Raw genomic sequence first — 87876 nt, 5'->3', positions numbered from 1 at the left:
ACGGATGACCTCTATCTGCTTAATACAATTCTAAAACACAAAGTGATTTGAATATACATAGAATCAAAAAATGATTCTAATAATACTATACGAGGAGGTAGAAATAAAAAAATAGCTGACTTTATTAAATAAATTAAACAGTTACGAGAGAATTATTTTAAGTATCAAACTAACAATGGGGAATTCAAATAGAAAAAACAGACTAATCATCTATTAAGGGGTAGATGATTAGTCTGTTTGTAATTATTTAGTACTTTTTTTTCTTTTAACAAAGAAGAATATACCGACTAAGGCAAGAATAACAATTCCTGTAATACTTGCAAAGCGTAGTTTTTCTTCCCCAGTTTGAGGTAGTGTAGCAACAGGTTCATATTTTTTACCATTTGTTCCACCACCAGAGTCAGTTCCAGTTTGTTTGATTACGACATTAACAGTTTCACTTTCAATATTAATATCGTAGTCTTTAAATTCTGTTTTTAAAGCAGTCATTGTTTTATCATCAAGAGTAACAGCAGGTTTTAAAGGACCTTCTCCAGCTTTAAGTGCTTTCCAATTTCCTAACTCATCAATTGATAAAAAGTAATTATTCTCTAAAGGTTTGAATTTAACTTTTTCAATTTCTTCAATTTTAACACCTTCAACAGTATCTTCTAAAAGAAGACGACCTTGTCCTCCAACTGTTGTAGTGATTCCTTTATTTTTGAATTTAATAACCACATCTTTTTGTGCTTTTTTAGTAACAGTCATCTTATAAGTTTTTTCAACTGTTTTTCCACTATTTTCTGGTAGAGCTGCTAACTTATCATATGAATCTTTATCTAAAGTAAATTCAATTTCTTGATTTAATTTTTCATACTTAGCTTTTTCACCAATAACATAGCTACCATCTGATCCCAAAGTAAACGGCTCTTTAGATGCTGGTTTGATTTCAGTAAATTTCCCAGTCACTTCTGGTCCATCTACCACTTTAATTTTTAATCGTCCTTTTACGTCTGTTAAGTTTCCACCAACAATTTCCATTTTGATATCAGATTTTTGAGCAGGAGATTTAGTTAGTTCAGCACTTATTTCTTCAGTTTTATTTGTTTTGTTGATAATGTAATCAGGGTTTTCTTTTTGAATTTCTTTTAGTGTATTATCAGATAAAGTATAGTTTAAAGTAAACTTAGTTTTACCATCTTTTAAAGCTACCCATGTGCCATCTTTTTCAACTTTGATAAATTTATTTTCAAATACTTCAAACTCACCCTTTGGTTCGATAGATCCAATTTTAGATAATTTAATTTGTCCTTTTTCACCTATTAGTGATTTAGTGTCAATTTCAAAAGGCTTAGCTTCTTCTTTGTTAGTGGCTGAAGTTTTTGTTGTTTCTTTATTTGTTTTTTTAGGTATTTCAATTTCAGAAGTTTCTCTAGACACTGATTCTTCAACTGAACTAATTTCTGTAGAAGATTCAGAAGTAGACTGAGTATCCTCTGCATTCACTACGGAAGTAGTAACAACTAAAAATGGTACACAAATTAAAGTTAGTAGCGTAAAACCAACTGTATGTTTCTTCATGAATATCGCTCCTTTAATATAAAAATACAGACTTCAAATCTATTATACACTTAAATGTTCAAAAAATAAACAATTTTTACAATAACTGTTTTTTAAATTTTTTCAGAAGTTTTGTCAGTTATAATATCAACAAATTTTTTACTAGCAAGAGAGAGAGAAACATTTTTCAAATAACAAATACCAATACTTCTCTTAGGAATTTCTTCAGTTAAAGCAATTTCTTTTAGTAAACCTGGTTCTATATAAGAAGTTGAAAACTCACGAGTAACACAAGCAACACCTAAATTTATTCTAGCAAAATCAAGCAACAAGTCGTGAGAACCAAGTTCAAATTCTGGATTAAGAGAAAGATTTTTTTTTGCCAGTAGTTCATCCATAAAATGACGTGAAATAGAATCTTGGTCTAAACAAATAATAGGATAGTTTAAAACGTCTTCGATTGATATAGGCTGATTAAATTCGCTATTGTATTTAGTACCATAAACAAAGGTATCTTGAATATTTTTACAAGTGATTTTTTCCAAGCGGTCATCTTCAACAGGAAAGTTACAAATAGCGATATCAATTTTACCTTGTTTTAGAATTTCTACAAGCTCAAAGGTTGTACCATTAACTAACTTAAAAGAAATATCTGGGTATTGTTGATGAAATGTTTCTAAAAAGGGAAGAAGAAAATAGCGTGAAATAGTATCACCAACACCAATTGCAATTTTCCCACCTTGTAAGTTTTTAAACTCTTCCATTTTATTTTCTCCAGAACTAAGTAAGTTAAGAGCAGAATGGACATAATCGTACAGTAGTTTTCCTTCTTCAGTTAAAATAACTCCTTGTGGGTTACGGTTAAAGAGGCGGATATCTAATTCAGTTTCTAGTTGGGAAATAGATTGACTAACGGCCGGTTGTGTTAAATAAAGACTTTTAGCAGCTTTTGAAAAACTTTTATGTTGTGCCACTTCATAGAAGACACGATACAAATCAAGTTTGTTCACCATATAAATCCTCCTTATATCAGATATACTATATATTAATTTTACTTATATCATAAAACCATGTATAGTACAAGAGTAGAAAATTTATGAATGCAAAATGATATGCATAAAGGAGCGAGTTCTATTGGAACGCACAGTTGGAACAGTTACAAGAGGTTTACGTTGTCCTATTATTAATGAAGGGGATAATATTGAATCGATTGTTGTTGAAAGTGTACTTAATGCCTCAAAAGCAGAAGGTTTCACAGTACAAGATAAAGATATCGTAGCAATCACAGAATCGATTGTTGCAAGAGCGCAAGGAAACTACGCATCAATTGATCAAATTGCTAAAGATGTAACTAGTAAATTTGGTGAATCAACTGTTGGAGTTATTTTCCCAATTTTCAGTCGTAATCGTTTTTCTAATCTGTTAAAAGGAATTGCCAGAGGAACTAAAAAAGTTGTTTTAATGATGAGCTATCCTTCTGATGAAGTTGGAAACCATATTGTTTCTCTAGATGCCTTAGATGAAAAAGGAATTAACCCTTGGACTGATGTATTAAGTGAAGCAGAATTTAGAGAACTTTTTGGATTCAGCAAACACACTTTTACAGGTGTTGACTACATAGAATATTATAAAGAATTAGTTGTAGCAGAAGGTGCTGAGTGTGAGGTTATTTTCTCTCAAAAACCTAAAACAATTTTAGATTACACTAAAAATGTCTTAACTTGTGATATCCATACTCGTTACCGTACAAAACGTATTTTAGAAAATAATGGTGCTGAAAAAGTTTACACTTTAGATGATATTTTATCTGAATCTGTAGATGGAAGTGGCTTTAACGAAAATTATGGCTTGCTTGGTTCTAACAAATCAACAGAAGAAGGGGTAAAATTATTCCCTAGAAACTGTCAGCCGGTAGTTGAAAAAATTCAAGAGATGCTTCAAAAAGAAACAGGTAAGCTAGTAGAAGTTATGGTTTACGGAGACGGAGCTTTCAAAGATCCAGTTGGGAAAATTTGGGAACTTGCTGATCCAGTTGTTTCACCAGCCTTTACTTCAGGACTTGAAGGAACACCTAATGAAGTCAAATTAAAATACTTAGCTGATAATAACTTCTCTGATTTACGTGGAGCAGATTTAGAAGCAGCTATTAAAAAACATATTAACGAAAAAGATGAAGATTTAACTGGTTCTATGGAAGCACAAGGAACAACACCTCGTCAGTTAACTGACTTAATTGGTTCTTTAGCAGACTTAACATCAGGTAGTGGAGACAAAGGAACACCGATTGTTTTCATTCAAGGATACTTCGATAACTTTACAAAATAGTAAAAACACTTAAGGAATTTATATCCTTAAGTGTTTTTGTTATTTAGAAACTGTTTGATGGAAATCGTGGAGATAATCTAAAGTAGTCATTTGTTGATTACATTTAAAGCTATCTTTACAAATATAATTTCCTTTTTTCGTATATGTTCCATCACCTGAACTTTTCGTTGTAGACATAAACATAGCTACATTATCAATTTGATGGCAAATAGAGCAAACATTTTTTATAACTTGTGTGGACATGACACCGTAAAAGCCAACTAATTTATCATCACTGTAAAAATTAAGGTATTTTCTTTGAGTACCAATATCATCCCAAGCTAAATAATTAGTTTCTTTTAAATCATAGTGAGTCATATCAGGTAATTTTAATTTTTTTACTTTTTTAAAGGATTTTTCAATTTGTTTATCACTTGCTTCTTCAAAAGGAATAACTTCTTCTTTTAAGACCTCGAAAATCTTTGTCGCTTTTGCATTTGTTAAAGTGACATCAAGGTAAGCAATGCGAATTTTTTCATGTAACTCACTACCTAAAATAGGTAAGATGTTTAAAGTAGTCAACTCTTGTGAGGTCATGATAGTTTGTTTATCATTAACTGTTTTATAAATATCGATTAATTGAGTTATTTGTTTTTTTACATAGTTATATTCATATGGTTGTATCATTTTTATTTTCCTTCTTCCTATAAGTCATAGATACTTTGAAGAAAAATAAGTTTTATCAAAGTATCATCAAATAAATGAAACCTTGAATATAGTTAAAGATGATGTTATCATCTCAATCACCTCCTAGTGAATGAGAGTATTATATAATCTTTCGGAAAAACTGTAAAGTAATTTACTATTAAAAATAGCCGTTTTAACATATAATAAAATTTCAATTTAAAGGGGGAGAAACTATGTTGTACTACGTTAGAAAAGCAAACGAACAAGATTTAGCAGATATATTAACGATTATCGAAAACGGAAGAGAAACATTAAATAAAGCAGGTATTCCCCAATGGCGAAATAATGATGGCCCAAATAAAGAAAGATTGCTAAATGATCTTGAACTTGAAGAAGGTTATGTATTGATAGAAGAAAGTAAAATTATAGGCTACGGAACAATTACAAAAGAAGAGCAAACGGGTTATGGGAAAATAACTAATGGTAGTTGGTTGCCTTCTGATAAATATGTTTCTCTACATAGAATTGCTATTCACTCAGATATTAAAGAAAGAGGAAAAGGTCAATTCTTTTTAGGATGTTTAATCTCTCTATCAGTTAACCTTGGATATAAGGACATTAGAATTGATACACATCCAGTAAATACAAGAATGCAAAAAGTTATTGAAAAAGCAGGATTTAAGTATCAAGGGGATATTATATTACCAAGTGTCAGTGATGGTGAGCGAAAAGCTTATCAAGTGATTATATAAAAAGGAGAGATGTAAGTTTTTTACTTACATCTCTCCTTTTTACTTCTTGCAGTTGAACATTTCTGTCTTAACCTCTGTTTTCTTAGTCACAAGTCCAAGTACCGTTTTCATCTAAGCTACAAGATTGACCATCTTCGATTAATGTTAATGGTTCATGAATTTCAACAGCTATTTTTTCAATAGTTTCTTCAATCACTTGAATTGGTTGAGCACCGTTAATGCCATACTTTTCATTGATTACTAAAAAGGGTGCTCCTTGAATACCGTATCGGTAAGCTAATTTTAAATCTTCATTAACAGCCTCAAGTGCCTCATCAGAGTGAAAAACTTTTTCAAATTCATCCCAATTAAGATCAGCATCTAATACAGCTTCTTTAATAACATCCATTGACTCAATATCTTTGTTATTTACAAATAGAGCTTCTTGAATATTATCGAAAACTTGCCAATAAGCTTCCTCACCGCCAATTAATTTAGCTGCTTTTGAAGCAAGAAGTCCGTTTTTTGATGTTGGAAATGGAAAGTCAGCTTGTTTCATGCCTTCAATATTAAAACGATGAAGGTCATCATTTTGATTAGCGTGTTCCCAGTGACCTAGGATTTCTTTTTTTGCATTATCTCGGTTACCAAACATTTTGTTTAAATCTTCCGCGTCCCACGCTAATGCAAAAGAGCGATGAATAATTTCTATATTAGGATATTTTTTTTGGACTTGTCTCATACGATATGACATAGGAAAACAAAAACTACAAATGACATCATGAAAAAATTCGATTTTCATTTTTAAAACCACCTATTCTTTTATTGTCTTCATCATACGCTACTATAAAATAAAAAGACAAAGGATATGCTCAACTTACTAAATAAAAGTAACTTCGAAATGTGATTCACAAACTAACCTTTGTATAAAAGGAACAAATCACTAGCAAAATTACAAGATTAAATGTTTTTTTATAAGATAAATATTTTAATAATGTAGTGTTAGTACAAGGTTTAGCTAAAGTGCACAAAGATTTTTTTGATATTGTAAAAACAAACTAATGTAACCGTTTTAAAGTTTGTGTAATATGAACCTATCAGCAGCTGATACAACATCTAAGGAGGACATTATGGAAGCAAGTCAAAAAGACATTCCGATGTCAGAAAAAGAAATTTTAGTGACAGAAGAGCAAGTTAGCTTAATCCGAAAGCGAGGGTATAATGAGGATCTTTTACCTAAAACTGAAGATAAAAGAAACATGAGTGCCAAAAACTACTTTACATTGTGGATGGGTTCTATTCATAATATACCTAATTATACTGCGGTAGGAGGATTTTTATTTTTAGGATTATCTCCTATCAATATAATGATAGCGTTAATTATAAGTAGTTTAGCTGTGGCTGGATTAATGGTTTTTAATGGAAAAGCAGGTTCGAAATATGGGATTCCTTTTTCAATGCATTTAAGATCAGCATACGGTGACATAGGAGCTAAATTACCAGGATTCCTAAGAGGAGGAATTGCTGCTATTGCGTGGTTTGGTTTACAAAACTTTACAGCTTCATTAGCTTTACTTATTTTAATTGGGAAAATTTGGCCAGGATTTTTAACATTAGGTGGCGATTTTAGTTTCTTTGGAATTAGTTTGCCAGGTTTAATTGCTTTTACAATCTTTTGGGCTATAAACTTGCTAATTGGTTTAGGTGGAGGCGAAGCGTTAAATAAATTTACTGCAATTTTAAATCCGTTAATTTACGTTGTGTTTATTGGAATGACTATTTGGGCAATTAAAGTAGGTGGCGGTTTAGGAAATATTCTAGCGTTTAGACCTGCAGTTGATCAAGTACAAAATAATTCACCAATCTTAGTTTATTTTATGATTATTAACTCTGTTTTAGCGGTTTGGGCAGGACCTGGGGCGAGTATTTCAGACTTTACTCAAAATGCTAAATCAACTAAAGATCAACGTGTTGGTCAAACAGCAAGTTTATTAGTTGGTTACTTAATTTTTGCTTTCTCAAGTATTTCAATTTTAATTGGTGGTTCTATTCATTACGGCGTACAAGAGTGGAATGTGTTAAATATCGTTGATAAATGGGATAATATGCCAGCAATGTTACTTGCTATTGTTGTATTATTAATGACAACTATCTCAACAAATGCAACAGGGAATATCGTTCCTGCAGCTTATCAGTTAGCAGCTCTTTTCCCTAAAACAATTAACTATAAAAAAGGTGTTATTATTGCCGGAGTTATTAGTTATGTGATTATGCCTTGGAAGTTAATGGAAAACTCAGATAGTATCTTCTTCTTTTTAAATATGATTGGTGCTGTTTTAGGACCAGTTATAGGTGTCATGCTAGCGGAATATTTCTTTGTAGCTAAACAGGAGTTAGATTTAGATAAACTTTATATGGATCCAAGTGCTGATAATTCAGATAATCCATATAAAGGTGTTAATAAAAATGCTTATATCGCAACAATAATAGCGTTAATAATTTCAATGTTAGGAACATTTATTCCTAGCTTAAAAGTTATTTCAAATCTATCATTCTTAGTAGGAGCAGGACTTTCGTTTATTATTTACTTAGGATTAAAAAAATTAAAATAAATTCCATTTAGGAGGAAATTAGTATGAGTTTTGATTTATTAATTAAAAACGGTTTGGTTATTTTAGATAATGGAGAGAAAGTAACAAACATTGGTGTTAAAGATGGTAAAATTGCTGCCATTGGAGATGACCTCGGTGAAGCTAAAGAAGTTATTGATGCAAAAGGATTAGTTGTTAGTCCAGGTATGGTTGATGCTCATGTACACATTACTGATCCAGGTGGCGGTTTTAGAGATTTTTGGGAAGGATATGAAACAGGAACTAAAGCTTGTGCTAAAGGTGGGGTAACTTCATTTATGGAGATGCCTTTAAACCAAGTGCCAGCGACTGTTAATAAAGAGTCATTAGATATTAAATTTGCAGCAGGTGAAGGAAAACTAATGTCAGATGTAGGTTCATTTGGTGGGTTAGTTCCTTATAACTTAGATGGTGGCATTCAAGAGTTAAATGAAGGTGGCGCAGCAGCTTACAAAGCGTTTATGTCAACTTGCGGCGATCGTACAATTGATGGCGACTTTATGAATGTAGATGACTACTCATTATATGAAGGGATGAAACAAATTGCTAAAACGGGTAAAGTATTAGCAATTCATGCTGAAAATGCAGCTATTACAGATAGACTTGGGGAGATTGCATACCAAAACGGTGAAACAACTCTAAAAGCATATGTTGAATCAAGACCAGTTTTCACAGAAGTTGAACCAATCCGTCGAGTAATTTTATTTGCTAAAGAAACAGGCTGTCGTATTCACATTTGTCACGTAGCTTGTCCTGAAGGTGTTGAAGAAGTAACAAAAGCTCGTCAAGAAGGTGTAGATGTAACTTGTGAGACTTGTACACATTACCTTTACTTTGAAACAGATGAATTAGATGCTATTGGACCAGTTGTTAAATGTTCACCTCCAATTCGTGATAAAAAAGCACAAAATGGTTTATGGGAAAAAGTGATGACAGGGGAAATTTCTTTTGTAACATCTGACCATTCACCTTGTACTCCAGATTTAAAAGATAAAGAAAATGCTTTTGAAGCTTGGGGCGGAATCTCTGGTGTTCAAAATAACGTAGATGTGTTATTTGACGAAGGTGTCCAAAAACGTGGTATGTCATTGAATCAATTTGCTGATATGATTGCTACAAATCCAGCTGAAAGATTTGGTTTAGATACTAAAGGAAGCATTACAATTGGAAAAGATGCTGACTTTGTGTTCATCTCTCCAAATGATGCTTATACATTACAAGCAGAAGATTTAGAGTATAAAAATAAAATTAGTCCTTACATTGGAAGAACAATTGGAGCACAAGTTGTTCAAACAATTTTACGTGGTCAAACAATTTATTCTAAAGAAACTGGTGTATCAAATGATACAATTGGAGTTTTCATTAAAAAATAGAAATAAGGAAGCTGATAATTCGTCAGCTTCTTTTCGTTATGAAATAAGATGAAAAAGTTTTCGTTCATTTTACACAAAAGGATTAGTTAATTTGATAGAATTTGCTAATGTATTTTGTGAGAAAGGAACCTATACTTAGGTAGAATGAGATAATAAAGAAAAGGTGAGTAAAAATTGAACGAAAAAATAAAAAATAATTATTGGAAACAGATTGTTATTGTTTCTACATTAGGTTGGATTGTTGTTTGGTTAAACCGTACGGCTCTGACGCCAATTTATCCTCAATTAAGTGAATACTTTGGTGGAGCAACTGATGCGAAGATTGGAGCAATATCAAGTTTTTACTTTCTAGGATATGTGCTAATGCAAATTCCTTCAGGTATTTTAGTGGATAAGTTTGGTAAAAAAACTGTTTTAATTCCTGGGTTTTTATTATTTGCTCTTGGAACATTACTCTTAGCTTCTTCAAAAAATTTAAATATGATGTATTTTGGAAATGTTTTAGCAGGAGTTGGTAGTGGGACGTTTTACGGTGTTGCATTTTCATTAACTAATGAATATGTGCCATCAAAATATAGAAGTGTTGCTACAGCAGTCGTTAACTGTGGGACAGCTATTGGTAGTGGGATAGGTATGATTGCCTCAAGTTATTTTGTCTCTCAACTTGGTTTACCATGGCAATATATGGAGTGGGCTTCCCTTATTACTATTTTGTTAATGACAGTGGTATTTGTTTTCTATATTAAAAAAGATAACCCTCAAGTACAAACCATTAATTCTAATGGAATAGAAGAAGTAGAAAAAAAATTAACAACAAAAGAGTTATTTGCACCTAAAATGATCGGAGCTTATTCAATTTATTTTGCAACATGTTACGCTTACTACTTAGTTAATACGTGGCTTCCAAACTTTTTAGAAACTGAAAGAGGTTTTGAAGGAGCGACAATTGGTTTAGCATCATCATTAATTTTCGTCTCTTCTGTACCAGGAGCGTTAATTTTTAGTCGTATTGCTGATAGATATACCGATAAAAAAGTAGAATTAGCAGTATTTTTAGAAATTGTTGCAGCAGCTTCTCTTTATTTAGCTGTTATGAGCACCAATAAGAACATTTTAATGTTAGGTTTATTACTTTACGGCTTTTTTGGAAAAGTAGTAGTAGAGCCAATCATTATTTCTTGGTTGGGCGAACAAGTGCCTAGAAAAGGGTTAGCGACTACATTAGGTGTCTTTAACTTTTTAGGAATGAGTTCTTCAGTTATTGCTCCTTCTTTAACAGGTAAAATATCAGATATGACAGGTTCTAAAATTAATGCGTTTTACATCTCAATTGTGATTTTAATTATTGGAACAACTATTTTTTACTTAACGAATAAACTAAAAGAATCAAAAGAAGTTAGTATTTAGTGCACTGTGTGAAATCAGTATAGCCAAAGTGCACAAGTAACAACTAAACTTTGTGAATATGACTAGTTAAATAAAAGAAATAAAAGGCTTACAATATAAATATAAAGACAAACAAGGATGTGTCAATCAATGAGTGAATTATACAAAGTAGTAGAAGAACATGTTAATTGGTTATCATCAATTGGCTTAGATTCTAAAGGTGGAACAACAAGATTATTATATGATGCTGCATGGTTAGAAGCTCAAAATGGTTTGAAAGAAAAATTTGAATCAATAGGTTTAACAACAAACTTTGATGCAGTAGGTAATCTTTTTGGAAAACTAGAGGGAAGTAAATATAAAGATGAAACTATTATGACGGGATCTCATGTAGATACAGTTGTTAATGGCGGCGCATTAGATGGACAATTTGGTATTTTAGCTTCCTACTTAGCAATTAAGCACCTAAAAGAAACATACGGAGAGCCACTTAGAAACTTAGAAGTTGTTTCAATGGCAGAAGAAGAAGGTAGTCGTTTTCCATTTGCATTTTGGGGCAGTAAAAATATTTTTGGTTTAGTGGATAAACAAGATGTTCTTTACGCAGAAGACGCAGAAGGTATCTTATTTACAGATGCCATGAAACAAGCGGGATTTGATTTTAGAAATGAAGATGAAACATTAAGAGATGATATCAAAGCTTTTGTTGAAATTCATATTGAGCAAGGAAATGTTTTAGAAAATACTGGCAAACAAGTGGCAGTTGTGAATAACATTGTTGGTCAAAAACGTTATGATATTACTCTTAAAGGAGAAGCGAATCACGCTGGAACAACACCGATGGGCTTCCGTCATGATACAGTTTACGCCATGAGTAAGATGATTTCAGAAAGTATTGATAAAGCAAAAGAGTGGGGAGATCCTTTAGTATTAACTTTTGGACACATTGATGTAAAACCGAATACAGTTAACGTGGTGCCAGGAGAAACATTCTTTACAATGGATTGTCGCCATACAGAAGGTGACGTACTAAATAGATTTACTAAAGAAGTAGAAAGTTTATTTAGAAAAATTGCTAGTGAGTTAGAAATAGATATTAATATTGATATTTGGTTAGATGAAGATCCAGTGCCAATGTCTAAAGAGGTTGTCAAAGTTTTAGAAGAAGCGTGTCAAGAGACTGGGCTAAACTACACAACTATGCATAGTGGCGCAGGACACGATTCCCAAATTTTTGCACTTCATGTACCAACGGCTATGATTTTTGTCCCAAGTATTGGTGGGATTAGTCATAACCCAGCAGAAGCAACTAAAACAGAAGACCTAGTTGAAGGAGTGAAAGCATTAACAGCTTCACTTTATAAACTAGCATACGAAGAATAAGAAGGAGATTATTTAAAATGGGTTATAGAACAAATGAATTAGGGTATCCAAAAGATTTATTAGCATCACGAGCAATTGTAGAAAGAGGTAACTTTGCTTTAATTCCACCTCAAGGATTAGTCAAAAATACTATTCCAAATTTTGAAAATTGTGAGATGACAATCTTAGCAACACCTAAAATGGGTGCAAGTTTTGTAGATTATTTATGTCGCGTTTTACCTAATGGTGGAAATACAAAAGGTTTTGGTGGTAATGGAGTTGAAAGCTTTATTTATGTATTAGACGGGGAATTGACAGTTCAAATTGGTGAAGAGATTCATGAATTAACAACTGGTGGTTATGCGTATTGTCCGCCAACTGAAACCCTTAAATTTGAGAATAAATCAACTAATAATACTGAAACTTTCCTTTACAAAAAACGTTATCAAGAAGCTGAAGGATACCAACCGTACGCAGTCGTTGGAAATTCTAACGATATTGAAAATCAAGATTATGAAGGTATGACAAACGTTGGCTTAAAAGATTTATTACCAACTGACTTAAACTTTGATATGAACTTCCACATTTTAACTTTTGCTGAAGGTGGATCTCATGGCTATATTGAAACACATTATCAAGAACACGGAGCACTACTTTTAAGTGGTGAGGGAATGTATAACTTAGATAATAATTGGATGCCTGTAAAAAAAGGCGACTATATTTTTATGGGTGCATATAACTTACAAGCTTGTTACTCAGTAGGTACAAAAGGTTCCTTAAGTTATTTATATTCAAAAGATTGCAACAGAGATGTTGAAATATAAAAAGGTGTGAAGAAAATGACAGAGGAAATTATTTATTTAGGAAAAGAAGAGTTAAAACAATTGATGCAAACCAAGCTTGAAAAAGCTGGTTTGACATCAGATCATGCACAAGAAGTAGCTAATCATTTAACTTATGCAGATTTAAGAGGTGTACATTCTCACGGAGCAGTTCGTGTGGAGTACTACTCGGAAAGAATAGCAAAAGGTGGAACGACAATTCACCCAGATTTTAAATTTGAAAAAACGGGAGCAAGTACTGGAATTTTTCATGCGGATAATGCCATTGGTCATGTAGCAAGTAGGAAAGCTCTTGATTATGCAGTAGATATGGCAAAAGAAACAGGCGTTGGGATTGTTGGTATTTCTAGAATGGGACATAGTGGTATGCTCTCTTATTATGTAGATCTTGCAGCACAACAAGATTTAGTTGCCTTAGCAGTTTGTCAGTCAGATCCAATGGCTGTCCCTTTTGGTGGAACAGAACCTTATTTCGGGACAAATCCAATTGCTTTTAGTGCACCTACTAAAAATGAACGTCCTATTATTTTTGATATGGCCACTACTGTTCAAGCTTGGGGAAAAATTTTAGACGCTCGTAGTAAAAATAAAGAGATTCCAAATACATGGGCAGTTGATAAAGATGGAAATCCAACAAAGGATGCTCACGAAGTACATGGGTTATTGCCAATTTCCGGTCCAAAAGGATATGGCTTGATGATGATGGTTGATATTCTATCAGGTTCTCTTCTAGGATTACCATTTGGAAAACATGTAAGCTCCATGTATGCAGATTTATCAGAAGGACGTAATTTAGGTCAGCTTTTTGTTCTAATAAACCCATCTTATTTTACAGATTTAGAGACATTTAAAGAGAATTTATCAGTAATGATTAAAGAATTGAATGAAAGTAAACCAGCAACTGGTGTAGAGCAAGTTTACTATCCAGGAGAATTATCTGAGATTCGTCATAAAGACCATTTAGAAAATGGCATTCCAGTTGCTAAAAGTATTTATGATTACTTAATTAGTGATGCTGTACACTATGATGCTTACGATCATTCTGACGCATTTGCTTAAATAAAAGGAATAGGAGATTAAGAGATGTTACAAACAATTATAATGAAAAACAGTTATCAAGACTCTGTTGTTTTGATGCTTTTAACAAGTAAATTAAATCAACTACCAGAAGTTGAAAGAGTATCAATTATGATGGGGACACCGTCAAACATCGACATCTTTAAAGCAAGTGGTTTTGATACATCAGAACTTGCTGAGGCAACAAGTAATGACATGGTTGTTATGCTTGAAGTGGCATCTGAGGATGACAAAGATAAAGTGTTAAAAATGATTGATGAAGAATTAAGCAGTACTAACGATGGTGGCGGATCTGTAGAAGAAAAAATCAATTCATGGGAAAAAGCCATGAAAAAAGCACCAAATGCTAATGTGGCGCTGATTTCTATTCCTGGTGAGTATGCTGCTCTTGAAATTGAAAAAGCCATTGATAATGGTTTACATGCCTTTGTCTTTAGTGACAATGTACCAATTGAAGAAGAAGCTCGCTTAAAACAAAAAGCTCATGATAAAGGGTTATTAGTAATGGGACCTGACTGTGGAACAGGTGTTATTCACGGTTTACCATTAGCATTTACAAACAATAACCGTAAAGGTCGTATTGGTGTGATTGGTGCTTCTGGAACAGGTATCCAAGAAGTAACTACTTTAATTCACCGTTATGGTCAAGGGGTAACAAATGCCATCGGAACTGGTGGACGCGATTTATCAACAGCAGTTGGAGCTATTTCAATGATCGACAGTATTGTTGCTTTAAACAGCGACGCAGATACAGATGTGATTATTGTTATCTCTAAACCACCTGCAAAAGAAATCGAAGAACGTGTTTTAAATGTTCTTAGAAAAATTGAAAAACCAGTAGTTACTTTATTCTTAGGATCTAAACCAACGCAACATGAAGAAGGTTTATACCATGCCTATACATTAGAAGAAGCAGCTCAATTAGGAACTAAATTAATGAACAATGAAGAAGTTGTTTATTCACCAGCTCCAGCTAAAGAAGTTGCACTAAGTACTGCTAAAGGAATTAAAGGTTATTATTCAGGTGGAACATTAGCTTATGAAGCAGCCTTTTTATTAAGTGATGCTCTAGGTTTATCAAAAGAAAATACACCAGAAGGTTATACATTAAAATCAGACAGTCACGAAGTTATTGACTTAGGGGACGATATGTATACTAAAGGAAAACCTCATCCAATGATTGATCCTGAAATCCGTATTGATAAAATTAAATCTGTTGTGGATCAACCTGAAACAGCTGTCGTTGTATTTGACGTTGTTCTTGGATACGGTGCTCATGAAGATATGGCTAATGCTTTAAAACCAGCCATTGTTGAAGCCAAAGAAAAAACAGACGTAACTTTTGTTGCAGTTGTTGTAGGAACAGACGAAGACCGTCAAAACATGAGTGAACAAATCTCTATTTTAGAAGAGATTGGTGTGATTGTTTGTGAGAATAACGTCCAAGCATTACAAACTGCTTTAGCAGTTGTTGGAAGTAAATTAACATTCTCATCTAAAGAAGTTGTAGCAAAACAAGCAAGTACATTAGAAGAATTACCAGCTGTTTCATCAAGTTTAGCCGAGTTAATTGCTGAAACACCAAAAATCATTAACATTGGTTTACAAAGTTTTACTGATTCAATCATTGACAACAAAGGTGAGGTAGTTCATTTTGAATGGCGTCCTTCTGCTGGTGGAAATGTAGAATTACAAAAAGTTTTATACTTCTTAAACCAATATGAGTTTGACGCTAAATAGGGGGAAATAAAAAATGAGTTTTAAAACAATTGAAGATGCTAACCAAGCAGTCATTGATAAAGTAGTCCAATCAGCACCATTTTTATTAGATGTTGTACCTGCAAAATCTGTTATTCCAGATTTAAATAAAAAAATGTTACTACATGCTGGCCCTCCCATTAAATGGGAAGACATGACTGACCCAATGCAAGGATCATGTGTGGGAGCGGTTCTTTTTGAGGAATGGGCTGATAATGAAGAGGATGCGCGTAACATGTTATCAAATGGTGAAGTTGAATTTTCACCATGTCATCACCACAATGCAGTAGGACCAATGGGTGGAATTACGTCAGCAAACATGCCAGTTTTTGTTGTTGAAAATAAAACAGAAGGCAACACTGCTTACTGTACAATGAATGAAGGAATCGGAGCTGTATTACGATTTGGCGCTTATTCTGAAGAAGTTGTTAATCGCCTGCGTTGGATGAGAGATACATTAGGTCCAGTTTTAAGTAAAGCGTTACAAGAAATGGAAGACGGATTAAACGTCAATGTGTTAGTGGCTAAAGCCATTGCTATGGGAGATGAATTCCATCAACGTAATATTGCAGCTTCACTTGCTTTTTATAAAGAAGTGGGACCAATTATTACAACTTTAGATATTTCTGAAAAAGAAAAACAAGAAGTCTCTACATTCTTAGCTGATACAGATCAATTTTTCTTAAACATTATGATGGCAAGTACAAAAGCTGTTATGGATGGGGCTAGAACGATTGAAGAAGGAACAATTGTTACTGCTATGTGCCGTAATGGTAAAGACTTTGGTATTCGTATTAGTGGTATGGGAGATGAGTGGTTTACAGGTCCTGTAAACACACCTCAAGGATTATACTTTGCAGGTTATAGCGGAGAAGATGCTAACACAGATATTGGGGACTCTGCTATTACTGAAACATTTGGTGTTGGGGGAATGGCTATGATTGCTGCTCCTGCTGTAACACGTTTTGTTGGTTCAGGTGGCTTTTATGATGCCTTAAACACATCAAATGAAATGTCAGAAATCTGTATGAGTCAAAACCCTAACTTCCCTGTACCAACTTGGGATTTCAGAGGAATTTGTTTAGGAATTGATGCCAGACTTGTTGTTGAAAAAGGGATTACACCAGTTATTAACACAGGTATTGCACATAAAAAAGCAGGAATTGGACAAATCGGTGCAGGAACTGTTAACCCACCAATTTCATGTTTTGAAAAAGCAATTGAAGCTTACGCTAAAAAATTAGGGATGTAATAAATCAGAGGTTGTGACAGAAGTGTTCAGCTTCAAGAAATAAAAAGGGAATCATGAAAATTGTTTTTCAAATTTTTGTGATTTTCGGTTTATTTCCGAAGAAGCTACTTCTGATACACCGTTTAGTTTTGAAAATGGGGACTGTGGCATATCTATGCCTCAGCCCCATTAAATTTTAGAACAATAAAAGCATAAGATGTTTAATTAAGGGAGAATAAAATATGAGACAAAGAGTCGTATTAGCATTAGGTGGCAACGCCATTTTACAACCAGGACAAGAAGGTACTTTTGAAAACCAAAAAGCTAACATTGAAGTGAGTGCAGAAAGCATTTCGAAAATTATAAAAGCAGGACATGAGTTAGTTATCGTTCATGGAAATGGCCCACAAGTTGGTCAAATTTTACGTCAAAATGAATTAGCAAAAGAAGAGGTTCCTGTTCAACCACTTCCAATTTGTAGTGCTGAATCTCAAGGATTTATCGGCTATATGTTACAAGAGTCATTAAAAAATAGGTTACCTGAAAAAAATGTGGCAACCGTTTTAACAATGACTGAAGTTGATTTAGCTGATAAAGCATTTAACAACCCAACAAAACCAATTGGCTCTTTCTATACAGAAGAAGAAAGTAATCAATTAGCTGAAGAAAAAGGTTGGGTCATGGGAGAAGATGCAGGACGTGGTTACCGCCGTTTAGTCGCCTCACCTGAACCTAAAGGAATCGTAGAAGTTAATGTGATTAAAACAATGCTTGAAAATGATATTGTTGTGGTATCAACTGGTGGTGGCGGAATTCCTGTTGCTAGAAACGAAAAAGGGAATTTAGAAGGTGTTGCTGCTGTTATTGATAAAGATTCATCAGCATTACGCTTATCACAAGACGTGGAATCAGATGTATTAATGATTTTAACGGATGTTCCTAATGTTTACATTAACTACGGTAAACCAGATCAAGAAAAATTAGAAACAATTAGTATTGAAAAAGCAGAGCAATATTACGGAGAAGGTCATTTCTCTGATGGTAGTATGGGACCAAAAATGGCAGCTTGTATTGAGTTTGCTAAATTAGGTAAAACAGCTATTATCTGTTCTTTAACAGAAGCAGTAGAAGCTTTAGAAGGAAATGCTGGCACTCGTATTGTTGGATAGAAATTAAAAGACTAGAAATAAGTTTAGTTACTTATTTCTAGTCTTTTTTATTGAAAGAATCAAGCCAATAAATGACTTCTTGATAACAAGTTTTACCAACATCTAATTGTAAATTAGCATCAAAATCATGAGGTAGATTTTCAGTTAAAAAAGTTTGAGTATTAGGTATTAACTTACTCATCTCTTGGCTAATACTAACAGGAACATCCTGATCAGAGTGACTTGCCGCAATAAAAGTAGGTGGCAAGTTTTTTAAAGATTCTTTTGTTAAACTAAAATCTTCTGCCTTATTTTTTCTTCCTAGTAATTCTTTAACCCAAGTACCTGATTGACGATATGAAAGATAGATAGGAAAACGTTCCTCTATTAACGAATTTACGATAGGTTCTTTCTTTATTAGCTCGTATACTGTCATGAAAGGAACTGCTTGATAGTTTTTGTAATGAGAGCTAGGTTCAGATAATAGATGTTCTGTTAAGGAATAATAGCCATAGAAACTGATAATCTGCTCAGGGATTTTTAGTTTTTTAGATTGACTTAAAAGCAATGCTAAAAAAGCACCTGCTGAGCGTCCAAAATAAATAAGGCGGCTAAAATTTTCATTTTTAAGTTCAGGAATTAATTCTAATTGCTGAATTCCCTCTTCTAAAGATTGAACTAAAGTATCAATTTTAACTTCTGGAATCAAAGGGTAATCTAGGGATAGTAAAGAATAACCAGCTTGTGTGAATTGGTTAATATAGGATGAAGGTAAGTCATCACGACTACCATAAATTAACCCACCACCATGAAAATATAAAATTAAGCCTTTAGGATTTGAAGCCGAATATAATGTTGCCTGTAGTTCTAGTTGATTTAATTGATTATATGTAAAAGTGACAGTCATATAGAAACCTCTTTTTATTTATTGTTCTGATAATTCAAGTGCAAGTCTAAGATTTAAACTGTTTTCTGGTGATGAAATTGTAAAACCTAAAATATCTTCACAGTTATCTATACGGTATTTAACTGTATTTCGATGAATGAATAAGTCATTGGCCGTTTTAGTGATTTCGCATTGATTATTTAAAAATGTTTTTAGTGTTTTTCTGAGTTCTATATACATACTCTCAGAAGGGTAGGCTAAATCTTTAAGCATTTTTCGACAGAAGTAATTAATTTCTTCTGCATGCATATTGTCAAAAAGATTTAAGATTCCCTTAGGTTTGTAAAAGGCTACTGAGTTAGGGTTTGTTTTCTTTTTATTTTCATCAGAAATAATTTTTGCTTCAACTAAAGATGTTGATAACTGATCGATGCTATTACAAGATTGACCACATGCAAAAGTTAAATCAATAGGCAAAACTTGTTTGAGTTGTCCTGCTAATAGGATAAGAGAATCAGTTAAACTGTGCTGAGAAATATTATTTTGTAGCATGATAATTAATTGATTACTATTTTTTTCAGGGAAAATAAGAGCTTTTGGGAAGAAACTTGTAATTTTTTTATCTAACCATTGATAGGCAAGTTTCATTTTTTCTTCGTTAAGCTTAATTTTTAAAGAATCTGTACTAGAATGATCAATTGTGACATAAATAATCTGATAAAATTGTGAAAGTTGAATACCAAAATTTGTATCATAAGTTGACCAACTTTTATCATTGAGTAATTGATATTCTTGCCTTTCAATTAAGTTTAGAAAATAATCACTCTTAATTTGTTTTTTTGAATCTAGAACCTTATCATTTTTAAGAAGTACAAAGCTTAAGACAAGTAAAGCTTGATCAATAGCAAATTCAGAAACAGGATAAGGAATATTCTCAGGGGAGACAATGATCAGATAATAAGGAAAGAAATTATTACTTTTAATGGGATAAACAGCTATTTCAACCTGATTTTTATTACCTAAATCAATAAATTTGCTTGTTGATTGAAGTTCATGAGAGAAAGCTTTCTGCTTAATTAAATTCTTGATCAGCTCCATTGGAGATACTTGAAAATTATCTAAATTTTTAGAATAGGATACAGCTTCTTTAAAGGGATCTAAAAGAATGATGGGGCACTTAATGATGTTGCTAAATTCATTAACTATTTTTGAGAAGCTAGCATCATTTAAAATTAAATTAGAAAATTGTTTTTGAATATCTAGGGCGTAACTTATTTGCTCGGTTTTGGATTGATTAATAAAGCTATTAATTTGTTGAAGAACACCGCCTAAGGGAAGGGTTTCAGGTATTTGAACTAAAGCAAACTTTTTCTTATCCGCATAATCAATAATGTCAGAATCGATTTCTTCAATAAAACGCCCTACTTTGATACCTAGACCAGAAACATTAATATTGATTAAAGAATCAATTAATTCTTTTAGCATTGATTGGTTATCTTTATAAACCATAGCAGTTGTTAAAATAAAATTGTGACTGGAAGTAAAGTTAGCAATATCTGGTGTCTCACTAATCTCTACATTTTTAACAGGAATATCTAAATTAGCATGTTTGGTTAGTAATAAAAGATCAGAAAATCTGGGTAAAGTTAATATATCTCTTAAAGAATTCATCCTACATCACCTCGAAGTATATGTTAAATACTATTATATTATAAAGTTAAATTACTTGCGAACCGTTGTTCAAAGTGGACAAAAAAAATATAGAACAGTGCACTTTGACTAGTGAATTGATGGAATGATAAATAGATAATAGAAATAAAGGAGATGATAGGAATGCAACCTTTTAATACACCAACTAGAACTATTATGACACCAGGGCCTGTAGAGGCTTATCCATCTGTTTTAAGAGCAATGGCAACTCCTGTACTAGGCCAATTTGATCCAATTTTTTTAACTATTATGGATGAAGTTAAAGAGATGATAAAGATTCCTTTTCAAACAACTAATGAAGAGGCTTTTGCAATTGATGGGACTTCTCGTTCTGGGCTTGAAGCTGGATTAATAGCTCTAATAGAACCAGGAGACAAAGTATTAATCCCTGCTTATGGTCGTTTTGCTTATCTTTTAGGAGAGATTGCTGAAAGAGCTAAGGCGGAAGTTATTTATCTAGAAAAAGAATGGGACAGTGTTTTTTTAGCAAGTGACGTGATTAAAGCAATTGAAACTCATCAACCTAAAATAGTAGCGATGGTTCACGGGGAAACTGCTAATGGTCAAATGCAACCTTTAGCAAGTATTGGATCTTATTGCCGCGAAAATGATATCTTTTTTGTGGTTGATACTGTTGCAACTTATGGTGGCGTTGAAATCAAAGTAGATGAGTGGAAAATTGATATAGCTATTGCTGGCACTCAAAAATGTGTAAGTGTGCCATCTGGTTTATCCCTTATCACATATAATGACCGTGTAAAAAAAGTCATCGAATCTCGTTATCAACAAGAACTAGGTTTAAGTAAAGAGTTTAGAAATAAGCGACACATTAGTAGTAATTATCTTGATTTAAGCCAATTGCAACGTTATTGGGGAAATGAACGAATTAATCATCATACTGAAGCAACAAGTATGATTTATGCGCTTCATGAGGGATTAAGATTATTAACAAATGAAGGTATCGAAATGAGCTTTAAGCGTCATTTATTAAATGATAAAGCCATCCAAGCTGGAATTGAAGCTATGGGACTTAGTATATATGGGGATAAGAGTACAAAAATGCCAACTGTCACTCCAATCATGATTCCAAAAGGTATAGACGGAGACAGTGTAAGAGAAATGCTCTTAAATGAATTTGGAGTAGAAATTGCTTCATCGTTTGGCCCTCTTAAAGGAAAAGTTTGGCGAATTGGTAACATGGGATATAGTAGTCGGAAGGAAAATGTGCTACATGTTTTAGGTGCTCTTGAAGCAGCTTTAATTTATCAAGGAGCAGATATTAAAGTCGGAAAAGCAACTCAAGCAGCATTGGAAGTCTATTTGATGACATCTAAGTAAAACAGCTATGATGATGTAGCTGTTTTTTTGTGGCTTTATTTTGTATTTTTGATACAATAACAACATATGATATTTATTCAAAGGTATACTTTATGTCTATTAGATGTAAGCGTTTGAAAATAGGAGGGATATTTTGGAAAAGGTAAAAGGATTTAAAAAGTTTAATGTTGTTATGTTGCTATTGTTAAGTTTAGGTGTTTTTAGTCCAAGTTTAGGAGTTGTGGCAGAAACAACAGAGCAGACAGTAGCTTCTTCAGTTCAAGAATCAGAGTCAACACTGGATTCAACAGCTACAACAACTAGCGAAAATAAAGAAGTTGTTCCAGAAGAAAATACAGCACTAGCTACTGCAAAAAAAGAAACTAAAGCAGCTAGTAAAGGTATTGTTAGAATTATGCATACAAATGATATGCATGGTCGTATGGAATATTTAGAGGATAAATACAGTCCGTCAATTGGTTTAGGAAGAGTAAAGACGTTTAAAGATAACCAAAAACCAACACTTTTAGTTGATGCAGGGGACGCAATGCAAGGTTTGCCTATCTCAAACTACTCTAATGGAGTGGATATGGCTAAAGCTATGAATGCTGTCGGTTATGATGCTATGACTTTAGGAAATCATGAGTTTGACTTTGGCTTAGAGCAAGCCTTAATGTACAAAGATATTTTAAAATTCCCTATTGTTTCAGCTAATGTTTATAAAGATGGTGTCAGACCATTTGATCCTTATACAATTGTTGAAAAAGAAGTTGAGGGTGAGAAAAAACGATTTGCTTTAATCGGTTTAACAACACCTGAAACAACAGTTAAAACGCATCCCAATAATATTGTTGGAGTAACCTTTAAAAAACCAGCTCCAGTTGCAATTGAAACAATCAATTATATTGAAGAAAAAGATGGTGGAGCAGATTATTTTGTTTTCATGACTCACTTAGGAATTGATGAAACAACAGTTGAAGATGAAAGAAGTACTTATTTAGCAAGTCAGTTAGCAACTAATTTCCCAGATAAAAAAATCTTTATTGCTGATGGACATTCACATACAGCACTACCAGAAGGCATTAAATCAGGCCATGTGTTAATTGGGCAAACAGGAAATCATCTTAATAATGTAGGGATGATGACTGGTGATTATACAGCAGAAGAGCCAAAGCTCTCAGCTAAACTACATCCATTTAGTGAATTACAAGGACTAACTCCTGATCCAGCAGTAGAGGCAATTGTAGCAGAGGCAAAAGCTAAATTTGACCAAGAAATGTCTGGCGTTTTGATGGAGAATAATAAAATTTTATTTAATGGAGAAAGAGAAAATGTTAGAAGTAGAGAAACGAATTTAGGTAATTTAGTTGGAGATGCACTTTTAGCATACGGAAAAACAAGTTTTAAAGAACCTTCTGATTTTGCCATTATGAATGGTGGGGGACTTCGCCAGTCAATCAAACCTGGTAAAGTAACAAAAGGTGATGTTGTTGGTGTTATGCCATTTGGAAATATTGTTTCTCAAGTAAAAGTTAGTGGGAATGAAATCTATGCTATGTTTGAGCATTCACTACGTTCAATGCATGTAACAAATGATGCTGGTGAAGTTATTTTAGATGAAAATGGCTTCCCTAAACTTGGTGCTAACGGTGGTTTCTTACAAGTTTCAGATTCGATTGAAGTTTTATATGATTCAAACTTACAAGGAGCTGATCCTGCTACAGGACTAGCTGGTCAACGTGTTCACAGTATTAAAATCAAAGATGCAAGTGGAAATTTTGTGATAGTTCCAAGAACAGATGATTTGGTTTATAACATGGTTACAAATGACTTTCTTGCTGCTGGTGGTGATGGTTATTCAATGTTAGTTGGAAAACCTGTAGACGAGGGACCATCTATGGATGAAGTATTTATGAATTATATTACTAGCTTAGATGACAAAAAATTAGCAAGTTATGAAAAAGAGTTACCAATGACACGTATTATTTCTGCAAAAGCAGAAGCATTACCTGCTGAAGATAGAGAACAACAAGCACTAGCTAAAGCAATTGCTAGTCTAAAAGAATTAGATAAAGAAGAATTTACTGCTTTTAGTTGGGCAAAATTATCAAAAGAGATTGAAAAAGCAGAAGCAGCTTTAGCTTTAAAAGATGAAACAAAAGCCAAAACAGCTAAAGATTCATTACAACAAGTAACGAATGAACTAGTTGATATTAGTGAACTAAGAGAGCTAGTTAAAAAAGGCGACACATTAAAAGCAGCTGACTACAAAGTAATGGAATGGAAAGAATTTGAACTAGCTCTAAAAGAAGCGAAAGATCTTCTTGAAAAAGCTAAAGACGAAACAATTGAAGTAACAACAGAAGAAGTTATAAAAGTTTCTGAAAAATTAAATAAAGCTATGAAATCTTTAGTTCCTGTTAAGAAAGATACTGGCAAAGATGGTTCTAATTTACCAAAAACTGGTGAAGAAAAATCGTCAATTGCTTATATTGGACTTGGTTTAGTTGGTGTAACAGGTATTTATATTTATTCAAGAAATAAAAAAAATAAAGCTGCCTAAACTATTTAAAGGGCTGTGACTAGATTAAGTTACAGTCTTTTATTTTTTTATCGTTCAAATGTAAAAATTTAGTAAAAGAGATGACAAATTGACTAAGTTAAGGTACGATTAATAAGAATAGTTATTGATTTAGGAAGGTACTTGAGACACCTTATCTAAATGCGAAAAAAGGGAGAGTAAGATGAAAATCTTATTCTTTTTTTGTTGTTGATAACCATTATCAGTTAGAAATATGATATACTATGTGAGTCGTTTAACTTTCGGCAGAAATTATTTATTTATTGTTAAAGGAGTTTTTTTATGAAAGGTTTAAAAGTACAAGAATTAATTTCATCAGGGGTATACGCCACTGTTTATTTTTTTGTTGTTTTTATTGCTACTATGATTTTAAGGTTTACAGTGCCAACCTTTAATTCGCTTTTAATTCCAGCTTTATCTGCTTTATTATCTGGAGTAGTGTATTTAATGGTTGTTAATCGCATCCCTAAATTCGGAGCAATTACGATAGTAGGATCTATTATGGGAGTATTCTTTTTAGTTTTTGGTTACTTTCCATTAGCCTTTTTACCGAGTGTTGTATTTCCTTTACTAGCTGACATTGTGCAAAACAAAACTAAATTAGCTGATAAAGTAAAATTATTTACAAGTTATACGTTATTTAGTTTTGGTTTAACAGGTCCTATTTTACCTTTGTGGTTTATGAAAGAAGCTTATGTTGAGTCACTTCTAAAAAGAGGTAAAGATATGAGTTATGTTAATAGTGTGTTTGAACCAATTACAACAGGAACATTTTTCATTTCAATGGGATTAACAGTCATTTTTAGTATCATTGGTTTAATGATTGGCCAAAAAATTTATAATAAGCACTTTGCTAAAAAAACTAAAATAGGTTCAAAAGCATGAAATTAAAGGCAATTAAATTTGATCCAAGAAGTAAACTAGCCACAGTTATGTGTGCTAGTTTTCTTTTAATGTTGAGAGTTGATCCTATTGTTGAGGCTTTGTTTGTACTGATGATGTTTTTCCTTTTAACTTTAAATGGTGGCTTTAAAAAAGGGTTTCTTTTGAGTTTACTATATAGTGTGATTTTTTGTTTAGAAAGATTTTTATTTAAAGAAATTACTGGTCCTTTAACTGCTCTTTTTTCTTTCTTTTTGGCGGCCAATCGTTTATTAATACCACCAATTATGGGTGCGACATTTGCAGCTAATAATAATAAAATGAGTGAATGGATTGCGGCCATGAAGAAAATGAAAGTTCCAACTTTTATTGTTGTTCCTTTTTCTGTTGTTTGCAGATTCTTTCCAGTTTTAATTCAAGACTTTAAAGAAATTAGACGAGCAATGAAATTTAGAGGGATTGGAATTAACTCAATGGATTTAGTTAAGCATCCATTATTAACATTAGAATACATCATTGTGCCAATTCTTGTATCTGTAGAAAATACCTCTGTTGAACTTTCAGCAGCTTCACTAGTTAGAGGTTTAGGTAGTTTTAATTCACATACGAGTATTTATGAAATAAAATTTAAATTGCAAGATTATTTACTGATTCTTTTATTAATTCTATTTTTCGCAATTGAGGTGATTTAATAATGATAAAAATAGAAAAAGGCTCTCTAGCTTATGAAGGCGAACAAGTGCTTTCTGATATTAACTTAGAGGTGGTAGAAGGAGAATTTGTCGTTGTTTGTGGAGCAAGTGGTTGTGGTAAATCATCGTTGATTCGTATTTTAAACGGTTTAATCCCTGAATTATATGAAGGTGAATTAGAGGGCGATTTTATAGTCGATAATGAAAAGTTACCAACAGCTGATTTTCCAAATTTTGTAAAAGAAATTGGAGTCGTCTTTCAAAACCCAAAAACGCAATTTTTTATGAATGAGGTATTTTCCGAACTCGCTTTTGAAATGGAAAATTACGGTGTTGAAAGAGGGGAAATGCTCAGAAAAATTGACCGTATATCTGATATTTTTGAACTAAAGAATTATTGGCAAAAAAGTATGCACGAACTCTCAGGAGGAGAAAAACAACGAATCGCCTTTGCCTCATCTTGCATGATGCCTCATAAATTATTTTTATTAGATGAACCTTCTAGTAATTTAGATGAAAAACATATTGATTTAATCCAAAATCATTTGGAATGGCTAAAAAAAGAGGGCCATACAATTGTTGTTGCTGAGCATAGATTGTACTATTTAATGGATATGGCTGATCGTTTTATTTTTATGAAAGATGGTAGAATTGTTCATAATTTTACGAAAGAAATGATTTTAAACCTTTCTAAAGAAGAAGTGACTAAAAGAGGTTTGCGTTCATTAGAAAAGCCAGTTCTTGAAATAAAATATGATGATTGTTTGAATGAAGAAAATAAAAAGGAATTAGTTGCAGAAAATATTTCTTATTATTATAAAAAGGAACTAGGTGTTAGAGTAGACCAAGTTTCCTTTACCTCGGAAAAAGTTACAGGAGTAATAGGTCAGAACGGGGCTGGGAAAACTACTTTTTCTCAGTTAATGTCAGGTTTATTAAAATCAAAAACAGGTACGATTACATTTAATGGTCAAAAACAAAGCACTAAAGAGTTACTTAAAAAAAGTTTTATGGTAATGCAAGACGTTAACTTACAATTATTTTTTGAAACAGTTAAAAAAGAAATGACAGCAAAAGCTAATCGCTTAGAGGCTTTTGATGAAGTTGTTAAAACTTTAGAACTTGAAAATTTATTAGATAGACACCCTCAAACTCTTTCAGGAGGGCAAAAACAGCGTGTAGCTATTGCCACAGCCGTTTTATCAGGTAAAGAGATTATCATACTAGATGAGCCTACAAGTGGCCTTGATTTAAGACATATGATTGAAGTGGCTGAGTTAATAAAAAAATTAAAACAATATCAAGTCATTATTATGATAGTATCTCACGATAAAGAGTTTTTATCACTTTGCTGTGATGATGTCATTGAGATAGAGAATAATCAACTCATTCAAAAATAAATTCTAGAGATGTTATTAATTAGCTTATAGTTATGCTAAAATGAAGTATAAATGAATAAAAAGGGGGCAAGGTATTGGGATTACTTTGGTTTATTATTATGATTTTAATACCCGTGATTTGCTTTTCCTATTGGATCTTTTTCAGACCAACTAGTTTATGGACAGGTTTTTTCTTTACTGTTTTATTAGGGTCTTTATACTTAACACTAATTATTAACGTTGAAAAAATCAGTACTCAGGTAGCTATATGGATAGCCATGCCAGCTATCATACTAATTTTACTTGTTGGTTTTTTTGGAATGTTTACTGGTGTTGTTGCACTCTTTTGGAATCAAAGAGTGTTATTAAAAAGAGAAAGTTTTTCATTAGGAAATCTGTTACCAATGATTGTAGCTGTTGGTCTGTTGCTGTTTCAAATTTTATTACTTGTAGCTGCTATTTATATTAATAACCCTTGGCTACATTTACTATCGTTCTTAGTTGGTCTTTTTTTTGGTTATACTATTTCTTTGTTCTTTTTCTACTTTGTTACATCTGTTCTGTACAATCATTTTCCATTAACAGGTAAGGTTGATTATATTATTGTTCTTGGTGCTGGACTGATTGATGGAGAACGTGTAACACCGCTTTTAGCAAGTCGAATTGATGCTGGAGTTGCTTTATACAATAAGCAAAAACAAAAAAAAGGATACGAACCAACAATTATTCTTTCAGGTGGACAAGGTGCTGATGAAAAAATCTCTGAGGCACAAGCCATGTATAATTATATAATTGAAAAAGAATATGAGTTGGGTGAAGTTTATTTAGAAGAAAAGTCAACGAATACAAAAGAAAATTTACAGTTTTCTGAAAAACTTATTTATCAGAAAGATAGTATTAAAAACTTAAATAAAAAAAATATCGTGATTGCTTCTAATAATTATCATGTCTTACGTGCAGGAAAGCTAGCTAGCAAGTTAGGTATTTTTGCTCGAGGTGTTGGTTCTAAAACGAAATTGTATTATTTACCGACTGCTTTTATTAGAGAATACATTGGGTATTTGGCTTTAACAAAGAAACGACATATCTGGTTTTTCGGTATTGTCCTTGCTGGAGTCGGCTTACTTGGAATTTTACAATTTATCATTTTGAATATGTAGAAATATACTAAAAGAAGAGAAAGTCATCATTTGATGATTTCCTCTTCTTTTTTATTTTAAAATTTAACTTGTTTTCTTTTTTGTTCTTTGAAAATAGCAAGTTCTGAAACACCATTAGTTCTAAGTAATGTTTTCATTTCAGCAAATCCTAATTCATAATCTTCGGCTACATGAGCGTCAGACCCTAAAGTAAATAAAGTACCTCCAAGTGAAATATATAAAGGTACAGCATATTCATACAAATGTTTATTTCCATATTTAACAAAACTTTTGGCATTAAGTTCAAAAGCTAAATCAGCAGCAATTACTTGTTTGAATAATTGTATTAAAAGAGGTTCAGCTATTTTTTGGAACTCATCTACTGTGATATCAATTTGGCGCATACCATAATCAAAATGAGTTAATACATTAGTGTGAGGCATTTTCTCAACAGATATAATCATCTGCTCATAATATTCATGTATTAATCTTTTTTTCTCAAAAGTACGGACAATAGGATCCATAAAATCAATTTCATCATTTTGATGAGTACTTAACAATAATAAATCGTAGGGGTTATCTGCTAAAAAATCATTAATTCGCTCATCATGTTCTGGAACATAACCGATTTCAATCCCTCTTAGAATAGAGCGATTAAATTCTTGTTCACGTTTTTTTAATTCAGTTTCATAAAGAACAAAATCAGGAATATTATCAATAAAATTATCATAAGGATTATGAAAATCTAAATGTTCTGTTGTCACTAATTGCTTAGATGTTACCTTGAGATAATTTTCGATTTTTTCCTCAGAATCAAAAGAATGATGCGTATGTAAATGCTGATCGTAGTAAGTTTCCATGAGTAGCTGTCACTCCCAATAAATTTTTATTTCTTTACTCATCATAGCTTGTTGAATAGAAAGTCACAAGAGAAAAAGTATTTCATTTATTGTTAATAAAAATGACAATAGTTCTTAAAATTTTCTGAGTATTTAAAGAAAGCTCACAAAAGCACGAACTTTTTTGATATAGTTAGAATAGTAAATTTTTATTGTAAGTTAGAAAGGGATTTTGAATGAAAAAGTTTAGTTTGAATTTAGTTAAAATTGTAACAACAGCGCTTATGTTTATAGGTGTCTCAGGAATAAAAGCTTATGCTGAGGAACAACCAAGTATGATGGATTTGATACATCAATCAAATTATAATGTCATCGAATCGGATAAACCTAAATCAGCAGTTTTAATAGATGCGAATACAGGAAAATTACTTTGGAGTGAAAATCCTGATGTCGCTCACAATCCAGCAAGTATTATGAAATTAATGGCTGTTTATTTAACTTATGAAGCCATGGAACAAGGAAAATTTGACCTTGATACAAAAGTAAAAGCAACCAATCGTCATCAACAAATCGCAAATATTTATGAAATTAGTAATAATAAAATTATTGAAGGCGTGGAATATCCTGTTAGAGAATTAATTCCTATGGCTTTAGTCCCGTCATCAAATGTGGCAACTATGATGCTTGCAGAATTAGTTGAACCTGATGCAGTTGTCTTCTTAAAAATGATGAACGACAAAGCCAAAGAATTAGGGATGACAAACACAACAATTGTTAATGCTACAGGGGCTGAAATTTCAGCTTTTAGAGGTTTATACGCCATTGAGGGTGTTGACCAAAGTCCTTTAAATGTTAATGGTTCAAATGTCACAACAGCTAGAGATTTTTCGATTTTTACTTATAATTTATTGAAAAATTATCCTCAAATTTTAGATTATACGAAAACACCAACTGTCACAACTATGCAAGGAACTCCTTATGAAGAAAGTTTTACAACTTATAATTACTCAGTTCCTGGTGCTGAAAGCGATGAACGTGATAGAAGTATTAATTATCATTTTGAAGGTGTCGATGGATTAAAAACAGGTTCAAGTCCATCAGGTGCTTTTAATATAGATATGACGGCTAAAAGAGGGGACTTACGATTAATTGCGATTGTTTTTGGTGTTGGTGATTGGGCAGATCAAACAGGTGAGTTTAAACGTCATCCTTTTGCAAATGCCATGTTAAATTATGGTTTTAATAATTTCGAAGTGAAAGAAATTTTACCAGCAGGTGAACAAGAACTAGATGAAAGAAAAATTGATGTCAAAACAGCTTTAGTTGACACAGTAAAAAAAGGTGATACACCAAAAGTAACTTTTGCTTCAGAAGAAACGTTAAAAGTTGAAAATAGTTTACCTCAAGTCACAGATAAAATTGCTCCTGTTACAGGGGAGTTTGAGGAAGAGCAAACGATTTTTAGTAAGAAATCAAAAAAAGAAACTGGTTTTGACATTGTTGATTTATCACATCCAATTACTAAATGGGTAGGGATTGTCATGGGAATTATTATTCTGTTAATGTTGATTTTAATTATCTTTTTAGTTAGAGATAACAAAAAAAGAAAAAGAGCGCGTCAAAATCGTAGAGAAAGAAATGAAGAACTGTTAAAATAAATTATCACACATTAGGAGGTAGTTATTTTGGATTCTTATGAATTAAGTAATGGTTTAAATATTCCAAAAATCGGATTTGGAACATGGCAAACACCTGACGGAGATGTAGCCGAAAGCTCAGTTACACACGCTTTAAAGGCTGGTTATCGTCATATTGATACTGCAGCTATTTATGGTAACGAAGAAAGTGTTGGCCGAGCTATTAAGAAAAGTGGTATTGATCGAAGTGAATTGTTTATTACAACAAAACTTTGGAACAATAATCACTCTTATGAAAAAGCTAAGCTTGCGATTGACGAATCATTAGCTAAATTAGATTTGGATTATGTAGATTTATATTTAATCCACTGGCCTAATCCAGTTGATTTACGTCCTGATTTTGCAACAGGTAATGCTGAGAGCTGGCGTGCTATGGAAGAGGCAGTTGCTGAGGGCAAGATTAAGGCAATCGGAGTTTCGAACTTCCATCCTCATCATATAGATGCGTTACTTAAAACAGCGAAAATCAAACCCGTTGTTAATCAAATCTTTTTAAACCCAAGTGATATGCAACCAGAAATTGTGTCATATTGCCGAGAAAAAGATATTTTACTGGAAGCCTATAGCCCACTTGGTACAGGGAAAATATTTGAAGTTGATAGCTTAAAAGAGTTAGCAGCTAAATATAATAAAACAGTGGCTCAAGTTGTTTTAAGATGGTCACTACAACATGGTTTCTTACCACTACCAAAATCAGTTACAGAATCTAGAATTAAAGAAAATATCCAAGTCTTCGATTTTGAATTATCAAAAGAAGATATGGAAACAATTGATCAGTTAAGAGGGACTGCTGGACTTGCTTTAAATCCAGATGAAACCACATTTTAATAAGGATAAGAAAGCGATACTAAAAAAAGTATCGCTTTTTTGTTTCTTAGTTGAAACTTGTTATTATTTACTATAGTATTTAAAAGGAAAGAGGGTGACAAGATGAAAAAACTAATGAAACTTATATCAAATCGCGCCATTATTATTGGTTTATTAATTTTGTTTCAGTTAGGGTTATTATTTGCTATTATATTTAGATTTCAAGAGTATTTCGTATATTTTTATAGTACTTATATAATTGTATCAGCAGCTGTTATTATTAAGATTGTTAACAATCGAAGTAATCCGGCCTATAAGATTGCTTGGATTATTCCAATTATGCTAATTCCGATTTTTGGAACAGTTATTTATCTTGTCTTTGGTCGAGTTCGTTTCTCAAGAGATGATAAGGAAATCATGTCACGGATTCAAGAAAAAGAAAAAAATGCTAATTTAACAACTGTTAAAGATATTAAGATTGACGATGGTAACATGGATGCTATTATTCAATCTAATTATCTAACAAAATACGGTGAGGGTGCTTTATTTAAAAATACGACAAGTGAATATTTTCCTCTTGGAGAACAAGCTTTTGAAGCCATGCTTGTGGAACTTGAAAAAGCTGAAAAGTATATCTTTATGGAGTATTTTATTGTTGAAGAAGGAAAAATGTGGAATGCTCTTCTTGACGTGTTAGAAAGAAAAGCTAAAGCTGGCTTAGATGTCAGATTTATTTATGATGATTTTGGTTGTTTAACAACATTGCCACATCATTACTACCGAAAATTAGAGAATATGGGTATTAAATGCTGTGTCTTCAATCCGTTTATTCCAGTATTATCACCAATCTTCAACAACCGAAACCATAGAAAAATTGCTGTAATTGACGGAAAAGTTGCCTTTACTGGCGGGATTAATTTAGCTGACGAATATATTAATGAAGTTGAGCGCTTTGGCCATTGGAAGGATAATTCCATTATGGTTAAAGGAGATGCTGCTTGGGGATTCACTTTATTATTCTTATCTCTATGGGAATTTGTTTATAAAGGTGATGACGATTTAGCAGACTTTTATCCGGAATTTAAAGAAGAAGAGTTACCAGTAAGTCATGGTTACTATCAACCTTACGTGGACTCACCTTTTGATAATGAAACAGTAGGGATGAATGTTTACTTAAACCTAATTAACAAAGCAAAAGATTCAGTTTTAATCACAACACCGTACTTAATTATTGATAACTTATTAATGGAAGCTTTGTGTACAGCTGCTAAAGGTGGAGTTGATGTCCGAATTATAGTACCTCACAAACCTGATAAATGGTATGTCCATGCGGTTACAAAATCAAATTATGCTCAGTTAATTGAAGCTGGAGTTAAAATTTTTGAGTACACACCTGGATTTATTCATTCGAAAACATTTGTTGTAGATGGTCTATATGCAACAGTTGGAACAGTCAACTTAGACTATCGTAGTTTATTCCTACATTTTGAGTGTGGTGTTTGGATGTATAAAACAGCTGCTGTTGGAGATGTGTTAAAAGATCATCTAGAAACAGAAAGTGTCAGTCAATTAATTACTTTAGAAGAAGCCGAAAATATTAAATGGCCAGTTCGTATGGGACGTGCTGTATTGTCAGTATTCTCACCACTTTTATAAAAAATATAGTCTAAAAAGGCCAGCTCTGATGAGTTGGTCTTTTTTTCAATCATAAAATTACTTTTATAAAAAGGTTTTGTGTTATGATACTGAGTATAAATAAGTAGAAAGAAGAGTGAAGAAATGGTAGAAGTTTATTTAGATCATGCAGCAACAACGCCAATGCATCCAGAAGTCATTGAAGAAATGACTCGCATCATGGCTAACGTTTTCGGTAACCCATCTAGTATCCACGGGTTTGGACGCAAAGCGTCATTTGAACTGGAGATGGCGCGTGAGGAAATTTCCCAGTCAATTAACTGTCACTCAACAGAAATTATATTTAATAGTGGAGGAACTGAAGGGGATAATACAGCGATTATTCAAACAGCTCTGACTCAAAAAGATAAAGGGAAACATATTATTTCCACAAATGCTGAACACAGCGCAGTAACGCATTCGCTTGATTATTTAGAAACACTAGGTTTTGAAATCACTCTACTTCCTGTTAATGAAACAGGAGGGATAACTGTTGAACAAGTAGCAGCAGCTCTAAGAGATGATACGATTTTAGTAACGACAATGTTTGGTAATAATGAAGTTGGAACTATTAATCCAATATGCAAGATTGGTGAGTTATTAGAAGAGCATCAAGCCTTATTTCATACAGATGCTGTGCAAGCTTTTGGAACTGAAAAAATAGATGTTAAAGAATTAAAAGTAGATTATTTAAGCGTTTCAGGACATAAAATAAATGGACCAAAAGGTGTAGGCTTTTTATATATTAAAAAGGGGCGCGTTGTGCCAATTATGATTCATGGCGGTGACCAAGAAGAGAAAAAACGAGCTGGAACAGAAAATTTAGCAGGAATTGCTGGCTTAAAAAAAGCAATTACCTTATTAAGCGAAGAACAAAAACTAGCTAATAAAGAAAAATACTTAGCATACAGAGAAATTATTTTATCAAAACTAAGAGAAGAAAATATTGATTTTGAAGTAAATGGTAGTGAAGATAACCACTTAGCTCATATTTTAAATATTTGGTTTAAAGGAGTTAAAAGTAACTTACTGTTATCTAAATTAGATTTATTAGGCTATGCTATTTCAACAGGCTCAGCTTGTAGTGCAGGAACCGTAGCACCGTCACCTGTTATTCTAGCAATGAAACCTGAAACAAAAGAAGCCGCCTCAGAGTCTATTAGAATTAGTTTTGGTTACGGTTTAACTTCTGAGGATATTGAGATGTTCTCAGAAAAATTAGCAGAAACAATTAAAAGTTTAGTCTAAGAAATGACTACCAATTCTTATTGTTTTTGTTATAATTAATGTAAGAAAACTTAAGGAGGAGTCCCATGTCTTTTTTAGATAAAGCAACAGTTGAAGGCTCAAAACAATATTATAAAGTAAGTGACAAAGCAAGACCTTACTCATTTAAAGATTATGGTTTTACAGAAACCAAATCAGGTAATTTTCAATTAGCAAGACCACTTGATACAAATCCTCAAAACAAACAAAGCCCTAAATTAAAAATCACAGTGGCAAAAGATTTAAAAACATTAAAAATGTCAATCACAACAGCTAATGGACTAAAAAGCTTAAATATTTTTAACGGTGACCAACATGCTGAAAAACGTGATCAATTTAAATATATCATGGCAGATATGATTCATTATGGATGTTTTGAAGAAGTAAAATAAAAATTAAAAATAGTGAGTTTGGGTTTAGGCTCAAACTCATTTTTTTAGTTTAGAAAAATGTAAAGTGAGGTTTATTGAATTGGGAGCAGAACTTAATCAAAAACTATTTAGTGCAGCAGATAATTTAAGAAGTAAAATGGATGCATCAGAATATAAAAACTACTTATTAGGCTTGATTTTCTATAAGTATTTATCAGACAAATTATTAGTGGAAGTAGTGGAACAAGCTGGAGAGAGTTTAGATGATTATCCAACAGCAAAAGAGCAAACTGTTTTGTTTGAAGAATTATTAAATGATGATGACACTAGGAGCGATTTGATTGGCACGTTAAACGACACATTGAATTACATGATTGAACCAGAATTTTTATTTAATGTTTTAGCGGATGAAGCTAAACAAAATCTTTTCCAATTAACAGATTTAAGAAAAGCGTTTTCTAATCTTTCAAATAACTATGACCAATTTATTGGTTTATTTGATGATGTGGATTTATCATCAAGAAAGCTTGGAAATGATGAGCAACAACAAAATATTACAATTAGTGAAGTTCTAAAGAAATTAGATGAAGTTGATGTTTTAGGTCATGATGGAGATGTTATCGGAGATGCCTATGAATTTCTAATTGGCCAATTTGCATCAGAAGCTGGAAAAAAAGCAGGGGAATTCTACACACCAAAAGAAGTCTCTGTTATGATGGCACGAATCGCAGCAATCGGTCAGGAAGATAAACCTTTGCTTAGTGTATTTGACCCGACTATGGGATCAGGATCTTTGATGTTACATATTAGAGACTATATTAAACATCCAGAAAGTGTAAAATATCATGGTCAAGAGATGAATACAACTACCTTTAACTTAGCAAAAATGAATTTGATTTTACATGGTGTCGAAAAAGAAGATATGAATTTAAGAAATGGAGATACATTAAATAAAGATTGGCCAACAGATGAACCTTATACGTTTGATTCTGTTGTTATGAATCCACCTTATTCTGCTAAATGGTCAGCAGATAATACTTTCTTAGATGATTCTCGTTTTAATCGCTACGGAAAATTAGCACCAAAATCAAAAGCAGATTTTGCCTTTTTATTACATGGTTTTTATCATTTGAAAGATACTGGAACAATGGCTATCGTTTTACCACATGGTGTGTTATTTAGAGGAGCAGCAGAAGGTGTTATTCGTAAAAAATTATTAGAAGATGGTAGTATTGATGCAATTATTGGTATGCCAGCGAATTTATTCTTTGGAACATCGATACCAACAACAGTTATTATTATGAAAAAAAATAAAACAACTAGAGATGTATTGTTTATTGACGCCAGTCAAGAATTTACTAAAGAAAAAAATCAAAATAAACTTTCTAATGAACATATTGATAAAATTGTTGAAACCTACAAAAAACGAGAAAACATTGAAAAATACTCTCATGTAGCAACATTTGATGAAATTAAAGAAAATGATTTTAACTTAAATATACCTAGATATGTGGATACATTTGAAGAAGAAGAACCAATTGATATGGCAGAAATCGGACTTGAGATGAAAGAAATTAGAGCCAAGAAAAAGGAAGTTAATGCCGAAATATTAAGTATGTTAAAAGAATTAACTTATAGTGAAGAAGATGCTGAGTGGATGCAAGGAGCATTAGATATATTCTCTGAGGATTAGTTTAAAAGGAGTGAGAGTATGCTTGATAATTTATTAGGAATCACAAATCAATTAGAGTTAAACAATACAGAAAAGAAGCTAAGTAAAATAAGAGCTAAAGAATTATTTGAGTTAGATAAAATAAATAAATTTGAAGTTGGTACATATCAAGGATTAAAGGACATTCATTATTATTTATTTCAAGATATCTATCCTTTTGCAGGAAAAAAAAGAGAGGTAAATATTTCAAAAGGTAACTTTCGATTTGTACCAGTTATGTACCTAGAACCGTCTCTTAATCATATTGATAAAATGCCAATGAGTACCTTTGATGAAATAGTTGAAAAGTATGTTGAAATGAATATCGCTCACCCTTTTGGAGAAGGAAATGTCAGAAGTACACGGATTTGGTTGGATTTGATTTTAAAGAATTCTCTAAAAAAAGTTGTAGACTGGAACTTAATAGATAAAGAAGATTATTTACTTGCAATGGAAAGAAGTCCAATTAAAGACATAGAAATTAAATACTTATTACAAAATGCTTTAACAGATAAAATTGATGATAGAGAAGTTTACATGAAAGGTATCGATATTAGTTATTATTATGAGGGATATACTGAATACCTTATTGATGAGCTTAATATAAGTGAAAGAAAGGGTGAAATTGAATAGAAATGGAAAATAAAAATGTACCCTCAATACGATTTAAAGGGTTTATTGACGATTGGGAACAGCGTAAGTTGGGGGACGGACTTTCTAAAGTTGGTGATGGGATTCATGGTACTCCTGAATATCGGGAAGATGGTCTGGTTCCATTCATTAATGGAAATAATTTAGTTGATGGAAATGTTTTGGTTACTGATGAAACAAAGTATGTTGATGAATTACAAAAAACTAAAAATGATAATTTGTTGAACTCAAACACAATATTAATGTCAATCAATGGAACTATTGGTAATTTAGCTAGGTATAACGGCGAAAATATTATGTTAGGAAAAAGTACTGCCTATTTAATTGTAGAGGAATATAGTAAAGAATATGTTTATTATTTGTTACAGACTAATCAAATCTATAAACATTTTATGAGTAGTTTAACGGGCACTACGATTAAAAATTTAGGATTGAAGATAATAAAAGAGACTCCCTGTTTAATTCCAAGAATTGAAGAACAAACCAAAATAGGTAACTTCTTCAAGCAACTAGATGAGACTATTACTCTTCAGGAACGTGAGTTAGAGCTTCTAAAACTTACAAAAAAGAGCTTTTTACAACAATTATTTCCTAAAACTAATCAACGACTTCCTAATATTCGTTTTACAAACTTCCATGAGGATTGGGAACAGCGTAAGTTAGAAGGATTAGCAGAGTACTATGATGGCACTCATCAAACTCCTAGATACCAAGAATCAGGTGTTCCTTTCATTAGTGTTGAAAATATTAAAGACATCAATAATAGTAATAAATATATTAGTAAAGAAGACTATAAAAAAGATTTTAAAATAAAACCTCAAATTAATGATATTTTTATGACAAGAATTACTGCTGGAGTTATTGGGGATACTGCAATCCTAACTAATAGTGATGATATGGCTTATTACGTTAGTCTGGCTTTAATAAGAGCATCAAAGATTAATCCGTTATACTTGGAAAAGTATATAAACAATTTTGAATTTAAAAAAGAGCTACACAAAAAAATAATTCATACTGCATTTCCTAAAAAAATTAATTTAGGAGATTTAGGAACATGTTTAGTTAAATTTCCTCATTCATTTGAAGAACAAACTAAAATCGGCAACTTCTTTAAACAACTAGATGAAACTATTATTCTCCAAGAGAATAAATTAGAAAATTTAAGGAACGTTAAATCTGCTTTTCTGCAAAAAATGTTTATTTAAAATTTTATTTACAATTAAACATTCCTCTTAGATAATATGTAAGATATTTCGATATCAGAATTTATTTAGGGGGAATTTTTGTGGTTTCAAACAAAAAAAGAAGGGAACAAACATTTTATGACTATTTTAAGGAATGGGTTAATTTATATAAGGTAGGAGCTATTCGAGATGTTACATTACAAAAATATTATATGACTGAACAAAGATTATTTGAATTAGCTCCTAATCTAAAAATGAAAGATTTGGATAGATATGCTTATCAAAAGCTCTTGAACGAATATGCATTAACCCATGAGAAACAAACTACGATGGATTTTCATCATCAACTAAAAGGTGCTATTTTAGATGCAGTCGATGATGGAATACTTACTCAAAATCCTACAAGGAAAATAGTTATTAAAGGCAAAGAACCTAGAGTGAAAAAAGCTAAATTTTTAAATCAATATGAAGTTCAACGATTATTAAAGGAGTTAAATCTATCTGATGAGGTTAACTGGGATTGGTTTATTCTATTAACTGTAAAAACAGGACTAAGGTTTTCTGAAGCTTTAGCTATCACTCCAGAAGACTTTGATTTTCAAAGTCAAAAAATTATTGTTAATAAAACTTGGAATTATAAAAATACTAAAGGTTTTTTTCAACCTACAAAAAATGAATCTTCTAATAGAAAAATACAAATAGATTGGCAACTAGCTATGCAATTTTCACAACTAATTAAAAATAAAGAGCCTGAAAAACCAATTTTTGTTAAAAGTAGAGTTTTCAATTCAACAATTAATAACCGGTTAAAAGTACTTTGTAATAAGGCTGATGTACCTATAATTAGTGTACACAGTTTGAGACATACTCATGCATCCTTATTGTTATTTGCAAATGTCTCAATAGCAAGTGTGGCCAATAGGCTTGGTCACTCAAGCATGACTACCACTCAAGAAACATATCTTCATATTATACAAGAACTAGAAAATCAAGATAACGAAAAAATTATCCATCATTTATCTATGTTAATGTAATAAGAATCCACCTAATTAGTTAATAAAAACTATTTAGGTGGATTTTTTCTAGATAAACATTTTTTGAAGAAAAGATTTTTTCATTTTTTTTAATTTATCTAGTTTTCTCTTTTGAAGAGTAATAGCCTCATCTAGTCTGTTGAGGAAGAAACCAATTTCGATTTGTTCTTCAACTTTCGGAACCAAAATATCCCACTTTTTCACCTCAGACATAGGTACTAAATTTGTAATAGCAGAGCCAGGATTTGCTCCTGTTAATTTTCTTTGCATTTTTTCAGCCCTAATAAATTGAATAAAATATTCAGCATCAGTTATCTTGCCATTGATTCTAAATCGAATTAAAGCTTGGTTAAATACCCCCTGTTTAATTCCTTTCGGAACTCGTGATATTCTTCCGATAGTTCCAGCACCACTCATAATAAAATCTTTTTCTAAAAGTTTAAAAACTTTTAACTCATCAAATTTTTCTTTTGAAATATTATATCTAGTTTCATAATTATCATAAATTGCATTTTGTTGCTCATATACAACATAATCACTATTTTTTATAAAAAATTCTTTTTTTAGTGCGCTACCAAATGGACCTCTTCTGACGCCATTTTCTATATCTAACATATCTTCAAACTTACGCTGTTGCCACTCATCTTGGAAGTTTGCAAAACGAATATTAGGAAATAGTTGATTAGTTTCAGGGAATAATTGTTGTAAAAAGCTCTTTTTTGTAAGTTTTAGAAGCTCTAACTCACGTTCCTGAAGAGTAATAGTCTCGTCTAGTTGTTTGAAAAAGTTGCCGATTTTAGTTTGTTCTTCTTTTTTAGGGTATAGTGCCTCAAAATTTTCAACTTCTGGTTTAGATAAATTTGTTTGAGAAACTCCACTATCAAATTTTAAAAAATACGGGTTTCGATTCATTCTATAGCTCAAAAAGATTGAATCCATATTTTCTTTAGGAGTAATACCTGCAATCCGTTGATTTAAAGTATATTTCTCATCTTTATCCACAAGAAATACTTTAGCTAAGGCTTTTCCATTCGGTAAATCACTTAAAACCATAGCAATTTCTCCCTTAAGCATAGGCTCAACTTGTTCGTTAGTATGTCTCTTAACCTTACCATCAATTGATATAAATCTTGAATTAATTATCGTAAATTTTCCATTTATATCTTCAACTTTTTCATGAGCTTTTCCATTCCGATAATTGGCAATATTTTTCAACTTACGCTGTTCCCAAGCTACCAAAAAATAAGCTACATGTATAAAAAGTTAATGATATAATAGTTTTTGAAAGAGTTTTTATAGGTTATCGTAAAAATAAAATTTTTAATATAAAGTCTGAAAAAAAGGTGGCAAGTTAGATGGAATACACAAAAAGTGAGTTAGAGGTTGAAAAAAGATTAATTCACGTTTTAGGTCAAGGTAGAAACCAATGGACTTACCGTGAAGATATAAAATCAGAAGAAGATCTTTGGAAGAATTTACGCCAGAAGATTAGTCAAAATAATGTAGCTGAATTAAATGATACACCTCTAAGTGATGAGGAGTTTGAGAGAATCAAAGTGGAATTACTCAATAGAACAAGAACACCTTTTGACGCAGCTAAATGGTTAAAAGGGGAGAATGGTATTGCCAGATTAACAATTGAAAGAGATGGAGATTTAGGTAAAGCATCATTTATTCTTTTTACAAGAGAATTTGGTGGTGGAATTTCAAGTTATGAAGTTGTTAATCAAATTGCAACAAGTAGTGATGAATCCAATCGTAACAGACGGTTTGATGTAACATTATTAATCAATGGGTTACCGATTGTTCAAATAGAATTAAAGCAGGTTAGTGCAAAAGATGGTGTTTATCAAGCGTTTAACCAAATAAAAAAATATGCAGAAGAAGGTATGTTTAGAAATAATATTTTTTCGACTTTGCAATTATTTGTTATTTCTAATGAGAAAACTACTCGATATTTTGCTAATGCTTTACCATCACATTTACATAAAAAGTTTATATTTAGTTGGCGAACAAAAAATAATGATAAAGTTGATGATATTTATGAATTTGTTAAGCAAATGCTAAATATTCCAGATGCTCATCGTTTAATAGCTGACTACACAATAGTTAGTGAGGATCAAGACAATAAAGTATTAATGGTATTACATCCCTATCAAATTCATGCTATTGAGTCCTTATATACATCGGCAATGAAACATCAATCAGGTTATGTTTGGCATGCTACTGGTAGCGGAAAGACACTAACTAGTTTTGTTTCGACTAAATTATTAGCTAAAAAATCCGGAATAGATAGAACAATCATGTTGATTGATAGAAAAGATTTGGATAATCAAACAACGAGTGAATTTACTAAATTTGCTTCAGAATACAACACAGGGATTTCCTCTGGAGAAGGGAAGAGTAATAGCTTAATTGTAGGTACTGGTAGTTCTAGGGAACTTAGCAAAGTTTTGTTATCAGAGAGTAATACAAATACTGTTATTGTAACAACAAGACAAAAGTTAGAGTCAGCTATTAGATATGCTGAAAAACAAGAGCTTGAAAAAGGAACTAATCGTTTTGCTAAGTTAAAAGGGCAACATATTGTTTTTGTAGTGGATGAGTGTCACCGTGCTGTGAGTTCAGAAGGTATGGAAGCAATCAAAAAACATTTTCCTAAATCAACTTGGTTTGGATTTACGGGAACACCTATTTTTGAAGTTAATAAAAAACAAGCTAAAGGTCAACTTGCTAGAACAACGGATGACCAATATGGAGATTGTTTACATACTTATACAATAAAAAATGCTTTAGAAGATGAAGCTGTATTAGGTTTTCAAGTGGAACATCGAGATACTGTGAGAGAAGAAAGCCTACTAGATTCTATTCATAAGCAACTTCAAGTAAATGAAAAATATTTGAAGAAAAGTGATGAAGAGATAGGTAGATTAATTGATGGTCTGACAGGAATTGAAAAAGAAGCCTATCTTAGACCAAATCAATACGAAACAGATGATCATATAAAAGAAGTTATTAAAATGATGTTTAAACCAAACGATACTTATACGAAGTTTAACTTTAAAAATGGTCGACCTCAAAAATCAGCTATTTTAACTACCAATTCAATTGAGATGGCAAAAAAATACTACAAATTTATAAAAGAATTTACTCAAGATGAAAATTGGATGGAAAAGAATTATGGGGCTAACTATCTTAGAAAAGGTCGAACAATGAGTGATTCAGATTTCCCAAGGATTGCTATTACATATTCTTTACAAGAAAATGAAGAGAATGCTTCAGGAAAACAAGATGAAATGAAAGGAATTATTGAAGCGTACAATAGTTATTATGATACTAGTTGGGATATTTCTGAAATTGAACGTTACAACGGTGATATCAATAATCGTTTAGCTCGAAAAAAAGGTCAATTTAAAGAATTTGGCAATCATCTTGATTTAGTAATTGTTGTAGATAGGTTACTAACAGGATTTGATGCACCAACGATTCAGACTTTATATGTCGACAGAACTATGAGCTATGCAAATCTTATTCAAGCCTTCTCAAGAACTAATAGAACATATCCTGAAAAGGAAAAGGGAATGATTGTGACCTTCAGATATCCTAAAACTATGGAAAATAATGTAGAAGAAGCAACTGCTTTATATTCACATAAGCAAGAAAAAAATACTTTGATATATCCAAGTTATGAAGAGAGCAAATCTAAATTTTTCACTGCATATGATAATTTTAAAGAAGTGGTTAAAGATTTTCCTAGTGGTGTAGATGAACATAATTCTGTTTCAGAAAGAATTGAATATGTAAAAAGTTATCAAGCTTTAAATAATGCCTACAAAGCCCTAGTGACTTATGATGAGTATAATGAAGAACTAGAAAATGCTGAACCAGTTAATCCAAGTGACCGACATGTAACATATTACAATGTTGACTTAGTTAAGGAAGAAGAAGCTAATTATGAAACAGTTAAAGGGTCATTGGTGGAGCTACCACCAGAAATAGTTGGTGATGAGTTGTCTGAAATCGAATTTTTCGCTAATACTGTGTCAAAACTTTACGATATAGATTCAGCATATATAAATAAGCTTCTTGGAACTTACTCAGCGCACAGTACGGATATACGTGATGAAATTGAAGAAGCATTAAGTAAGATGAATAAAGTTGAGTCTGTTAAGAATATTTATCGAAGCATACTGAATGATATTGATGATAAAATTGTTGATTCTGATGAAGATATTTTTGTTATTAAGAGATTATATTTTACCGAAGAAAGCAACCAGGTTATCAGTAATTTTTCCAAAGAATGGTGCGTTTCAGAAGAACAGCTTCATACATCTGCTGTTCAGTACGAAATTGGCATGACAGAAATACCAAATATCAGTGGAATTACTAAAAGTCGTAGATTAGATGAATATCGTTTAAAATACCCAGATGTAAAACCATTGAAGTATAATGGACAGTTAAAAAATAGTTGGAAAGAGTTACTTGAAACGGTTATCGTTCCGATTGTTGAAGAACTGAGATAAAATAACCAGCTGACTTAGAAATTATTTTCTAGGTCTTTTTTTATTGTACTGATATAATAGGGTATTGAAAAATTATGGGAGATTTTTATTGAATGAAAAAGCAACTGACAGCTATACTATTAACCATAATTCCTTTAGGAGGGATTATTTTAGCCACATTAGGCTTATTTAAATTTGTAGGAGTAGACTTCAAAAACAACCTATCTTTGTTTTTATTTTTAATACTCTATTTATTTATTGAATTTATCATTGATAACATCATAGAATTATTAGCAAGTGCGTGGAATAATACTTATTGGATGAACTTTTTAAGAGTGTCACTTGCAATTTATGTGACAGACCGTTTATTAGATTCAGTATCTGTTAGTACAATTACTTTATTAATTCTTGCAACAGTTTTTACACTTGTTGAATATATTCTTGATTTACTAGATGATGATGATTTTTACGATTAGTGTAAAATGACATACGACAAATTTTTAAATTTGCGCCAGATTTGTCATGAAATCAGTATGTTTACTATTTTTACTTAATATCTTTGTAAGCGACAAAAAACATTCAGTTTTTGTCGCTTATTTTATTTTTAGAAAAAATTAACTCTTTTTTGTCTATTAATAAATACTGATTTAATACCGATATGATAGTTATAATTAATTTTTTAAGAGGTAGAATTTAAATAAATAAAATCTGTTTCAATTAAGGAAGGCAGGTATTAGTAATTTGAAATTTAACTTGAGTGGAACAAAATTAATCATACTATTTTGTTCAGCAACTCTTATATTAAGTGGTGTATATGTTTTATCAACTTTTCAAAATGGTATGCATGTTAGAGAACAGACAAAAAATAAAATAGTTAGTAATGATAAAGTTGTAAGAGGAATAAAAGAAAAAAATAAATTAGAAGATATTAATTTAGTGCTAGAGGATTACTCTATAAAAAGAAAAAATCCAGCTTTTAATAATAAAATTTTATACGCATCTACTACTGATTCAAATCCATTAGTGAAAAGACATGATTTTAAGGATAAAATTGATAAAAGAGCAACAGATTGGGATGATAATACAAGTCATTACCTATCGAAAAGTGTTCTATTTTTAATCTTTTTAGGAGTTTCCCTTATATTAGGAAGTTTGATATATCTAGTTAAAAAGAGAGAAATATAGATTTCTAGTTAATATCAGTTAGTTTTTTCAAAATTTAGATAAAGAAATAGTCATAACATAAAAAACAGTTCAGAGCCTTGATAAGCTCTGAACTGTTTTCTTTATTTTATATATTTTTTAGTTAACAACATCATCACAAGACCTAATCCAATAAAGTAGATTGGCATAATATAAAGTGTTCCGTTATGTAAGCTACTCATTCCAAATGTAATTAGACTAACAAGTAGGTAATAACCTAAGCTAAAAATAGCACCAGCTGAGCCAATAACATCTTGAAAATCAACAAGAGCAAGACTTAGACAGTTTGGTAAAGCTGTTCCAGTTCCTAGTAAAGTGGTAAAAATACTGATTAAGATAGCAGTAAATTGAATCCATTTAGGTAGGAAACTTGTATAGCTACTTATTAATAAAAGAACTGACCCAAGTAACATAATTCTAAGACCTAATTTAATAATCCATTCAGCTTTGTGAGTACTTAATAACTTTTTAGAAAGTAAAGCACCTAAAATTGAAGCGCCAGCAATCACAATTCCTAAAAATCCGTAGATAGAAGGTGATAAGCCAAATTTTTCAATAAAAATAAATGGTGCTTCAGCATAATAACTAAATAAAATGCCGTTAATAGCTCCGATTAAAAAGCCGTAAGTTAAGACTTTAGGGTTTTTAAAGAAACGAATCACTATAGGCCAAAGTGCTATTTTTTGTCTACTCGAAACGTCAAATGTTTCAGGTAATGAAGTCACTGTATAGGCAAATAGTGCTAGAGCCATTAAAACTAAGGTTAGGAAAACAATTCTAAACCCAAAGTAGTTGCCAACAAAGCCACCAATAAGTGGTCCAACTGCTGGTGTAAAGGCTAAAGCTGCTGAAATTTGAGCAAATAACTCGTGACGTTTATTACCAGTAAAAGCTTCACGCAAAATCGTTTGAGTTGTAACAGATCCTGTACTAGCACCAAAAGCTTGAATGAAACGAGCGACAAGTAAAAATTCAATTGTTTGAGATGTGTAACATAATAGACTTCCAATTCCGTACAAAACAATTCCATATATCATAGCAGGTCTTCTGCCGACAATATCTGATAGCCATCCCCAAAAGAAGACGCCAAAAGCAAAAGCTAAAAAATAAATACTTAAAGTCAGTTGAGCTGAACTCATGGAGACTTGATAGCTACTTGCAATCTCAGGTAGTGAAGGTGTGAAAATCGTTTCGCTTATTTGTGGGAATCCCACTAAACAGATTAATAGTAATAATGAGGGTTGTTTTTTTATCGATGTTTTTTCCAATTTAATTCCTCCGATTAATTTAAACTATAGGGAAAAAACATCTTTTGAAGGGAAATGGAGGGACCATGGTCTTAATTTGTTCTAACGTCGACATGGTAATCACCCTTTCTTATTTATTCACATCACAGACTAACAGAAAATTATAAGAGTGTAAAGTAAAAATACTTTATATTAAATTAGTATTAAAAGCGTGATTTTCTTTAGAAAAATGTTTATAATAGAGGCACTGAAAATTTACGACCTTCAAATCGTACTAGATTTCAGAATCTAAAGAAATGATGGTGATTTAATGAACGATAACAGTAAAATTCGTGTTGTTGTTGGAATGAGTGGTGGCGTTGATTCTTCTGTAACGGCACTATTACTAAAAGAGCAAGGATATGACGTAGTCGGTGTCTTCATGAAAAACTGGGACGACACAGATGAAAACGGCGTATGTACGGCTACTGAAGATTATAAGGATGTAGCTAAAGTTGCGAATCAAATTGGTGTACCTTATTACTCAGTCAACTTCGAAAAAGAATATTGGGACCGTGTGTTTGAGTACTTTTTAGCAGAATACCGCTTAGGTAGAACACCAAACCCTGATGTGATGTGTAATAAAGAAATTAAATTTAAAGCCTTTTTAGACTATGCAATGCAACTAGGTGCTGATTATGTTGCAACGGGGCATTATGCTCAAATCAAGCGTGATGAAGATGGCACAGTGCATATGTTAAGAGGTGTTGATAATAATAAAGACCAAACTTATTTTTTAAGTCAATTATCACAAGAACAACTAGCTAAAACAATGTTTCCATTAGGACATATGGAAAAATCAGAAGTACGTGAGATTGCTAAAAAAGCAAAACTAGCAACAGCTCAAAAGAAAGATTCCACTGGTGTTTGTTTCATTGGTGAGAAAAACTTTAAAGAATTCTTAGGAAAATATTTACCAGCACAACCTGGAAAAATGATGACGTTAGATGGACAAGTAAAAGGTGATCATGCTGGCCTTATGTATTATACAATTGGGCAACGTCAAGGTCTTGGAATCGGTGGTGGACAAGGTGATAACAGTGAGCCATGGTTTGTTGTTGGAAAAGAACTAGAAACCAATACGTTATTAGTTGGACAAGGTTTTCATCATGAGCATTTGTATGCAACAAGTCTTGAAGCAAGTGAAGTTCACTTTACAGTGGATACACCAATGCCAAAAGAATTTAAATGTACGGCTAAATTCCGTTACCGTCAACAAGATACAGGAGTAACTGTTATTTTAAATGACGATCAAACAAAAGCTACAGTCATTTTTGATGAAGCAGTTCGTGCCATCACACCAGGACAAGCAGTTGTCTTTTACAATGGAGACGAGTGTTTAGGTGGCGGACTAATTGATGCAGCCATTAGCGAAGAAAAAATTAGACAATATGTATAATTTTTTAAGTTTATGGTTGACAGTTATTTAAAAATGATTTATAGTGCTTGTGTTAAACAATTAAATAGATTTGTTAGGTGAGGCTCCTATACAAACATAGGCTACTGCCCAAAAACGTCGAGAGACACCAATGGGTATAACAGGAATTATCGATATAAGGTTCTTCTTAACGTAGCTAAAGCTTAGGCTTTTACGTTGTATAGTGCTAAAACTCAACGATTGGATCTTTACATACGATGTCTTATTTAGTGATGACTTCAAACCTCTCGTCGAGTTTTTGGCGAGAGGTTTTTTACATGTTCAAATTTATTTAATAACAAAAAGGAGTGATGACAATGGTAAAACTGTAACACTAAAATTAACATATTTTGGTAGTGTAGAATATTGGATGGGAATTCATCTACGAAATAATCTACTGAAAAAAACGTCTGGAAAAGAATTAATTCAAGAGCTTCCCTTAGAGGAAAAAGATAACTGGCATATTGTCGTATTAAATAACGATGAAGTTGTGGGAACGTTAATGCTTTCTAGAAAAAGTAAAAAGATGGCACAAATTGAACAAGTGGCTATTTGTGAGAGTATGCAAGGACAAGGTATGGGACAAAAATTAATCGCCTTCGCTGAAGACTTAGCACAAGAATTAGGATTTGAACAAGTTTTTCTAACAGGTAGAGAGTCCGCTTGGAGATTTTATGAAAAGTTAGGTTATCAAACAAACCATAAACAATATAAAATCGGACGCGTACAAATCAAAGAATTTACAAAAGTTTTAGAAATCAAAGAAAAAGTGAAGGAGATGGAAACAAATGGATGACAGTAGTCAGAGGCCGCCGAGTCAACAGGGTTCTTTAAATAACATAAAAGTGTCAGAAATAAATTATTATTGTCTATTTGTTTCTAAAGGATAGCCTTAGTGCTTCTTACACCTTTTCATTTCTAAAGAACCCTTCTTAGTTAGGAGGAAACAACATGTCAGAGATAATGTGTTTTATATTATTTATTGGAATTGGTTGTTCTCTATGGGTAGTATTTTATGGAAAGAAGGTAAAGAAAGATGGTTCAAAACAAAGAAAAATTAGTTCAAAAAAACAACATTAATTATGAAGAAGTATCAAAAATGCCAGTTGATGATTTATTAAGAAGCTTTAATAGCTCACAAAAAGGTTTAACTAATCAACAAGCTAGTGAGTCTAGAGAAAAATACGGTGAAAATGTTATCTCACACGGCAAAAAAACACCTTTAATTGTTGAGGTATTAAAAGCGTATTTCACACCATTCACAATTGTTTTAATTACATTAGCAATTATTTCATTTTTTACTGATTATGTGATTGCAGCAGTTGATGAAAAAGATTTAACAGGTGTTTTAATTATTGCTGCAATGGTTATTTTAAGTGGAACAATGACTTTAATTCAGTCAGTTAAATCAAATAACGCTGCTGAAAAATTAGGTAACCTAGTAAAAGTAACAGCGACAGTCTTCCGTAAAGGTGAAGAACTAGAGTTGCCAATTGAAGACATTGTTTGTGGAGATATGATTAAGTTATCAGCAGGTGATATGATTCCAGCTGATATGAGACTAACTCAAACAAAAGATTTATTCGTTTCTCAAGCTGCAATGACTGGTGAAAGTTATCCGGTTGAAAAAACAGCTCATTACGAAATGGTAGAACATGCGAGTGAAACTGATTTAGAAAATATTGCTTATATGGGTAGTAACGTAGTTAGTGGTAGTGCTCGTGGTATGATTGTTTCTGTTGGGAATAAAACGTTATTTGGGCAAATCGCTCGTGATGTTTCTGAAACAAAAACCTTAACAAGTTTTGATATTGGTATTAGTAAAACGTCATGGTTATTAATCCGTTTCATGTTAGTTATGGCGCCAACAGTATTTTTAATTAATGGTCTGACTAAAGGTGATTGGTTAGAAGCTTTCCTATTTGGTTTATCAGTTGCAGTTGGTTTAACACCTGAGATGTTACCAATGATCGTGACAACTAACCTTGTAAAAGGTGCTTCAACAATGGCGAAAAAAGGAACAATTATTAAAAACTTAAACTCCATTCAAAATTTTGGTGCTATTGATATTTTATGTACAGATAAAACTGGTACATTGACACAAGATAAAATAATTTTAGAGTATCATTTAGATTTAGATGGTAAAGAAGATGAGCGTGTTCTGCGCCATGCCTTCTTTAATAGTTACTATCAAACAGGTTTAAAAAACTTAATGGATAAAGCGATTATTGAATCTGCTGAAGAAGAGTTAAACATTAATGTTGAATATTATGACAAAGTAGATGAAATTCCATTTGATTTCCAACGTCGTCGTATGAGTGTTGTAATTGAAGATAAAAATGGTAAAACTCAAATGATTACTAAAGGTGCCGTTGAAGAAATGCTTGAAATTTCAAGCTTTGTAGACTACAAAGGCAAAGTAATGCCATTAACAGAAGAGTTAAAAAATAAGATTTTAGAAACAGTTGACGAATTAAATGAAGATGGTTTACGTGTAATTGCCGTTTCTCAAAAAACTAACCCAAGTGTTGTAGGTGAATTTTCTGTTAAAGATGAAAGTGAAATGGTCTTAATTGGTTACCTTGCTTTCCTTGACCCTCCAAAAGAAACAACTAAAGATGCACTTGAAGCTCTTAAAACTCACGGTGTTGGCGTAAAAGTTTTAACAGGGGACAATGCTTTAGTCACTAAATCAGTTTGTAAACAAGTTGGCTTAGAAGCAGAAGAGTTAATTACAGGTAGTGGGTTGTCTAAAATGACTGATGAAGAGTTAACAAAAGTAGCAGAAAAATACAATATTTTTGTTAAATTATCTCCAGCTCAAAAGACAAGATTAGTTCGCGTCTTACGTGAAGCAGGTCATACGGTTGGCTTTATGGGAGATGGAATCAATGATGCGCCTGCAATGAAAGAAGCAGATGTAGGTATCTCAGTTGATACGGCAGTTGATATTGCAAAAGAATCTGCAGATGTTATTTTACTTGAAAAAGATTTAATGATTTTAGAGCGTGGTATTCTATCAGGACGTACTATTTTTGGTAACATTATGAAATATGTTAAAATGACTGCCAGCTCAAACTTTGGTAACATGTTCTCTGTTGTTGTAGCAAGTATTTTCTTACCTTTCTTACCAATGTTACCACTACAGTTACTATTCCTTAACTTAATCTATGATATTTCTTGTATGTCTATTCCTTGGGATAACATGGATAAAGAGTATCTAGAAGAACCTAAAAAATGGGATTCAACAAGTATTGGTTCATTTATGAAATGGTTAGGACCAACAAGTTCAATTTTTGATATTACAACTTATGCTTTAATGTACTTTGTTATTTGTCCAGCTGTTGCAGGTGGTTCATTCCATACATTAAATCCTGAGCAACAAGCATTATTTATCGCAGTGTTCCATGCTGGATGGTTTGTAGAGTCTCTATGGTCACAAACATTAGTAATTCATACATTAAGAACACCGAAAATGCCATTCTTACAAAGTAATGCATCATTCATTTTAACAACAGTAACATCTTTAGGTATTGCAATTGGTACAGTGTTACCATTTACAGCATTTGGCGAAAACTTAGGTTTAGCGCCACTACCATCTAATTACTGGGGATTCCTAGCAATTACAATTGTTGCTTACCTAGTATTAGTTATGTTTATTAAGAAAATTTACGTGAAACGTTTTGGTGAACTACTATAAGATTTAGTTATCTATAAAAAGAGTTAAGTGAGGGAAAGCTTCACTTAACTCTTTTTTTAAGCTAGAAAAACTGCTTGAAAAAAATGATTATGTTATACTATTAAGCGAGCGAGGAGGCTGAGTAAATGTTTCAAGTCATAACGATGTACGGAGAAAATGAACCTTGGTGGTTTTTTGAAGATTGGCAAGAAGATATAATAGAAGAAAAAACATTTGATAAATTTCACGCAGCCAAAGATTACTATGATGAATTAGTGAGTAAATACAGTAAAGAATATGAAAAAATGAGAGAAAAAGAACCTTTTATGTCAGCGTTTTGGCACGAAGGAGAATTAATTTATTGTGATGACTGTGATGAAGAATTACAAGCCTATAAAGGCATCATGATTTTAAAAAATTATCAAAAAATAGATGATGGAGAATGTAAAAAAGATGAAACAATTAATAATTGCGGAAAAACCAAGTGTTGCTCGAGACATAGCTAAAGTTCTTGGTGCAACTAAAAAGAGTAAAAATTATATTGAAGGTAAAAACGTGATTGTAACGTGGGCATTAGGTCATTTATTAGGATTAAAAATGCCAGAAGATTACAATAAAGAATGGGCTAATTGGGATATGAATACTCTACCAATGATACCTAAACATAGCGGTATTAAGCCACTTCCAAAAACAAGACCACAACTTAAAGCTATTAGTCATTTAGCAAATAGAGCAGATGTTTCAGAAGCTGTTATTGCAACAGACGCGGGGCGAGAAGGAGAGCTTGTTGCAAGATGGATTTTACAGTATGTTAAATTTAAAAAACCAGTTAAACGTTTATGGATTTCTTCTCAAACAGACAAAGCGATTAAAGATGGTTTCAAAAATTTAAAACCAAGTCAGATGTATGATGATTTGTATTATTCAGCCATTGCAAGAGCTGAGTCTGATTGGTTAGTGGGATTAAACGTGACACGGGCTTTAACTGTTAAATACAAAGATAGTTTATCAGCAGGTCGTGTTCAAACGCCAACTCTAGCAATGGTGAGACGACAAGAAGAAAAACAAGAAAGTTTTAAACCAGAATCATATTTTACTCTTGATTTAAAATACCAAAATATAACAGGTAAATTACAACTAAAAAATCCACGTCAGTATAAAGAACGTGAAGCTCTAGAAGAATTAGTAAAATCATTTGAAAAGACAGCGGTTAAAGTTGTTGATATTAAGGAAAAAGAGAAAAAAGAAAGTGCACCATTACCTTATGACTTAACAGAAATGCAACGAGAAGCTAATGCACGTTTTCAATATTCAGCAAAAAAAACCTTATCTATTATTCAACGTTTATATGAAACTCATAAAATTGTTACTTATCCAAGAACAGACTCTAAGTATCTAACAACTGACTTAAAGCAGACCATGAAGGACCGTTTACACGCAGTTACAGTCATGGATAGTCAGAGAGTTAAAGGAATCATTCGAAATGGTGGAACAGTTCTCCAAAAGAGTGTTTTCCAAGATAAAAAAGTAACAGATCATCATGGATTAATTCCAACTGAGCAAGCACCACGACTTGAAAAATTAGATAATGAAGAATTAAGAATTTATCGTTTGATTGTTGAGAGATTTTTAGGGTTATTTGAAGAGCCATTTGTTTCAACGACTCAAACAGTTACAGCTGAGGTTAAAGGTAGTATCTTTATCTTTAAGCAAACCAAAGTCAAAGAGCAAGGTTGGAAAAAAGAGTCTGTTGCAGTTAAAAAAGATGTTGATTTTAAAGTTGGACAAATACTACCAAGTCATTTTGTGATTAACAAAGAATTAATGACACCACCAGCTCCTTTGAATGAAGGTACTTTACTGGGACAAATGGAAAAACATAACTTGGGAACACCAGCTACTAGAGCTGAAATTATTGAAAAATTAATTAGTTCAGAATTAATGGAGAGACAAAATAGTAAACTAGCTGTGACGCCAAAGGGTAAACAGTTACTGACTTTAGTTAATCCTTCATTAGTCACACCAGAGTTAACACAAAAATGGGAAATTTCTCTTGAAAAAATTGCTGGCGGCAAACTTTCTTACAAAACATTCATAAAAGAGATAGAAGAAGAAACTCATCGTTTAGTGAAAGAAATTAAAATGAGTGAAGATAATTATGTGGATCACTCACTAACAACTAAAGACTGTCCTGATTGTGGTAGTAAGTTAAGAGAGAAAAACACTAGAGATGGTAAAATTTATGTGTGTAGTAGTGACTCTTGTTCATATCGTCGTCGTAAAGACCCTAAACTATCAAACAAACGTTGTTCTCAGTGTAAGAAAAAGATGGAGATCTTAGAAAATAAAAATGGTGCTTACTTCAAATGTAAGAACTGTAATATTACTGAGAAGATGGATGGAAAAGGTAAAAAGAACAAAAAAATGACGAAACATGAAACAAATCGTCTAATGAAACAAATCAATCAACAAGAAGAAGAAGAAAGTCCATTAGCATTAGCTTTAAAAGCAGCAATGGAAAATAAATAAAAGAACAAAGACTGGGCTTTTGGCTTAGTCTTTTTTCATGAAAACATGATATAATGTCACAATAGGGGGTTGTTTTTGTGGAAGAGATAATTGAAGTAATTGAAAAACAACGCCAGTTTTATGAGACTGGAAAAACAAAATCAATACCATATCGTATTGAGCAACTAAAAAAATTGAAAAATCAAGTTAGAAGATATGAAGAAGAATTAATAGATGCTCTATCTGATGATTTAGGTAAACATAGAACTGAGAGTTTTATGACTGAAATTGGATTAGTGTATCGTCACTTAGATGAGATGATAAAAAAACTACCTAAATGGGGTGGCAAAAGACGTGTTAAAACGCCTTTCTTTTTATTGCCAGCAAGAAGTTATACTGAGCAAGCACCTTATGGTAATACATTAATTTTATCGCCGTTTAATTATCCAGTACTTCTAACTCTAGACCCTTTAATTGGTGCTATCGCAGGTGGTAATACTGCGATTGTTGGTATGTCTGAACATACTCAAGCAACTAATTATGTGTTAAAAGTTTTAATTGAAGAAGCTTTCGATAAAGACTATCTATTTTTTACAACTAGTAGTAAAGAGGTAAACACTGAGTTATTAGAATATCCTTTTGATAAAATATTTTTCACTGGAAGTACTCGAGTAGGGAAAATTGTTTTAAAAAAAGCCGCAGAAAATTTAACACCAGTAACTCTTGAATTAGGTGGTAAAAGTCCTGTTATTGTTAGTAAATATGCTGATTTAGAAGTAGCTGTTGAAAGAATTTTATGGGGGAAATTTGTTAATGCAGGTCAAACCTGTGTAGCACCTGATTATTGTTTAATCGACGAAAGTGTGAAGACAGAATTTTTAAAACTACTAAAAAACAAACTAAGTGATTTTTACGGCGTTAATCCTAAAAATTCCAGAGATTTTGGGCGCATGATTAATGAACGTAACATGGTTCGCTTATTAAATCAACTTGATAAGGATAAATTGTTTGTTTTTCAAGGTGGCGGCTATGACTTTGAGGAAAAGTATTTGGAGCCAACTATTTTGTCTGCTGATTTAGATGATAAACTTTGGACGATGGAAGAAGAAATCTTTGGCCCTATTTTACCTGTGATTGGATATAATGAATTAGATGAAGCAGTTAAGTTTATTAAATCTTATGGTAAACCGTTAGCCTTTTATCCATTTTCAAGTAATAAAGAAGAACTTGATTTTTTACTTGAAACACTAGATTACGGTGGAGCAACTGTGAATGATACACTGTTACATTTATCAAATGAACATCTGCCATTTGGTGGCGTTGGTCCATCAGGTATGGGAAGTTATCACGGGATTAAAACCTTAGAGAGTTTTACTTATACTAAATCAGTCTTAAAAAGATCAACTATATTTAGAATCCCAGTTATGTTTCCTCCCTTTACGAAGGAGAAAGATAATACGATTCGATCATTTTTTAACTAATTTCACAAAAGATAATTATTTAGTATATAATTATGAGTGATTCAAGTGAGGAGTTTGTGTATGGCAAAGAAAAAGCAAGGGAAAGCTAAAGCTAAGGCCCCAACAAAAAAACAAAAATTACAACAAGAAAAAACAACCTACTTTTTAATTGGTATTGGCTTTATTGTCTTTGGAATTATTGGTGGTTTGAAACTTGGGTTTTTAGGGATTTTAATGGCCAATGTTTTCCGTTTCCTAGTAGGTAATACTTTCAGAGTGATGTCAGTCTTACTAGTTATTTATGGAGTTCTGTTACTTTTTATGGGGAAAGACCCAAAGTTCAAACGTAAAACCATTTGGATTGGTGGCTTAATTTTTTATTTAGGCGTGTTATTATTTATTGAAATTGGTTTGTTTAAACAAATCAATCGCGATACAGCAATTATTTCCTTAACATGGCAAAAAATTTATGCCGAAATTAAAACCAATCAAATCAGTCAATCTGTTGGTGGTGGAATGATTGGTGCCACGCTTTATAGTGTAACTTACTTTTTAGTTTCAAAATTTGGTTCTTATGTGATTTCATTTATTGCTATGGGATCAGGAGCACTTTTATTTTTAAACATTGGTTTAAATGATGTGATTGAAAAGGTTCGTACTTGGGGTGGCAGTGCTGCTGAGAGTATGGATGAAAAAAAACAACAACTTTCGGAGCGTCAAGAGGAAAAAAAAAAGCTGAAAACTCAGAAAGAGAAGAAGAAACTTTCTGAAAACTCAGTTAGAGAATTATCACCAGGTGAAAAGTTAGCTCAAGAAAGCCAAGATGCACCTATTGAAGTTGAACAAGAGCAAATGACTTTAGAAATAGATAGTTACCAAGATAGCTACAATAAAGAGCAAATCAGTCGTAGTAAAAAAGCAGCTGAAAAACCTGTTGAAGAATTAAAAGAGAAAGAGCAACTACTGGATTTTGATATTCCAGAAGAAGTAGAAAATATTGATTATGTGTTACCAGGAATTGATTTATTAAATGAAATTCCTTTAACAGACCAAAGTAAAGAATATAAATTAGTAGAAAAAAATGTCCAAGTTTTAGAGAGAACCTTTGATAGTTTTGGTGTAGATGCTAAGGTAGTTCGTGCAAGTCTTGGACCATCAGTTACAAAATTTGAAATCCAACCAGCTGTTGGTGTAAAGGTCAGTAAAATTGTTGGTTTAACTGATGATTTAGCTCTTGCTTTAGCAGCAAAAGATATTCGAATGGAAGCACCAATTCCAGGGAAATCTTTAATTGGAATTGAAGTACCAAATCAAACAACTAGTATGGTTTCTTTTAGAGATGTCATTGAGTCTCAAAAAAGTGACCCGGATAAATTACTTGAAGTACCACTTGGAAGAAGTATTTCAGGAGATGTGATGTCTGCTGATTTAACTAAGATGCCTCACTTACTAATTGCTGGTTCAACAGGTAGTGGGAAATCAGTTTGTATTAACGGGATTATTTCTTGCTTGTTAATGAAAGCTAAACCAAATCAAGTTAAGTTGATGATGATCGACCCCAAAATGGTTGAGTTAAATGTTTACAATGGTGTGCCGCATTTGTTAACTCCGGTTGTAACAAATCCTCGAAAAGCTGCTCAAGCATTGCAAAAAGTAGTTGAGGAGATGGAGCGCCGTTACGAATTGTTTGCAGGATTTGGTGTACGTAACATGGGTGGATACAATGACATGGTTAAGCGTCATAATCAAGAAACTGGCGAAAATAAATCATTACTTCCTTATATTGTTGTTATTGTAGATGAGTTAGCTGATTTAATGATGGTAGCAAGTAATGAAGTGGAAGACGCGATTATCAGGTTAGCACAAATGGCTCGAGCAGCTGGAATTCATATGATTCTAGCAACTCAACGTCCAAGTGTCGATGTTATTACTGGGATTATTAAAGCTAACGTTCCTTCTCGTATTGCTTTTGCTGTTTCAAGTGGGATTGACTCACGCACGATTATTGATGGTAATGGTGCTGAAAAATTACTTGGCCGTGGAGATATGCTATTTGTGCCAATGGGTGAAAATAAACCAATTCGTGTCCAAGGTGCTTTTATTTCAGATCAAGAAGTAGAAAATATTGTTGAGTTTGTAACAAGCCAGCAAGAGGCAGATTACCAAGAACACATGATGCCAACAGATGAAGTAGAAACAAGTAATGGTGGAGGTAATTCTTCAGTGGACGAGTATTTTGAAGAAGCCAAAGCTTTAATTGTAGAAATGCAAACTGCTAGTATCTCTTTATTACAACGTCGTTTTAGAATCGGTTATAACCGAGCTGCTCGTTTAATTGATGAGCTAGAAGAGCACGGAGTTGTAGGTCCATCGGAAGGAAGTAAACCAAGAAAAGTTTTAATGACCTTTATTCCTGATGAAAATGAATTTATAGATGAATAAAAAGAGATTGACCTTTAATTTTAGGTCAATCTCTTTTTTAGTGAACATCTACAGCACCTTGGATAAAGGTTGTTTCATTGTAGTTAACACTTTGTCTTAATTGGTTAGCAAGATCATTAGAAATTTTACCTTGCTCAAGTAATGATTGAATCACGCTTCGCTCCTCATCGAGGGTTTTTAAGAAATACTCTTGATAAGTTGTTTGATAAGCTTCTTGCTGACGCATTTGATAATTTTTGATACGGTCAATCTTACTCTTATACTCTAATATAATCAGATGTAAAATCGAATTTCGCAAATTATAATGTGGGTCATTTGGATTTAACTGTTCGTGAATCGTTTTTAAAGTTTTAATTGCTTCTTTTGAACTTTCATTTTCTAACAAAATAACTTCTGCATTATCAATTTGTGGTCGGTAATTTTGACGTAAAAATGTTTTAACAAATAATTTTTTTGTCTTACGTCGAGCGCGGTAAAGTGATTGTTTCATCACAATTGAGATATTTGTGTTATGTGCTCGTTTTTTATAGTTCAACATTTGTAAGTAATTGCGAACTAAAACTTGAGAAAAATCATTTTCTTCAATCAATGTCATAACCGCTTTGAACTCACTTTGAACAGCAATGCTACGATACTCCACTTCAATCTGATGATAAACTTCATTAGAGGTAATATCATCATCTAAGTATAAATGTTTCAATTGATTATCTAAATCATTTAACAAATCTGTCACAACAGTACGATTGTCATTGTTAATATCACTTCTCAATGTCCTAATCGCTTTTTTAGTCATTAATTTTTTAGCTTCTATTTCAGATAAGTCTGAATCACTCTCTAATTCATCGGTATCCATAAATGCCTCGTCACCAGTTAAAATTAAACGAGTTTTTTTCTTAGTTAAGAAAGGCAGAGTAATAACTGCAACAATTAAACTCATTAAAATAACACCACTGGCTAAGAAGATAACTAAATAACGTTCTTTAAAAATTTCTCCATTTGGTAAGAAGAAAGGAATTGATAAAACCATCGCCATAGTAATCGCACCACGTACGCCTGTTAAACCTGCTAAAAGAGCTGTATAGAATTTAGGTTTGGCATTAATCATGTTTTTAGATTTTTTGTAAGACATCCACATATAGCCATATGACCAAAATGTTCTAATTAATAGTAAAATCATCCAGATAATAATAACGTAGAAAATTAAAGTGTAGTTATTAATAGATGGATCAATAATTGCTGAGCGCATAGCCATTGGCAGAGAAGCACCTAAAACAACAAAGACTATCCCGTTAAGTTGATAAATAATAATATCCCAGACTTTGTTAGTCACAAGTTTAATCTCTGAGTATTGACCACGAGATAATGGTTCTTGTTGAATCGCAACGACACCAGCTACAACAACGGCGATAACTCCTGATGCGTGAATTAATTCAGCGGCGATGAAGATAATAAAAGGTGTTAGTATTTGAGCTGAAGTATGTAAAATAACATCTTGAATCCCTTGTCTTAAGAGGGCAACTTCTAAGAAATACATAAATTTAGATAATGCGTAACCAATGATCGCACCAACAATTGCCATATAAAGAAAATCAGTCGAAGCTTCTTTAAATGAAAATTGGCTGGTTAAAAAGGCAGCTAATGCGTATTTAAAGGCAATTAAACCACTAGCGTCATTAATCAAACTCTCACCACTAATTAAACTTAAAATTCGTTTTGGTAATTTAACTTGTTCGGCAATCCCTTGAACAGCAACGGGATCAGTGGGAGATAAAACTGCAGCAAGTGCAAAAGATAGAGGTAGCGAAATTTCTGCTACAAAGAAATTAATTAGGAAACCACCTAATATAGTTGTTAAAAAAACTAACCAAATAGCATTAGCGAAAATCGGGGCTCGCATTTCCCAAAGTTCTTTTTTAGGAAAATGTTTGGCGTCACTATAAAGAAGTGGCGCAACAAAGAGTAACATGAACCAATCTGTTTCAAGCTCTATATTTAAGTTTAATATAAGTGCTGCAACAACACCGATTGCTATTTCGATTAAGGCCGTAGGAATCGAGACCAAGTAATGGCTAATTATGTTAGAAATAATTACAAGTAAAACGAGTAATATCGTCGTTTCTAATACTGCCATAAAACACCTCCAATTGTTATTTCTATCATATTATATCAAAAAATAGGCGTTTTTATTAATCTTTTTTAGTCATTTAATCCGACAAAAAATGAATCTTACAAAAATGTTCGTTCAGTGTTAGTTGATTAAATGTCTAAAAGGGCTAGTTTTAGTTAAACTAGTGTTAAGTTAATTGAAAGAGAAAGAGGGAATATATATGTTAGAAATAAAAAATGTCACAAAAACTTACGGCGACAGCGTTAAATATCAAGCTTTAAAGGGAATCGACTTAACAGTAAATGAAGGAGAATTTGTTGGTGTTATGGGGCCATCTGGTTCTGGTAAATCAACTCTTTTAAATTTAATTGGAACGATTGATAAACCAACATCAGGTAGTATTATGTTAGATGGTTCTGAACCAGCAAAATTAAATCAAGAAAGTCTAGCTAAATTTAGACGTAATCAATTAGGTTTTGTTTTCCAAAATTTTAACTTAATGCCAACTTTAACTGTTGAAGAAAATATTGTTTTACCTTTAACTCTTGATGGTGAGAAAGTAAGTGTTATGAAAAAAGCACTATATGAAGTGGCACAAACATTAGGAATTGAAAGTTTACTTAAGAAAAGAATTGCTACCATCTCAGGTGGTCAAGCTCAACGTGTAGCAATTGCTCGTGCTATGATTCATCAACCGAAATTAGTATTAGCTGATGAACCGACTGGTAATTTAGACACTAAATCTTCAAAAGATGTGATGGGACTTTTATCTCGTTTAAACCAAGAAGAAAACTCAACTATTTTAATGGTGACCCACGATCCTTTTGCAGCAAGTTACTGTGAAAAAATTATTTTTATTAAAGATGGTGAGTTAGTTCAACAAATTCAAAATAATGGAACTCGTTCAGAATTTTACGATCAAATCTTAATTAACCTTAGAGAGTTGGAAGGTGCTGCAGATGAGATTTAAGGAGTTTGTCTTTAAAAATACGATTCGAAATAAAACTTTATATATGGCGTACTTTTTCAGTACCTTAGTAACTGTTATGACGTTTTTCACTTTTGCTGTATTTGCTTTTCATCCATCTTTAAATGGTAATTTGCATATGGCTGTTAAAACAGGGATGACTGTTTCAGCTGTGATTATTTACTTATTTTCATTTTTCTATGTACTTTATTCGATGGATATTTTTCTCCAATCCAGAAAAAAAGAGTTTGGTTTGTTACTTATTCAAGGGATGTCTCCTAAGCAATTAAGAAAAATGGTGTTTCAGGAAAATACGATTATTGGCTTTTTTGCTACTGTAGTAGGTAGTATTGTGGGGATATTCTTCTCGCAACTCATTTTATGGTTAAGTAAAGTAACAATGCACGTTGATTTAGGATTTTATTTTCCAACTAAAGCAATTGTTGTAACTTTTGTTTCTTTCCTTTTATTATTTGTTTTAATTTCATTTTTCATTCAATTTAAAATTCCTAAAATGGATGTTCAAGAATTACTAAAAAGTGAGGATTTAGGAAAAGGTGCAGTCGAAGCTTCAGTCTTAAAATCTATAGCTGGTGTTTTATTAATTGGTGTAGGATATGCAGTTGCTTTATATGTAGAAGGTATGCAAGTTGTTATGGCAATGGTTCCAGTTATTGTCTTAGTTATTTTAGGAACAAAATTATTGTTCAACCAAGTTAGTGTTTATGTTGTTAATTTACTTAAGAAAAATGAAAATCGTTTCTGGAAAAAAACAAATATGATAGTATTCTCCGATTTGTCATTTAGAATGAAAGACAACGCTCGCTCATTCTTCTTAGTAGCAGTTATTACTACAGTTGCTTTCTCAGCTATTGGGACCTTAACTGGGTTTAAAGAAATGTCTTTAAAAGGGGTTAACATGGACCCTTATGATTTTTCATACCAAGTCAATGCTGATGATGAGACTAAAGGTAGTCAGGAAATTACAGCTTTAAAAGAGTCATTTAACAAACATAATGTTGAAGCAGATGAGTATGTCTTAAACGCAGTTACAATGACTGGTGTTGATGGTAGACAAGATATGAATGTTAAAATATTATCAGCTAGTGGCTATAACAAAGTTGCTAAAAAAATCGGTGAAGATGAAATCACTGTTGATTCATCAAAAGCTATTTCTATTAAAGATAAGAACGCACCAGATTTCACGCAAGGTATGGGCGGAGAAAAAGCTACTCAATTGACACTGAATAATCAAGAATTACGAATCGAAGAAGTTGAAGTTAATAAAGTAGTGTATCCTTCATTTGGTAATCTTTATGTAGTAGCTGATGAAACTTATGAGGCAGTAGCCAAAGACAATCAAATATCACCGTTTTATGCTTGGTTAGTTACAAAAGGATCATATGGCGAGCAATTAGCTGTTGGAAAAGACTTTGCAGAACCAAACGGCATTCAATTTAAAGTCTTTATGAAACAGATGATTACAGATAGTTTTGCACCTGTTTTATTTATTGGTTTTTTCATTGGAATCATCTTCTTCATCTCAGCAGGAAGTTTCCTTTACTTTAGACTATATAGTGATATGAATGTTGACATTCAGAAATTTAAAATGGTTCATAAGCTCGGTTTCAGTAAAAAAGAAATGAAAAAAGTGGTCTATCAACAAGTTGGAATTTTATTCTTTACCCCAATTATTGTTTCTTGTATCCACGGAGCTGTTGCTTTAACGGCTATGTATGCCTTATTCAGCCAAGGATTACAAATGACAGCACTTTACGTTTTAGGAGCTTTTATCGTAATTCAAATAATTTATTACTTAGTAGCTAGAGTATTTTATTTCAATAAATTGTATCGTTCTGTTTTAGCCTAGTTTAAAATTAAACTTCCAAAGAAATTAGTTTTTCTTTGGGAGTTTTTTGCTATACTAGCATAAAAAGGAGGCTTAGCTAATGATAGAAGAAAGAATGATTTTATTTCAAAGCTACGGAAGAGAGCTACCACATGCTAAAGTCTATTACCGTGAAGACTGGGATTGTATTTATTTTGATTTATTAGGCAAGCAATTTGGCTTAATGACAAAAGAGGCAACAGAAGAGACTATGATTACCTTAAAAGGAAATCCAGAAACAAATGAAATATTAAGAGAAACTTACCAAGACATTGTACCAGGTTATTACGCTAACAAAAAACATTGGAACTCCATTTATTTAAGAAGTAAAGAAGTTTCTAATGAGGAAATGATGGAGATGATTAAAAAATCTTATGAACTAGTCTGGAAAAATTTACCGGCAAAAGTTAGAAATGAATATAAAGAAAAAAGCTAGAACGTAAGCAACGTTCTAGCTTTTCATAATTGTATCAATCGCATTAATAGTTGCATAGCGGAAGCCTTCTTTTTCAAGAGCAGTAACACCCTTAATAGTTGTTCCACCAGGTGACGTCACACCGTCTTTTAATTCTCCTGGATGTTTACCTGTTTCAAGTAATAAATTAGCAGCACTACTTACCATTTTAGCTGCTACATGATAAGCCATATCTCGGTCCATGCCATTTAAAACGGCTCCATCAGCTAAACTTTCCATAAAAACATCAACAAAAGCTGGACCGCAGCCGGCTAAAGTACCAAAAATCCCAATCTTATCTTCTGTAATTTCCATTAACTCACCTAAAATCGTTAAAGAGTGATTCATAGTAGATTGATGGTCTTCACTAATTAGCTCTGGATAGACAATACCTGTCATACCTTGATTAATTTGAACAGGTGTATTTGGAATAGCTTGAGCTATTGGGTATGTTTGACCAGTAATTTCTTGCATTTCCTTAACTGAAACTCCAGCTGACACAGAAATAATTGGAATAGTTAAGCCGTCTAATTCCTCATGTAAATCTTTTAAAATTGGTAGTATAGCAGGTGTTCCTACTGCTAAGAAGATTATATCTACAGCTTTAAAATCTGCTACATTATTTGTTAGAGTAAAATGCAAACTTTGTTGTAATTCTCTTGCAGTTCCTCTTTTACCACCTTGAACAATAATATCTGGTGGGGCAACAACTCCTGATTTAATCCAGCCTTTAATCATAGCACTTCCCATATGTCCAGCACCAAAAATACCTATCTTCATAATGCTTCCTCCTTACAAATGTTCCTTAGTTTTATTATAAAAGATTTGAGCTAAAATAACAGAGAAAAATGAAAGCTTTAAAAGAAGTTAGACAAAATAGTCTCTTTTATTAATAATAATCCCGTTTAATAGAGAGAATGACGAATTTTTATAGATAAAAGAAATAGTCTTAGGTATAATTAATGAAATTACATTTTTTGGAGGAATTAAATGAAATTAATTGTCGAAAATCTTGAAAAAGATTTTAAAGGGAAAAAAGTATTAAAAAATGCCTCATTCGAATTTGAAAAAGGCAAAATCTACGGATTGTTAGGAAGAAACGGAGCAGGTAAAACGACTCTGTTTAACTGTATCTCAAAAGATATTCCCTTTGAAAGTGGTCGTATTCAATTACACGAAGATAACCAAGACGTTGATTATAAAGAAACTGATATTGGTTTAGTCCATGCGACACCTAATGTCCCTGATTTTATGACAGGATATGAGTTTATTAAATTTTTTATTGATATGAATCAACATCAAATGAAAAATATTAGAACGCCTGATTCTTATTTAGCTAAAGTTGGGATTAAAGAAGAAGATCGTCATCGTTTGATGAAAGAGTATTCTCATGGAATGCGTAACAAAGTTCAAATGATTGCGACAATGATGATTCAACCGCCTATTTTACTACTAGATGAGCCTTTAACTTCTTTTGACGTTGTTGCTGCTCATGAAGTAAAAGAATTAATATTGTCGATGAAATCTGAATCAGTTGTTATCTTCTCAACTCATATTTTACAACTAGCAAAAGATTTATGTGATGAGATTGTTCTTCTTCATAACGGAGAGCTTAGAGGAATTCCAACAAGTAAAATTCACGATGAAGATTTTGAAAATGAAATTGTCCGTTTACTTTCTGAAGAAGATGGGGCGAGTGCTAATGAGTGAAATTAAAGCATTAATTGATTTAGATTGGCGTTTTAGAAAGTATAAGGCAAGTAGTTTTGTTAATGGACTTATTTATTTTTTAGGTAGATTACCACTGATTGGTAAAATGATTCCGACAACTATGTTGTACCGCGAATATGGACTAAAAAAAGGTGTTGCTATTATTAAATTAATTTTTTCATTACTACTTTCCTTTGTCTTGCAAACTATCCCTTTTGCTTTAAGTTATTTGATAGCTAAGGGAGTTAATAGCTTTTTAGAGACAGAAGTATCCCTATTTTTCGTTTGGTTTATCGCTTTTAATGTAATTTGGACTTGTATTGGAAAAATTTTTCCCAGTCTGACAAAACAAGAAGTACAATTTATTGTTAATTTTAGAGTTTCTAAAGAACAATACATTAAAAGAACATCTCTGTTAAAGATTTTGAATGACTTGATTTTTATGCTGCCTAGTTTTTTAGTGATTGGCTTTTTAGAAAAAAATATTATTTTGTATTTATTAATTGGTATTTTTTCTAGCCTTTCAATGTCACTTATTTGGCTAGTTGTGGACTTACATATGACCTTAATGAAACACAGACTTATTCTAAAACTAACGCTTATTACCCTTTGGACAGTTGGCGTTTTAGGTTTATCTTATGTCTTAATTGTTAATCAAGAATTTTATTTACTAGAAAAAATTATTATTAATTGGATGAGTGCTTTTATTTGGTTAGTTTTATGGTTCCCATTTTTATATCTGTATGTTCATTTCAAACGCTACGAAGCGTACTCACAGCAAATGTTTAAATCATCAGAAGTGATGATTAATTACGGGGGAGCTAATAAAAAAGAACAACAACAAAAACAGTACTTAGGTGAAGGTACTAAAATGAAACTTGAAAAAGAAGAAGATGATCAAAAATTAGATAAACTAAAGGGTAGCAAGTACTTAAATGCTTTACTTTTCAGCCGTTTTAGATCATCTTTAAGAAAAAGCTTACTAATTCGTGTAGGAATAGTTAGTGCTGTTATGTTAACCATTGTTGTTGCTAGTGTTATTGTACCAATTGGAATCAGTGCGGATAGATTGGAGAGAATTTTGTATAACTTTATCCCAGGGATGTTCTTTATCTTATTCCTACTTTCATTTGGTAAAAAAGTGGTTCAGACAGTATTCGTTAATTGTGATTCATCTATGTTAACGTATCCTTTTTATAGAGAACCAAAAGCCATTATACAAGGTTTTTTCTACCGCTTTTTAAAAATATTTTATTACAATGGAATCATTAGTTTAACGATTTATTTATGGATTAATATTTTTAATCTTGTTAATAAAAAACCACTAAGCCTAGAATTTCTACTTTTAGTACTCTTTGTTATGCTAAGTTTATCTATTCTGTTTTCATTTCATGAACTATTTGTCTATTATATTTTACAACCATTTACGAGTGATTTTGAAGTGAAAAACCCTGTCTATAAATTTGTTGATTGGTTATTTTATATGCTAGCCTATATAAGTCTACAAATTAAATCAGTTGGTTTTGAATATGGAATTATTATTTCCATTTTCTCAATTCTTTATTTTATAGTTGGAGTAGTCGTTATTATAAAAGTAGCGCCAAAAACTTTTAAATTAAAAAATTAATCAAAAAGACTTGCTAATCAGAAAAAAAAGTGTTTAAATGACTTTAATACAAAAATATTTGATTGTTGACAAAGACACCGATTATTGAGAACTGTTTTAAAGGGAGGAAAGCCTCGACTGAAAGCTTTCTAAATAAGTACAGTAATTGACCACTTTGGAAAGTTTCGTTGAAACGAAGCCGGTCGTACCGTTAAAACGCTAGAGTTGGTAGTTTATTTAACTATCAAAAAATTAGGTGGAACCACGATAATTTCGTCCTATTGAGCTTTTATAAGCTTAATAGGGCTTTTTTTATACAAATTTTTAGGAGGAGATTAGATGTCAGTTATTAAAATTACTTTCCCAGACGGAGCTATAAAGGAATTTGAATCAAAAACAACAACATATGACATTGCTAAAAGCATTAGCCCAGGTTTGGCTAAAAAAGCTTTAGCTGGTAAATTAAATGGAGAATTAATTGATTTAAATCGCGAAATCAAAGTTGATGGGAAACTAGAAATCGTTACACCAGGTCATGATGACTCATTACAAATTTTACGCCACTCAACAGCCCACTTAATGGCTAACGCTTTAAGAAGACTATTCCCAGATATTCATTTTGGAGTAGGGCCAGCAATTGATAACGGATTTTACTATGATACAGATAACGAAGGTCATGCTGTTTCTGAAGAAGATTTAGTTAAAATCGAAGAAGAAATGATGAAAATCGTTAAAGAAAATAACCCAATTGTTAGAAAAGAAGTTTCTAAAGAAGAAGCTTTAGAAATCTTCAAAGGAGATCCTTATAAAGAAGAACTTATTAATGATTTGCCAGCAGACGAAATTATTACAGTTTATGATCAAGGTGATTTTGTAGACTTGTGTCGCGGGGTTCATGTACCCTCAACAGGACGCATCCAAGTCTTCAAATTATTATCAGTAGCTGGTGCTTATTGGAGAGGTAACTCAAACAATAAAATGATGCAACGTGTTTACGGTACAGCTTTCTTTGATAAAAAAGAATTAAAAGAGTACTTAAAAATGCGTGAAGAAGCTAAAGAGCGTGACCACCGTAAATTAGGTAAAGAACTTGATTTATTTATGGTTAACCCAGATGTAGGTTCTGGTTTACCATTCTGGTTACCAAAAGGTGCGACAATCCGCCGCGTTATCGAAAGATACATTACTGATAAAGAAATCAGCTTAGGTTACCAACATGTTTATACGCCAATTATGGCAAATGTTGACCTATATAAAACTAGTGGACACTGGGATCATTATCATGAAGACATGTTCCCACCAATGGATATGGGAGACGGAGAGATGTTAGTTCTTCGCCCAATGAACTGTCCTCACCATATGATGGTTTATAAAAATGATATTCATAGTTACCGTGAATTACCAATTCGGATTGCTGAACTTGGTCAAATGCACCGTTATGAAAAATCAGGAGCTTTATCTGGTCTTTCTCGCGTGCGTGAAATGACTTTAAATGACGGTCATACTTTTGTTAGACCCGATCAAATTAAAGATGAATTCATGCGTACATTAAAATTAATGGTAGGAGTTTACGAAGACTTTAACATTGATGATTATCGTTTACGTTTAAGCTTACGTGACCCTAACAACACTGAAAAATATTTTGATGATGATGAGATGTGGCAAAAAGCTGAAAGTACTTTACGTGAAGCTTTACAAGAAGCTGGCGTTGAGTTCTTTGAAGCAGAAGGTGAGGCAGCATTCTACGGACCTAAGATGGATGTTCAAATTAAAACAGCTTTAGGAACAGAAGAAACTCTTTCTACAATTCAATTAGACTTCTTATTACCAGAGCGTTTTGACTTAACTTATGTAGGTGAAGATGGAGAAAATAACCACCGTCCAGTTGTTATCCACCGTGGTATTGTTTCTACTATGGAACGTTTTGTAGCTCATCTAACTGAAGTTCATAAAGGAGCTTTCCCAACATGGTTAGCACCAATTCAAGGAACAATCATTCCTGTAAACTTAGACTTACATAGTGATTATGCCTTTGAAATTAAAGAAAAATTAGATATGCAAGGTTTACGTTTTGATGTGGATATTCGTAATGAAAAAATGGGCTATAAGATTCGTGAATCTCAAACACAAAAAGTTCCTTATCAAATCGTAGTAGGAGATAAAGAATTAGATAACGGTGAAGTTAATATTCGTCGTTATGGTAGTAAAGAAACTCAAACAATGAACGTTGATATGTTTGTTGATTCAGTTGTAGCTGACGTTAAAAACTACAGCCGCAAATAATTTTATAAAACTTTAGAAAGAAAGACCTAAGTATTAGGTTTTTCTTTCTTTTTTATTCCTAAAAAAGTATGAAAGATAAGTGAATATCGTTGAAAATGGGGCTAATAAATGAGATACTCATTAATAGCGTTTAAATCTAAAAATTTGTTAAAATCACTTAGTAAAGTTTAAATCTAAGTGCTTTATAGCTTATAATAAATATCAATCCTCGAACCGAAAGGACTATTTATATAAATGAAAAATAAAAAAACATCTTGGCGTCCCTTTTCTAAAAAAACTAAAAATGAAAAAACTGGTAAGAAAGGTCATATTCCTTTTAGGTTAGACTTTCTATTTTTTATTGTCTTTATCCTATTTACCGCTTTAGTAGTAAGGTTGTCTTACTTACAAATTAATCAGCATGATGAATTCGTTAAAATTGTTGAAAAAGGGCAAAAGAATATTATTGAAGAGAATGCCCCGCGTGGCTATATATATGATTCAAAAGGAAACATTTTAGTAGGAAATAAAGCTGATCAAGCCATTCTTTATACAAGAAGTGTTGGTATGTCAGCTCAAGAAATTAAAGAAACAAGTCAGGAAATTGCTTCATTAATCAATATTGAACCTGAAAAATTATCTGATAGAGATAAAACGGATTACATTTTAGCAGACCCTGAAGAGTTAAAAGAAGCAGAATCAAAACTAACAGTTTCTGATAAATTAAATAGTAAGGGCGAGCAGCTTTCACAAGGAGAACTTTATACTAAAATGGTAGAAAAAGTTGATCCTGAGAAAGTTAAATTATCTGCCGAAGAAGAAAAAGTAGCAACAGTCTTTAAAAAAATTAATGCGGGAACAACTTTACAACCAATCACAATTAAAAACAAAAATGTAACTCCTGAAGAAGTAGCTGTAGTTGGAGAAAACGCAGCTACTATTCCAGGACTTTCAGCTGGAATGGATTGGGAACGTGAGTATCCTAAAGAGGACCAAATTCGTTCTATTTTAGGAACTGTTTCAACAGAAAAACAAGGTATTCCAGAAGAAAAAGCAGAAGAGTATTTGAAAAAAGGTTATAAAATTAATGACCGTGTGGGATTAAGTTACTTAGAAGAATCATATGAGGATGCCTTACGTGGTAAAAAAGGTGAATCTGAAGTTGTAACAGATAAAAATCAAAAAATTGTTTCTAAAAAAGAAACAAAACAAAGTGAAAAAGGGGATAACGTCGTTTTAACAATCGACTTAGAATTCCAGAAAAAAGTAGAAGAAATTTTAAGAGCAAACTACAATACTTTGATTGAAAATGGGAAAGCAGATTTATCAGAAGGTGCTTATGTTGTTGTAACTGAACCAAAAACAGGTAATATTTTAGCTATGGTCGGATTAAACCATGACACTGAAACTGGAAAACTATCAGATGATGCTTTAGGAACTTACAATAAAGCATTTGAACCTGGATCATCAATTAAAGCAGCTACTATTATGTCAGGTTATCAAAACGGAGTTATTAGTGGAAATGAAACAATGATTGATGAGCCCCTTGTATTTGAAGGTGGACAAGTTAAATCCTCATTATTTAACCATTATAGTTCGGTTCCGTTAACAACTGTTCAAGCTTTAGAAGTATCTTCAAACGTTTATATGATGAAGATTGCTATGGCAATGATGGGAACAACTTACGTACCGAATATGAGTTTACCAATTGATACGAGAGTCTTCGAAGTGTTAAGAACAACTTATGAACAATTTGGTTTAGGAACGTCAACGGGCATTGATTTACCTGGTGAGGGAACAGGTATTGTAAACAAAAAATATTATGATGATGATAAAAACTTAATCCAAGGAACAATGGGTAAAGCTTTAGACTTATCTTTTGGTAACTACGATACTTATACACCAATGCAATTAAATCAATATGTTGCAACGGTAGCTAACAAAGGAACTCGCGTGGCTCCCCATGTTGTTAAAGGAATTTATGGTAACGATGAAACAGGAGATTTAGGTGAGATAAAAGAAGAAATTAAACCTAAGACTTTAAATATTATCGAAGGTATGGAAAGTGAATTTAATATTATTCATGAAGGTATGGTTCAAGTAGTAAATGGGCCTCTTGGGACGGGACATGCGTTACAAGGCGCAAGTTTACCAATTGCTGCTAAAACTGGTACAGCCGAAACATTTGCTGTTAATCCAAGAACAGAAAAAGTAGATGAAGTTATTAATAGTACAATAGTTGGATTCGCACCATACGATGATCCACAAATTGCAGTTAGTGTTGTTATTCCACATATCACAGATGATAAAGACGGAACAAACACAGCTATCTTAAAACAAGTCGTAAATGCTTATGCTGAGACACGAAAATAAATTTGTAAAGTAGTTTTACTTAACAAAAGCTTGTTTTTTCAAAAAAATCATGTTACTATATTCTAGTGTCAAGTAGATGTACTTGAATTTATAAATTTGGAGGGAACAACATGCGCGTAAATATTACTTTAGAATGTACTGAATGTAAAGAAAGAAACTATCTTTCAAATAAAAACAAAAGAAACAACCCTGATCGTTTAGAAGTTAAAAAATATTGTCCACGTGAACGTAAAGTTACTTTACACCGTGAAACAAAATAGTCATTTTTAAAATAAAAGCTTTATCCTATGTATTTCAAAGGATAAAGTTTTTTTGTTTAGAATCTGCCGATTGGCCCAAAATTAATCCACTTACAATACCAATTGATAGATAAGTACCAACCTTATGTTCTTTATTCTTTTTAGACATAATTAACAACTCTTCCATATGAATATATACTATAGTAGAAAGATAAAAAACTGACTTAATTTTTCTTAAGTCAGTAATGTAGGATATCTTTTATTATTTTGTAGAAAAAGTATTGGTCACTACGTTTGCGTAAGTTTTTTAAAATTTTTGAAATAAAAAGGCCTAAACTGATTGTTATAATAATTGCAATTAAATAAATAGGTAGACTAGAGGCTAAGCATAAAAGTAAGATAACTAATAGATAGACTAATGAAACAAGGGTAATCAGAAGCTCTTTGTTATACAATTTTTGTTGCCTGTTTTTCTCTATAATGTTGAAATTATATAAAAACTGATCTTTACTTAGAAACTTAATTTCACGAAAATAATAGTTTGTTTTAATAACGTCATAAAAGTCAGTTTTTACTGTACTTTTTAAGTGATTTGAGATGTTATCTTTCCGTTTTTTCTTCATTTAATGACCACCTAAGTTTATATTATAGTGATATAGTATCATATTTTTTAGACAAAAAAACAAGAATGACGACATTCTCGTTTAAATACTGTTGTTATTTGACAATATCTTACTATTCAAAATTAATCCATATTTTCATTTTTATTCTTAAAAAAATTAATAACAATAAAAATTGCAACACCAACGATAAGAACACTAGCTACTAGTTTAATAGGGCCTAGTGGAAGAGTTTTGACAATTCCAATTAATCCTAGAAGTAGGAGTGCTACTACATAGATAGGTGTTTTTTTATTCTTAGACATAGGCAAAACTCCTTTTAGTTAGTTTATCAAATAAATTTCTTTAGATAAAAAAATTAGAATGTAACTAACATAAATTAGATTTCTTGTTTGACCTTTTTAATTAATAAGATAAAATGACAGTGTTGACTATTAATGGAGGTAAGGTATGAATCAAAAAATACTAGAACAAATAACAGAGGCTGCAAAAACAGAACCAAAATCAACAGAACACTTATTAATTAAGTTAATGGAAGAAGTAGGTGAAGCATCTCAAGCCTATTTATCTACGACGAAAGCATCTGGTAGTGAATATAAAGACTTATCTTTAGTAGATTTTCAGGAAGAATTAGTTGATATCCTTCTTGTTACACTGACGCTTTTAAAAAGAACAGAGATTTCTGACGAAGAATTAGAAAATCTGTTAACTAAAAAGATTTCTAAATGGCTTGAAAAGCAAGGGAACTAGTGAAGAGGAGAGAATGAAATGACTTTTAAACGTTTTTTTCAATTATTTATTTTTTATGTACTATCAATACTAGTGGCTTATTCTTTAGTAGTCGCTTTTAAATTAACTAGTTTTTGGGCTATTGTTCTACTAATGTCAGTAGTAGGATACATAGTTTTAGGATTACCTTTAACGTTGTTATCTTTAAAAAAGAAAAAATATTAACAAGGTTACGTTAAAACTATTTATCTTCAATAAATTAGAAGAACTCACAAAAAAATTATTTTTTAATTTTTTGTGAGTTTTCTTTTTCATATACTAGTAGAGAAAAGTTTATGGTTTCGTTTGGTTTTAGCCCTAAGAATGAGTATAATAGTAATGTTACTACTTAAATTCACTAGATGGAGGCTGATCAATTGAAGAAAGATGTCAGACAAGAGGTTATTAATGATTTAAAAAGATTAAGTGAAACACCTCTAAAAAAACAAGCAATTGAAGAGAATATCTTACAGAGTCTTTTTTTAAGTGAGTTGTGGAGAAAAAGTAGGGTTGTTGGTGTGACGTTATCTATGGGCTTTGAGTTTGAGACAACAAAAGTAATTGAACAAGGTCTTAAAGAGGGAAAAACTATGTGTATTCCAAAAACTTTTCCAGGTCGAAAGATGTCATTTTTCTATCATGATCTTTCTCAAGTCCTTGAAGAAAGTAAATTTGGTGTTTTAGAGCCTACAAATGATAGGTTAATCGAGAAAGAAGATATTGATTTATTAATTGTTCCAGGTGTTGCTTTTAATAAAGAGGGCTACCGAATTGGTTTTGGTGGTGGTTTTTATGATCGATACCTTGCTGATTTTAATGGTAAAACCTGTAGTTTAGTTTTTGATGAGCAGCAAAGAGAAGACATTGAACTTGAAGAGCACGATTTACCAGTTGCAACGTTATTTACCTCAACATTAAAGGAGGTTGACAATGGAACCGTATCTTAGTAGTTGGAACAAAATTAACCGAGCGCCATTTTTTACGTACCTCTTTCTTGGTATTCAATTATTAATTTTTATTTTAATGGAAATTACTGGAATGAGATTAGGGCTTATAGGTGGCTCAGAAAACTCGCAAATTTTATTTATGTTTGGTGCGATGTCACCGGAAACAGTGGTTTCACAACATGAATATTGGCGATTTGTGACACCGATTTTTGTGCATATTGGTTTAACGCATTTAGCTATTAATTCATTAAGTTTATATTTTGTTGGTCGTATACTGGAGCCGATTATTGGACACACAAGATTCTTTATTTTATATCTAATCAGTGGCATTATGGGAAATGCTTTAAGTTTTGCTTTTGGTAATCCGTACGGTTTATCTGCTGGTGCAAGTACTTCTTTATTTGGTTTATTTGCAGCTTTTATTGCTTTAGGTAAAATGTTTAAGTATCATCCAATGATTCGCCACATGTCTCAAAATATGACGTTATTAATAATTTTAAACTTAATGATGAATTTATTTGATTCAGGTGTAGATATATTAGGTCATTTAGGTGGTGCGATTGGTGGTATTTTATTAATGATAGCTCTAGGAGTACCTAAAAAATCTTTAAATGATACACTTAATATTCATAAACGAATAGCAGCTGGAATTCTTGTTATTTTTATGATTGGATTTTGTATTTTTTATGGATTTAGTTTTATTTAAATAAGAAAAGAAATAAAAATGAAAAAGGCTCTATTATTTTATTTTTGTTATCTGTATAATGATAGGGAGCGTTATGATGAGGACGATGTATGATGTACAGCAATTGCTTAAACAATTTGGCACCTTTATTTATTTAGGAAACCGTTTGTGGGATATTGAGCTCATGATGGTTGAGATAAGGGAGTTGTTTGACAATGGCGTCATAGAGAAAAAAGTCTTTCTTAATGCCATGATGGTCTTAAAAAAAGAACACCAAGATGAATTGGAATATCAGGAGGGTCTAAATTGAGCAAAAAATTAATTGGTATTGATTTAGGGGGAACAACGGCAAAGTTTGCCATTCTAACAGAAGCAGGAGAAATCCAACAAAAATGGAGTATTGAAACAAATATTAGTGACGAGGGTAGTCATATCGTTCCAGATATTATTGCTTCAATTCAACATAAATTAGAATTATTCAACATGTCAGCTAGTGACTTTATCGGTATCGGAATGGGAACACCAGGTACTGTTAATAGAGAAAACGGAACAGTTATTGGAGCTTATAACTTGAACTGGAAGACACTACAAGAAATTAAAAAACCAATTGAGGCAGCTTTAAATATTCCATTTACTTTAGATAATGACGCTAACGTTGCTGCTTTAGGTGAAAGATGGATGGGAGCTGGAGAAAATTCTTCAGATGTAACCTTTATCACTCTTGGAACAGGTGTTGGTGGTGGTATTATCGCTGAAGGCAATTTAATTCATGGTGTTAACGGAGCTGGTGGAGAAATTGGTCACGTAACAGTTGATCCTGAAGGCTTTGATTGTACATGTGGTAAAAAAGGATGTCTTGAAACAGTTGCCAGTGCAACCGGTGTTGTTCGCTTAGCTAGAACAATGTCAGAAAGCTTTTCAGGAGATTCAGCTTTAAAATATAAAATTGATGATGGGCAAGAAGTAACAAGTAAAGATGTCTTTGATGCAGCTAAAGCAGGAGATGATTTTGCTTTAATCGTTGTTGATAAAGTATGTTTCTACTTAGGACTAGCTTGTGGTAATATCGGAAATATTTTAAACCCAAGCGATATCGTTATTGGTGGCGGTGTATCAGCGGCAGGGGATTTCTTATTAGAGCGAATCCAAAAATATTTCACTGAATTCACATTCCCACAAGTATCAGAAAGTACAAGCATTAAATTAGCATTATTAGGTAATGAAGCGGGCGTTATTGGAGCTGCGTCATTAGCAAGAGATTTGAAGTAAAAGATCAGAATTGGAAGAGGTATAGATAAATGGGTTTTTTAACAACATTAAGTATTTTTATTTTAACAATTGCAGTACTTTATGGCTTGAATAAATTATATTTTTATTTCCTAAGAAAAAGTGCTGCTAAATTAGTAACACAAGAAGAATTTCAAGAAAATATGCGTGGCGCACAAATCATTGATGTTAGAGAAAAAGAAGATTTTAACCGCGGACATGTTTTAGGGGCAAGAAGTGTACCTTACACAATTTCTAAAACACACAAAGAGTATTTAACAGCAATCAGAAAAGATAAAGATATTTATCTATACGATAACAAACAAACGCTAGCTATTTACATGGCGAGATTGCTAAAAAAAGAAGGCTACACTAATATTTATATTTTAAAAGAAGGCTATAGTGGCTGGACAGGTAAAACAAAGAAAAAATAAAAAAAGGGGATGACTTTTAAAGGTCATCCTCTTTTTTAACTATTAACGTGCACGACTTTTTCTCATAGCTTTTTTACGGCTATCGTCGATCATCATTTCTTTTTCTTCAACTGGCTCAATAACTAGTTTTTTAAATCCTAAAGCAACACCAGCTAAAGCAGCAAGAGTAACAGTTGTTCCTGTTAAAAATCCTGAAGTAAATTTTTTCATGAAGTTCACATCCTCTGTTTTTTATACAATTCCATTATCCACCATTTTCTAAAAAAAATCTAGTCATATCCTATAGAGAAAGATGTTAAACTTTCAAAGAAATGTTAAACTATTAACGGAAAGGCAAGTGATAAAGATGACATTAATATTTGCACACAGAGGAAGTAAAGGAACTCACCCAGAAAATACAATGGCAGCATTTAGAGAAGCTGTAAATATAAAATCTGATGGAATTGAATTAGATGTACAATTTAGTTTAGATGAAGAACTTGTTATTATTCATGATGGTGATGTTAATAGAACAACTAATGGAAAAGGTTTAGTTAAAGAAAAAACATTAGCTGAATTAAAAGTTTTAGATGCTGGTAGTTGGTTTGATCCTATTTATAAAGATGAAAAAATTCCAACTTTTAACGAAGTAATTGAATTATTAGTAGCCGAGAAATATACAGGTATTTTAAATATTGAAATTAAAACAGATGAATATGATTATGATGGAATTGAAGCAAGAATTTTAAACGTTATTAATTCTTTTGAATTACCTTTTAAAGTTATTTTATCAAGTTTTAATACTGAAACTATGGCAAGAGTAATTACTTTAGACAGTTTATACGAAAAAGCGATTATTTTAGATAAATCAAAAAGAAAAATTGAATTTGGTCTAGAAACAAGCGAAATTTCCGGCTTACATCCGTCTATTAAGTGGATTGAAGAAAATGTTGATTTAGTTAAGACGCAACATAAAGCATTTAGACCTTGGACGGTTAATAGTGAAGAGCAGATGAAATTTTGTTTTGATTTAGGTTTAGCTGGAATTCATACAGATTTTCCTAAGAAAGCCATGGCTCTAAAGGAAAGTTATTTATGAAAAAAGAAAAATTATTAGTAATTGTAGGACCCACTGCTGTTGGAAAGACAGCGCTTAGTGTGATGTTAGCAGAGAGGTTTTCTGGTGAAATTATTAGTGGAGATTCTCTGCAAGTTTATAAAAAATTAGACATTGGAACTGCAAAAGTAACAGCAGAAGAAAAAAGAGGGGTTCCTCACTATTTAATTGATGTTAAAGAAGCAACAGATGAGTATTCAGCTTTTGAATTTAAACAGTCAGCAGAAAAGGCTATTAGTGAAATCTCAAAAAGAAATCATTTAGCGATAGTTGCTGGTGGGACAGGTATGTATATTCAGTCTCTTTTATTTGATTTTAACTTAGGAGCTCCTGAAGAAAATACTCAAGATAAGGAAAGAAGAACATATTGGGAAAATTTTGCTAAAAATAATGGAAAAGAAAAACTATGGCAATATCTAGACTCCATTGATAGTAGAGCAGCAGCCTCTATTCATTTAAATAATGAAAAACGTGTGATTCGTGCCATTGAAGTCTTTGAAAAAACAGGTATTAGTATTTTAGAGCAGCAAGGCATTGATATTAAAGATTTATCAAATTCTCCTTATGATGTGAAACTAATCGGACTTGAGACAGACCGTGAACTACTTTATGAAAGAATCAATTTACGAGTGGATATCATGATGGAAGAAGGTCTTTTAGAAGAAGCTGAGTATGTTTATTCTTTAGGAGAGGTTCAAAGTCGTCAAGGAATTGGTTATAAAGAGTTTTTTCCGTATTTTAGAGGAGAAATGGATTTAGAAACTGTAATAGAAAAAGTAAAACAAAATTCAAGACAATATGCTAAACGACAATTGACGTGGTTTAAAAATCGAATGACTGTAGAATGGTTTGATTTAGTTCAACACGAAGAAGAAATAGTGAAAATTCAGAACTCAATTGAAGATTGGTTAGCTGAGTGAAAGAAGGTAGAAAATGGAGAAAGTTATTTTAGTTGGTATTGAGTACCAAGATAATTTTAAAAATTTTCCAGAGTCCATGGAAGAATTACAAAACTTAACAGAAACAGCTCAGGGAGTTGTTGTAGGTGAGTTAATTCAAAAAAGACAAACGTTAGATAGAAGGACACTTGTTGGTAAAGGAAAACTAGCAGAACTGGCAGCTTTAGTTGAGTCAAAGGATGCTGATATGGTGATTTTTAACCATGAAATCACAGCTAGACAAGCAAGGTTAATTGAAGATGAGGTCAATACCAAAGTTATTGACCGTGTACAATTAATTTTAGATATTTTTGCCATGCGTGCCAAATCAAAAGAAGGGCAACTCCAAGTAGAGTTAGCTCAGCTAAATTATTTACTACCTCGTTTAGTAGGGCAAGGTTTAACTCTTTCAAGACTAGGTGGAGGTATTGGAACTAGAGGTCCCGGAGAAACGAAGCTTGAAACAGATCGACGACACATTCGCGATAAAATTACAGCAATTAAAAGAGAATTAAAAGAAACAGAAGAGCACCGTGAGAGAAGTCGTCAAAAACGTAAAGATTCCTCTGTTTTTCAAATTGGTTTGATTGGTTATACAAATGCGGGTAAATCAACGATTATGAACTTGCTAACTGATACTAAAACTTATGCAGAAGATCAGCTTTTTGCGACTCTGGATCCTTTAACAAAAAAATGGCCGTTACCAGAAGGCTTAGAAACAACACTAACTGACACAGTAGGATTCATTCAGGATTTACCAACTCAGTTAATTGAAGCTTTTCAGTCAACTTTAGAGGAAAGTAGAAGTGTTGATTTACTACTTCATGTAGTTGATTCAACATCAAGTAACCGTAGTCAGCAAGAGAAGACAGTTATCGAACTATTAGATGATTTGAAAATGAATCACATTCCTGTTTTAACTGTTTATAATAAAGCAGACCTATTAGAAGATGAAGATAGTTTTGTGCCAACTCTTTATCCGAACTGTTTAATATCCGCCTACAAAGAATCAAGTAAAGACATTTTAACAGAAGCAATCATTAAACAAATGAAAGAGATGTTTATGCCTTTTGAATTAATTTTAGAAGCAAAAGACGCTTACCAAATTAATCAAATGCAAAAACAGGTTTTTGTAGATGATTATGAATATATAGAAGAAAATAATACCTATTTAGTGAAGGGATATGCACCTTTTGAATCAAAATGGGTTAGAGGAGAAAAAGAAGATGAGTTGGAATTCTAATCTTAATCCTGATTTAATTGAAAAAATTAAACAGGTTGATGAAAAAATAATGCCAGTTCGAATGGAATTACAAGAAATAGCTTTAACGAATCAAGGGAAAGTCTTAGGAGCTTTTAGAAATAATAAACTTTCAGAAAGTCATTTTGCTCCCTCAACTGGCTATGGTTATGATGATATTGGTCGTGATGCTTTAGAGTCTATTTATGCAGAAGTTTTTAAAACAGAAGCAGCTTTAGTCAGACCACAAATCGTTTCTGGAACTCATGCTATTTCAACAGCTCTTTTTGGTGTTTTACGACCAGGAGATGAACTCATGTATATCACTGGAACCCCGTACGATACCCTTCACGAAGTTATTGGAACAGCAGGAAATAGGATTGGCTCATTAAAAGAATTTGGTGTTTCTTATCAAGAAATATTACTGACAAAAACTGGTGAAGTTGATTTTGAAGAAGTTGAAAAAAGAATTTCTTCAAAAACAAAAGTTATTGGTATTCAAAGATCTCGTGGCTACGATTCAAGACCTTCTTTTACAGTTAGTCAAATCAAAGAAATGATTACTTTTATTAAAAAATTAAATCCAGAATTAATTGTATTTGTAGATAATTGTTATGGAGAATTTGCTGAAATTATGGAACCTAGTGAGGTTGGAGCAGATTTAATGGCTGGGTCTTTAATTAAAAATCCTGGTGGTGGAATTGCAAAGACAGGTGGTTATATTGTTGGGAAAAAAGAGTTAGTCGAAAAAGCTGGTTACCGTCTAACGACTCCTGGTGTAGGGGGTGAGGGTGGTGCTATGATTTACAGCACTCATGAAATGATTCAAGGATTTTTCTTAGCACCTCACGTTGTTTCTCAAGCGATTCAAGGAGCTGTTTTTACAGCGGCTTTATTAGAAGAATTTAAAATTGAATCAACTCCTAAGTGGAACGAACCTCGAACGGATTTAATTCAATTAATTGCTTTAGGTGATAAAGAAAAAATGATTTCATTTTGTCAAAGTATTCAAAAGTTCTCTCCAGTTGACGCTTATGTTGCCCCGATTCCTGGCTTTATGCCTGGCTATGAAGATGATGTGATTATGGCAGCAGGAACATTCATTCAAGGTGCAAGCTTAGAATTAACAGCCGATGGACCAATTAGAGAGCCTTATAAATTATATGTTCAAGGTGGTCTAACTTATGAACATGTAAAAATAGCAGTATCACATGCAGTTAATCAGAGTTTTTATTAAATTTTATTAAAGTTGTCTACCTATGTTAGATTATCTAACATAGGTCGTTGACTTTTTTTTTTTCACCTGTTATTCTTTTTTTAACCTTTAAGATAAGGAGGTCGAAAAAATGAGTGAAAAAGAATTTCGTCGTAATTTAGCTGTCTTTCCTATGAGCTCTGTCATGAAATTAACAGACTTAACTGCTAGGAAAATTAGGTATTATGAAGAACAGGAACTAATTTTTCCAGAACGGAATGCAGGTAATAATCGATTGTTTTCTTTAAATGATATTGATCGACTTCTTGAAATTAAAGAGATGATTAGTGATGATTTCTCCATTAAAGAAATTAAAAAGCAGTTTATGAAATTGGAACAGAAAGAAAAAGAATTATCTGAAGAAAAAATTAGAATAGCTCTTTATAATGATTTGATGAAAGAAAGCGGACTAAACTAAACTAAAAAAAGAAGAGGCGTGAAAATGGGAATGTATACAACAAAAGAACAAATTAAAGAAGCAGCACAGAAAGAAAACGTAAGATTTTTAAGATTAATGTTCACTGATATTTTAGGTAGACTAAAAAATGTTGAGGTTCCTATCAGCCAAATTGATAAAGTATTAGATAATAAAATGATGTTTGACGGCTCATCTATTGAAGGATTTGTCCGTATTGAAGAAAGTGACATGTATTTACATCCAGATGTTTCTACTTGGATGATTTTTCCTTGGGAGAGTGAAAAAGGAAAAGTAGCTCGTTTAATTTGTGATGTTTACAATACAGAAGGAGAACCTTTTGCAGGAGATCCTCGTGGAAATTTAAAACGTGTGTTAAAAGAGATGGAAGAACTTGGTTTTACTGGGTTTAACATTGGTCCAGAGCCAGAATTTTTCTTATTTAAATTAGATGAAAAAGGTCATCCAACTCAAGAGTTAAATGACCAAGGTGGTTACTTCGACTTTGCTCCAACAGATTTAGGAGAAAATTGTCGTCGTGATATTGTATTAGAATTAGAAAGTCTTGGATTTGAAGTAGAAGCCTCACATCATGAGTGTGCCCCAGGACAACATGAAATTGATTTTAAATATGCTAATGCTATTGAAGCTTGTGATAACATCCAAACCTTTGAATTAGTTGTTAGAACAATTGCAAGAAAACATGGTTTACACGCAACATTTATGCCAAAACCATTACACGGAATTGCTGGTAGTGGAATGCATATTAATATGTCTTTATTCAATAAAGACGGTAATGTTTTTTATGATGAAAATGGAGAAGATGGTTTAAGTGAAACAGCTTATCACTTCCTAGGTGGTTTATTGAAACATGCAAGAGGCTATACAGCAGTATGTAACCCAATCGTTAACTCATACAAACGTTTAGTACCTGGATATGAAGCACCTGTTTATGTAGCATGGAGTGGTAAAAACCGTTCACCATTAGTACGTGTTCCAAGTTCACGTGGACTTTCAACTCGTTTAGAATTACGTTCAGTAGATCCAACAGCTAATCCTTACCTTGCAATGGCTGTTTTATTACAAGCTGGTTTAGATGGAATTAAAAACAAAATAGCTCCTCCAGCAGCAGTAGATAGAAATATTTATGTGATGACTGAAGATGAGCGTAAAGAAGCAGAAATTACAGATTTACCATCAACTTTACATAATGCTATTAAGTATATGAGAAAAGATGAGATTGTTAAAGAAGCTTTAGGTAACCACATTTATAATAACTTCATTGAAGCTAAAAAAATGGAATGGTCAGCTTACCGCCAACAAGTTTCTGAGTGGGAAAGAGAGCAATACCTAGAAATGTACTAAAAAATTTAAACCTTTGTTAGAAAATTTTAACAAAGGTTTTTTTATTTGGCTCATTTTATGTTAGAATGTGTCTAGTTGATTATAAAGGAGAAATATAAATGATAGCAGTCGGAGATTTAAGAAGTGGTATGACGTTTGAAAAAGACGGAAAATTAATTAAGGTTTTAGAATCTAGTCACCACAAACCAGGTAAAGGTAACACTGTTATGCGTCTGAAATTAAGAGATGTTAGATCAGGTTCTACTACAGATACTACAATGCGTCCTGAAGAAAAAGTAAAGAAAGCTCATATTGACAGTAAATCTGTACAATATTTATACTTACAAGATGATATGGCAGTATTTATGGACTTAGAAACTTACGAGCAATATGAAATTGCTTCAAGCATTATCGAAGCAGAATTATTATATTTATTAGATAACATGGAAGTAACAATTCAATTCTTTGGAGATGAAGTAATTGGGGTTGCTTTACCAACAACTGTTGTCTTACGCGTTGAAGATACACCGCCATCTATTAAAGGGGCAACTGTTTCTGGTTCTGGAAAACCTGCGACTATGGAAACTGGTCTAGTTGTAAACGTACCAGATTTTATTGAAGCTGGAGAATTATTAGAAATTAACACTCAAGAAGGCTCATATGTTAAGAGAGCTAAATAATTAGTAAATATTAAGCAAGATAACAAACTTAGTTATCTTGCTTTTTTATTATTTTTTTATTTATTATTTCTAAAAGGTAAACATGTAAAACACATTATGCTATACTAGTCATTGTAACTATAATATTAAGAGAGGGAGGGACAAGATGACACATCAATTACTAGACTTGTTCAGACCCAGTACATGGCAGTCTTTTTTTACTGCCCATTTTTCTTCAGAAGTTATTATTCATATCATTGATATATTAGTTGTTTGGTTTGTCATTTACAAACTAATCATGCTACTAAATGGTACAAAAGCAATTCAAGTATTTAAAGGAATTGCTGTCATCATTATGATTAGAATATTAAGTGATATTATTGGTCTTTCAACAGTATCTTGGTTGATGAATCAAGTAATAACTTACGGAGCGATTGCTGCCATTGTTATTTTCCAGCCAGAAGTTAGAAGAGGGCTAGAACATTTGGGCCGTGGTTCAATTATTAAATCAAGTAAAAAAAGAGAGCATGGTAAAGAACGTTTTATTACTCAATTAGATGAAGCAATTGCTTATATGTCTAAGAGAAAAATAGGAGCGTTAATATCTATTGAAAAAAGAGATAGTTTGATTGAGTTTGTGGAAACTGGTATTATGTTGGATTCTGATATCTCAAGTCAATTACTAATAAATATATTTATTCCAAATACGCCACTTCATGACGGAGCTGTTATTATCCGTAATGGGAAAATTGCTTCTGCGTGTTCCTATCTACCTTTATCGGAAAACTCATTGATTCCAAAAGAATATGGAACAAGACATCGTGCTGCTATTGGTTTAAGTGAAGTAAGCGATTCTTTAACAATTATCGTCTCAGAAGAAACAGGAGATGTAAGTATTGCATATAGTAATAAGTTTTTACCTCACTTGAAAAAAGAAGAGTATATTGACATTTTAAATCGTGAATTAATTCAAGAGGACGATGAAAGTAAGTCTGGTGTCATCAACCAATTCTTTGAAGATTTGGTAAAAGGATTTAGAGGGGGTAAAAAATAATGAGTAAATCAGGAAAAACCCCTTGGCTAATACGAATTTTATCTTTGTTTTTTGCCATTTTATTTTTCTACAATGCCAATCTAACAAAGTTTAATAAAGATGACACAAGTTTTGCTCAGCTATCTGCTGTGGCAGAAAAAGTACCTGTTAATGTTACTTATAATCAAGATAAGTATTTTATATCAGGTTATGATCAAACAGTTGATGTGGAATTAACATCAGCTAATAAGATTTTATTAGATAAAGAATCTAACGCTGAAACGAGAAGTTTTTCAGTTGTAATGGATTTGACTAAGTACAGTGAAGGAACACATGAAGTTCCCCTTGAGTTATCTGGTTTACCAAGCGCTATTCGTGGCAAAATTCAACCAAGTAAATTGACTGTGACGATTGAGAAAAAAGCAAGTAACAAATTTAAAGTTGAACCTGCCATCGATTCTCATATTTTTGCTTCTGGTTTTGAAATGGATAAAGCAGAAGTTGATCCAGAGAGTGTAACTATTTTAGGTGGAGAAGAAACGATAGCTAAAGTAGCTCATGTATTTGCTGGTATTAGTGATAAATCAAATGTGTCAGGTGATTTCTTTGAGAAGGTAAACCCTTATGCAGTTGATGAAAACAACGAGCCACTTGATGTGAGAATCGAACCTGATTCGGTCCGAGTGGATGTCTATGTTAAATTACCGACTAAAAAGGTAAAAGTAAAAGCTGTTCAATCCGGCAGTATTCCTCAAGATATTAAAGGTTATGACTTTAAGTTGAAAGAGGATGAAGTAAATATTACAGGTCCAAAAGAAATAATCGATGAGATTAACATAATTGAGCTGAAAATCGATACAAGTAACATTAGAGAGCCAGTTGAAAATGCTTATCCGATTGTTGTACCAAAAGAAGTTAGTGTGGAACCTAAGTCTATTTTAGTGTCAGTTGTTCCTGAGAAACAAACAGAAAAAACAGCTCAGTTGATGCCAAATGTATCGACAACTAAAAAGAAAACTGATACTATTTCAGTCGAAGGTAAAAAGAAATAAAACAAAAAAATGTAATAAGTAAATATATATTTAGTTAGGAGATTTATTAATATGGGTAAGTATTTTGGAACAGATGGTGTTAGAGGGATTGCTAATAAAGAGTTAACACCTGAGTTAGCATTTAAAATTGGACGTTGTGGAGGCTATGTTTTATGTCAACATACAGAAAATTCTAATGAAAAACCCCAAGTTTTAGTTGGGAGAGATACTCGTATTTCAGGTCAGTTATTAGAACAAGCCTTAATTTCTGGACTATTATCAGTTGGTATTGAAGTACTTCAATTAGGTGTTATCTCAACACCAGGAGTTTCTTACTTAACAAGAACACAAAAAGCTGCTGCTGGCGTTATGATTTCAGCATCACACAATCCAGCTGAGGATAATGGTATCAAATTTTTTGGACCAGATGGATTCAAATTAGCTGATGATGAAGAATTAGAAATTGAAGCGTTACTTGATTCAGAAGAAGATACATTACCAAGACCTTCAGCATTTGGATTAGGTACATTAGATGTGTATCCAGAAGGTTTACAAAAATATATGGAATTCTTAAAAGAAACAATTCCAAACCCTTTAACAGGATTAACAGTTTGTTTAGATGGAGCAAATGGAGCAACATCACCAATCGTTAATCATTTATTTGCTGATTTAGATACTGAATTCTTTACAATGGGAGTTAAACCAGATGGTATCAACATTAACGATGGTGTTGGTTCAACTCACCCAGAAGAATTAGCGAAATTTGTTGTTGAAAATAATGCTGATTTAGGCTTAGCTTTTGATGGTGATGGTGACCGTGTGATTGCTGTTGATGAAAATGGAAACATTGTTGACGGTGATAAAATTCTTTATATTTGCGGAAAACATTTGAAATCTAAAGGTCTTCTTAAAGAAGAAACAATTGTTGCAACGGTTATGAGTAACTTAGGTTTCCATAAAGCAGTTGACGAAGCTCAAATGAAAGCTGTTTGTACACAAGTTGGAGATAGATATGTTGTAGAAGAAATGAGAAAATCAGGATTTAACCTAGGTGGGGAACAATCAGGTCATATTGTTTTCTTAGATTACAACACAACAGGAGACGGTTTATTATCTGGTATCCAGTTAATGAGTGTTATGAAAGAAACAGGAAAAACTTTATCAGAATTAACTTCTGAAATTGAAGAATATCCTCAAAAATTAGTTAACATTAAAGTTAGTGATAAAAACGGTGCAATGGACGTTCCTGCTATTAAAGCAATTATCGAAGAAGTTGAACAAGAAATGTCAGGTGATGGACGTGTCTTAGTAAGACCTTCTGGAACAGAACCTTTATTACGTGTTATGGCAGAAGCGCCAACAAAAGAAAAAGTTGATTATTACGTAGATAAAATCTCAAAAATTGTTATTGAAGAAATCGGATTAGATTAAACCTAGAGTTCAAACTCTAGGTTTTTTTATTTTAAAAATTTGATATAATAGAAAGCATAAAAAACGACAAGGGAGAGAGTTATGCGAGTTATAGCAGGAGATTTTAAAGGAAGAAAATTAACATCTCTTTCAGGAGATAATACAAGACCAACTAGTGATAAAATAAAGGGTTCGATTTTTAATATGATTGGCCCATACTTTGATGAAGAAATCGTATTGGATTTATTTAGTGGAAGTGGAAATTTAGCGATTGAAGCTGTTTCAAGGGGGGCTAAAAAAGCTTACTGTTTTGATAATCATTTTAAAGCTATTAGCGTCATTAAAGAAAATATCAAATTAACGAAAAGTGAAAAGTCTTTTGTTGTTCAAAAGATGGATGCGGATAAAGCTATTTTATGGCTGAAAGACAATGAAATTACCTTTGATTTAATCTTTTTAGACCCACCATATGCCAAACAAAAAATTGAAGAGCAATTATTAAGTATGTTAGACAATGGTCTAATTAATAATTATGGGAAAGTAATTTGTGAGACAGATAAAATGATTGATTTACCAGATACAATTGGTGCACTTGAACTAATGAAAACTCAACATTACGGAGCAACTAAAATAAAAATTTACCAATTAAAAATGGAGGAATAAGATATGCCAAATAAAAAAGTAGCACTTTTTCCAGGGAGCTTTGATCCATTTACTAATGGGCATTTAAATACAGTTGAAAGA

General features: G+C 32.2%; 78 protein-coding genes and 1 riboswitch (1 of these 79 only partly in view). Of the genes, 64 read left to right on the top strand and 14 right to left on the bottom strand.

Annotated features, from left to right (window positions below):
* Window positions 1-243 precede the first annotated feature (243 nt).
* Together DFR54_RS13325 and DFR54_RS01740 are read right to left on the bottom strand one after the other, a co-directional pair.
* On the bottom strand, window positions 244-1560 hold the full coding sequence (locus DFR54_RS13325; RefSeq protein ID WP_249033352.1) for an LPXTG cell wall anchor domain-containing protein: 1317 nt from the start codon (window positions 1558-1560) through the stop codon (window positions 244-246).
* Between the two features lie 92 nt (window positions 1561-1652).
* Window positions 1653-2552, bottom strand: coding sequence for a LysR family transcriptional regulator (locus DFR54_RS01740; RefSeq protein ID WP_114288642.1), 900 nt, complete (start codon window positions 2550-2552; stop codon window positions 1653-1655).
* Between the two features lie 121 nt (window positions 2553-2673).
* Here DFR54_RS01740 and DFR54_RS01735 point away from each other — a divergent pair, with 121 nt between their 5' ends.
* Window positions 2674-3864, top strand: coding sequence for a coenzyme F420-0:L-glutamate ligase (locus DFR54_RS01735; RefSeq protein WP_086342825.1), 1191 nt, complete (start codon window positions 2674-2676; stop codon window positions 3862-3864).
* Window positions 3865-3903: 39 nt separating this feature from the next.
* Here the strand turns inward: DFR54_RS01735 and DFR54_RS01730 are convergent, their stop codons facing one another.
* The gene (locus DFR54_RS01730) at window positions 3904-4530 is read right to left on the bottom strand and encodes a FusB/FusC family EF-G-binding protein (protein WP_114288641.1); all 627 of its coding nucleotides are present in this window, start codon (window positions 4528-4530) and stop codon (window positions 3904-3906) included.
* A 233-nt stretch (window positions 4531-4763) separates the two neighbouring features.
* Here DFR54_RS01730 and DFR54_RS01725 point away from each other — a divergent pair, with 233 nt between their 5' ends.
* Window positions 4764-5282 carry a GNAT family N-acetyltransferase gene (locus DFR54_RS01725; RefSeq protein ID WP_114288640.1) on the top strand — a complete coding sequence of 173 codons (519 nt, stop codon included), beginning with the start codon at window positions 4764-4766 and terminating at the stop codon, window positions 5280-5282.
* A gap of 82 nt (window positions 5283-5364) precedes the next feature.
* On the opposite strand, the gene DFR54_RS01720 is transcribed toward DFR54_RS01725, so the two are convergent.
* Window positions 5365-6063 carry a DsbA family oxidoreductase gene (locus DFR54_RS01720; protein WP_114288639.1) on the bottom strand — a complete coding sequence of 233 codons (699 nt, stop codon included), beginning with the start codon at window positions 6061-6063 and terminating at the stop codon, window positions 5365-5367.
* Window positions 6064-6418: 355 nt separating this feature from the next.
* Between DFR54_RS01720 and allW the strand changes: the two genes are divergently transcribed.
* From allW to arcC, 9 genes are all read left to right on the top strand, one after another.
* Entirely contained in the window at window positions 6419-7873 is a 1455-nt protein-coding gene (gene allW / locus DFR54_RS01715) for an allantoin permease (RefSeq protein ID WP_114288654.1), read from the top strand.
* Between the two features lie 23 nt (window positions 7874-7896).
* Window positions 7897-9264: an allantoinase AllB gene (allB, locus tag DFR54_RS01710; RefSeq protein WP_114288638.1), complete on the top strand. Its 1368-nt coding sequence runs from the start codon at window positions 7897-7899 to the stop codon at window positions 9262-9264.
* Between the two features lie 174 nt (window positions 9265-9438).
* Window positions 9439-10671: an MFS transporter gene (locus DFR54_RS01705; protein ID WP_114288637.1), complete on the top strand. Its 1233-nt coding sequence runs from the start codon at window positions 9439-9441 to the stop codon at window positions 10669-10671.
* Window positions 10672-10800: 129 nt separating this feature from the next.
* Complete coding sequence (gene allC / locus DFR54_RS01700; protein WP_114288636.1) at window positions 10801-12033, top strand: allantoate deiminase; 1233 nt, start codon at window positions 10801-10803, stop codon at window positions 12031-12033.
* Between the two features lie 17 nt (window positions 12034-12050).
* Window positions 12051-12836: a (S)-ureidoglycine aminohydrolase gene (gene allE, locus DFR54_RS01695; RefSeq protein WP_114288635.1), complete on the top strand. Its 786-nt coding sequence runs from the start codon at window positions 12051-12053 to the stop codon at window positions 12834-12836.
* A 15-nt stretch (window positions 12837-12851) separates the two neighbouring features.
* On the top strand, window positions 12852-13913 hold the full coding sequence (gene allD / locus DFR54_RS01690) for an ureidoglycolate dehydrogenase (RefSeq protein WP_114288634.1): 1062 nt from the start codon (window positions 12852-12854) through the stop codon (window positions 13911-13913).
* A 24-nt stretch (window positions 13914-13937) separates the two neighbouring features.
* On the top strand, window positions 13938-15671 hold the full coding sequence (gene fdrA, locus DFR54_RS01685) for an acyl-CoA synthetase FdrA (RefSeq protein WP_114288633.1): 1734 nt from the start codon (window positions 13938-13940) through the stop codon (window positions 15669-15671).
* 13 nt (window positions 15672-15684) lie between these two features.
* Window positions 15685-16941: a YlbE family protein gene (locus tag DFR54_RS01680; RefSeq protein WP_114288632.1), complete on the top strand. Its 1257-nt coding sequence runs from the start codon at window positions 15685-15687 to the stop codon at window positions 16939-16941.
* Window positions 16942-17162: 221 nt separating this feature from the next.
* The gene (gene arcC, locus DFR54_RS01675) at window positions 17163-18089 is read left to right on the top strand and encodes a carbamate kinase (RefSeq protein WP_114288631.1); all 927 of its coding nucleotides are present in this window, start codon (window positions 17163-17165) and stop codon (window positions 18087-18089) included.
* Window positions 18090-18126: 37 nt separating this feature from the next.
* Here arcC and DFR54_RS01670 read toward each other — a convergent pair whose 3' ends face one another.
* Complete coding sequence (locus DFR54_RS01670) at window positions 18127-18975, bottom strand: alpha/beta hydrolase (protein WP_114288630.1); 849 nt, start codon at window positions 18973-18975, stop codon at window positions 18127-18129.
* Window positions 18976-18993: 18 nt separating this feature from the next.
* On the bottom strand, window positions 18994-20625 hold the full coding sequence (locus DFR54_RS01665; protein WP_114288629.1) for a PucR family transcriptional regulator: 1632 nt from the start codon (window positions 20623-20625) through the stop codon (window positions 18994-18996).
* 162 nt (window positions 20626-20787) lie between these two features.
* Between DFR54_RS01665 and DFR54_RS01660 the strand changes: the two genes are divergently transcribed.
* The 6 genes from DFR54_RS01660 to DFR54_RS01635 all read left to right on the top strand — a co-directional run bounded on the left by DFR54_RS01660 (window position 20788) and on the right by DFR54_RS01635 (window position 28675).
* The gene (locus DFR54_RS01660; RefSeq protein WP_114288628.1) at window positions 20788-22002 is read left to right on the top strand and encodes a pyridoxal-phosphate-dependent aminotransferase family protein; all 1215 of its coding nucleotides are present in this window, start codon (window positions 20788-20790) and stop codon (window positions 22000-22002) included.
* 133 nt (window positions 22003-22135) lie between these two features.
* Window positions 22136-24544: a 5'-nucleotidase C-terminal domain-containing protein gene (locus DFR54_RS01655; protein WP_114288627.1), complete on the top strand. Its 2409-nt coding sequence runs from the start codon at window positions 22136-22138 to the stop codon at window positions 24542-24544.
* Window positions 24545-24844: 300 nt separating this feature from the next.
* Window positions 24845-25447 carry an MptD family putative ECF transporter S component gene (locus DFR54_RS01650; RefSeq protein ID WP_114288626.1) on the top strand — a complete coding sequence of 201 codons (603 nt, stop codon included), beginning with the start codon at window positions 24845-24847 and terminating at the stop codon, window positions 25445-25447.
* Window positions 25444-26136: an energy-coupling factor transporter transmembrane component T family protein gene (locus tag DFR54_RS01645; RefSeq protein WP_114288625.1), complete on the top strand. Its 693-nt coding sequence runs from the start codon at window positions 25444-25446 to the stop codon at window positions 26134-26136. The genes DFR54_RS01650 and DFR54_RS01645 overlap by 4 nt, the downstream gene beginning before the upstream one ends.
* A gap of 2 nt (window positions 26137-26138) precedes the next feature.
* Entirely contained in the window at window positions 26139-27536 is a 1398-nt protein-coding gene (locus tag DFR54_RS01640; protein WP_114288624.1) for an ABC transporter ATP-binding protein, read from the top strand.
* Between the two features lie 74 nt (window positions 27537-27610).
* A complete protein-coding gene (locus tag DFR54_RS01635; RefSeq protein ID WP_114288623.1) occupies window positions 27611-28675 on the top strand; it encodes a YdcF family protein in 1065 nt (354 codons plus the stop codon).
* Window positions 28676-28731: 56 nt separating this feature from the next.
* On the opposite strand, the gene DFR54_RS01630 is transcribed toward DFR54_RS01635, so the two are convergent.
* A complete protein-coding gene (locus DFR54_RS01630; protein WP_114288622.1) occupies window positions 28732-29514 on the bottom strand; it encodes a PHP domain-containing protein in 783 nt (260 codons plus the stop codon).
* A gap of 215 nt (window positions 29515-29729) precedes the next feature.
* Here DFR54_RS01630 and DFR54_RS01625 point away from each other — a divergent pair, with 215 nt between their 5' ends.
* The 9 genes from DFR54_RS01625 (at window position 29730) to DFR54_RS01585 (ending at window position 39888) form a co-directional block, all read left to right on the top strand.
* Window positions 29730-31151, top strand: coding sequence for a DUF1958 domain-containing protein (locus DFR54_RS01625; protein WP_114288621.1), 1422 nt, complete (start codon window positions 29730-29732; stop codon window positions 31149-31151).
* Window positions 31152-31175: 24 nt separating this feature from the next.
* Window positions 31176-32018 carry an aldo/keto reductase gene (locus tag DFR54_RS01620; protein ID WP_114288620.1) on the top strand — a complete coding sequence of 281 codons (843 nt, stop codon included), beginning with the start codon at window positions 31176-31178 and terminating at the stop codon, window positions 32016-32018.
* Between the two features lie 102 nt (window positions 32019-32120).
* On the top strand, window positions 32121-33653 hold the full coding sequence (cls, locus tag DFR54_RS01615) for a cardiolipin synthase (protein ID WP_086342853.1): 1533 nt from the start codon (window positions 32121-32123) through the stop codon (window positions 33651-33653).
* Window positions 33654-33776: 123 nt separating this feature from the next.
* Complete coding sequence (locus tag DFR54_RS01610; protein WP_114288619.1) at window positions 33777-34919, top strand: cysteine desulfurase family protein; 1143 nt, start codon at window positions 33777-33779, stop codon at window positions 34917-34919.
* Window positions 34920-34984: 65 nt separating this feature from the next.
* Window positions 34985-35329 (top strand): cysteine desulfurase, encoded by a 345-nt coding sequence (locus tag DFR54_RS01605; protein WP_114288618.1) that lies wholly within the window; start codon window positions 34985-34987, stop codon window positions 35327-35329.
* A 79-nt stretch (window positions 35330-35408) separates the two neighbouring features.
* Complete coding sequence (locus tag DFR54_RS01600) at window positions 35409-37001, top strand: type I restriction-modification system subunit M (RefSeq protein WP_114288617.1); 1593 nt, start codon at window positions 35409-35411, stop codon at window positions 36999-37001.
* An 18-nt stretch (window positions 37002-37019) separates the two neighbouring features.
* The gene (gene fic / locus DFR54_RS01595) at window positions 37020-37652 is read left to right on the top strand and encodes a protein adenylyltransferase Fic (RefSeq protein ID WP_114288616.1); all 633 of its coding nucleotides are present in this window, start codon (window positions 37020-37022) and stop codon (window positions 37650-37652) included.
* A 2-nt stretch (window positions 37653-37654) separates the two neighbouring features.
* Complete coding sequence (locus DFR54_RS01590) at window positions 37655-38875, top strand: restriction endonuclease subunit S (protein ID WP_114288615.1); 1221 nt, start codon at window positions 37655-37657, stop codon at window positions 38873-38875.
* Between the two features lie 80 nt (window positions 38876-38955).
* Entirely contained in the window at window positions 38956-39888 is a 933-nt protein-coding gene (locus DFR54_RS01585) for a site-specific integrase (RefSeq protein ID WP_114288614.1), read from the top strand.
* Window positions 39889-39936: 48 nt separating this feature from the next.
* On the opposite strand, the gene DFR54_RS01580 is transcribed toward DFR54_RS01585, so the two are convergent.
* Complete coding sequence (locus DFR54_RS01580) at window positions 39937-41127, bottom strand: restriction endonuclease subunit S (protein ID WP_211315039.1); 1191 nt, start codon at window positions 41125-41127, stop codon at window positions 39937-39939.
* Window positions 41128-41243: 116 nt separating this feature from the next.
* On the opposite strand from DFR54_RS01580, the gene DFR54_RS01575 reads away from it, so the two are divergent.
* The 3 genes from DFR54_RS01575 (at window position 41244) to DFR54_RS01565 (ending at window position 45575) form a co-directional block, all read left to right on the top strand.
* Entirely contained in the window at window positions 41244-44411 is a 3168-nt protein-coding gene (locus tag DFR54_RS01575) for a type I restriction endonuclease subunit R (protein WP_114288612.1), read from the top strand.
* Window positions 44412-44503: 92 nt separating this feature from the next.
* Window positions 44504-44866 (top strand): YrvL family regulatory protein, encoded by a 363-nt coding sequence (locus DFR54_RS01570; RefSeq protein ID WP_114288611.1) that lies wholly within the window; start codon window positions 44504-44506, stop codon window positions 44864-44866.
* A gap of 265 nt (window positions 44867-45131) precedes the next feature.
* Window positions 45132-45575, top strand: coding sequence for a hypothetical protein (locus tag DFR54_RS01565; protein ID WP_114288610.1), 444 nt, complete (start codon window positions 45132-45134; stop codon window positions 45573-45575).
* A gap of 101 nt (window positions 45576-45676) precedes the next feature.
* Here the strand turns inward: DFR54_RS01565 and DFR54_RS01560 are convergent, their stop codons facing one another.
* Window positions 45677-46861, bottom strand: a complete 1185-nt coding sequence (locus DFR54_RS01560) for a multidrug effflux MFS transporter (RefSeq protein WP_114288609.1) — start codon at window positions 46859-46861, stop codon at window positions 45677-45679.
* Window positions 46862-47150: 289 nt separating this feature from the next.
* Here DFR54_RS01560 and mnmA point away from each other — a divergent pair, with 289 nt between their 5' ends.
* From mnmA to DFR54_RS01525, 8 genes are all read left to right on the top strand, one after another.
* The gene (gene mnmA / locus DFR54_RS01555) at window positions 47151-48278 is read left to right on the top strand and encodes a tRNA 2-thiouridine(34) synthase MnmA (protein ID WP_114288608.1); all 1128 of its coding nucleotides are present in this window, start codon (window positions 47151-47153) and stop codon (window positions 48276-48278) included.
* Between the two features lie 62 nt (window positions 48279-48340).
* Window positions 48341-48509, top strand: a riboswitch (M-box (ykoK) riboswitch).
* A 157-nt stretch (window positions 48510-48666) separates the two neighbouring features.
* Window positions 48667-49092 (top strand): GNAT family N-acetyltransferase, encoded by a 426-nt coding sequence (locus tag DFR54_RS01550; protein ID WP_126808984.1) that lies wholly within the window; start codon window positions 48667-48669, stop codon window positions 49090-49092.
* Between the two features lie 155 nt (window positions 49093-49247).
* Complete coding sequence (locus DFR54_RS13440) at window positions 49248-49376, top strand: hypothetical protein (RefSeq protein WP_267908787.1); 129 nt, start codon at window positions 49248-49250, stop codon at window positions 49374-49376.
* A gap of 19 nt (window positions 49377-49395) precedes the next feature.
* The gene (gene mgtA, locus DFR54_RS01545) at window positions 49396-51996 is read left to right on the top strand and encodes a magnesium-translocating P-type ATPase (protein ID WP_249033354.1); all 2601 of its coding nucleotides are present in this window, start codon (window positions 49396-49398) and stop codon (window positions 51994-51996) included.
* Between the two features lie 125 nt (window positions 51997-52121).
* The gene (locus tag DFR54_RS01540; protein ID WP_114288605.1) at window positions 52122-52481 is read left to right on the top strand and encodes a DUF1033 family protein; all 360 of its coding nucleotides are present in this window, start codon (window positions 52122-52124) and stop codon (window positions 52479-52481) included.
* Window positions 52429-54504 (top strand): DNA topoisomerase 3, encoded by a 2076-nt coding sequence (locus tag DFR54_RS01535; protein ID WP_114288604.1) that lies wholly within the window; start codon window positions 52429-52431, stop codon window positions 54502-54504. Before DFR54_RS01540 ends, DFR54_RS01535 begins: the two co-directional genes overlap by 53 nt.
* A 77-nt stretch (window positions 54505-54581) precedes the next feature.
* On the top strand, window positions 54582-55964 hold the full coding sequence (locus DFR54_RS01530) for an aldehyde dehydrogenase family protein (protein ID WP_114288603.1): 1383 nt from the start codon (window positions 54582-54584) through the stop codon (window positions 55962-55964).
* 60 nt (window positions 55965-56024) lie between these two features.
* Entirely contained in the window at window positions 56025-58385 is a 2361-nt protein-coding gene (locus tag DFR54_RS01525; RefSeq protein WP_114288602.1) for a DNA translocase FtsK, read from the top strand.
* Between the two features lie 37 nt (window positions 58386-58422).
* On the opposite strand, the gene DFR54_RS01520 is transcribed toward DFR54_RS01525, so the two are convergent.
* Entirely contained in the window at window positions 58423-60516 is a 2094-nt protein-coding gene (locus DFR54_RS01520; RefSeq protein ID WP_114288601.1) for a Na+/H+ antiporter, read from the bottom strand.
* A gap of 196 nt (window positions 60517-60712) precedes the next feature.
* Here DFR54_RS01520 and DFR54_RS01515 point away from each other — a divergent pair, with 196 nt between their 5' ends.
* The 3 genes from DFR54_RS01515 to DFR54_RS01505 all read left to right on the top strand — a co-directional run bounded on the left by DFR54_RS01515 (window position 60713) and on the right by DFR54_RS01505 (window position 63783).
* A complete protein-coding gene (locus DFR54_RS01515) occupies window positions 60713-61462 on the top strand; it encodes an ABC transporter ATP-binding protein (protein WP_086342868.1) in 750 nt (249 codons plus the stop codon).
* A complete protein-coding gene (locus DFR54_RS01510; RefSeq protein ID WP_114288600.1) occupies window positions 61452-63329 on the top strand; it encodes an ABC transporter permease in 1878 nt (625 codons plus the stop codon). The genes DFR54_RS01515 and DFR54_RS01510 overlap by 11 nt, the downstream gene beginning before the upstream one ends.
* Before the next feature lie 79 nt (window positions 63330-63408).
* The gene (locus DFR54_RS01505) at window positions 63409-63783 is read left to right on the top strand and encodes an MmcQ/YjbR family DNA-binding protein (protein WP_086342870.1); all 375 of its coding nucleotides are present in this window, start codon (window positions 63409-63411) and stop codon (window positions 63781-63783) included.
* A gap of 15 nt (window positions 63784-63798) precedes the next feature.
* Here DFR54_RS01505 and proC read toward each other — a convergent pair whose 3' ends face one another.
* A complete protein-coding gene (proC, locus tag DFR54_RS01500) occupies window positions 63799-64581 on the bottom strand; it encodes a pyrroline-5-carboxylate reductase (RefSeq protein WP_114288599.1) in 783 nt (260 codons plus the stop codon).
* A gap of 210 nt (window positions 64582-64791) precedes the next feature.
* On the opposite strand from proC, the gene DFR54_RS01495 reads away from it, so the two are divergent.
* From DFR54_RS01495 to rpmG, 5 genes are all read left to right on the top strand, one after another.
* Complete coding sequence (locus DFR54_RS01495; RefSeq protein ID WP_114288598.1) at window positions 64792-65511, top strand: ABC transporter ATP-binding protein; 720 nt, start codon at window positions 64792-64794, stop codon at window positions 65509-65511.
* The gene (locus tag DFR54_RS01490; RefSeq protein WP_114288597.1) at window positions 65504-67138 is read left to right on the top strand and encodes a hypothetical protein; all 1635 of its coding nucleotides are present in this window, start codon (window positions 65504-65506) and stop codon (window positions 67136-67138) included. Before DFR54_RS01495 ends, DFR54_RS01490 begins: the two co-directional genes overlap by 8 nt.
* A gap of 318 nt (window positions 67139-67456) precedes the next feature.
* Complete coding sequence (gene thrS / locus DFR54_RS01485; protein WP_114288596.1) at window positions 67457-69400, top strand: threonine--tRNA ligase; 1944 nt, start codon at window positions 67457-67459, stop codon at window positions 69398-69400.
* Window positions 69401-69634: 234 nt separating this feature from the next.
* Window positions 69635-71752 carry a penicillin-binding transpeptidase domain-containing protein gene (locus DFR54_RS01480; RefSeq protein WP_114288595.1) on the top strand — a complete coding sequence of 706 codons (2118 nt, stop codon included), beginning with the start codon at window positions 69635-69637 and terminating at the stop codon, window positions 71750-71752.
* A gap of 110 nt (window positions 71753-71862) precedes the next feature.
* Entirely contained in the window at window positions 71863-72012 is a 150-nt protein-coding gene (gene rpmG, locus DFR54_RS01475) for a 50S ribosomal protein L33 (RefSeq protein ID WP_077275288.1), read from the top strand.
* A 218-nt stretch (window positions 72013-72230) separates the two neighbouring features.
* On the opposite strand, the gene DFR54_RS13155 is transcribed toward rpmG, so the two are convergent.
* Window positions 72231-72614, bottom strand: coding sequence for a hypothetical protein (locus tag DFR54_RS13155; RefSeq protein WP_114288594.1), 384 nt, complete (start codon window positions 72612-72614; stop codon window positions 72231-72233).
* Between the two features lie 122 nt (window positions 72615-72736).
* A complete protein-coding gene (locus DFR54_RS01465) occupies window positions 72737-72916 on the bottom strand; it encodes a hypothetical protein (RefSeq protein WP_114288593.1) in 180 nt (59 codons plus the stop codon).
* A gap of 145 nt (window positions 72917-73061) precedes the next feature.
* Between DFR54_RS01465 and DFR54_RS01460 the strand changes: the two genes are divergently transcribed.
* The 7 genes from DFR54_RS01460 to DFR54_RS01430 all read left to right on the top strand — a co-directional run bounded on the left by DFR54_RS01460 (window position 73062) and on the right by DFR54_RS01430 (window position 76711).
* A complete protein-coding gene (locus DFR54_RS01460; RefSeq protein WP_114288592.1) occupies window positions 73062-73361 on the top strand; it encodes a nucleoside triphosphate pyrophosphohydrolase family protein in 300 nt (99 codons plus the stop codon).
* Window positions 73362-73379: 18 nt separating this feature from the next.
* Window positions 73380-73565: a hypothetical protein gene (locus DFR54_RS01455; protein ID WP_114288591.1), complete on the top strand. Its 186-nt coding sequence runs from the start codon at window positions 73380-73382 to the stop codon at window positions 73563-73565.
* A 191-nt stretch (window positions 73566-73756) separates the two neighbouring features.
* Window positions 73757-74326: a 5-formyltetrahydrofolate cyclo-ligase gene (locus tag DFR54_RS01450; RefSeq protein WP_167800193.1), complete on the top strand. Its 570-nt coding sequence runs from the start codon at window positions 73757-73759 to the stop codon at window positions 74324-74326.
* Entirely contained in the window at window positions 74310-75032 is a 723-nt protein-coding gene (locus tag DFR54_RS01445; protein ID WP_114288589.1) for a rhomboid family intramembrane serine protease, read from the top strand. The genes DFR54_RS01450 and DFR54_RS01445 overlap by 17 nt, the downstream gene beginning before the upstream one ends.
* Window positions 75033-75108: 76 nt before the next feature.
* On the top strand, window positions 75109-75321 hold the full coding sequence (locus DFR54_RS01440) for a YqgQ family protein (protein ID WP_086342881.1): 213 nt from the start codon (window positions 75109-75111) through the stop codon (window positions 75319-75321).
* Window positions 75318-76280 carry an ROK family glucokinase gene (locus DFR54_RS01435; protein ID WP_114288588.1) on the top strand — a complete coding sequence of 321 codons (963 nt, stop codon included), beginning with the start codon at window positions 75318-75320 and terminating at the stop codon, window positions 76278-76280. Before DFR54_RS01440 ends, DFR54_RS01435 begins: the two co-directional genes overlap by 4 nt.
* A 29-nt stretch (window positions 76281-76309) precedes the next feature.
* The gene (locus DFR54_RS01430) at window positions 76310-76711 is read left to right on the top strand and encodes a rhodanese-like domain-containing protein (protein ID WP_086342883.1); all 402 of its coding nucleotides are present in this window, start codon (window positions 76310-76312) and stop codon (window positions 76709-76711) included.
* Window positions 76712-76753: 42 nt separating this feature from the next.
* On the opposite strand, the gene DFR54_RS01425 is transcribed toward DFR54_RS01430, so the two are convergent.
* The gene (locus DFR54_RS01425; RefSeq protein ID WP_086342884.1) at window positions 76754-76921 is read right to left on the bottom strand and encodes a DUF3042 family protein; all 168 of its coding nucleotides are present in this window, start codon (window positions 76919-76921) and stop codon (window positions 76754-76756) included.
* Window positions 76922-77057: 136 nt separating this feature from the next.
* Here DFR54_RS01425 and DFR54_RS01420 point away from each other — a divergent pair, with 136 nt between their 5' ends.
* The 12 genes from DFR54_RS01420 to coaD form a co-directional block, all read left to right on the top strand.
* Window positions 77058-77789, top strand: a complete 732-nt coding sequence (locus DFR54_RS01420; protein ID WP_114288587.1) for a glycerophosphodiester phosphodiesterase — start codon at window positions 77058-77060, stop codon at window positions 77787-77789.
* Window positions 77786-78727, top strand: coding sequence for a tRNA (adenosine(37)-N6)-dimethylallyltransferase MiaA (gene miaA, locus DFR54_RS01415; RefSeq protein ID WP_114288586.1), 942 nt, complete (start codon window positions 77786-77788; stop codon window positions 78725-78727). The genes DFR54_RS01420 and miaA overlap by 4 nt, the downstream gene beginning before the upstream one ends.
* 13 nt (window positions 78728-78740) lie before the next feature.
* Window positions 78741-79988, top strand: a complete 1248-nt coding sequence (gene hflX, locus DFR54_RS01410; protein ID WP_114288585.1) for a GTPase HflX — start codon at window positions 78741-78743, stop codon at window positions 79986-79988.
* Window positions 79972-81222 (top strand): methionine gamma-lyase family protein, encoded by a 1251-nt coding sequence (locus DFR54_RS01405; protein ID WP_114288584.1) that lies wholly within the window; start codon window positions 79972-79974, stop codon window positions 81220-81222. Before hflX ends, DFR54_RS01405 begins: the two co-directional genes overlap by 17 nt.
* 109 nt (window positions 81223-81331) lie before the next feature.
* On the top strand, window positions 81332-81658 hold the full coding sequence (locus tag DFR54_RS01400; protein WP_114288583.1) for a MerR family transcriptional regulator: 327 nt from the start codon (window positions 81332-81334) through the stop codon (window positions 81656-81658).
* A gap of 24 nt (window positions 81659-81682) precedes the next feature.
* Complete coding sequence (gene glnA, locus DFR54_RS01395) at window positions 81683-83020, top strand: type I glutamate--ammonia ligase (protein ID WP_227258616.1); 1338 nt, start codon at window positions 81683-81685, stop codon at window positions 83018-83020.
* Between the two features lie 98 nt (window positions 83021-83118).
* Window positions 83119-83679: an elongation factor P gene (efp, locus tag DFR54_RS01390; RefSeq protein WP_086342890.1), complete on the top strand. Its 561-nt coding sequence runs from the start codon at window positions 83119-83121 to the stop codon at window positions 83677-83679.
* A 145-nt stretch (window positions 83680-83824) separates the two neighbouring features.
* Window positions 83825-84712 (top strand): diadenylate cyclase CdaA, encoded by an 888-nt coding sequence (cdaA, locus tag DFR54_RS01385; RefSeq protein ID WP_086342891.1) that lies wholly within the window; start codon window positions 83825-83827, stop codon window positions 84710-84712.
* The gene (locus DFR54_RS01380; protein WP_114288582.1) at window positions 84712-85743 is read left to right on the top strand and encodes a CdaR family protein; all 1032 of its coding nucleotides are present in this window, start codon (window positions 84712-84714) and stop codon (window positions 85741-85743) included. Before cdaA ends, DFR54_RS01380 begins: the two co-directional genes overlap by 1 nt.
* A gap of 51 nt (window positions 85744-85794) precedes the next feature.
* Window positions 85795-87153 (top strand): phosphoglucosamine mutase, encoded by a 1359-nt coding sequence (gene glmM, locus DFR54_RS01375; RefSeq protein ID WP_114288581.1) that lies wholly within the window; start codon window positions 85795-85797, stop codon window positions 87151-87153.
* A gap of 81 nt (window positions 87154-87234) precedes the next feature.
* Window positions 87235-87795: a 16S rRNA (guanine(966)-N(2))-methyltransferase RsmD gene (gene rsmD / locus DFR54_RS01370; protein ID WP_114288580.1), complete on the top strand. Its 561-nt coding sequence runs from the start codon at window positions 87235-87237 to the stop codon at window positions 87793-87795.
* Window positions 87796-87798: 3 nt separating this feature from the next.
* Window positions 87799-87876, top strand: partial view of a pantetheine-phosphate adenylyltransferase gene (gene coaD, locus DFR54_RS01365; RefSeq protein ID WP_114288579.1) — the 5' portion only. Its footprint extends 411 nt past the window's final position; only the first 78 of its 489 coding nucleotides appear in the window; its start codon is at window positions 87799-87801; its stop codon lies off the right edge, out of view.

The organism is Vagococcus fluvialis, assembly GCF_003337315.1.
In the GTDB taxonomy this organism is placed as follows: Bacteria; Bacillota; Bacilli; order Lactobacillales; family Vagococcaceae; genus Vagococcus; species Vagococcus fluvialis.
This window is presented reverse-complemented; position numbering and strand designations above follow the sequence as displayed.

What these genes read in the sequence shown, in the direction of transcription:
- DFR54_RS13325 (WP_249033352.1), bottom strand. Translation starts at nt 1,560, where the DNA reads ATGAAGAAACATACAGTTGGTTTTACGCTACTAACTTTAATTTGTGTA.
- DFR54_RS01740 (WP_114288642.1), bottom strand. Translation starts at nt 2,552, where the DNA reads ATGGTGAACAAACTTGATTTGTATCGTGTCTTCTATGAAGTGGCACAA.
- DFR54_RS01730 (WP_114288641.1), bottom strand. Translation starts at nt 4,530, where the DNA reads ATGATACAACCATATGAATATAACTATGTAAAAAAACAAATAACTCAA.
- DFR54_RS01725 (WP_114288640.1), top strand. Translation starts at nt 4,764, where the DNA reads ATGTTGTACTACGTTAGAAAAGCAAACGAACAAGATTTAGCAGATATA.
- DFR54_RS01720 (WP_114288639.1), bottom strand. Translation starts at nt 6,063, where the DNA reads ATGAAAATCGAATTTTTTCATGATGTCATTTGTAGTTTTTGTTTTCCT.
- allW (WP_114288654.1), top strand. Translation starts at nt 6,419, where the DNA reads ATGTCAGAAAAAGAAATTTTAGTGACAGAAGAGCAAGTTAGCTTAATC.
- allB (WP_114288638.1), top strand. Translation starts at nt 7,897, where the DNA reads ATGAGTTTTGATTTATTAATTAAAAACGGTTTGGTTATTTTAGATAAT.
- allC (WP_114288636.1), top strand. Translation starts at nt 10,801, where the DNA reads ATGAGTGAATTATACAAAGTAGTAGAAGAACATGTTAATTGGTTATCA.
- allE (WP_114288635.1), top strand. Translation starts at nt 12,051, where the DNA reads ATGGGTTATAGAACAAATGAATTAGGGTATCCAAAAGATTTATTAGCA.
- allD (WP_114288634.1), top strand. Translation starts at nt 12,852, where the DNA reads ATGACAGAGGAAATTATTTATTTAGGAAAAGAAGAGTTAAAACAATTG.
- fdrA (WP_114288633.1), top strand. Translation starts at nt 13,938, where the DNA reads ATGTTACAAACAATTATAATGAAAAACAGTTATCAAGACTCTGTTGTT.
- DFR54_RS01680 (WP_114288632.1), top strand. Translation starts at nt 15,685, where the DNA reads ATGAGTTTTAAAACAATTGAAGATGCTAACCAAGCAGTCATTGATAAA.
- arcC (WP_114288631.1), top strand. Translation starts at nt 17,163, where the DNA reads ATGAGACAAAGAGTCGTATTAGCATTAGGTGGCAACGCCATTTTACAA.
- DFR54_RS01670 (WP_114288630.1), bottom strand. Translation starts at nt 18,975, where the DNA reads ATGACTGTCACTTTTACATATAATCAATTAAATCAACTAGAACTACAG.
- DFR54_RS01665 (WP_114288629.1), bottom strand. Translation starts at nt 20,625, where the DNA reads ATGAATTCTTTAAGAGATATATTAACTTTACCCAGATTTTCTGATCTT.
- DFR54_RS01660 (WP_114288628.1), top strand. Translation starts at nt 20,788, where the DNA reads ATGCAACCTTTTAATACACCAACTAGAACTATTATGACACCAGGGCCT.
- DFR54_RS01650 (WP_114288626.1), top strand. Translation starts at nt 24,845, where the DNA reads ATGAAAGGTTTAAAAGTACAAGAATTAATTTCATCAGGGGTATACGCC.
- DFR54_RS01645 (WP_114288625.1), top strand. Translation starts at nt 25,444, where the DNA reads ATGAAATTAAAGGCAATTAAATTTGATCCAAGAAGTAAACTAGCCACA.
- DFR54_RS01640 (WP_114288624.1), top strand. Translation starts at nt 26,139, where the DNA reads ATGATAAAAATAGAAAAAGGCTCTCTAGCTTATGAAGGCGAACAAGTG.
- DFR54_RS01630 (WP_114288622.1), bottom strand. Translation starts at nt 29,514, where the DNA reads ATGGAAACTTACTACGATCAGCATTTACATACGCATCATTCTTTTGAT.
- DFR54_RS01625 (WP_114288621.1), top strand. Translation starts at nt 29,730, where the DNA reads ATGAAAAAGTTTAGTTTGAATTTAGTTAAAATTGTAACAACAGCGCTT.
- cls (WP_086342853.1), top strand. Translation starts at nt 32,121, where the DNA reads ATGAAAAAACTAATGAAACTTATATCAAATCGCGCCATTATTATTGGT.
- DFR54_RS01610 (WP_114288619.1), top strand. Translation starts at nt 33,777, where the DNA reads ATGGTAGAAGTTTATTTAGATCATGCAGCAACAACGCCAATGCATCCA.
- DFR54_RS01605 (WP_114288618.1), top strand. Translation starts at nt 34,985, where the DNA reads ATGTCTTTTTTAGATAAAGCAACAGTTGAAGGCTCAAAACAATATTAT.
- fic (WP_114288616.1), top strand. Translation starts at nt 37,020, where the DNA reads ATGCTTGATAATTTATTAGGAATCACAAATCAATTAGAGTTAAACAAT.
- DFR54_RS01590 (WP_114288615.1), top strand. Translation starts at nt 37,655, where the DNA reads ATGGAAAATAAAAATGTACCCTCAATACGATTTAAAGGGTTTATTGAC.
- DFR54_RS01575 (WP_114288612.1), top strand. Translation starts at nt 41,244, where the DNA reads ATGGAATACACAAAAAGTGAGTTAGAGGTTGAAAAAAGATTAATTCAC.
- DFR54_RS01570 (WP_114288611.1), top strand. Translation starts at nt 44,504, where the DNA reads ATGAAAAAGCAACTGACAGCTATACTATTAACCATAATTCCTTTAGGA.
- mnmA (WP_114288608.1), top strand. Translation starts at nt 47,151, where the DNA reads ATGAACGATAACAGTAAAATTCGTGTTGTTGTTGGAATGAGTGGTGGC.
- DFR54_RS01550 (WP_126808984.1), top strand. Translation starts at nt 48,667, where the DNA reads ATGGGAATTCATCTACGAAATAATCTACTGAAAAAAACGTCTGGAAAA.
- DFR54_RS13440 (WP_267908787.1), top strand. Translation starts at nt 49,248, where the DNA reads ATGTCAGAGATAATGTGTTTTATATTATTTATTGGAATTGGTTGTTCT.
- mgtA (WP_249033354.1), top strand. Translation starts at nt 49,396, where the DNA reads ATGCCAGTTGATGATTTATTAAGAAGCTTTAATAGCTCACAAAAAGGT.
- DFR54_RS01540 (WP_114288605.1), top strand. Translation starts at nt 52,122, where the DNA reads ATGTTTCAAGTCATAACGATGTACGGAGAAAATGAACCTTGGTGGTTT.
- DFR54_RS01535 (WP_114288604.1), top strand. Translation starts at nt 52,429, where the DNA reads ATGAAACAATTAATAATTGCGGAAAAACCAAGTGTTGCTCGAGACATA.
- DFR54_RS01525 (WP_114288602.1), top strand. Translation starts at nt 56,025, where the DNA reads ATGGCAAAGAAAAAGCAAGGGAAAGCTAAAGCTAAGGCCCCAACAAAA.
- DFR54_RS01520 (WP_114288601.1), bottom strand. Translation starts at nt 60,516, where the DNA reads ATGGCAGTATTAGAAACGACGATATTACTCGTTTTACTTGTAATTATT.
- DFR54_RS01515 (WP_086342868.1), top strand. Translation starts at nt 60,713, where the DNA reads ATGTTAGAAATAAAAAATGTCACAAAAACTTACGGCGACAGCGTTAAA.
- DFR54_RS01510 (WP_114288600.1), top strand. Translation starts at nt 61,452, where the DNA reads ATGAGATTTAAGGAGTTTGTCTTTAAAAATACGATTCGAAATAAAACT.
- DFR54_RS01505 (WP_086342870.1), top strand. Translation starts at nt 63,409, where the DNA reads ATGATAGAAGAAAGAATGATTTTATTTCAAAGCTACGGAAGAGAGCTA.
- proC (WP_114288599.1), bottom strand. Translation starts at nt 64,581, where the DNA reads ATGAAGATAGGTATTTTTGGTGCTGGACATATGGGAAGTGCTATGATT.
- DFR54_RS01495 (WP_114288598.1), top strand. Translation starts at nt 64,792, where the DNA reads ATGAAATTAATTGTCGAAAATCTTGAAAAAGATTTTAAAGGGAAAAAA.
- DFR54_RS01490 (WP_114288597.1), top strand. Translation starts at nt 65,504, where the DNA reads ATGAGTGAAATTAAAGCATTAATTGATTTAGATTGGCGTTTTAGAAAG.
- thrS (WP_114288596.1), top strand. Translation starts at nt 67,457, where the DNA reads ATGTCAGTTATTAAAATTACTTTCCCAGACGGAGCTATAAAGGAATTT.
- DFR54_RS01480 (WP_114288595.1), top strand. Translation starts at nt 69,635, where the DNA reads ATGAAAAATAAAAAAACATCTTGGCGTCCCTTTTCTAAAAAAACTAAA.
- rpmG (WP_077275288.1), top strand. Translation starts at nt 71,863, where the DNA reads ATGCGCGTAAATATTACTTTAGAATGTACTGAATGTAAAGAAAGAAAC.
- DFR54_RS13155 (WP_114288594.1), bottom strand. Translation starts at nt 72,614, where the DNA reads ATGAAGAAAAAACGGAAAGATAACATCTCAAATCACTTAAAAAGTACA.
- DFR54_RS01465 (WP_114288593.1), bottom strand. Translation starts at nt 72,916, where the DNA reads ATGTCTAAGAATAAAAAAACACCTATCTATGTAGTAGCACTCCTACTT.
- DFR54_RS01460 (WP_114288592.1), top strand. Translation starts at nt 73,062, where the DNA reads ATGAATCAAAAAATACTAGAACAAATAACAGAGGCTGCAAAAACAGAA.
- DFR54_RS01455 (WP_114288591.1), top strand. Translation starts at nt 73,380, where the DNA reads ATGACTTTTAAACGTTTTTTTCAATTATTTATTTTTTATGTACTATCA.
- DFR54_RS01445 (WP_114288589.1), top strand. Translation starts at nt 74,310, where the DNA reads ATGGAACCGTATCTTAGTAGTTGGAACAAAATTAACCGAGCGCCATTT.
- DFR54_RS01440 (WP_086342881.1), top strand. Translation starts at nt 75,109, where the DNA reads ATGAGGACGATGTATGATGTACAGCAATTGCTTAAACAATTTGGCACC.
- DFR54_RS01430 (WP_086342883.1), top strand. Translation starts at nt 76,310, where the DNA reads ATGGGTTTTTTAACAACATTAAGTATTTTTATTTTAACAATTGCAGTA.
- DFR54_RS01425 (WP_086342884.1), bottom strand. Translation starts at nt 76,921, where the DNA reads ATGAAAAAATTTACTTCAGGATTTTTAACAGGAACAACTGTTACTCTT.
- DFR54_RS01420 (WP_114288587.1), top strand. Translation starts at nt 77,058, where the DNA reads ATGACATTAATATTTGCACACAGAGGAAGTAAAGGAACTCACCCAGAA.
- miaA (WP_114288586.1), top strand. Translation starts at nt 77,786, where the DNA reads ATGAAAAAAGAAAAATTATTAGTAATTGTAGGACCCACTGCTGTTGGA.
- hflX (WP_114288585.1), top strand. Translation starts at nt 78,741, where the DNA reads ATGGAGAAAGTTATTTTAGTTGGTATTGAGTACCAAGATAATTTTAAA.
- DFR54_RS01405 (WP_114288584.1), top strand. Translation starts at nt 79,972, where the DNA reads ATGAGTTGGAATTCTAATCTTAATCCTGATTTAATTGAAAAAATTAAA.
- DFR54_RS01400 (WP_114288583.1), top strand. Translation starts at nt 81,332, where the DNA reads ATGAGTGAAAAAGAATTTCGTCGTAATTTAGCTGTCTTTCCTATGAGC.
- glnA (WP_227258616.1), top strand. Translation starts at nt 81,683, where the DNA reads ATGGGAATGTATACAACAAAAGAACAAATTAAAGAAGCAGCACAGAAA.
- efp (WP_086342890.1), top strand. Translation starts at nt 83,119, where the DNA reads ATGATAGCAGTCGGAGATTTAAGAAGTGGTATGACGTTTGAAAAAGAC.
- cdaA (WP_086342891.1), top strand. Translation starts at nt 83,825, where the DNA reads ATGACACATCAATTACTAGACTTGTTCAGACCCAGTACATGGCAGTCT.
- DFR54_RS01380 (WP_114288582.1), top strand. Translation starts at nt 84,712, where the DNA reads ATGAGTAAATCAGGAAAAACCCCTTGGCTAATACGAATTTTATCTTTG.
- glmM (WP_114288581.1), top strand. Translation starts at nt 85,795, where the DNA reads ATGGGTAAGTATTTTGGAACAGATGGTGTTAGAGGGATTGCTAATAAA.
- rsmD (WP_114288580.1), top strand. Translation starts at nt 87,235, where the DNA reads ATGCGAGTTATAGCAGGAGATTTTAAAGGAAGAAAATTAACATCTCTT.